Here is a 100,142-nt window from a genome sequence, read left to right as displayed (position 1 = left end):
CTTGCCGACCACACCGCGAATGTCATATGCCTTGAAGATGGATTGGGAGATCATCGATTCTCTCTGGGTTGCGTGCATGGAAAATAATCTGGCCGCCTTTCGCGCATGCCGGCCATCGTACATGCGGGCCTTGCGGAACAAGGAACGGGACGGCTGGAGCGGCCCCGATCCCACTTATAATCGCGGGTTTTGATGACGCGTATTTTGTCCATTTTAATGCCTAGCCGCTCCGCCGCCGCCAACCCGCCGCCTTCGGGCGCCCTGCCGGCCGCCTTCCGCTCGCGCGGCTGCCCCGCATGCTGAAGCGATTCGGCAACCCGGACGTCGCGAAGGCCGTCGCGAATCTCGTCTGGCTGGGGCTCGAACGGCTCACGCAGATCGGCGTCGCGATCGCGATCAGCGGTCTTCTGGCCCGTTATTTCGGGCCGGACGTGTTCGGCAAATGGCAGTATGCGAATACGCTTCTCCTCGTACTGGCGCCGCTCACCTGGGTGTGCGGCGCCGAAATCCTGGTTCCGACCATCGTCCAGCGCCCGCCCGCGCAACTCGGCGCCGTGCTCGGCAGCGCCTTCGTGCTGCGCATCGGCGTGTCCGCCGTCGCGCTCGTCGCGACCTGGATCGCGATCGGCGCCGGCGCGTTCGACCCGCTCGTCGGCGCGATGCTCGCGGGCCTCGCGGTCACGATGGTGTTCCGCGAGCCGTTCGTCGGCGTGATCAACGCGTGGCTGCAGAGCCTGACCTACAGCAAGCCGCAGCTCGTCACCAGCATGCTCACCGCGCTGGCGAAGGCGCTGCTCGTCTGGCTGCTGGTCCGCGCGGCCGCCGGCCCCGCCCGCTTCGCGTGGCTGTGGGCGCTGGAGGCCGCCGTGATCGGCTTCGCGCTGCTGCTCTACTTCCGCCATCGTAACGGCGGCGCGCTCGGCTGGACGTTCGACAAACCGCTGTTCAGGCACTTTGCCACCGCCGGCACCGTGTTCTGGCTCGGCCTGATCTGCATGTACCTGTTCCTGAAGCTCGATCGCCTGATGCTCGAGCGTCACGTGTCGTTCGCCGACCTCGGCCGCTACTCGGCGGCCCAGCAGCTCAACGAGAACTGGATCACGCTCGCGCTGATGCTCGCGCAGACCATCGCGCCCGCGTTCGTGTACCGCGTGCAGGACGTCGCGCGGCTGCGCCGCAACATCGTCCGGCTGATCGCGATGACCGCCAGCCTGATGACGGCCGGTGCGCTGGTGCTGGACGCGGCCGCGCCGCTCATCGTCGGCAAGGTGTTCGGCCGCGGTTACGAGGCGTCGGTCGACATCTTCCGCTGGGCGGTCTGGCTGTCCGTGCCGGCCGGCATCGAGGCGATAGGCAATCTTATCGTTCTCAAATATCAAGCAAAATTCGTGTTGCTGGCGAAATGGGTGCTCGCGCTCGCGATCGCCGCGCTCGTCAACGTGTTCGCCATCCCCCGGCTCGGCCTGTACGGCGCGCTCGTCGGGCTGGCGGCCGGCTATCTCGCCGCCGCCGCCGTTAATTTTTATTACATTCGTTTCAAGCTGCGCCCATGACGTCTCCCGATTGCCCGCCCCCGCTCGACGACGTGGCCGTGTTGATGCCGGCCTACAACGGCCACGACGACGTCGTCCGCACCCTCGCGTCGTTTCGCGAGGACGCGCCGGTGCACGTGCTGATCGTCGATGACGGCAGCACGCCGCCGATCGTGGCGCCCGACCTGCCCGGCCTTGCGGTCGAGGTGCTGCGCATGCCGCGCAACGGCGGCATCGAGCGCGCGCTCGAGGCCGGCATCGACGCGCTCGCCGCGCGCGGCTTCCGCTTTGCGGCCCGCATCGACGCCGGCGACCTCGCCGCACCGCGGCGCCTCGCGAAGCAGCGCGCGTATCTCGATGCGCACCCGCGCGTGGCCTGCGTCGGCATGTGGACCCAGGTCGTGTCGCGTGCCGGCGAGCCGCGCTTCATGCTGACCCCGCCCGCCGACCCGCGCACGCTGCGCCGCACGCGCTTCCTGCGCTCGCCGCTCGTGCATCCGTCGGTCATGCTGCGCATCGACGCCGTGCGCGAAGTCGGCAATTACCGCGCGAAGTATCGCGCGGCCGAGGATCTCGATCTTTTTTTACGGTTAATGCAACGCTACGATTGTGCGAACCTGCCCGAGCTCGGCCTCTACTACGAGCTCAACGAGGGCGGGATCAGCGCGACCAAGCGCCGCCGCCAGCTGATATCGACGCTATCGCTGCTGCTGCGGCACTTCAACGTGCTGAACCCGTACGACTGGGCCGGCCTCGCCAAGAACCTGCTGCATTTCGTGACGCCGTACCGTACGCTGCAGCGGATCAAGCAGACGCTGTTCGCGGCGCGGCCGTCCGCGTAGCCCGCCTCCGGCATTTTCGACGCTTTATTTTTTGCTTTTTTTCATGTCCGCTACCTTCTCGCTGCGCATCGCGCTCGTCTGCAACACGGCCTGGGCGATCTACACGTACCGCCACGGGCTGATCCGTGCGCTCGTCGCGCGCGGCGCCGAGGTCATCGTGATCGCGCCGCACGACCGCACGGTGCCGCTGCTCGAGCAGATGGGCTGCCGCTACGTCGCGCTCGCCGTCGCGTCGAAAGGCACGAGCCCGCGCGAGGATCTCGGCACGCTTGCCGCGCTGGTGCGCCATTACCGCGCGCTCGAGCCCGATCTCGTGTTCCATTACACGATCAAGCCGAACATCTACGGGTCGATCGCCGCGTGGCTCGCGCGCGTGCCGTCGATCGCGGTCACCACCGGCCTCGGCTACGTGTTCATCCAGAAAAGCCGTGCGGCGAGCGTCGCGAAGCGCCTGTACCGGTTCGCGTTCCGCTTTCCGCGTGAAGTCTGGTTCCTGAACCGCGACGATCTCGCGACCTTCACCGACGAGCAGCTGCTCGCGCACCCCGAGCGCGCGCGGCTGCTGCACGGCGAAGGCGTCGATCTCGACCAGTTCGCGCCGGTGCCGCTGCCCGCCGGCCGTGGCCCCGTGTTCATCCTGATCGGCCGGCTGCTGTGGGACAAGGGCGTGCGCGAATACGTCGAGGCCGCGCGCGTCGTGCGGGATCGCTACCCGGACGCGCGCTTCCAGCTGCTCGGGCCGCTCGGCGTCGACAATCCGAGCGCGATCGGCCGCGCGGACGTCGACGCGTGGGTCGGCGAAGGTGTCGTCGAGTATCTCGGCGAGGCGCACGACGTGCGCCCGCACATCGCGGCGGCCGACTGCGTCGTGCTGCCGTCGTACCGCGAGGGCGTGCCACGCACGCTGATGGAAGCGTCCGCGATGGGCCGCCCGATCGTCGCGACCGACGTGCCGGGTTGCCGCGACGTCGTCGCCGACGGCGAAACCGGCTTCCTGTGCCGCGTGCGCGACAGTGCGAGCCTCGCTGAGCAGCTGATCCGCATGATCGAACTCGGGACCGCCGGACGCGACGCGATGGGCGCGCGCGGCCGCCGCAAGGTGAGCGCGGAATTCGACGAGCAGCAGGTCGTCGAACGCTACCGGCAGACCATTCATACATTGACCGGCATCACACTCTGAAGGAGCGCATCAGCATGACCGCTAAAGGCACCATCCTCGTTACCGGCGGTGCGGGCTATATCGGCTCGCATACGGCCGTCGAGCTGCTCGACAACGGCTACGATGTCGTGATCGTCGACAACCTCGTCAACAGCAAGGCCGAGTCCGTCCGGCGCATCGAGCGGATCACCGGCAGGACGCCCGCGTTCCACCAGGTCGACGTGTGCGACGAAGCCGCGCTCGCGAAGGTGTTCGACGCGCATCCGATCACGGGCACGATCCATTTCGCGGCGCTCAAGGCGGTCGGCGAATCGGTCGCGAAGCCGCTCGAGTACTACCAGAACAACCTCGGCGGGCTGCTCTCGGTGCTCAAGATCATGCGCGAGCGCAACGTGCGGCAGTTCGTGTTCAGCTCGTCGGCGACCGTGTACGGCGTGCCGGAGCGCTCGCCGATCGACGAATCGTTCCCGTTGTCGGCCACCAACCCGTACGGCCAGTCGAAGCTGATCGCCGAGCAGGTCCTGCGCGATCTCGAGGTATCGGACCCGTCGTGGCGCATCGCGACGCTGCGCTACTTCAACCCGGTCGGCGCGCATGCGAGCGGGCTGATCGGCGAGGATCCGGCCGGCATCCCGAACAACCTGATGCCGTACGTCGCGCAGGTCGCGGTCGGCAAGCTCGAGAAGCTGCGCGTGTTCGGCTCCGACTACCCGACGCCGGACGGCACCGGCGTGCGCGACTACATCCACGTCGTCGATCTCGCGAAGGGGCACATCGCCGCGCTCGACGCGCTCGCGAAGCGCGATGCGAGCTTCGTCGTGAACCTCGGCACGGGCCAGGGCTACAGCGTGCTGGAAGTCGTGCGCGCGTTCGAGAAGGCGTCGGGCCGCCCGGTGCCGTACGAACTCGTCGCGCGCCGCCCGGGCGACATCGCCGAGTGCTATGCGAATCCGCAGGCCGCGGCCGACCTCATCGGCTGGCGCGCGACGCTCGGGATCGACGAGATGTGCGCCGACCACTGGAAATGGCAGGAGGGGAACCCCCGCGGTTTTGTATAATCCGCTGTCCATTTTTCGAGCGATCCCATGCTCAGCTTCGCGTCCGGCTTCATCGTCTCCCTGCTCGTCACGTTGTTCATCGTGCGCTATGCGCATCTGCACGAGAAATTCTCGGTCGACAGCGACCTGGCCGGCGTGCAGAAATTCCACGTGCGGCCGGTGCCGCGCGTCGGGGGCATCGGGATCCTCGCCGGGGTCGTCATTGCCGCGCTGCTCGTGTCGCGGCGCTATCCGACGATCGCCGGCAGCATTCTCGGAATCGTCGCGTGCGGGATGCCGGCGTTCCTGTCAGGCCTCGTCGAGGACCTGACCAAGCGCGTGTCGCCACGCGCGCGGCTGCTCTGCACGATGGGCGCGGCCGCGCTGGCGTTCTGGCTGCTGGGCATCGCGGTCAAGCGCATCAGCGTGCCGCCTCTCGACTTCCTGCTCGGCTACGTGGCCATTTCCGCATTCATCACGGTGCTCGCGGTCGCGGCGCTGGCCAACGCGATCAACATCATCGACGGCTTCAACGGCCTCGCGTCGATGGTCAGCTTCATGATGTTCGCCTCGCTTGCGTATGTCGCATTCCATGTCAATGACCCGGTCGTCATGTCCGCGTCGATCATCATGATGGGCGCCGTGCTCGGCTTCTTCCTGTGGAATTTCCCCGCCGGGCTGATCTTCCTCGGCGACGGCGGCGCGTATTTCATCGGCTTCATGCTCGCCGAACTCGCGATCATGCTGGTGATGCGCAATCGCGAAGTGTCGGCGTGGTATCCGGTGCTGCTGTTCATGTATCCGATCTTCGAGACGTGTTTCTCGATCTACCGGAAGAAGTTCATCCGCGGGATGTCGCCGGGGATTCCGGACGGCGTGCATCTTCATATGCTCGTGTACAAGCGGCTGATGCGCTGGGCCGTCGGGACGAAGCATGCGCACGACCTCACACGGCGCAATTCGCTGACGTCGCCTTATCTTTGGCTGCTGTGCCTCGTTGCGGTGATTCCGGCGACGCTGTTCTGGCGGCACACGGTGCATCTGTTCGTTTTTGTCGTGCTGTTCGCGCTGACGTATGTGTGGCTGTATGTCAGTATCGTGCGCTTCCGGATACCGCGCTGGATGGTAGTGCGTAAGGAAAAGCGCAGGAATTGAACAATCCTGAAGCAACGGATTTCGAACAAGAAGTGTATCAACAGTGCCCCCCCTTTCTTGACTGATCACATGGAAGTGGCCTAACAACTGCCCCTTCCCTTTAGCCAATATAATTAAGAGCCGCGCCGTCCGCATTGTGTAATGTGGACGTGCTACCGCCTCTAATGCTCGGATGATGCTTTAGAGGTTTGCATAAAAGCTGTGCGTACCGTTCGATTGGACCGGCGCTCCAAGAACCATTTTATATTTCACGTTTTCGGACGAAGACGTACAACTGAGCTTTCCCAACCAATAGATTTCAAAGAATCGTCCATTGGGAATAGATCGGGAACAGTGACGAGCTTGTAGCCAGCGGGCGCCACATTAAGAGCGATTGCCCTTCGTTCCGCCGTAACAATTCGGCCATTAACAGCAGCCTGCACATCCTCAAACGACGTGAACCCCCCGAGCATGTTAATGATCAAAGCTATGTCACTTCTAGCTAAAAATATACTGCCCCGCATATCACGCCCTTTGAGGTAGTCACGAACCGTATCCACATGCGCCGAGTTCCAATTAGTCAACCTGTTTTCATCTCGCGCAACCACGAGACTCCTAGCATTCTTAAAAGCTGTTTGTGTAGTCGAATGACTTGAAATTGACAATACGATCAACACAAAACCAAAAAAAACTACGGATGTTGTAAATTCAACAATAATCGGCTTAAAAATTCGCGACGCTAACAATGATGCAGCGAGGGGAACGATCAGAAACCACATCGAGCCAAAATAAAAACGAAAGACATCATATGCCGGAACAAAACCAACCATGCGAGAAAATATTGGAAGCGGAATAGCGATCATTAACAGACTATAAGCAAAAATTATCACCGCAGGGGTCATCGAACATGATGACATACCATTCTGCGACGTTCCTCGCCGCTTCCACATCAAAGCAATCCAGATTGCCCCGAGGCACAGCGATGAAAGAACAAATCCTGAGCAGCATGCGTTGAACGTCGCCTTATCGAAGGCGTACCCGTTGTCAAATCCAAGCCGCAACTTCTGCCATATATCCGGGACACGTAACAAAATCGGAACCAGCACGCATATTCCAATCGCCGCAAAGCCAATTGCGCGAGGGCTGACGCTCTTCCGATAGAAAATCACTGTAACCGCCCCGAAGATTACAACGTACAGGAATTCCATCGCATGGAACGCCACAATAATCGTCGACGCAAGAAGAATGATTGCGATCTTCGCTACATGTAACTTTCTTCTCACAACCGCTTCAAGGATAAGCACATCGACCACGAAGGAAATCGGCAAGGTAATTTGATAGGTCGCCCCGTATCGAACAAACCACGACTCCATGAGAACCCCAGCACCAAGGAAAAACAATAGCGCTGAACAAAGACCGACTATCATCGATTGCGTCGCACTCTGCTGACTTACCGAAAGTGAATGGACCTTTGCGCCGACGTAACTCAATGCTGCCAACGTTATGAGGCCTTGCGCTCGGAAGATAATAATGGGGTACGATCGCACATTGTTTACCTCAAACAATTCGAAGATGTGCGCCCATACGAAGTGCCACCTCGGCCGGATGAAAAATTCATCTGGCCCAAATAGATATGGCTTTCCGTGAACGACGTATTGTTGTATCACCGACATATGGATGTACAAGTCGTCGGGCATAAACCGCGGCGGGTAGCATTGAAGGATGTAAATTGCCACCAACCCAAACGCGCACAAGCACACTACAAAAAGCAATATGCTCGAACCTCGCCCCGGTAAGTATCCGGGTAATTCAGTCTTAATTTGATTCACGGGTTTCCATATTTAGTTTTGAGTTTTACCGTGACTCCATCCGAAAGGTGTATCTTCTTTTCTACCGTATCATCGCGACGATATTGCACGTACTACCAGCGGCACGCTGTGCAGCACCGGCGCCACAGTCGTCTGATATTCGGGAACCCACCGCCGTAGGTCGCGCCGCACTTCATCGTCGCTCAGGACGCGGTGCTGCATCAGCCACGGCAACAGTTCGTCGAGCAGATGATCCGGCACTTCCCGCGCACGTGCGATCCGCAGCTTCGGATGCGGCGTGCGCGTGGTCGTCTCGTCGTCCGCGAGCAATTCCTCGTAGAGTTTCTCGCCCGGACGCAGCCCCGTGAATTCGATCCGGATCTGCCCTTCCGCGAAGCCGTAGAGACGGATCAGATCGCGTGCGAGATCCACGATCTTGACCGGCTCGCCCATGTCGAGAATGAAGATCTCGCCGCCGTGCCCCATGCTCGACGCCTGCAGCACGAGTTGCGACGCTTCCGGAATCGTCATGAAGAAGCGCGTGATTTCGGGATGCGTAACCGTCACCGGGCCGCCCTTCGCGATCTGCTGCTGGAACTTCGGGATCACGCTGCCGGCGCTGCCGAGCACGTTGCCGAAACGCACCGTCTCGAACTGCGTGCCTTCGCTCGTCTGCTGCAACGCCTGGCACGCCATCTCGGCGAGCCGCTTGCTCGCGCCCATCACGTTGGTCGGATTGACGGCCTTGTCAGTCGAAATCAGCACGAAATGGCGCACGTTGTGGCGGATCGCCGAGCGGGCGACGCGATAGGTGCCCAGCACGTTGTTGCGCAGCGCCTGCCACGCGTTGTGCTCCTCCATCAGCGGCACGTGCTTGTACGCGGCCGCGTGGAAAACGATATGCGGCGCATAGCGCGACATCACCTGGTCGAGCAGCAGCGAATCCTTCGCGTCGCCGATGATCGGCACGACGGGCTGGTCGGGGAAGCGCTCGCGCAGTTCCTCGGCGAGCCGGTACATCGCATATTCGGAGAGATCGAACGCAACCAGTTGCGCCGGCTTGAAGCGGAGGATTTGCCGGCACAGCTCGGAACCGATCGAACCGCCCGCGCCGGTTACCATCACGACGCGGCCGCGCAGCAGCGCCTCGACGTGCGGCGTGTCGATCGTCACGGCATCGCGGCCAAGCAAGTCTTCGAGGTCGATGTTCCGTACCTGGGACAGGAACCCCTGCCCCGGCATCAGCGCGGTCAGCGATGGCAGCACCATCGCCTTCACGCCGGCTCGCACGCACAATGTCGCAACGCGGCGCTGTGTTTCAACGGATGCCGACGGAATCGCGATGATCGCGTATTCGACCTTCAACGCATCGGTCCAGTGCTTCAGGTCGTTGAACGAGCCGAGCACCTTGTAGCCGTAGATCTCGCGCCCCTGCTTGGTCGGCTCGTCGTCGAGGAGGCCCACCAGACGCCACTCCCCCGACCGCGACAGTTCACGCGCGAGGCTCGCGCCGGCCGTGCCGGCGCCGAGCACGAGCACCGGCTTGCCCTGCCCGACGAGCCCGCCGTACAGGTAGAACTCCTTCGTTGCGCGGTACAGCGCGCGGGCGCCGCCCATCGCGAGGAACAGCATCAGCGGCGACACGAGCAACACCGAGCGCGGGATGATCGGCGACGGCTGGAACATCACGGCGCCGATCATCACGATCACGCCTCCGCCGATCACAGCCTTCGAAATCCGAACCAGATCGGGAAGGCTCGCAAATACCCACAGACCGCGGTAGAGGCCGAACACGTGGAACATCAGCGCGTAGACGGGCAGCACCCAGACGAGCGCCGCCAGCGCGCCGCCCATGAAATCGGACGGAACGCTGCCGTTGAATCGGACGAGATAGGCGAACAACCACGCGGCGGTGACCGCCGTCAGGTCAAACAGGAAAGCGCTCAGCGAAAGCCATGATGCTTTGGATCGCAACATCGGCGGGAAACCTCAAGAGTTATTTTCGGCGGCCGACTGAAACCGGCGCCAGCGCATGTCGATTACCAGTCCGATACATGCCAGGACGCCGTACCACACGAAGAACGACAGCCACTGCTGCAGTTCCGGGCGGCCCTTTGCCCACACGGCGACGATTATGCCTGCGAGCATGATGAGGTACCAATAAAGAGCGGTCCGGCGGTGACCTATGCCCGCTCGGACCATCCTTTGATAATAATGCTCCCGGTGCGCTTGCCAGAACTTTTCGCCACGTAACAGTCGTCTCAAAAGTGTTACAGATGCGTCGGCAATAAAGGGAGCGAACACCTGCGCCGGAAACCAGATCGGCCAGACGCCGGCCCGCCAGCCCCAATAGCCGAGCGCACCGGCCAGGAATCCGAGCGGAATCGAACCCGCATCGCCGAGAAACAGCCGGGCCGGATGGAAATTCAGCAGCAGAAAGCCGAGCGCGGCGCCGGCGACAGCCGAGCCGGCCACGGCCAGATCCGGTGACGGCATCGGGCCAGTCAGCGCCGCGACCGCATACGCGCCGAAGCCGAACAGCGCCATGCCGCCCGCGAGTCCGTCGGCGCCGTCCATGAAGTTGTACAGGTTCGTCAACCAGACCATCGCGAAGCCGATGCCGACCAGCAGCCACCACGGTGCGTCGGCCGGGAACACGGCGATCAGCGCGACGACCGCCGCGAGGTGCGCCGAGAACCGCACGCGGGCCGGCAGCCCGCGCCGGTCGTCGATCTGCGACATCGCGGCAAGCCCGGCGGTGGCGATGGCGATCAGCCACAAGTGCGGCGCCAGCGCGAACAGCGCGACGACGCAGACCGGTACGATGCCCCATCCGCCGACGCGCGGCGTCGGCAGCGTATGGAGCGAACGGTCGTTCGGAATGTCGGTGGCAAGGCGCCATGCGAGGCCGGTTGCTAGTAGTAGGCGCAGGATGGCCGTCGATGCGATGGCGGCGGCCAGTGCCACTACGAGTGCACCGGACCACGCGGATGTAGGGAAATGCATGTCGGCTATTGTTGTGTATCGCGCGAACGATACCATGCGGCGGTCGCTTCGAGGCCCTGTCGCGTCGTATAAGGCGGATGCCAGTCGAGTACGCGTCGGATGCGTCCCGTATCGAGTTCCAGGCTGCCCGTCAGCCGGCCGATCGCCGCGCGGCGGCCCGTCAGCGCACCAAGCGCCCGCAGCATGACCGGCGGAACCGGCACCAGGCGCGCCGGCCGGCCCAGCGCATCACCGACCAGGCGCATCAGCGCGGTGACAGACGGCGCGTCGTCGTCCGCGACATGGAAGCACTCGCCGGCCGCGCGGGGGTCGATTGCGCACCGCAGCAACGCGTCCGCGAGATTGTCGACATAGACGAGGCTGCGGCGCGCGGCAACGGCGCCGAACGGCAGCGGCATTCCGCGCGCCACCGCCTCCATCATCTTCAGGAAGTTGGCCCGAACCCCCGGACCGTAGACGAGCGGCGGTCGCACGACGACGACGTCGAGCCCCGCCGACTCGCCGAACTGCGCAAGCTGTTGCTCCGCACGCAGCTTTGAACGCCCGTAAGAATCCTGCGGATCGGGTTTCACGGCTTCCGACAGCGGTACCCCACCGTCCCCCTCGCCGACCGCCTTGATGCTGCTCGCGAACACGATGCGGCGCACGCCGTGCCGGCGCGCGGCCTCAGCGAGACGCAACGTGCCGGCGACGTTGGTCGCATCGAAGGCCGCATCGGGATCAGGCGACTCGTCGCGCATCACATGCACTCGCGCGGCGAGATGGATGACGCAGTCGACGGTCAGATCGGTCGGCCACTTTGCCTCGAGGCCGTCGAAATCGGCGGTGTCGTGCACCCATTCGTGCACGCCGTCGATACATCCGCCCGGTCGCCGGACCAGCGCGGTGACGGCGTGTCCGGCCTCCAATGCGCGGCGGCAGACGACGCGGCCGACGAAGCCGTTCGCACCGGTAACGACGAGATGGCTCACCACAGCCTCCAGCCGAAACGGTTGTAGAACTTGAAGGCCGACGCGGCGAACATGCGGATGTGCGCGAAGCCCTTGCGGGACGCGCCGCCGCCGTGATGGATCACGCGGACCGACGGGACGTAGGCGACGCGGGCGACGTCATGCGTGCGCAAGCTCAGATCGTAGTCTTCGAAGTAGAGGAAGTAGCGCGGGTCGAAGCCGCCCAGTTTCTTCAGCACTTCGGTGCGGAACAGCATGAAGCAGCCGCTAATGATGGGGGGATCCCAAACGATGTCGCGGTTGTTGATCAGGTCGCGCATTTCGTAGCGGGCGAGGCGTCCGGCAAACCAGCGGCGCATGCGCAAGGGCAAGAATCCACGGACCAGCAGATCAAGCAGCGCCGGGAAGCGTCGGCAAAGATACTGAACGTCACCGCGATCGTCGCCAATCCATGGTGTCAGCAACCCGACTTCCGGATGTGTGTCCATAAAATCGAGCGCCCGGTTGAGCGCTTCGGGCGCCGTGTCGATATCGGGATTGAGTATCAGGTGATAGTCGCTCCGCGCTGCGTCGATCGACAAATTGTGACCACGTGCGTAGCCGATATTGCCGTGGCCGGTCAGCACGGTGCACTCGACGTCTGCTCCGGAAAACATATTCCGGGCCGCCGCCAATTTCACCGCTTCGCCGCCGTTGTCGATCAGGGATACATGCACGACCAGCCCGGGACGGGATTCACGCAGCCTCCAGTAGGCGGCGAGCAGGCTCGAAAAAGTCTGCGCAAGCATCGACTCATCGGAACGATAGGTCACGACGGATACGGACAGTACTGTGTCTCTCGACGTCGGCAAATGGCCAGGGCGAGGCTTGGGATAAGGAAACACAACGTTTTATAGAATCAAGGAGAGCACCGGCAAGTGTGCCATATTCATCCGCCACCGCAACCTGCGGTCGCGGCCAGAAATTTTTCGACCGCCATCACTCCCTTACCTGGATAGCAATGAAAGGCGTACGGTGAAGTATGCTATGCACCAATGTGCGCCGTACTGCAGACGATCCTTTCCCTCCACGGACGCACTGTCCGGCCGTTGAAATTGGCGGGGCGTAAGAGAGGTTTGAGAGTCGTGCGTTATGGATGACGTGTGCATGACCTTGAGCAATCAGTGCGTGGCTGGGAACGGATGAGGCGCAGAAACTGCTGTCTACGACAGTCGCACTTGAAGACTTCGTGCCAGCCGATCACCTGCTGCAGCCGGTTCGGAGTTGCTGCTCAATAGAGCGCCGAAGCGACTCACCGGACCGTTCAGCATGATCTGCGGACCAGCAGTCGGGCGCCGATTGCACCTGAGAGACTGCTGCTATTACAGGGGTTTTTACTCGGTGTGTAGCCTGCGTCTGCTGATGGAGCAGATGCCCTACAATTTGCTGTTCCGCTGGTTCGTCAGGCTGGCCATCGGAGACGCCATGTGGACCTACTTGGTATGCTCGACGAACCGGGACCCTCTACTGGAACACGACGTGGTCGAAACGTTCTTTACTGAAATCATGGGCCTTGCAAACAAACAAAGGCTACTGTCCAAAGAGCGTTTCTCGGTGGACGGCATACTGATCCCGACGAGGGCCAGTCGCACGAACTTCCGATCCAAGGACTACTCGGATAATCCGCATGCAAACGGAACGCTCGACCCCGACACTGACGGGAAGGGCAAGACGCTCGGCGCCCACAAAGGTCACGACTTGCGCGATCTCGCGCTGGACTGCCGTGCATGCAAGGTGAGGCCCCACGTCGCCTGCAGCGACACGCCTGAAGGCAATAGTGCGATGGATGGCCACACCTCGCGGCACACCGGCGATGGCCTCAGCCTAGTCATTCGCAAGCGCATCGGAGACCACTGCTATTGGAGCAAGACAGTCGGATGGATTCGACACACCGTGTATCGCGGCGTCAAACGGATCAACCAGCACTTCAAGCTGACAACGCTGGCGAGCAACCGAATTCGAATAGTTCGAACTCTGACAGAGATACCGCAGGGAGCGATGCAATGAGCGCCCAACGTGCGCGCGCCGCACGATGTTGGGAGGGAATCACATCCGCAAACTGAGCGGCACACCTTTAGTCATTGTTCAGAGAATCATAATCGCGCAAATTTCAAGAGCCCGTTAGAGGCTAAGAAAGCGGCGCCCACCGTCAACCACCGCCCTCCTCACTCCCGCTTTCCGTTCCTGCACCCCGGATTAGAGACTATTTCAATGGAAAAGCTCAACCGTCGTACGTTTCTACGCAACGCTGCAATTACCGCCGGATCAGCAGTCGCGATTTCAGCCCTACCGTACGCGATTCGCCGCGCCCTCACCGTGCCGGCCGCTGTTGAAAATGGGAATATTGCGGACGTAAAACACGTCGTTATTCTTGCCCAAGAAAACCGGTCTTTCGACCATTACTTCGGCACATTGAGAGGCGTCCGAGGGTTTAGAGATCCGCGTACTATTCCGAACAACAGTGGCAACGTGTTCAAACAAAACTACAGCGGGACATGGCTTGGGCCGTGGCATGCCAACACGAAGACAATGGAGACCATCACGACACTCAGCGCTCACGACCCAGATCACCAGTTTCCCAGCTGTCAATGGGCGTGGGGGCAAGGAAAAATGACGCACTGGCCGACAATCAAAAATCCATTCTCAATGGCGTATTTCGGACGTGACGATTTACCCTTCCAATATGCGTTGGCCGAAGCGTTTACGATTTGCGATGCTTATCATTGCGCTCTAACAGGCTCAACCGGGCCAAATCGCGTCGCACTCATGTCAGGTTCGAATTATGATCCAACGATACGCAAGGCAGGTCATAACAGCACCGTCTATGACTCGGAGGTATACAACGAACGCATGCTGGTCAGCGGCTTGATGCCCTCACCCGGCTATAAATTCTTAACAAAGGATCGCCCATTCACGTGGCTGACCATCCCCGAAGTACTCGAATCCGCGGGCATAACTTGGAAATTCTATCAAGATCCTAATGACATCTGGGACGGATTGTTCAATCCTTGCCTTGCGTTCAAGACATGGCAGGACGCGTCAAAGAACCGAATGTCGCCACTTTACAGGAATGGCATGACCTTGCGCACAATCGCTGACTTGGCAAGCGACGTCAAAAATGGAAGTCTGCCTCAAGTGTCTTGGATTCTGCCGGGAAAGGCCCAATCGGAACATCCTGGGGGCGGGGGTAGTACAAATCAAGCAGCAGATTTCGTCGCAACCATACTCGATGCGCTTACGGCCAATCCAGACGTTTGGTCGAAAACAGTATTCTTCATCACATTCGATGAAAGTGATGGATTTTTTGATCACGTCCCCCCTCCCGCCATTCCTTCCATCGATGCGTCGGGCAACATCATGGGCAAATCAACTGTGTCGACCATCGGCGAATACTTTCAGGACACAACGTCGCGCTCATACCTCAATCCAGACGACACAATTTCCGGTCCTGTCCGTCCGTGGGGGTTGGGATTTCGTGTACCGATGTATGTCGTGTCGCCGTGGAGCAAAGGAGGTTACGTTAATTCACAAGTATTCAGTCATCAATCGGTGGGCATGTTTCTCGAAAAGCGCTTTGGAGTGGCAATCCCAGCCATCAGCCCATGGCATCGAACAGTATGTGGCGACCTTACATCCACCCTCGATTTCACCACTCCAAATATGGAGACGCCTACAATGCCGGACATGAGCCATTATGTCACACTGGATGCACAGCAAGCGCCATTACCCGCTGCGGCGCCGCCGATTTCTCCAGAGCCACTCTATCAGGAGCCGGGGATACGCCTCTCTCGCGCGCTGCCCTATGAATTACACACAAGTTCGCTCATTGCGCAGAGTGCTACCGTCACGCTTGAGTTCTCCAATACCGGTAGTGCCGGTGCAGTCTTTCACGTATACGATAAGCTTCATCTCGATCGCATTCCCAAGCGCTATACAGTTGAAGCTCAAAAAATCGTGAACGATACCTGGGACACAAATGAGGATAGCGGAGACTATGATCTATGGGTGAGCGCACCGAACGGCTTCGTTAGAGCATTTTGTGGAAACACGATTCGAGACGTTGATGCAGACATCCGTATTCACTACTCCGTCAACACTGAAGAAATTTATATCGAGATATTCAATCGTTCAAATGTAGCCATCAACGCCAAGATTGAAGACATGTCCTATCGCACCGGCGGCCCTTGGGCGCTTCCGGTTGAGGCAGGACACAGGGCACAACTTGCATTTCGGCTTTCGAGTTCCAAGAATTGGTACGATTTCAATGTGCATCTCGGATCTAATTCGACCTGGGCGCGCCGCTTTGCCGGACGTATGGAAACCGGAAAGGATGGTATCAGCGATCCAACAATAGGTACCCTGCCACAACATTGAACTGGTGACGATATGATCGATGGATTCACCACCGTCACCGACACGAGGGCGAAGCGGAACGGCAGGATCGCCGTCGCGGAACGACAATCGAGCAAACTCAGCCACACTGCGACCGCTCCAAACGTGTCGCCGCTCCGAATCTCTTCAAAATGACGGACTGCCCCGATCATCTCGGCTGAACGTCGTCAGTTGACGACGTCCAACCGACGAGTCGATGAGGCGACGTGACGACGGCCTCGAAATACGATCATCCGAGAATTCGCTTGAGTCTGTCGACAACTGTGATCAATGAGCGCGTCGTCCGCCACATGCGAGACCGAACCACCTCGTCCAACTCTGCACGCATCCGCAACTCCGCGAGTTGCGCCTCCTTGCTCGACTCTAGCGCCTTTACCTCTCGGCTCTGAAGGTCGTCATAGTCGGCACGCAATTGTAGAACGGTGTTAGACAGTTCCACATTGCGCGCCTTCAACTCGCTCGTTTTGCCCACGTGCAAATCGAGTTGGCTTGGCAGATGAGCATCGAGCCAATAGGTCAGATCCTCGGGATCTATCGTACGCCCGACTGCAAAGCTCATGAATCGTGCTTCGCGCTCCAGATAGTCTTTGATCATTGGCTGCGTCAGATCCATCCCCAGATGAGCGAACGTCTCGGCGTAGAAAGTGCAGCGGTTCAACCAACGCAGGTCCGCAGGAAGCGCGCAGGTCGATGTCGACCGTAACATGAGCGTTAGTGCCCGGAAAACGAGATAACCGACTGGCAATGCTTCCCTCGACGACCATTCCTGGTCGATGGCACGCGGCGTGCCATCGCTCGCGATGATAATATTCTGCGGAACGACGTCAAGCATATCGCCCGGAAATTCGAAATCGGGGGTTAGCCTTGGTGGCCGTGCAACCCGAGCACCGCTCATTGCGAACAGCGCTTCGACATAACGGTGTGCGATATTGGCGACTTGTCGAATGCTCCAACCGGGTGTCGTCAACAAACTCCCGAAATCCTCATCAAGCGCGACACCTTCGATCCACATCTCATCTGTCATCCGGTGCGCGAACACGGAATCAGACGCGGGCGTGGCGCCGGACAGCAACCGGCGTTGCACCTGAACGACCTCGTCGTGCCGCACGAACGCTGCCGCCTTGCAAAAAGCAGGCTGCCGCTCGGACGAGTAATGGAACGCCAGAACATCCGGCTCAAACGGCGAAGTACCGGCTTCTGATGGCGACGCCACGAACAGGAAAGAATTCGCTAAATCGGCGAGTAAACCATTGCAACCGACTGTGCGCCATGCGCGTTCGAGCGCAAACGTGAGCACCTTCGAATTGACTTGAGGATCGCGGGTCGCGGTTTGAGCGGCAAGTGTATCGGCATGAAACCGCGTTCGCGACTCAAGGGCGGCGGGCAACAGCACCGACGACGGTAGCTTGTAGTCAGGAAATGGCAGCGCCAATTGCCGCGTGCGAAAGCCGGCCGCAGCCAACCGCCGTTCGAGTTCAAGCTTGCCGAACGTCTCAACGCCGGGTTTTTGATAAAGCCCTTGGACACCGAACATCGGAATGCCGAGATGATCCTCCGGTGCACCAGCGAGATACTTCAAACCAAGCTGGTTTTCAATTGCGAGAATCAAGATGCCGCCGGGCTTGAGCATCCGACAAACTGTTTCGAGCATGGAATGCGCAGGGTCTTCGCCGTCGCCGAATAGCGCCGCGTATTCTAGTACCCCGATCAAAGTGACGACGTCGAACTTACGATCGACTGCAAAGTCTCCAAATCGCTCGTTCAGCACCACTACATTTGGAAGATCCCGAGTGCGCAATGCGGCGATCGAAGCACGCCGGCGACTACCCTCGAGTGCGAGAACGCTACCCCCGCACTCGCCGAGATAGCGTGTAATCGCACCGCAACCTGCGCCGATCTCGAGGATGTCGCCCGTCAAGCGATGAGAAAGCGGACGCAACAAGTTTGCACGCGAAGCGCTGAGGTGATACCGGCGCGGCCAGTCGGTGCAGTGTGCCGCCAATTCCGGTGAGAGTACCGAAAGATCCGTTGCCTCCAGCAGAATGCGGGCTAGCGACTGTTCGACCTCGTCACCATCGCTATAGCCAAATGCACTGCTCACATCGCGACGCCAGATGCGAATCGCGTCGTCGAACACGTAACCGGCCGACTCTAGTTCCAATCGTTGAGTCAGCATAATTCGGATTCCATTTTCATACCAAGATTTGACAGCCCAAAGAATCGTGAATCGGTCGCCACCACAAGATGAATAGCATCGTAGCGGCGATCGTGTGGCACGATCTCTTCGCCATGCCGCGTCGCAACGCCAAGCGAAACGAAATAGTCTCCGGGACCGAGATGGCAATCGAATTTCACGTGTGCCACCCATCGCGAACCGGCTTCGCACATGGTTTCAAACCCATCGCATTGCAACAATTCGGAGTTGCTACCATAGACGGTCACGCCCTCTTTGGTCTTAATCGTGACCCCGAGGATTGGACGCATTATTGGCGCATTGATCGTGAAAGCGATCTGCAATTCAACCGACGCTGTAGTCGCAATCGCGTTCGGGTAAGCGACGCCATCGCTCATCACGAGGAAATCGGTAATCGACGCAGCGCCGTCCCCCCAGCGATATTCGTACGAGTTGTACGATGGACGCGTCACGAATGCGTCTCGATCGAATACCAGTTGTACAGCTTCGGCCATTTGCTCGTATGCCGGCTTAGTGAACGACTTCGGTTCCGACTCGCCGCGAGTTTCTGTCGCCTGCTCTGAGGCCGGCTCATGATGCTCGTCATTATCGACTTGCGTCACAGCGACGGCCTTTCGCTCGCGGCCGAACAGCAAGTCGAGATACCGGTTCACCGTTTCGCGCGGTTGCCCTTCGAACACTTTCTGTCCTGCATCCAACAGAATGGCGCGCGAGCAGTGCATCACGACTTGCTCGCTGCTGTGCGTGACGAGAAGAATGCTGGTGCCATTATCCTTGAGTTGTCGGAGGCGATCAAAGCACTTCGCCTGAAATTTTGCATCGCCGACCGCCAGTGCCTCGTCGACGATCAGGATGGCTGGATCAATCTGCGCCTGAACCGCGAATGCGAGACGCACGATCATGCCGCTGGAATACGTTTTGACTGGCTGATCAATAAAACGCCCGATGTCGGCGAAAGCTGCGATGCTGTCGAACCGTGAATCGATCTCTTCCTTTGTCAGCCCCAGCAACGAACCATTGAGGTAGACGTTCTCGCGCCCGGAAAATTCGGTGTTGAAGCCGGACCCGAGTTCGAGCAGCGCAGCGACGCGCCCGTTGGTAGTAACGTCGCCCTTTGTCGGAGTCAATGTGCCGGCGATGATCTGCAGCAGCGTCGATTTGCCCGACCCGTTACGCCCGACGATACCGACGGTCTCTCCAGGTGCAACGGTGAAGCTAACGTCGTTCAATGCCCAGAATTCACGGTACAGCGTCTTGCGTCCGCGATGCAACATTTGCAGCAATCGATCGCGGGGCTTCTCATAAATGTTGTAGCACTTGCTAACGTGCGACACACTGATTGCAGATTCAATTTCAATTTTGCTCGTCATGGTCATTTTGCTCGACGGTCCGGCCAGCGCCGTGCCAATGGCAACAGCGACTTGTTCATCACCCTCAATAAATCCGCGGATCGCGCGACGCGCCGCCGCTGTACTTCGGTACGCTTCCTCAACATTCGCAGCAGCCCGCGCAGTGCGTCCCGCTTGGCTCGGAAGATTGTGCGAGCCTGCCCTCTCATCGCAAATAGGAGGCAGGCCGCGAAATTCATAGCCAGATGCGGAATCAGGAAAAGCCAGAACCAAACGCCTGGCATGTTCTTCACGTACGTCCAAACCACATTGCGATGCCCGTGGTATACGGCGAAATCGCTATGTTGCCCACCAGTCGTACCAGAACCAACGTGCAGCGCGACGGCATCCGGAACGAATAGGCAGCGAAAACCTGCCAGACGCAGGCGGAACGCCAGATCGACGTCTTCGAAATAACAAAAAAAATCCTCGTCAAATCCGCCTACAGCGTCGAACGCATCTTTGGCGTACATTGCCGTGGCTGCACATGGTCCGAAAACTTCAATACGTGACGACGCGTGCGAGTCGGCGTGACGATAGCCCCGCCGCCACGCGATACCGCTCACGTGATAGTTGTCGCCTGCGCCGTCGAGGAGCGAAGGCTCGTCAGCGATTAATGTCTTACCAGCAAAAAACGCATACTCGACTTCGGCCGCGGCCGCGGCGAGCATTCTCTCGATCCAGTCATCCGCGAGAAATGCATCGGGGTTGATGAGCGCGATCCAATCGCAATCATCGAGCAGCGCGACAGCTAAGTTATTGCCACGTGCAAAGCCGCTGTTGTAATCGAGCCGCTCATAGTGTGTGTTGCTTGGCTCGCTGGGCGAAGCATCGAACGTGCTGCTTGCGTTATCGACGACGACGACTCGATGAGGCGCGACTGTCTGACGAGCCAATGCTTCCATTGCGCGGTCAAGCATCGATTGCGCATTCCAATTGACGATCGCCACGCCAACTTTCGCTCCTCGAGACATGCCGGGAGCGAGGGCATCGAGGGTCGTCATACTGCGCCGGAAGCAAGGCGTCGAGCAATCCTGTACGCGATTCCCTTCACGCCAGCTGGAACGCGTGCGGGCAGCGGTGCAACTGACACGGCATCCGGTTTATCGCCGAGATCGATATATTCGATGAACACATCCCGCAACGCTTTGTCGTCAAGCAGTCGCAGCTCCGGATCAGCCTCGCCAGCACGACGACGCGCGTCGATGAACTGGCGAATCATCCAGATAATTCGATCGTTGCCCTGTGCGTTGATCGACTCGGCAATCGCACGCACGTCAGCAGTCAGTCTGTCATGATCGGCGTCACCGTACAAAACGTCACCCTCATAGAGCATCATGCCGACCGCCAGAACCCAGCAAATCTCGAACAACATCCATGCGCGATTCGATGAAATCGTATTCGACGAATGAATTCGGTACTGCAATAGGGGCTGCGGAATCAAAGCGCACTCGAAAGTACGCGCAGCACGAAGCAGGAAATCCCAGTCGTGCGCGAAACGCAAATTGCGCATGCCGCCAATACGCTCGTATAAGCGCCTAGAAAACACGACGTTACTCGTGGTCGACACAAAATTCGTCATCAACAGATTCTTAGCAAAATCATTGCTGATGGCGAATGTACGCTCGGGCTTCGCGATCGGCCACGGTAGCATGTTGTGCCAGCCCTCCTTCACTCCGCGTGCATTGCCATCAGCGTCGATGACTTCGATCCACGTCGCCACGAGGTCGACCGCCCCGCCGGCGAGTACATCGAGAGATGCTTGCAATCGAGTCGGATGGAAAACGTCGTCAGAATTTAGAATGGCGAGATAGTCGCCCTTTGCAGCCTCAAGACCGCGATTGATCGCATTGTGAGCGCCAGCGTTCGGCTGCTCAACCAACCGAAAGCGAGAGTCCGTCACAGTCCTGAGATAGTCCAGTGATTCGTCCTTCGACCCGTCATCGATCACGATGAGTTCCAGCTCGCGATGCGACTGCTCAAGCACGCTATTGACGGCTTTACGAATGTAGCGCGCATGGTTATAGCTAGGAATTACGACGGAAACTAGGCACATCTCAATTCGCCTCTCTACGAGTGCTCAGCCAAGCGAGCGTCTGCTCTACGCCTTGCCGCAATCCAATGGAAGAAACCCAGCCAGTTTGCTCTGTAAGCTTCGCGCAATTGAGCACGTTGTATTCGACATCGGCGCGGCGTGCATCGTGATATTTCACGGCAAGCCGAACCCCGGTGTTCTCGAGGGCGGGTGCGAGATAGTCATTCAGAAGTTCCCGCACAGAAACCCCGACACCCGTTCCGACGTTATAAATTTCGCCAGGCGTTCCACTTTCCGCAATTTTCGTGATCGCGTCCGCTATGTCCAGCACATGGGTATAGTCGCGGACCGCATTGCCGTCACCAAAGATCGTTACCTCGCGGCCTTGCTGCGCCGATGCTAGAGCGGTCGCAATAAGCCCCTGACCGCGAAATGGCACTTGCCCCGAACCATATGCGTTGCCCGGACGAACGATAACGGCAGGCAACTGGCGCTGGACGTGATACAGCAATGCGATATGCTCAATGCACAGCTTCGAAGTGCCGTAGAGCGAAACCGGTCGCGTGACCGTCGACTCGGCAATCGATACGCCGGCGGGTTGGTTTCCATAAACAGTCCCCCCTGAAGAAACGAACACGAATTTCTTCACGCCCGCATCAATACATGCTTCCATCAGCCGAGTTGCGGGCAGGATATTACGCTCGTATTCTTGCGGCATATCACATTCGATATTCATACGCATCGCGTCGTGTGCCAGATGGACAACCACGTCGACGTTTCGAATAACCTCGCGCAAGAAAACCGCATCGCCATAATCGCCGACGCATACCTCTGTTTGCGGCGACAAGCCGTTCGCCGGATTAGCGTCCATCGCAGGTTGAGAAACGTCGACTACTCGCACCTCGAAGCCGGCCTTCGAGCATGCATCCGCTACGTGTCGACCAATGAAGCCACCACCACCAATCAATAGAGCTCGCTTCATCGCCCCTCCTCATTTGCCGATTTCCGCACCCCATCGCGATAGCTTGCCATCGCCTTGTCGAAGCAGTCGACATATTGTCCAGCGATGCGCCTGCTGGAAAATCGCTCAAGCAACGCGGACTCGTTTGCGATAAGCGCAGAGCGGAACTGGTCGTGCCGGGCCAGCCAGCGATCGAATGCTTCCAGCATCTGAGCCTTCGATGCGTCGACCGGATAGACGAGCCCGCCTTCGAACTCCTCCAGCACCACACCAATATCGCCGACATCGGTCGCAAATGTCGGCACCGCGAGCAGCAATGCCTCCAGCATCGCAATCGGCAACCCCTCATAGGCGGACGTAAACACCAGTCCGTCGAGCACCGAATCGAGCTCCAATGTATTGGCAACGTACGGAATGCGAACCACGTTTGTGAGACGCTGCTCGCGAATAAACATATCGACATTGGGCGCAAGCTCACCGTCGCCGACGAGCACGAACAGCTCATCATTGTTGAGCGCACGGGCTGCAGCAAGACGCAGAAATTCAATCGGGCGCTTTTGTGCAGTCAAGCGACCAATAAACGCAAACAGACGCTTGTCACCCGGCAAATCGTACTTTTGCAATACTTTGGTACGCGACTGCACTCCACTCTTGTAGTCAACAATGCGGTCGGTATTGACGGCCGAGTAGATGAGGTCGACCTGGGAGGGACTGCGGCCAAGCTCGCCGATAAACCGCCTATGGATCTTTTGGTTGACGGCAATGAAGCGATCGAACGAACGAATACCCGGCTCATGATAGCGGTTAATCCAACCTTGTTCGACGTCATACACCTGCTGATCGACCATCGGAACATCAGCGAACAGTAAGCGCAGCCGTTGCGCATTGTCGCCAAGCCAGGGCGAACCATTGCAGATCCAGACCAGAGACGGTTTCAGCCACGCCTTCAAATGTCCGAGTACGCGCAGATAATTGGCGTGGTCTGTAAATTCGGACATTTGCACAAGACGCGCACCTGCATCCTGAAACTGTCGGCCAAGACTACCTTGTTCGGCACGCAATCGCTCCATCGTCACCACAACGAAATCGTATTGCGTGTTCAGTTCACGGATGATCTCGACAGTATTGCGCTCGACCCCGCCGACTGCGACAAAAATCGGAAAAACAAATATGACCGGCCGAGCAGCCCGACACTTGGGAAACTGCGGGGCAAGAAAGCGAATAGCGGCATCAGGCGAACGCTCAGTGACGAAAAAGCCGATCGGATCAGTCGTGACACACGTACCAATCCATTCACTCAGTGGCTGCGCCTTAGGCAACGGCAAGTTCGCCCCCGCTTCGACGCGGATTACCTTGCCAGTGAACGCGCCGCGTGCGAGCGCGCCGTCGAATACCGACTGTGCGATGCGACGCGAGAACAGCAGGTGATTGCGGCAACTACCGGCGCAGACCGTCGCCGGTTCATCGTAGCCATACGAAATCACAGCAACGTCGACTCCATTCTCGACCACCGCAAGCCACGCGTCCATCAGCGCGTCTGTATCGCCGATCGAACCGTCCTCATCCGGCCAATACAGCACGCCGCATGGCACCTTGTCGACGGCAAATACATTGCTGGTACCACGCTCGCGCAACGTATCCACATCGATGCGTTCGAATACGCGGACTGCTTCGCCGAACGCGGTCGCAAATTGCGCGACGAGTGGTTCGACTTCCATACCGCTAGGCTCAACGACCAACGCAATCGACGAACTAAGGTTGACTTGCGGAACATCCCCGGAAGGTCGCATGTGTGCACTCGCCTGCATGCGCCGACGACGCAGCATGTCGTGCATGAGAGCAACAAGCTGTCTCGGGTTATGCCGAAGGTAGCGAACGCCAATCGAAATCCGACGCCGCCACCTTGCTCCCGTTGATGTGGCTGCACCGGCCGCCCCCTGTGTGGCAGCGAGTATCGACACTTCCCGGCATATTCCAGACGCTAGCGTATCGCTGACTTCGGCGCCGAGCAGGCTCGTTTCCACCATCTCGTCGAGAGTTGCCCGAGTCACGCTCTTGAAATCCGGGCCATCGGCGTCAAGCAATTGCCAGTATGGCTCCCATGCCGCTCCGAAATGGCGTGACATGGCAAGCGAAAGCACCGCTTCCGTCCCGGCGAGACGCTGGAGCACACCATGCTCGTACATCGCGCGGAACAGCGGCACGTATATCGCGCTCAGACAATTGCCGATAATTAGCCGGCCTGCGCGGTTTGCAATGTCAAACAAGTGCTCATAGTTCTCGGCGCGCGCAACGAGTCTTTCAAGACGTGATTTCCACGTAGCCTCGACATCTGGCGCAGGCAAACCGCTCTTCAGTGCCTGCTGGAGCGCGTCCACCCCGACAATCGCTCCAACTTCGAGGTGCATCGAACGGAATACGACGGCCATGCGGCCCGCTGCGATTTGGCGTCGGCAGAAGCCAGCAATGTTATACGGGTGAAAATGATCGCCTTTCGCATCACGCGTGTAAAAGATGCGCATCCCTTGACGAGCCAGGCGATAGCCCAATTCGATGTCTTCGAAACCATACTGGTCGAAGCGATGATCAAACAGCGTCTCCTGGTTCACCAGGATATCCCGATCCACACAGATATTGCATGTGTAGAAATGCCGGAAGTCAACGTACTCACCATCCCTCAACCGGTTATAGCTGAACTGCTCGTTACCGATCTCCGTGATGTGCGTCATCAAATGATTGACCTTCAACTCTGGATGCCAGTCCACGACACCGAGCGTTGCCACGAGCGGACCCTTTGCGGCTCCGAGTGCCAAATGCACGTTGATGAGATCTGGGTGCGGGAAAATATCATCGCCGATAATCAGAAGCCGCTGGCCTTTTGCCGCACGGATTGCGGCATTGCGCGCTGACGACGCACCACCATGTTGGTTACGCAACACGCGAATCGGCAAATCCCTGACCGCCTCCAATAGCGCCACCGTGCCGTCTTCCGACCCATCATCCGAAAAGATGATTTCGTATGGCACCTCCGTCATCCGATCGACCTCACGCCATGCGTCAAGCACCCCGGGTAACATACGCTCCCGGTTGTAGGTCGGGATAATGACGCTCATCGAGAGACGATCGTCATCCGCGCGTCCGATTGGCGATCCCGTGGTCATTGGCACGGCGCATTGTTGGTCGCCATCTCGCTTGGCGGCAGCCGTAATCCACTCCAGGTCCAAGCTCGGGTTCGGACGGCGCAATTCACGGCGACCGACGACCCAGTAATGCAGCAACGGTGGCAGGCCGGAAGCGGCTACGTCCGGGTATCGTGCGAGGTAATATGCGCCATCGAATCCGGGACCGGGATTGCGCCCTTCTCGCCAACCTCGCGTAAGGTAGTGCGTCAACTCATCCAATCCGGCTTGCGCTACATCCGGATATTGTTCACGGTACCATTTCGGCGCCACCAGCGGGCAGTCGCGTAGCAGGAATGCCCAGCGGCGGATTCGCACCCACGTGATGGCTCGATTCGGAACATTTTTGACGGCTAATGCATTCATAGTTCAGCGCAGATAAGGTAGAGCAATTTCCGAGCGGCACATGCCACTCTGTGATCACAAAACGTCTGAAAATCCCTTCCTCGTCTTCTGAAACCACCAGAACCCAATCCAGGCGACGACCCCACTACCCAACGTATACAATGCCCATGAAATCCAGTGCGGCTGCCTTCCCCAAATCAGCACATCCCTAGCCGATTCGATGACGTAAGTCAGCGGATTGATATAAAGCAATTTCTGATACATCGCTGGAAGCGCCGATACCGGATAAAACATCGGCGACAGAAACATAAGTACGGTCGTGACGATCCCCGTGATTTGCGTAACGTCGCGCAAATAAACGCCCGTCGCGGCAAGAAACCAGGTACACCCCATAGTCGCGAGCACAAGCGGAAACATCACAATCGGAAAGAACACGATAGTCCACGGCATCGCATGGCGCAGGATGACTTGCGCCACGACCAACACTCCCCAACTCACGATCGTATGAAAAACGGCTGAGCCCATAGAAATCCACGGTAGAATTTCCAGCGGAAAGACAACCTTCTTGACATAATTGGGATTGCCGGCAATCAGGCCGGGGGCACGTGTAAAGCATTCGGAAAACATGCCGTGCACCAGCATTCCGGCAAAAATGATGATCGCGAAATCGCCCTTGTTGGTGATGTCAGAACCACCCCACCGAGATTTGAAAATCACGCCGAAAATCACCGTATAAACGATGAGCAGAAGAAGCGGATTGAAAAACGACCAAGCTAGCCCCATCAGTGAGCCCTGATAGCGCCCTAGCACCTCTCGAATTGTCATCTGGAAAATCAATGAACGATTCCGCCAGGTCGATCGGACCAGTTCGTTCACACTGGCAGCGTGTGCGTTATGAGGATTCATAGGTGGTACTGTTCAGTAACAGGTTGAATGGGTTGCCTGATACACGTTTGTTCGCAGCAACCCGGCTGAGCACGGTCGTTGATGGCCAAGTGAGGTTGCAGAACAAGACGGACACACCGGACAACGCGGACAAGACATCGGATCGATGGTAGCCTTATGTACACCACTGCGCGACGAAAGACGCCAGCAAGTGGGGCAAATGGACGGATGTCATGCGAAAATACCAGGTTGATCGTCGGGTCGCGTGAAGTGCTCCACTTCCGCTCCTGTAACCGCACGCCCTGCAGCTCCTCCGCATCTGACGTTCCGTCGCTAGTATGAAGAAACCTCGGCCTCGGTCGGCAGACCGCTATTTCCCCAGCATTTCTCTCAAACAAAGGCAAAGAGACTCGCGCCAATCCGGTGCGATCAGCCCGAACACCCTTGCAAGATTGTCGTTCGACAGCCGAGAGTTCGATGGACGTTTCGCGGGGGTCGGATAATCCGACGCCGAAATCGGCAGTACGGCCGGACGCGCTGGCAAATCCGCCAACTCAAAAATCGTGGACGCAAATCCGTGCCACGAGGTTTCGCCTGCAGCCGTCAGGTGGTACACGCCCGAACGCTCCCTCCACCATTCGTCGGGGTCGAGAGCTGACCTAGCCTGAGCAACCACATGCGCCGTCATTGCGGCAATCGTATTACTCCAAGTCGGCGCACCAACCTGATCTGCAACCACCCTCAATTCTGAACGCTCGGATCCGAGGCGCAACATTGTTAACAGGAAGTTTCGGCCCCGTGCGCCATAAACCCAACTCGTCCGGAAAACGAGCGCACTGCTTTCTGCCACCGAGAAGACAGCCTGCTCGCCCGCAAGCTTGGTACGTCCGTAGACGTTCTGCGGATTCGTTGGATCGGCTTCGGTGTAGCTCGATGTCTTGGTGCCGTCGAACACGTAGTCCGTGGAGTAGTGAATCAACGCTGCACCAAGGCGCTTCGCCTCTTCCGCCAACACCCCCGGAGCGACGCCGTTTACACGCATCGCAGTATCTGCGTCATGCTCAGCTGCATCCACTGCCGTATAAGCTGCAGGATTGATGATCAGTGACGGCTGCACTTCGCGCACAACGGTACGAATCTGATCGAAGTTGGCGATGTCCAAAGCGGAACGGTCAGGCGCAACGACCTCTCCAAGCCCCTGCAGGGCACGGACGAGCTCGAAGCCTACTTGGCCCTGGGCGCCGGTCACCAATATCCGGCGCCCGTTCTGTTGGGAATCCTCAAGACGCATACGTTTCCCGCCTATCATGCATAAACCTCGGCATCGGCCAATCGCGCCGCGTTCGCATCCTTGGGTGCGAGCAGCGGTTCGCCATCGATTTCCCAGTCGATACTCAGATCTCGATCATTCCAGACGATGCAGCGCTCATGCTCCGGAAACCAGTAATCGGTCGTCTTGTACAGAAACTCGGCCGCCTCCGACAGCACGACGAAGCCATGCGCGAAACCCGGCGGCACCCAAAGCTGCCGATGGTTCCAGGCCGAAAGCCGCACGCCGACCCACTTGCCGAAATTGGGTGAGCTCTTGCGGATATCGACCGCAACGTCGAGCACCTCGCCCTCCACGACGCGCACGAGCTTACCTTGCGCATGTTGGATCTGATAATGCAGCCCGCGCAACACACCCTTCGCCGAACGCGAATGGTTGTCCTGCACGAACTCGACGCCCGGATCGACCTGCTCCGCGAATTCACGCGCATTGAAGCTCTCATAGAAGAACCCACGCGCGTCGCCGAACACCTTCGGCTCGATGATCTTGACTTCAGGCAGCGCCGTTGCCGTTACTTGGATGGCCATGCGACTCGATCCATGAGAATGTTCTTCAGGTACTGCCCGTACGCATTCTTCGCGAGCGGTTGCGCAAGCTTCAGCACTTGCTCCGAGTCAATCCAGTTGCGGCGGTAGGCAATCTCTTCCGGGCACGCGACCACGAGACCCTGACGCTTCTGCAGCGTCGCGATGAAGCTGGCGGCCTCGATCAACGAATCGTGCGTGCCGGTATCAAGCCACGCATAACCGCGCCCCATGATCTCGACATTGAGCGCGCCCTCCTTCAGGTACCGCGAATTGACGTCGGTGATCTCCAGCTCGCCGCGGGGCGACGGCTTGATATCGGCCGCGATGTCGCATACGCGGTTGTCGTAGAAGTACAAGCCGGTCACCGCATAGTTCGAGCGCGGCTGCGCGGGCTTCTCCTCGATGGAAAGCGCGCGGAAGGACTTGTCGAATTCAACGACACCGTAACGTTCGGGATCGTGCACGTGATAAGCAAACACCGTCGCACCGGCTTCCTGCGCGTGCGCACGCTCGAGCTGCTTCGCGAGATCGTGGCCGTAGAAGATGTTGTCGCCGAGAATCAGCGCCGACGGATCGTTGCCGACGAACTCCTTGCCGATGATGAACGCTTGCGCGAGGCCGTCGGGCGACGGCTGCACCGCATACTGGATGTTCATCCCCCACTGGCTGCCGTCGCCGAGCATCGACTCGAAGCGCGGCGTGTCCTGCGGCGTCGAGATGATCAGCACATCGCGAATGCCGGCGACCATCAGCGTCGACAGCGGGTAGTAGATCATCGGCTTGTCGTACACCGGCAGCAGCTGCTTCGATACGACGTGCGTGATCGGATACAGCCGCGTGCCCGAACCGCCCGCCAGGATGATGCCTTTACGTGCCATCGTGTTTCTCCTCAGCTGCGCTTCGCATAGTTGGTTTCGACCCACTTGCGGTACTCGCCCGACGCGACTTCGTCGGCCCACACCTGGTTGTCGAGATACCAGTCGACAGTCTTTGCCAAGCCCGTTTCGAACGTTTCCGCGGGCTTCCAGCCAAGTTCGCGCTCGAGCTTGCGCGCATCGATCGCGTAGCGGCGATCGTGGCCCGGGCGATCCGTCACGTAGGTGATCTGATCGCGATACGAACCGGCCGCCTTCGGGCGCGCCTTGTCGAGCAGGTCGCACAGCGTATGCACGACCTCGAGGTTCTTCTTTTCGTTCCAGCCGCCGACGTTGTAGGTCTCGCCCGGCACGCCGCGCGCGAGCACTTCACGAATCGCGCTGCAGTGGTCGCCGACATACAGCCAGTCGCGCACGTTCTGGCCGTCGCCGTACACGGGCAGCGGCTTGCCGGCGAGCGCATTCGCGATCATCAGCGGAATCAGCTTCTCCGGGAACTGATACGGACCATAGTTGTTCGAACAGTTGGTCGTCAGCGTCGGGAGTCCGTACGTATGGTGGTAGGCACGCACGAGATGGTCCGAGCCCGCCTTCGTTGCCGAATAGGGGCTGTTCGGCGCATACGGCGTCATCTCGGAAAACTGCGGATCGGTCGCCGACAGCGAGCCGAACACCTCGTCGGTCGACACGTGCAGGAAACGGAACGCCGCCTTGTCAGCGTCGTTCAGGCCGTTCCAGTATTGGCGGGCGGCTTCCAGCAGCGTGAACGTGCCGACGACGTTGGTCTGCACGAAATCGGCCGGGCCGTGGATCGATCGATCGACGTGGCTTTCTGCGGCGAAGTGCAGCACGGCGCGCGGCTTGTGCTCGGCGAACAGTGCGTCGAGCGCGGTACGATCGCAGATGTCGACGCGTGCGAACACATGTTTCGGATTGCCGTCCAGTGACTGCAGCGTACGGAGGTTGCCGGCATAGGTCAGCTTGTCGACATTGAGCACCGCTTCGTCGGAATCGCGCAGCCAGTCGAGTACAAAGTTGGCACCGATAAAGCCCGCGCCGCCCGTAACCAGAATCATGAGACTCCCTCAGTAGTAATGCGCGGCGGACGCCTCCAGGCGGTCGCCGCGTCAAAATTCGAAGCACTTGGCGATGGTCGCCACATCAGACCGGGAATTTTAACCGTTCAACATGTCCGCCAAAGTCATGAAATGCTAATTTTGTTCGGGAAAACGACAATTATAGGGAGCCGCGCGGCGCAAAAGCCATGTTGCTAACAACTTGATACAGCGCTCCGCACCCTTGCCGTCAACAGAATTTCCCACCAATTCAAGCGCATTTCAGAGAACATCGACCCAAAAATTACGCTGAATTCCGATTACTTTTCTTTTTCCCGGGAAACCCGCAGGATCCGCCTCTTATGACCCGCACCCCCATCGCCATCGGCGACATCCAAGGCTGTCATTCAGCTTTCCAGTCGCTGTCCGAAAAGCTTTCAGCCCCCGCCGACACCCCGCTATGGATCGCCGGCGACATCGTCAACCGCGGGCCCGACTCCCTCGCCGCGCTGCGCGCGCTGGTCGACCTCGGCCCGCGCGCGACCGTCGTGCTCGGCAACCACGACCTCCATCTGCTCGCGGTGTCAGCCGGCATCCGCACCGAACGCCCGGGCGACACGATCGGCGAAATCCTCGACGCCCCCGACGCCGACGCGCTGCTGGACTGGGTCCGCCACCGCCCGTTCGCGCACTTCGAAAACGACATGCTGCTCGTGCACGCGGGCGTACTGCCGCAATGGGACACATCGCTCGCGCTCGAACTCGCAGACGAACTCCAGCGCGCACTGCGCGCCCCCGACTGGCGCGACACGCTTCAAGGCCTGTACGGCAACGAACCGAATCAATGGAGTCCGAACCTGAAAAAACGCGACCGGATGCGCGTCGCGTTCAACGCGTTCACGCGCTTGCGGTTCTGCACGCCCGATGGCGCGATGGAGTTCAAGGCGAACGGCGGCCCCGACAGCGCGCCACCTGGCTACCTGCCGTGGTTCGACGTACCGGCACGCCGCACCGAAAACGTAACGGTCGTGTTCGGTCACTGGGCCGCGCTCGGCCTGATGCTGCGCGACAACGTCGTCGCGCTCGATTCGGGGTGCGTATGGGGAAATCAGCTGTCGGCCGTGCGACTGACGGCCGACCCGGCGCAGCGTACGGTCACGCAGGTGCAGTGCGAGGCGTGCCGCACGCCGGGCGGCGAATGACCCGCACGCGCGGCGCGCGGGCGGAATGAAACCTCACCCCTCCCGCCCCGGCACCGGCTCCTCGGCCGCCGCATCACCCGCCGCACCGCCGCCGAGCTCGGTCGCCGGATACGCATGCTTCTGCAGCGCCGCGAGCGACTCGGCCGACGGCTTGCCGACCTTCTCCTGCAACGTCGCCAGCGCGGCCGCGATCGCATCGCGGGCCGCCGCCGACGTCGTGCGCCGATCCCCGCCCGGCGCGATCGGCTCGCACACGTAGAGATGCGCGACGAGCGGCCCGCCGCGCAACACCATGTCGAGCGACATCCCGAGCGACAGCTCGCCCGTATAGGCCGGCGCGACCGACTGCCGCCGCTGCGCGTCCTCGTACATCAGGCAGACCGGCTGCACCGCGCAGCCGGCCGACACCGCGGCCTGGAACAGGTTCGCATGGAACGGCAGCAGCGCCTGCCCGTCCGACGTGGTGCCTTCCGGAAACACGCACATCAGCCCGCCGCCACGCAGGCGCTCGGCCATCTCGTGCATGATCCGCATCGCCTCGGTACGCTTCTCGCGCTGCAGGAACACGGTATCGAGCTTCTCGGCGAGCCAGCCGACGACCGGCCACTGCCGCACCTCGGCCTTCGACACGAACGGCGTCGGCCGCCATGCGTTGATCGCGTAGATGTCGAGCCACGAAACGTGATTGCCGACCACGAGCGCGCTCGCGTCGAGCCGCGCGCCGTCGTTGTGGACGACGAGGCGCATCCCGCAGATCCGCAGCATCTTGAGCGACCAGCGGCGCGTCATTTCGGCGCGGCGCGCGGGCGTGACATGCGAAAAGCGCAGCGCGACGATCGCCATGCCGCGCAGCAGGTGAAAGACGAGACGCAGCTTGCGAAGAGCGGTCATGGCGAAGATCCGGCTGGGTTCAGTGACGCTCGAACGCGACCTGCCCCGCCACGAGCGTCGCACGCACGCAGGCCGGCAGTTCGTAGCCGAGGAACGGCGAGTTGTGGCCCTGGCTCTTCAGCACGCGCGGCTCGACGCGCCAGTGCGCGCGCGGGTCGAACACGCACAGGTCGGCCGCGCCGCCTTCGGCCAGGCGGCCTGCCGGCAACTGCAGCACGTCGGCCGGCGCGGCCGTGATGCGGCGCAGCGCCTGCGCGAGCGGCGTGTTCGTTTCATCGGCCCACTTCACCGTGAGCGACAGCAGCAGTTCGAGCCCCGTCGCGCCCGGCGTCGCTTCGGCGAACGGCAGCAGCTTCTCGTCGTCGTCGACCGGCGTGTGATCGGAACAGATCGCATCGATCGTGCCGTCGGCGAGCGCCGCGCGGATCGCTTCGCGATCGCGCTCGCCGCGCAGCGGCGGATCGAGCCGGAACTGCGAATCGAAGTAGCCGATGTCGACGTCGATCAGGTGCAGGTGGTTCACGCCGACGTCGCACGTCACGGGCAGCCCCTCGGCCTTCGCCGCGCGCACGAGCGCAAGGCCGGCCGCCGACGACAGGCGGGCGAGGTGCACGCGCGCGCCTGTCACGCGCATCAGTTCGAAGATCGTGTGCAGCGCGATCGTCTCGGCCGCGACCGGCACGCCGGACAGCCCGAGCCGCGACGCGAGCGCGCCGCTCGCGGCGACGCCGCCGCGGCCGATGAACGCGTCGAGCGGACGCAGCCACGTCGTGTAACCGTAGGTGCTCGCGTATTGCAGCGCGCGCAGCAGCACCTGCGTGTCGCGCACCGGCACGTTCGCATGCGTGAAGCCGACGCAGCCCGATTCGGTCAGCGCGACCATCTCGGTGATCACTTCGCCCTTGAGGCCGACGGTGAGCGCGCCGAGCGGATGGACGTTCGCCTGGTGCAGGTTGCGGGCACGGAACTTGAGCATCTCGACGAGGCCCGGCTCGTCGAGCACGGGGTCGGTGTCCGGCGGGCACACGAGGGTCGTCACGCCGCCCGCGACGGCCGCGGCCATCTCGGACGCGAGCGTCGCCTTGTGCTCGTAGCCGGGCTCGCGCAGCCGCGCGCACAGGTCGACGAGACCGGGCGCGACGATCAGGCCCGACGCGTCGATCGTCTTGTCCGCGTCGAAACCGGCCGGCGCCGTACCTGCTGCCGCGAGCGCGGCGATCTTGCCGTCCGCGACGAATACGTCGGCCTGCCGCTCGGTGCCGGCGACCGGGTCGATCAGCGTGCCGCCTTTGATATGAATCTTCATGCGCTGTCTGTAAATGCGTTGATTGCGTGAATAAGGATGCGCGAAAGCGGGCTCAGTCGCTGTTGCCGGCGACGATGCCCATCACCGCCATCCGCACGGCGATGCCGAACGTGACCTGGTTGAGGATCACCGACTGCGGGCCGTCGGCGACCTGCGAGTCGATCTCGACGCCGCGGTTCATCGGGCCCGGGTGCATCACGATCGCGTCGGGTGCGGCGAGCGCGAGGCGCTCGGGCGTCAGGCCCCACGTCTTGAAATATTCCTGCGCGGACGGCAGCAGCGCGCCGCTCATCCGCTCGTTCTGCAGGCGCAGCATGATGATCACGTCGACGCCCTTCAGGCCTTCGTCGAGGTTGTGGAACACCTTCACGCCCATCTGCTCGAGGCCGCCCGGCAGCAGCGTGCGCGGGCCGATCGCGCGCACTTCCGGCACGCCGAGCGTGGTGAGCGCGTGGATGTCCGAGCGCGCGACGCGCGAATGCAGGATGTCGCCGACGATCGCCACACGCAGCTTCGTGAAGTCGCGCTTGTAGTGACGGATCGTGTACATGTCGAGCAGGCCCTGCGTCGGGTGCGCGTGCCGGCCGTCGCCCGCGTTGATCACGTGCACGTGCGGCGCGCAGTGCTCGGCGATCAGGTACGGCGCGCCGCTCGACGCATGGCGCACGACGAACAGGTCGGCATGCATCGCCGACAGGTTGTTGATCGTGTCGAGCAGCGACTCGCCCTTGCTCGTCGACGACGCGTTGATGTTCAGGTTCAGCACGTCGGCCGACAGGCGCGTCGCGGCGATCTCGAAGGTCGTGCGCGTGCGCGTCGAGTTCTCGAAGAACAGGTTGAACACCGACTTGCCGCGCAGGAGCGGCACCTTCTTCACCTCGCGGTCCGTCACGCTGACGAACTGCTCGGCCGTGTCGAGGATGTGGTTGACGATCGAGCGCGGCAGGCCCTCGATCGACAGCAGGTGTTTCAACTCGCCGTTTTTCGTGAGCTGCGGGTTGCCCTTCAGGAAACCGTAGCGGAACCGCTCGGGGCTCGCGGCCGCGGCGGGATTGCCGGTGCGGCCAGTGGTGTCGGTGGTCATGGTGTGCGTGATTCCAACTATGCAAACGGGCCGCGGTACGAACCGGCGGCCCGGGATACGGTTGCGCGGTTCGCTCAGGCGCCGTGCGCCTCGATGCGCAGCGTGAGCTGCGCGGCTTCGTCGCGCGCGAGCACGAGCGTCGCATCGGCCGGCACGTCGAGGGTGCCGCCCGCGAAACGCGCGGCGACCGGCAGTTCGCGGCCGCCGCGATCGGCGAGCACCGCAAGCTCGACCGCGGCCGGACGGCCGTAGTCGAACAGTTCGTTGAGCGCGGCGCGCACGGTGCGGCCGGTGTACAGCACGTCGTCGACGAGCACGATGCGCGCGCCGTCGACCTCGAACGGCAGCGACGTGGGGCTCGCCTGGCTGTGCAGCCCCTTCTTCGCGTAGTCGTCGCGATGCAGCGCGACGTTCACGACGCCGAATCCCGGCGCGCCGAGATCGCGCGCGAGGCGCTCGGCGAGCCAGGCGCCGCCGCTGTGAATGCCGGCGAGCCGCGGGCCGCCCGGCTCGGCGAAGGCCGTGCCGTATGCGTCGCGGATCTGGTCGAGCAGGACGCGGTAGAGCGCGTCGGCATCAATGGTGCTCATGGTCGGACAATTGATCGAGATACTGTTGAAGGATCACGCGCGCGGCCTCGGCATCGAGTATCTCGGCGCGTGCGCGGCCGCGCACGTTGCGCTCGCGCAGCCCGGCCTCGGCCTCGACCGACGAATAGCGTTCGTCGACCCACGTGACGGGCAGCCCGAAGCGGCCGTTCAGCTGGTTGCCGAAACGCTTCGCCTGCTGCGTCATGTCGTGCGGCGTGCCGTCCGGATGCATCGGCAGGCCGACGACGAGCGCGTCCGGCCGCCATTCGGCCAGCAGTTCGCCGACCGCCTTGAAGCGGTGCTCGCGGTTCAGGTTGGGAATCACGACGAGGGCGCGGGCCGAGCGCGTCAGCGCATTGCCGATCGCGACGCCGATCCGCTTCTCGCCGTAATCGAACGCCAGGAGCGTCGCATCGCGCGCGCTCGCGCCGCTCATGCGTGCCCTGCTTCGCCGGACAGCATCGACGAGCTGACGCCGAGCAGGCCAAGTGCGGCTTCGAAACGCTCCTCGGCCGGCGTGTCGAACACGATGCGCGGATCGGCGGCGACCGTCAGCCAGCCGTTGCGGGAAATTTCTTCCTCGAGCTGCCCGGCGCCCCAGCCGGCATGGCCGAGCGTCAGCAGGAAGCGCTTCGGGCCGGTGCCCGTCGCGACCGCCTCGAGCACGTCCTTCGACGTCGTCATCTCGAGCCCGCCCTCGACCGACATGGACGAGTTGTAGTTCGCGCCCTCGACCGGCTCGTGCAGCACGAAGCCGCGCTCGGTCTGGACCGGGCCGCCGAAGTACACGGGAATGTGCAGCAGCGGCTCGATGTCGAGCTTCAGGTCGATGCGGCTGAACAGCGATTCGAGGTCGATGTCGGTGGGCCGATTGATGACGAGGCCGAGCGCACCGCGCTCGCTGTGATCGCAAAGATAGACCACCGTTCCCGAAAACGTCGGATCCGCCATGTTCGGCATGGCGATCAGGAACTGGTTGGTGAGATTGATGCGATCGGAAGGCTTTGACATGGTTTGAATTTTAGCAAAGACGCCGCGGCCTGACCGGGCCGCGATCAACAAGCAACGCCGCACGACGCTGGCAACGACGCGCGCGGATCACACGGCACTCTAACACGCGCGCGGGCGCTGTCGGCAGCGTGTTGCCGGCCCGCGTGGCAAGGGCTGCCGCCGCGGTCGCGCCCCGTTGCGCGTCAGCTCGGGGCAAGCGCCGCGCCGAGCGCCTCGGACGCCGCGGTCAGGTCCGGCGGCGCCACCCCCGCGGCGATCTTCAGCAGCGCGCCGCGCAGCAGGTCGGATGCCCGGCCGTGCGCGTCGAGCCCGCCGTCGGCGAGCGGCAGGCCGTGTGCGGCACGGCGCCACGCGAGCCCGAGCGTGTCGGCCAGCAGCGCCGCGTGACCGAGCCCGAGCGCGCAGGCGGCCGTACCGACCCGGTAGGCGGCCGCGGACGCCCGCCATGCGGCCCCCGCATCGGCCGTGGCCGCATCGACGGCCAGATCGGCCATCGATGCGTCGGCCGTCTGCAGGAAATCCTCATACGCGTGCGCGTTGACGGTCACGACGCCGAGCATGCGGGTGGGCGCCGCCGCGACCGCCTCATGCTCGGCCTGCGCCGCGCCGGCTTCCCACAGCGCCTCGGACGCGGGCGTGCCGGCGACGTGCCAGTCCACGGTCAGCCCATAGTCGTGCAGCACGTCGACGAGCGCGACGTCTTCCGCGGCCGCGCCGAACAGCGCGAAATCGCGCCACAGCAACGCAACCGTCTCGCGCACGAGCGCCGGCGGCGCGCTGCGCCTGCCCTGCGCGTGCTCGCCGAGCAGCAGGTTGGTCCGTGCGAGGAAACGCTTCAGTTCGGGCGCGGCGCACGCGCGCAGCGCGCGCAGGCACGCGGCGGCGAGCCGCCAGAAGTCGTACGGCGCGTCGTCGGCCAGCGCGGTCAGGGTCGTGTCGAGCTCGTCGAGCGCCGCGTCCGGCGTGCCGTGCGGCGCGCGCAGCACGCCGAGCAGCGCCTGCTCGTAACGGGCCCGCGCGCGGCTCGCGAATGCGTCGGGCAACGCGCGCAGCGTCGCCGGCGGCGTCGCGCGCCCGACGAGTGCCAGCGTGTCGAGCGGCACGCTCGCGTGCAGGTCGGCCGAGCCTTGCGCACGCAGCGCACGGAAATGGTCGAACAGGACGGGCGAGCAGGCCAGCTCGCGCAGATTGTGGCGCCCGACCGCCGCGCTGAAGTCGCGCAACGCGAGGCGCCAGGCGGCGCAAGCCGGTTCGGCGGCGACGAGCGGCACCGCGGCGGCGAGTTGCCCCGCGAATCGGGCGGCCGGCAGCCAGCCGGCCTCCGCCAGCACGGCGGCAGCGGCCGACAGCGGCGCGGCCGCGTCGTCGCGACGCTCGAATGCGTCGGCGGCCGCCGCGAGCCACGCGTCGGCCGCGCGCACGGCCCCGCCGCGCGGGTTGGGTAATGCGTCAGGGTGGGGAACGTTCGCCGGATCGGCCGTCATGGACACGCGCGCCTGTCATCGTCAAGTCGCTCGCGCCGGCCTCGGCGCGCAAGCACCAGGCAACCGCGAGGCCGCAGCTGGGTGTCCGTTGGCCAAGGGTCCGGTCAGATCTGGACCATCTCGAAGTCTTCCTTGCGAGCGCCGCATTCGGGGCACGTCCAGTTGATCGGGACGTCTTCCCAGCGCGTGCCCGGGGCGATGCCCTCTTCGGGCAGCCCGGCTTCTTCGTCATAAATCCAGCCACAAATCAGGCACATCCAGCTCTTGTATTCCATCTTAAGCCGCGTCGGGAAAAGTCGGTAAATTCGGGAGCCATGATGGTACCGTGTCGGGGCCGGACTGCCTAGCAATCGCGCTGGAGTACGGCGACTACGTTGCGCTGCGCTAAAAAATCCGTCGTGCGGGCCGGATTCCGCCGCATAATGGCTGGAAAGTGCGGCCTGCCGGGCAACACAGGGCCTAAACGCCCACTTCGCCTCGCCGTCCGCAGTTCCGTCGCTTCCCCGTTTTTTTCTTGCCCCATTTTTACATGTCCAGCAACGCCCCTCCGATCGTCCTCACCTTCGGCCTGTCCGATCCCACCGGCGGCTCCGGCCTCCAAGCCGATCTGATGACACTGGCGAGCATGGGCTGCCACGGCGTGTCCGTCCTGACGGGCTATACCGTGCGCGACTCGGCCGCCTGCGACGAAGTGACCGGTCTCGATCCCGATGTCGTCGCCGCCCAGGCGCGTATGCTGCTCGAGGACATGCCGGTCGCCGCGTTCAAGATCGGCGCGGCGACGCGCGCGGAAGTCGTGAGCGCGATCGCCGAAGTGGTCGCCGACTACGACGGCGTGCCGCTCGTGCTCGCGCCGGACTTCACGCTCGACGACGAGCACGTGCTCGCCGCCGACGACCTGCGCGAATCGATCGCCGACCTGCTCGCGCCGCAGACGACGCTGCTGGTCGCCGACCACGCGACGCTGATCGCGCTCGCGCAGCCGGACGGCGATGCCGAGGCGCCGAATCTCGACGCGGCCGTGTCGCACCTGCTGTCGCAGGGCTGCGAGTACATCCTGTCGTCGGAGACGGGCTCGCACCGGCTCGTCAACACGCTGTACGGCGAGGAAGGCCAGCTTCGCGAAGACATGTGGGATCGCTCGCCGCACCGGTTGATGGGCATCACCGATACGCTCGGCGCGGCGATCGCGGCCCTACTCGCGAATGGCCAGGAGCCGCCCGAAGCGGTGCGCGAGGCGCAGGAATACCTGTACCAGGCCGTGCGCGACGCGTTCCGGCCCGGCATGGGCGCGTACCTGCCCGACCGGTTCTTCTGGGCCCGCAGCAACGATGAGGAAGGCGGACGCCCGGTGACGGAAAGCAGCAAAACCTCCCCGCGGATCGCCCGGCATTGAACCCGCACGGCGGCCCTGCGCCGCCGTTGCACGCGGCTCACCCTCGCGCGGGGGCGGCAGGTCCGCCCGCGAATGTCCGCCCCTTTTTGCGCGCACATAAAAAAGACCCGCATCGCTGCGGGTCTTTTTCTTTGGCTGGAGCGCGCATCGCTGCGCGCCCCGGACACCATCGACCGAAGTCGATTACATGTCCATGCCCATGCCGCCCATGCCGCCCGGCATGCCGCCCGGCATCGGTGCATCTTCCTTCGGCAGTTCTGCGACAGCTGCGTCCGTCGTCAGCAGCAGGCCAGCAACCGAAGCTGCGTTCTGCAGTGCGGTGCGCGTGACCTTGGTCGGGTCGACGACGCCGGCTTCAACCATGTCGACGTACTCGCCCGTTGCTGCGTTGTAGCCGTAGTTGCCCGTGCCTGCAGCCACTGCCGCCACCACGACGCTCGCTTCTTCGCCGCCGTTCGTGACGATCTGGCGCAGCGGCTCTTCCATTGCGCGCAGCACGATCTTGATGCCGGCGTTCTGGTCGGCGTTCGCGCCGGTCAGGCCTGCGATCGCGGTGCGAGCGCGGATCAGCGCAACGCCGCCGCCTGCCACGATGCCTTCTTCCACAGCTGCGCGCGTTGCGTGCAGTGCGTCTTCGACACGTGCCTTCTTTTCCTTCATTTCGACTTCGGTCGCAGCACCGACCTTGATCACTGCCACGCCGCCGGCCAGCTTGGCCACGCGCTCTTGCAGCTTTTCACGGTCGTAGTCCGACGTCGCTTCTTCGATTTGCGTGCGAACTTGCTTGACGCGCGCTTCGATGTTCACGGCTTCGCCTGCGCCGTCGATGATCGTCGTGTTTTCCTTGCCCACTTCGATGCGCTTCGCCTGGCCCAGTTCTGCCAGCGTTGCCTTCTCGAGCGTCAGGCCGGTTTCTTCCGCGACGACTTGACCGCCGGTCAGGATCGCGATGTCTTCCAGCATCGCCTTGCGACGATCGCCGAAGCCCGGCGCCTTGACCGCAACGGTCTTCAGGATGCCGCGGATGTTGTTGACGACCAGCGTTGCGAGCGCTTCGCCTTCGACGTCTTCAGCGATGATCAGCAGCGGACGGCCAGCCTTCGCGACTTGCTCGAGCACCGGCAGCAGATCACGGATGTTCGACACCTTCTTGTCGTGCAGCAGCACGAACGGGTTGTCGAGGACGGCGACTTGCTTGTCCGGGTTGTTGATGAAGTACGGCGACAGGTAGCCGCGGTCGAACTGCATGCCTTCGACGACGTCGAGTTCGTCAGCCAGCGACTTGCCGTCTTCGACGGTGATCACGCCTTCCTTGCCGACCTTGTCCATCGCTTCAGCGATGCGATCGCCGATCGACGTGTCGCTGTTCGCCGAGATCGAGCCGACCTGTGCGATTTCCTTGTTCGTCGTGCACGGCTTGCTGATCTTCTTCAGCTCTTCGACAGCCGCTGCGACTGCCTTGTCGATGCCGCGCTTCAGGTCCATCGGGTTCATGCCCGATGCGACGTACTTCATGCCTTCGCGAACGATCGATTGCGCGAGGACGGTTGCCGTCGTCGTGCCGTCGCCTGCGTTGTCGCTGGTCTTGGAAGCGACTTCCTTGACCATTTGCGCGCCCATGTTCTGGAGCTTGTCCTTCAGCTCGATTTCCTTCGCGACCGACACACCGTCCTTGGTGACCGTCGGGCCGCCGAAGCTGCGCTCGAGCACGACGTTGCGGCCCTTCGGACCCAGCGTGACCTTGACTGCGTTGGCGAGAATGTTCACGCCTTCGACCATCTTCGAACGGGCGGAATCGCCGAATACGACGTCTTTAGCTGCCATCTTCTAACTCCTTGAATTCTTGGGAATATGTACCGTCGGTGGACGCTTACTGCGCGTTGACCACGGCCATGATGTCTTCTTCACGCATGACCAGCAGTTCCTGGCCGTCGACCTTGACGGTCTGACCAGCGTACTTGCCGAACAGCACGCGATCGCCGACCTTCACGTCGAGCGCGATCGCCGCGCCCTTGTCGTCGCGCTTGCCCGGGCCGACCGCGAGGATCTCGCCTTGATCCGGCTTCTCAGCAGCAGCTTCGGGGATCACGATGCCCGAGGCGGTCTTGGTTTCCTGATCCAGGCGCTTGACGATCACGCGATCGTGCAAAGGACGAAGGTTCATATTCACTCCTCTCTTGACTGAGATTGAAGAACGCTTAGGGAATCTGCCCGGCGGGTCGCCCGGCAGAGAATTGTTAGCACTCTCGTGCAGCGAGTGCTAATTATATGGACGGGTTTTGACAAATTCAAGAAGGGGAGCGGGAGGTTTTTTCGTGCGGGGCGGAACGGCGGAAAAACGGGGATAAATCAAAAAAGGCCATTCAAAACAATCACATACACATCAACTCCGCACACCGGGAGCGGACGGGGATACGGGATATCCCGACCATCGCCCCAATTTGACACGGGGCAGGCACCGAGTTCCCGCGGTCGTCCGGTATCGCATGAAAAGGGCCGCTCGGACGCCAACGAGGCCGGGACAGACCGCGAGATCGTCACGTGTCCGGACAGCCGGCGACCGGCTGGAACGTCCGGCCGTCAGTCTCGACCGTCGCGCCCAGCCGGCGCGCGAGCCCTTTCGCGCCTTCGCGCATCACGACGTCGTGATTCCAGGCGAACAGCGGGCGCGCGACCGGCTCCAGCCAGTTCATCCAGCGCTCGCGCGTGCGGATGTGCCAGTCGTAGCGCACGACGGTGCGCGTGCCGTCGCCGGCGAACGACCAGCAACCGTCGCCTTCGATCGCGCCACTCGCGCGGCCTTCGAGCGCATGCAGCCGCTCGACGCGCAGCACGCGCATGTCGAAGGTCAGCCGGTACGGCAACGCGCCTTTCCACGTGTAGCGCTGCAGCGCGCCGACGCCGCGCGCATCGCCGGGTTCGATCTCGACGGTCCGCACGGCGCTCTTCCACCAGTCGGGCCAGCGATCGACCTGGTAGATCGCGTCCCAGACCGCCGCGAGCGACGCGTCCACGCGCCATGTCGTCGAAAACCGGTATTCCGCCATGCAGCCTCCGGCACAAGTCGTCGGGATCAGGGATCAGGGTGCGAAAAAGCGGGCGGGAAACGCGACGTCGATCTCGACGTCGTCGAGCGTGACCGTCTCGAGCGGCGCGCCGTCGTCGTCCGCGAAGCTGACCACCTTCAGCGGAAAGCCGTCCTCGGTGTCCAGCCACAGACGATAGCGATGCACGCCGTCGACCACGTGCGCGGGTGCGCCCGTCACCGACACGCGCAGCGTGGTGCGACCGCCGACGGTTTCCTGGCCCTCCGTCACCGTCGCACCGCCCTGCTGCAGCGCATGCACGTTGCGCAGCAGCACGCCGACGTCCGACCGGTCGACGCGATGGCCGCTGCGATTGCGCAGGAGCGGATTGGACGGCGACAGCGTCAGCGCGGGCAGCGCATGCTCGCCGAACGGGCGCAGCCGGACCTTGCCGTCGCCGGGATCGTACGCGAGCACCGCGCCGTGATGCGGCGACACGAAGTCCATCCGGACGAAACCGGGTTTCAGGTACGCATAGTGGAATTCGGCGTGCTCGCCGCTTCGCGCCGACGAGCGGATCGTCGCACGGTACGAGTGGACCTGGTCGAAATGCGTCTGCGCGACGGTCACGGGATCGGCTGTCATGCTCGCTCCTATCAGGCTCGCGGCCAGCAACGCGGCGATCATGGCGCCGCCTCGACGTCGAGCACGCCTTCCATTCCGCGCTCGCGATGACTGCGCAAGAACAGCAGCCGATGCGTGCAATAGTAGGCGAAGCGGCCGGGCGCCGTCGGCGTGAAGCGCAACGTGCGCGGCGTCGTGCCGAGTTCGGTGCGCACCGCGATGCCGGCCTGCGGCGCGTCGATCGCGAAACTGTGCGGCACGACGCCCGGTTCGGCCGATACGGTCAGTTCCACCGGCACATGCGCGCGGACGATCACGTGGTTCGGGCGAAAGAAATAGCTGCCGCCGACGATCGCCACCCGCTGCACGCCGTCGGCGTCGACCGGCACGCGCACCGGGGCATCGCCGTCCGCCCGCGCGAGCCCGGCGCATGCCGCGAGCGCCACCGTCACCATCGCCACCTTCGCGTTCATCATTGGCTCCCTGCGGATGCCGCGTGCATCACCCCTTCCACGCGTCGGTCGGCCCGCCGAGCGCGCCGCATGCCTCGATCGCGAGCTCGCGCAGGCGTCGTTCGTCGGCGCGCCCGGAGAGCGCAAAACCCATGCCGCGATCCGACCAGAAATACGTATGGCGGCCGTCGGCCGACATCGCCCGGGGCGCGAAACGCCGCGCGTCGTAGGCCGTCATGTAGAGCGTCACGCGCTTGCCGTCCGCGCGCTGGTACATGAGTTGCGCCGCCGGCCCCTCGTCGCCCGGCAGCAGCCGGCCGCCCAGCAATGCATAGCCGTATTCGTCGAGCGACGGCGCGCGCACGGGCCGCCCGAGACGCGCGGACAACCACGCGGCAAGACGCGCCGGATCGCGTGCGTCGACCTCGACCGGATGCTCCCGCTCGGTCGCGTACACGGCGTAAGCGACGTCCGCGCGTGCGGCGAATGCCGGCTCGGCGCCGAACGTCGTCCAGCCCGCGTGCAGCGCGATGCCGATCACCAGCCCGGCCGCCAGCCCCGCGAACGCATAGGCAAGGCCACGCCAGCGCGGCGCGCGCCGCTGCACGAACAGCGCGGGTGCGGCAGCCGGCAGCGGGAACAGCGCGTGCAACGCATCGCGCTGCGCGCCGTAATGCGCGAACCGGTCGGCCTCCCGCGGATCGGACCGCAGCCGCTCGAGCACCTCGCGGCGCTCCTGCCCGGACAGCTCGCCGTCGAGCAGCGCCGACAGCAGCTGGGCCGACACGACATCGTCCCGATCGTTCGAAGGTTTGCGCGGATCGTCGTCGTCCATCATGTCTTCCCGATCACCCGTAACGCGGCCGCGCCGTGCGCCGGCGGCTCGCCGGACAACAGCGCACGCATCTGTTCACGCGCCCGTGACAGCCGCGACATCACCGTCCCCACCGGCACGCCGAGCACCTGTGCGGCGTCGCGGTAACTCAGCTCCTCGAGCGCGACCAGCAGCAGCACCTCGCGCTGCTCGACCGGCAGCCGGTACAGCGCGCGCTGCACGTCGCGCAGCAGCAGGCCGCCGATCTCGTCGTTCGGCGCGGCCATCGTCTGCCATGGCGCGGTCGCATCGTCGACCGCGATCTCGCGCCGCGCGCGCAACTGGTCGATGAAGCGGTGGCGCAGCAGCGTCAGCAGCCACGCGCGCAGGTTGCCGCCGTCACGCGGCGGCCGGTTCAGCGCGCGTTCCAGCGTGTCCTGCACGAGATCGTCCGCCCAGGCCCGATCGCCCGTCAGCGCGCGCGCATACCGGGTGAGATGCGGCAGCCACACCAGCAGGTCCGATTCGTAGCTCATCCGGATGCCTTGCGCGTCGCCGCGCCGTCAGCCCGTCAGTCCGTTCTCAGGGGCGCGCAACGTGCCACATGCCGCCGACGCCGTCACCGCCCGCGTCACCGGCCTTGTGGTCCATCTTCCAGCGGTACAGCGGACGGCCGCGGTACGCCCATTGCTTCTTGCCGTCGTCGCGCGTGACGAGGCTCAGTGCGCCCGACGCCTTGTCGTATCCGTCGGCGAGCGCAGGCGGCCAGTTGGCCGCGCAGGTGCCGGTGCACGTGCTCTTGCCCGGCGCGTCGTGATCGAACACGTACAGCGTCATGTGATCTTCGTCGACCAGTTTCCCGTCACCGGCCTGCGGCGGCTCGGCGGCCGCGGGCCGCACGATCGCGGCCATCAGCGCGATGGCGAACAGCATCGTCTTCATTCCCGTTCTCCTTGGCATGGCATCGCGGCACGGCGGCGCCGGACGGGACGTCGACTACGTCATGACCATTATCCCGCTGTCCGGCTGCGCCGCGACTCGGTAAGTAAACGGACGAATCCGGCCGGTTATTCCATTCCGCCCCGCAATTCAGTGCCATTCCTCCCATGAGACAGACCGGGAGCCCCAAAAAAAACGCGGCATGACATTGCTGTCATGCCGCGTTGTGCGACCCGTTGCGCGCGGCAGGCGATGAACCGTCGCCGCGCGCGCCGGCCGGTTACCTCGGCAATGCGCCCGTCACCGCCTGCAGCAGCGTCGACACCGGTGCGAGCGGATTGTTCGCCGAGTTGTTGCCCGAGTGCGGCGTGACCGACAGGCTCGGCGTGGAACCCAGCGCCGTGCCCAGCGTCGTGCCGGCCGCATTGACGACCGTCGCCGTCGCGTTGCCGCCCGTCGACAGCAGCGAACCGGCTGCCCCCGCCGTGCTGCCCGCCGCGCTCGCGCCCGAGCCGAGCAGGCTGCCGCCCGCTGCAGCCGTCGAACCGGCCGCGCCCGACAACGCGCCGGCCGCCTGCCCGAGGGCCGCCGGACCGTTCGCCAGGGCACCCGTCACCGAACCGAGCGCACCGGTCAGCGCGGCGGCCGGGTTGCTGCCGCCGGTCAGGCCGCTGACGAGGTTCGTGATCGGCGCGATCGGGCTGCTGCCGCCTGCGCCCGACAGCGTGCCGACGACCTGGTTCACGACGCCCTGCACCGGCGCCAGCGGGTTCGTGCCGCCGAGGCTGCCGAGTGCGCCCGTCACCGAACTGACCGCGTTGCTCAGTGCGCCGGCCGGGTTGCTGCCGCCGAGCGTACCGACCACCTGGTTCACGACGCCCTGTACCGGGGCCAGCGGGTTCGTGCCGCCGAGGTTGCCGAGTGCGCCCGTCACCGAGCTGACCGCGTTGCCCAGTGCGCCGGCCGGGTTGCTGCCGCCGAGCGTGCCGACGACCTGGTTCACGACGCCCTGTAGCGGCGCCAGCGGGTTCGTGCCGCCGAGGTTGCCGAGTGCGCCCGTGACCGAGTTGACCGCGTTGCCCAGTGCGCCGGCCGGGTTGCCGCCCGTCGGCAGCGCGTTTTGCAGGCCGCTGACGAGGTTCGTGATCGGCGCGATCGGGCTGCCGCCGCCGGCGCCCGATAGCGTGCCGACGACCTGGTTCACGACGCCTTGTACCGGCGCCAGCGGGTTCGTGCCGCCGAGGCTGCCGAGCGCGCCCGTCACCGAGTTCACAGCGTCCGTCAGTGCGCTGGCCGGGTTGCCATTGCCGAGCGTGCCGGCGAGTTGCGTGACGGCGCCTTGCACCGGGGCCAGCGGGCTCGACGCGCCACCGATGTTGCCGAGCGTACCCGTGATCGTATTGACCGCGTTGCTCAGCGCACCAGCCGGATTGCCGCTGCCCAGCGTGCCCGTGACCTGGTCGACGACGTTCTGGATCGGCGCCAGCGGGTTCGTGCCGCCAACGTTGCCGAGTGCACCCGTCACCGTGCCGAGGGCGCCGGTCAGCGCGCCGGCCGGGTTGCCGCCGCCGACATTGCCGAGTGCACCCGTCACCGTGCCGAGAGCGCCGGTCAGTGCGCCGGCCGGGTTGCCGCCGCCGACGCTGCCGAGCGCACCCGTCACCGTGCCGAGAGCGCCGGTCAGTGCGCCGGCCGGGTTGCCGCCGCCGACGTTGCCGAGTGCACCCGTCACCGTGCCGAGGGCGCCGGTCAGTGCGCCGGCCGGGTTGCCGCCGCCAACGCTGCCGAGCGCACCCGTCACCGTGCCGAGAGCGCCGGTCAGCGCGCCGGCCGGGTTGCCGCCGCCAACGTTGCCGAGTGCACCCGTCACCGTGCCGAGAGCGCCGGTCAGTGCGCCGGCCGGGTTGCCGCCGCCAAGCGCACCCGTTACTTGATTCACCACGCCCTGAACCGGCGCGAGCGGATTCGTACCGCCACCGACGTTGCCCAGTGCGCCCGTCACCGTACCGATTCCGTTACTCAGCGTACCCGTCGCCGTATTGAGCGCGCCGGTCAGCGCGCCGGCCGGGTTGCCACCACCGAGCGCCCCCGTCACTTGATTGACGACACCTTGAACCGGCGCCAGCGGATTCGCACCGCCGCCGACGTTACCCAGCCCGCCCGTCACCGTGCCGACCGCATTGCTCAACGTCCCCGTCGCCGTATTCAGCGCGCCGCTCAACGCACCGGCCGGGTTGCCGCCACCGAGCGCTCCCGTCACCTGGTTCACCACGCCTTGTACCGGCGCGAGGGGCGTCACCGCGCCGCCACCGCCGCCGAGCGCGCCCTGCAGCGCGTTCACCGCGCCCGACAACGCCTGCGCCGGATTGCCCAGCGACGTCTGAATCGCGCCGGCCCCACCCGTCGCAACGGTGACCGAACCCAGCGGCGACGTGCCGGTCGCGGCCAACCCGATCGATACGCTGTTGGTCGGCGGATTCACGACGACTTGCGGAATCGGCAGCGCATCGAGCGGCCCGGCGACAGCCGAACCGGAAACCAGTACCCCGAACACCGTCGTGACCGACAGCGCCACACCCGTCAATTTAAAGTTTTGTCTCATCCTTACCCCATCTCGTTGGCACTACGTTGATAAAGCATGGGGATCGATTGCACGAAGTGTGCCATCCGGATAAAACGGATTGATTCGTTGGCCTATTGCAAGCCAATAACGGTTTTATATGGATTTCCGGGTAAATAAACGGGTCGCGCAGCCGCAATCATCTGACGATAAATGTGTCGGGAGCGCGGATGTAACGTAACGTTTGCGAGGCCGGAAGTAACGTGTTCCGGTACATCCCGGGTCACATCGGAACGTCCGTTGCGAAACGTCGCCGGATGGCCCGGACGGACCGCCTGCTTCGCATTTCATCTTCATGAAAATGCATTAATAAATCGCGCGTTTTCTGTTTTGCTTATTTCGCGATTTCTTTCCGGTCAATTGCGCAGATCATTTCCGGCTGCAAGACTTCACTCAATACGGACAGCCGAATGAAAAACTGTGACGGCCGCACACGCGGCGGCCGTCGTATCGCAACGGGTTCAGCCGAAGCGCGCGGGCCGGTACGGATGGGGATCGATGAAGGTCGGCGCGCCCGTCATCATCTCGGCGAGCAGACGCCCGGTCGCGGGGCCGAGCGTGAGCCCGTGGTGACAGTGGCCGAACGCGAACCACAGATGACGATGGCGCGGCGCAGGCCCGATCACGGGCCGCATGTCGGGCGTGCACGGCCGCATCCCGAGCCACGGCGTCGGATCGAGCCGCTCGCCGATGCCGAACGCGTCGCGCGCCAGCGGCTCGGCACGCGCGAGCTGCACGCCGGTCGGCGGCGCGCCGCGCAACGCGATCTCGACGCCGGTCGTAAGCCGCAGGCGGCCGCCTTCCATCGGCGCGACGACGAAACCCTCCTCGGTATCGCACACGGGCACGTTCAGCGGCGCGCGGGTCGGCCGGTAATGCATGTGATAGCCGCGCTTCGCGCGCAGCGGAATCCGGTAGCCGAGCGGCGCGAACACGTGATCGGACCACGGCCCGAGCGCAACCACGGCCGAACGGGCCGCAATCGGCCCATGCTCGGTATCGACCTGCCAGCCGTCGCGCACCTGCGCGAGCGTCGTCGCGTCGCCGCGCACGAACGTGCCGCCGTCGCGCTCGAACAGCCGCGCGTACGCCTTCGTGAGGCCGCCGGGGCTCGACACCGTCTTCGGGTCCTGCCAGTGGAATGCGCCGCAGAACGCGTCGCCGATGCCGGGCTCGCGTTCGCGCAACGCGCGCGCGTCGAGCACAGTCATCCGCAACCCATGCGCGTCGGCCACTCGCTGCTGCGCGCGCGTTTCCGCGTCGAACAGCGCGGGCGAACGGAACGCCTCGATCCACCCGCCGTCATGCACGAGCGGCTGCGCGTCGGTGCGCGCGATCAGCGCGTCGTGCTCGACGACGCTCGCCGCGACGAGCGGCAGCATGTCGCGTGCGGCGGCCGCGAGCCGCTGCGGCGACGATTCGCGCCAGAAACGCGCAAGCCAGCCCGCATACGCGGGCAATGCTTTGTAGTCCCAATAGAGATCGACCGAGCGGTTGCGTGCGTAGCGCAGCAGCGTGCCGAGCCGGCGCGGGAACGCGTACGGCACGACCGACGAGCGCTCGATCAGCCCCGCATTGCCGTGGCTCGTTTCCTCGCCGGGCGCGCGCCGGTCGACGAGCGCGACACGCAGCCCGCGATCCTGCAGATGCAGCGCCGACGACACGCCGACGATGCCGGCCCCCAGAACGATGACGTCGAAATCCATGCTTCCCCGTACTGCGTCGAGATTCGGTGCGACGCGCGCCGGCACCGCGGCCGGCGCGCGGCCTGGCTTACTTCGCGACGATGTCGCGCTTGAAATACTTCTGCGACAGCGCGCTCAGCGTGCCGTCCTTCTTCAGCGCGTCGAGCGCGCCGACGATCTTCGCCTGCAGCGCCTTGTCGCCCTTGCGCAACCCGAAGCCGGTGCCTTCGCCGAGCGTCGCGGGATCCTTCAGCGGCTCGCCGACGATCTGGTAGTCGCGGCCGGCCGGCTTGTCGAGGAAACCGTCCTGCGCGGTCTGCGCTTCCTGCACGGCCGCGTCGAGACGGCCGGCGACGAGATCGGCATAGATCTGGTCCTGGTCCTGATACGACACGACGTCCACGCCCGCATTGGCCCAGTGCGCCTTCAGGAAATCCTCCTGCGACGAGCCCTGCAGCACGCCGACGTGCTTGCCGCGCAGGCTCGCGGCATCGGGCCGCAGCGGCGAGCCGCGGTGCGCGACCATCACGATCGGCACCACGTAGATCGCCGGCGTGAAATCGATGCTCTGCTTGCGCTTCGCGGTGATGTTCATCGCCGAATTGATCGCGTCGAACTTGCGCGCCTGCAGCGCCGGGATCAGCCCGTCGAACGCATTCTCGACCCACACGCACTTCATGTTCAGCTTCGCGCAGACGGCATTGCCGACGTCGACGTCGAAACCCTGCAGCTGGCCGGCCGGCGTCTTGCTCTCGAACGGCGGATAGGCGGCTTCGATCCCGAAGCGCAGCGTGGTCTGTTCCGCGTGGGCGGTGACGGCCGCACACGCAAGCGCCGCGACGGCGCAGAGGGAAAGCTTCCAGTTCATGACGATGTCCTTCGATTCCGGATTGAGGCGATGAAGACCGTTCGCGCGACGCCGTCGCCGGGCGCCGGATCGGCATGCGATGCATGCCGGCCGCCGGGCGGCAACATGCCGGTCCGCATGTGAAATATAGACTATTAGTCTACTATAGACTATAGGGGATACGATAATCGCGGCCTCGCTGCTGCCCATCGAGATTCCGTCGATTACGCAAAATGCCTTTGATTCATCGACGTTTTTTCGACTGACAGCGGCTCGGGCCAGCTCCGAAAAGAAAAATTCACCCGACTTCTTTTGTCTATATTAGACTTTTAATCCATCACAAACACCGCCGGACGCCCGTTTTCGAGACTGTCCTGTCCGGCCCCGACCGGAGAAGTTCCATGACGCAACCCGCCCCGACCCTGCCACTGACCGTCGACGAAGCCGCGGTGCGCGCGGCGCTGCCGTCGCTCGACGTGCTCGGCACGCTGCGCCGCATGTTCGCGTCGCTCGCGTCGGCCCGCGCGGTGCAGCCGCCGCAAACCCTCACGCTGTTCCCCGAGCAGGCCGGCGATTTCATCACGTATCTCGGCGCACTCGCCGACGAGCAAGTGTTCGGCGCGAAGCTGTCGCCATACGTCGTGACGGGCGGCAAACCGATCGTCACGGCGTGGACCGCGCTGATGTCGATGCGCACCGGCCAGCCGCTGATGTGGTGCGACGCGGGGCTGCTGACGGTCGAGCGCACGGCCGGCACGACGGCGCTCGCGGTCGACTGCCTCGCGCCGCGCGATGCGCGCCGGCTCGCCGTGATCGGCGCGGGCGCGGTGGGCCTCGCGCATCTGCGCCATACGGCGGCATTGCGCGACTGGGCATCGATCAGCGTCCATTCGCCCGCGCTCGCCGGCGACCCGGCGCTGCAGGCGACGCTCGCGCGGATCGATTCGCGCGCCCGTGCGGCCGCCAGCGTCGAGGCGTGCGTGCGCGACGCGGACGTCGTGATGCTGTGCACGTCGTCGGGCACGCCGGTGCTCGCCGACGGCATGCTCACGCGCCCCGCGCTCGTCACCTCGATCAGCACCAACGTCGCGCGCGCGCACGAGATCCCGCCCGCATGGTTGCCCGACATGGACGTGTACTGCGACTACCGGCACACGACGCCCGCGAGCGCGGGCGAGATGCAGATCGCGGCGGCCGGGCACGGCTGGACGCCCGAGCGGATCGTCGGCGACCTGCCCGCGCTCGTCGCAGGCACCTGCGCGGCGCCGTCGCGCACGCGTCACGCGTTCTTCCGCTCGATCGGCCTCGGGCTCGAGGACATCGCGATCGCACACGCGCTGTACATGCATCTGACGCGCGCATGAGCAGCACGCGCGCGCGGGGCCGATACAATGGCGCAACCGCCGCGGCGGCAGCGCGGGGGCGCACGGGCGAGCCGGTCGACGGCACGCCGGCGCGCCGTGCCGACGCACCGCCCGGCCCCCGCTCACCCGAGATGGCGATTCCGATGCGCAAGAAGCAATCCCCCGTCAAAGACCTGCTGCTCACCCGCTACGCACCGATCGCCGACGGCATCGCGGCGCTGTTCTTCCCGTACGCGGAAGTCGTGATCCACGACCTGCACGACCAGACCGTGCTGTACCTCGCGAACAACCTGTCGAAGCGCGAGGTCGGCGACGATTCGGCGCTCGAGGAAATCGATCATTCGGCGCGCGAGCGCGTGATCGGCCCGTACGAGAAACTGAACTGGGACGGCCGGCGCATGCGTTGCGTGAGCAACGTGCTGTTCGACGACGAAGGCCGGCCGGCCGGGATGATGTGCATCAACTTCAACATCGCGGTGTTCGACGACGTCCGCGCGACGCTCGACGTGTTCATCAAGGGCGCGGGCATCGTCGCGCAACCGGACGAGCTGTTCCGCGACGACTGGCAGGAGCGCATCAACACGTTCCTGCACGGCTGGCTGCGCGAGCGGCAGGTCGGCCTGAACGGCCTCACGCGCGAGCACCGGCGCGAGCTCGTCGAGGCGCTTTATGCGGAAGGCGCGTTCCGCGGCAAGAGCGCCGCGAACTACGTCGCGAACGTGCTCGGGATGGGGCGCGCGACCGTCTACAAGCACCTGAAGCATCTGAAGGAAACGCAGGGCGACGTGTGAGCGACCTGTGCTGCGGGCGTGGTTGCTTGGTCGCTTGGTTGCTTGGTTGCTTGGTTGCTTGGTCGCTTGGTCGCTTGGTCGCTTGGTCGCTTGGTCGCTTGGTCGCCAAGCTTGCCGCCTTCACCGTTCACCATCACTGACATCAGCCCCGCTACCGGTTCGCGCGGTCCGTGACTATGCTTCGTGATACGTCAGGGGCCGGCCCGTTCCACGCGGGCCAGCCCACGGCGAAGCATCGAAGCATCAAAGCGTCGAAGCACAAAATGCTATAGTCCCGGTTACATTTATTTGCCGCCCCGGACCGCCCATGACGACCACCCCCGCCCCGACTGCCCGCCCGATCCTGACCGTCGAAATCTGGTCCGACCTGATCTGCCCGTGGTGCTGGATCGGCAAGCGCCGCTTCGACGAGGCGCTCGCAGCATTCGCGCACGCGGAGCACGTCGACGTCGCGTTGCGTGCGTACCGGCTGATGCCGGGCCAGCCGGTCGAACCGGTGGAGGCGATGCTCGCGGGCAAGTACCGGATGTCGCCCGCGCAGGTCGACCAGATGTTGCGCCAGGTGACCGACGCGGCAGCGAGCGTCGGGCTGAGCTACGACCTGCCCGGCACGTTCGTCGGCGACACGCTCGACGGCCATCGGCTCGTGAAGCTCGCGGAAGCCACCGGCCGCGCCCATGCGCTGACCGAGCGCCTGTACCGCGCCTATTTCTGCGAGCACGGCTCGCTGTTCGACCATGCGGCGCTGATCGACTTCGCGGTCGAAGCGGGGCTCGAGCGCTCGGCCGTCGAAGCCGTGCTGCGCAGCGATGCATACCGTGACGAAGTCGAGGCCGACATCGCGCGCGCCGCGCAGATCGGCGGACGCGGCGTGCCGCTGTTCGTGTTCGGCGGCCGCTACGCGGTATCGGGTGCGCAGCCGGCCGACGTGTTCGCGCAGGCGCTCGAGCAGGCATGGCGCGACGGCGCCATCGTCGAATTCGCCGGCGACGACGCCGCCGCTTGCGGCCCCGACGGCTGCGAACTCCCGCCGCGCGGATAACGTCCGGCGCCGCGCGACACGCGCTGCCGCTACGCGTCGCTCCTGCCACAAACCGGCAGGAAGCGCACGCGAACGACGTCTACAATTCAGCCTTTCAAATAACTATCAGAGAGAAGGCTGCCAGCCATGACCCACGGGATCCACGGCGAGAAGCGCTGGTACGCGCTGATCGTCCTCTGCCTCGGCGTGCTGATGATCGTGCTCGACAGCACGATCGTAAACGTTGCACTGCCGTCGATCAGCACCGACCTCCATTTCACCGAGACGGCCCTCGTGTGGGTCGTCAACGCCTACCTGCTGACGTTCGGCGGCTGCCTGCTGCTCGGCGGCCGGCTCGGCGACCTGTACGGCCAGCGGCGCATGTTCCTCGCGGGCCTCGTCGTGTTCACGCTCGCGTCGCTCGCCTGCGGCCTCGCGCAATCGCAGACGATGCTGATCGCCGCGCGCGCGGTGCAGGGCTTCGGCGGCGCGATCGTGTCGGCCGTGTCGCTGTCGCTGATCATGAACCTGTTCACCGAGCCGGGCGAACGGGCGCGCGCGATGGGCGTCTACGGTTTCGTCTGCGCGGGCGGCGGCAGCATCGGCGTGCTGCTCGGCGGGCTCTTGACGAGCACGCTGTCGTGGCACTGGATCTTCCTCGTCAACCTGCCGATCGGCATCGCCGTCTATGCGATGTGCGTCGCGCTGCTGCCGCGCCTGCGCGCGCCGGCCGGCGCCGCGCGGCTCGACGTCGCGGGCGCGATCACCGTGACCGCGTCGCTGATGCTCGCGGTCTACGGGATCGTCGGCGGCAACGAGGCCGGCTGGCTGTCTACGCAAACCGTCGTGCTGATCGGTGCGGCCGTCGTGCTGCTCGCGCTGTTCGTCGCGATCGAGGCGCGCGTCGCGCATCCGCTGATGCCGCTCACGCTGTTCGCCGCGCGCAACGTCGCGCTCGCGAACGTGATCGGCGTGCTGTGGGCGGCCGCGATGTTCGCGTGGTTCTTCCTGTCCGCGCTCTACATGCAGCGCGTGCTCGGCTACGGACCGCTGCAGGTCGGGCTCGCGTTCCTGCCGGCGAACCTGATCATGGCCGCGTTCTCGCTCGGGCTGTCGGCGCGGATCGTGATGCGTTTCGGCATCCGCGGCCCGATCGCCGCCGGCCTGCTGATCGCGGCGTGCGGCCTCGCGCTGTTCGCGCGCGCGCCGGCCGACGGCAACTTCGTCTGGCACGTTCTGCCGGGCATGACGCTGCTCGGCATCGGCGCGGGCGTCGCGTTCAATCCGGTGCTGCTCGCCGCGATGAGCGACGTCGATCCGGCCGATTCGGGGCTCGCGTCGGGCATCGTCAACACCGCGTTCATGATGGGCGGGGCGCTCGGCCTCGCCGTGCTCGCGAGCCTCGCGGCCGCGCGCACCGATGCGCTCGCGGCGGCACACGCCTCGCCGCTCGACGCGCTGAACGGCGGTTACCACGCCGCGTTCGCCGTCGGCGCCGCATTTGCGGCCGCGGCCGGGCTGCTCGGCCTCGCGCTGCGCATCCGCCGCCAGGAGGCCGTTGCGGGCGCCGGCCCCGCGATGCATTGACGGCCGTCCGGCCTGAATCGGGGAGAGTTCCGCCCCGCCGCACCCGATGGCCCGCCATCGGCGTCGCAACCCGGCAACGCCGGCACGCCACCCCGCCCGGCCCGGCCCGGCGCCCGTTCAAACGTTCGTTTGACCCGCCGGAAACAGCCCGTCCGGCGGGCCTTCCCGGCCGATTTTTAACGTAGTCGTACACCGAAGCGCCACTTTTGCGACAATGGCGGACTTTGATGCGCGCGCCGCGGCCGCGCGCCGCCGCCGAACGCCGCATAACCGCCTGCTTCCGATGTCGCTTCCCCATATCGATCTGCTGTACTCCCTGTCCGGCCTGTTCGTCGGCGTTCTCGTCGGCCTGACGGGCGTCGGCGGCGGTTCGCTGATGACGCCGATCCTCGTGCTGCTGTTCGGCGTCCACCCCGCGACGGCGGTCGGCACCGACCTGCTGTACGCGGCCGCGACCAAGGCCACCGGCACCCTCGTCCACGGACTGAAGGGGTCGATCGACTGGCGCATCACCGGCCGGCTCGCGGCCGGCAGCGTCCCCGCCGCGGCCGTCACGCTGTGGGTGCTGCACACGCACGGGATGAACTCGCCCGGCACCGCGCGAATGATCCAGCTGGTGCTCGGCATCGCGCTGCTGCTCACGTCGCTCGCACTGATCTTCCGCCCGCAGTTGACCGCGCTCGCCGCGCGCAACCCGCTCCCGCCGAATCCCGCGCGCACGTTCTGGTCGACCGTGCTGACGGGCGCCGTGCTCGGCGCGCTCGTGTCGATGACGTCGGTCGGCGCCGGCGCGATCGGCGTCACCGTGCTGTTGCTGCTGTACCCGCTGCTCGCGACCACGCGCATCGTCGGCTCCGACATCGCGCACGCGGTGCCGCTCACGCTCGTCGCCGGCATGGGCCACTGGCTGCTCGGCTCCGTCGACTGGTCGATGCTGCTGTCGCTGCTGCTCGGCTCGCTGCCCGGCATCGTGCTCGGCAGCCTGCTGTCGGCGCGCGCGCCCGAGCGGCTGCTGCGCAACCTGCTCGCCTCGACGCTCGTCGCGGTCGGCGTGCGGCTCGTGCTCGCGTAAGCGGCGCGGCTGCCGCCCGCCACGGCAGACATCGCCGACTTCCCGCCCCTGACGAAACAGATCGGCACGATTTGTCGGTGGAGAATTTCCCTCGATACAGGGACGTGCATCCCCTTTCGAGGATCAAGCCGCTGCGAATCTCACGCGGATCCGACAATGCCCCGTCGGTCGACGACTCACGGGCACCGTGGAAGATCACAGCATCGCGAGCCACATGCGCGATGTGATGCATGACCGGCCAGCACGCGACGCCGGCACCCCGCCGCAAAAAACAGCCCGACCGGCCTGCGCCGATCGGGCTGTCGTCCATCCGGGGCCTCGCGAACTCGGGCCGCCCGGCCCACGGCCGGGCAGCGCAAGTCGCTCGCGATCCTTACTGCCCCTGCTGCTTCAACTGTTGCTGCTTCATCTGTTGCGTACGCGCCTGCAGTTTCAGCACGCGCTGCAGCGCGGTACGGTTCGCGAGGATCCCGTCGTAGAAGTTGCCGAGGTCGCCCTTCAGCGCGGTCCGCGACGCGTCGTTCAGGTAGATCATGTGGCCCGACGGATAGTTCTTGACCGTCAGGTTCTGCGCCTTGAGCGTCGGATCGAGCGGCATCTGCGCGAGCGTCAGCTCGGTCTGGTGGAACGGCGTGACCGCATCGAAATAGCCGTTCGCCGACAGCACCTTCAGGTCCGGGTTCACGCTCATCGTCGCCGCCAGGTCGCCGGCCGTGTACAGCGTATTGCCGCCGCCCCGGTTCGCGCCGGTCGGGTCGGTGTGGCTGAAGTCCCAGTTGTTGAAGACCTGGTCGTTCAGGTCCACGAACGACGACGTCGACGTGTACTTGAGGTCGGTGTTGATGTAGCTGTTCCACAGCACCGTGTACGCGCCGCCGACGTTCGTGATCGACGGATCGTTGCTGCCCGAGTTCGGCAGGATGTACGGCGCGATGCCCTTGCCCGTGAAGTTCGCGCGACCGTCGTACTCGCCGATCTGCGTGCCCGGCACGAGCGTCAGGAAGAACGTGTACGGCGGGTTGTCGTCCGACGACGGCACGTTGCCGAGCGCGGCCGGGTTGCCGAACGTCTGGATCAGCGACGTCGGATCCGTGCCGATGTACGAACCCATCTGCTGCGCGGTCTGCAGGTTCAGGTTCAGCCGCACGTTCACGAAGCCGCCGTCCTGCGGGTTCGGCTTCTGCGCGAGCGGCGCGAGCGTGTTGTCCGCGTAGTTGCGGGCCTGCACCATGTATGCGTCGAGATCGGTCGGCGTCGGGTTGAGCGTCGTCTTCTTCCAGTAGAACGCGTCGGCCGCGAGCGTCGGGAAGGTACCCGGCGCGGACAGCGCATTCGCATAGTCGAGGATCGACGACTGCAGCGTGATCCCGTTCAGGTCGATGCCGTCCTCATGCAGCACCCATGACACGACCGCGCTGCGCGCGGTGCCGTACGACTCGCCGTACAGGAACTTCGGCGAGTTCCAGCGCGAGTACTTGGTCAGGTAGCGCTGGATGAAGCGGTCGATCGAGCGCGCGTCCTGGTCGGTGCCCCAGAAATCCTTGTTCTTCGCCGGGGCGATCGCCGCCGAGTAGCCGGTGCCGACCGGGTTGATGAACACGAGGTCGGTACGGTCGAGCAGGCTGTCCGGGTTGTCGAGCAGCTTGTACGGGGCCGGCGGCGTGAAGTTCGGGAACGACGACTGCAGGCGCTTCGGCCCGTACGAGCCGAGCAGCAGGTAGACCGACGACGAGCCGGGGCCGCCGTTGTAGAAGAACGTGACCGGGCGCGGCTTCGACGAGTCCGGGTTGTCCTGCGTGTACGCGACGTAGAACATCTTCGCGTTCGGCGCCGACGTGATCGGGTCGATCGTGGTCAGGTGGCCGGTGGTGGCCGTGTACTGGACGGTCTTGCCGCCGATCGTGACCTGGCGGTGCACGACCGCGGCCCCTTCGGTCGAATCCGTGACCGCGTCGTTCGGCCCGGTGCCGTACACGTCGTTGTCGACGTACGGCTGGTCGGCCGGGACGGCGGCCGTTGCATTGGTGCTGGCCGACGTGCTGCCGTTCGACGTCGTCGCGGCTGCCGCGGTGGCGGCGGTCGGGCCCGACCCGTCGTCGCCGCCGCATCCCGTGACGAGCAGCGCCGCGGCCGCGGCTGCGGCGAGCGGCACGCTCAGCGTCGTTCCAAATAGCGCGAAACCGTCTTTCAAGGACTTCAGTGTCGTCATTATTGCCTCTCGAACAGAACGATAAATACCGCCGGTCGCAAAGGATCATTTGCGCCGGCGCTCCGCACCGGGAGCGCATTCGTTTTGCGATGCACCCCGAGTTTTTTACCGCATCGGCAAATACCGACCGGCATGATTTACCCCACCCATATTCCGCGATCGCACAATGGAATCAATTCCATTGCAAACGACGATTCAATAATGTGCGGCACTGCGAATTCGCCCTCGCCATCCGCACGCGCGAGAACCCACAAGCAAAAGCACCCACCACAAAGGCCGCCAGACAAGGCGCCTTCGCTTCGAACAGACGAACGATTCCCTCGGCGAAATGCCGGTCAATCGCGAAAGGGCGACCAACCGCAACTCGAGCCGATTTAATAAAATCGAAAGGATCGATTAACTATACGGAAAGGAATATTGTCTTTACGTGAATTTATTAAATTAAGTTAAAATATCGGCGCATAATAGATTCCGGATTTTCCGCCGTAAAGCGATAATTTGTTACAGCGCATGCCATTCGGACCAAGGGCAATGCGGGACCGATTCCAGACGCTGAAAATAAAAAAGCCGGACGAGCGTCCGGCTTCCGTATCGCGGTGGGGCGGGTGCCGTCAGAGCGGCACATCGATCGCGCCCGCGCCGGCCGTGATCGCGTTCGCGCCGGGGGACGCCGAGATCGGCGGCAGGTTCGCGCTCGTCAGCGCCGGCGCGGCGCCCGGCGTGCCGCCGCGCGGCAGCGTGCGGACCACCTGTGACGGCGGCAGCGCGGCGCCGTTCTTCAGATGCCGCCACATCAGGTTCAGCGCCTGCAGGTTGTAGTAGTGGACCGGCACGAAGCGCGTGTCGAAGCCCGCGACGGGCAGGAACGCATCGAAGTGCTGCCCGTTCGTCACCTCGTAGAACACGAGCTGGCTGCGGCCGCCTTCACTGATGCCGTTCTGCGCGACGTACGCGCGCGACGCGTGATTCACGGGCACGAGCGCGTCGCTGCGGCCCTGCACGATGATCGCCGGCTTGCCCTGCAGGTTCGCGTTCACGCGCACCGCATCGACGTTCGCCGGCATGTCGAGCATCCCGTTGGTCCACAGCTGGCGCAGGCACAGCGCGCCCGCGAAACTCGCGTCGGGCGTCGCGAGCCGGTGGTCGACACCCGCGCCGGTGTGGAACACGAGATTGACGCCTGCCGTCGGCGGCACGCCGTTGCCGAGGCCGAACACGGCCGGCATCGGCGAGGCGGCGGGCGGCGCCACCGCGCCCGTCGCCGCATTGGTGGTCGCGAAGCTGAAATTGCACAGGTTGTCGGTCACGCGCGAGCGCGTGTACGCGTTCGCATAGGTGACCGCGATCGCCGGAATCGCCTGCGAATCCCACATCGGCGCCTGCAGCAGGTCGGAATCCGCGAGATAGCCGGCCGCGTGCAGTTGCGCGAGCGCGTCGGCGGCCTGGCTCTGCGTATCGGCCCCCGACACGAACCCGGCCGCGGCGAGCGTCGCGCAGCGCTGCGTGCGGATCGACTGCGTGGTGGCGGCCGGCAGCGCGCTCAGGTACGGCGCGCCCGCGAGCGACGACGACGCGGCCGCACACGGCTCCAGCAGGTTCGCGAGCGTCGCGTAGTCGGCCAGCGGCCGGCCGAACGACGGCACCGGCTGGCCGCCCTCGCGCACGACCGCGTTCGGCGCCATCCGCACGTTGACTTGCGGCTCGCCGACCACGACCGCGGTAATCCAGCGGCGCGTGTCCTGCTCGGCCGCCGCGAGCGCCGCGCCGCCGCCGTTGCTGACGGACGCGGCGATCGTCGTGATGTCGCCCGGGCGGTAGCGCACGCCGTGATGCGAGCCGTCGACGAGCGGCCCGAACTGTTCGTTGAGCGCCCAGTACGCGAATTCGACCGCCTGCAGCGTCGCGTGCCCCCAGTCCTGCTCGGGATTCTGTTGCGAATGCGCGTGCTTGAACGCGTAGCGGTTCGGGAATCGGCTGTTGAACGCGGCCAGGTCGCTGCTCGTCACATTGGCGGTAAAGAGACTCGCATTGCCGGCGAGCACCGCGTCGGCGAGCGTGCCGTCGATCAGCGTGATCGTGTCGGTGCCGAGCTCGTGCGCGCCGTTGCCGCCGCCCTTGTCGTTGTACGCGACTGCACAGCCGCGCTTGAGGCCCCACTCGCCGGCCGCCGAGATCGCGCCGTACACGCCGCGCGAACCGGACGACGTCGCGGTGACGATGCACGGCTGTGCGGGATCGAAGCTCGCGGGCACCTGCACGAGCAGCGTCACGTTCTTGCGGCCGCTGCCGTCGTCGGAATACGCGAGATATTCGGTGCCGGGAATCTTGCCTTCGCCGAGCGTGTCGTTGCCGTCGAGGTCGACGTTCGGTCCCCAGAAGCGGCCGTAGCCGCCATTGGCGCTCATGTCGACGAGTGCGCGGTAGTTCGACCAGATCGCAAGCCGGCGCAGCTCGGCGCTCGTCGGCCGCGACGGATTCGCGAACGCCGGCGCGGTGGCGGTGGCGAGGCCCGTCTTGCCGAGACCGGCCGTCAGCAGGTCGTCGCTCGTACCGTCGTAGGCGGTGGTGCGCACGCTGCCGGACACGAAGCCGGGCAGCCGGTTGCGTTCGGACGACTCGTCGCCGTTGCAGGCGCCGAGCATCGTGATCGCGACCAGCGCCGCGCCCCAAAGAATCCGACTGCCCCACCCGTGCGTTGTCATTGCCGCCCTCTCGATATCGTTATCGGTGCGCCGCTGCGTCGTGCCCGGCTCGCGGCCTGTCGGGAAAACGCCGGGCCGCCCCAGGTTTTCCGCCCCGAAGGAAGTTTCCTTGGGGACGCCCGCTCGGGGGCCTGGCGCGAAGCGGCGGGCCCGGGGGGCATTCAAAAGTGCAAACGGGCCCCGGCACGCCGGGGCCCGCATGAAAGCGGGCGCGCGGCGCTGGCGCGCCGCCGCCCGGCATCATTGCTGCTGAACCGTCAGCTTGTTCGTGACCGACGTCACGCCCTTCACGCCCTTCGCCGCCTCTTCCGCCTTGTCGATCTGTGCCTGGTCGGGCACCGTGCCCTCCAGCGAGATCGCGCCGCCCTTCGAGCGCACGACGATGTTCGCCACGTCGATGCCGCCTGCCTTCGTAATGGCCTTGCGCACCGCATAGCCGAGCTGGCGGTTGGCCTTCTTCGCGGTCTTGGCCGCCGCCTTCGGCGAGCTCGCTGCCGCGGCCGGCGCTTCGGTCGCCGCCGCATCGCTCGACTGCGCGTACACGCTGCCCGTCAGACAGGCCGCCACGGCCGCAACACCCAACGCTCTCAACACGATCGACTTCATGCTATCTCCTTGTAACTCCGGAACGGCCGTGCACAGTACGGCCGGATACCCCCAAAGGCAGCCGGCCCGCGCGCGAACGGGCGGGACGGCCGATGATTTCCACGGCGATGCGAGAGAGGCGACACGGGCCGGCGGCCGGCGCGCGCGAATGCGGGCCGGCCGGGCCGGACAGCCGCCGGCCGGGCGCGCCCGGTCTCATAACGTGCCGGGTCGTGCGCGAATCGGGCGCGGCTGCGTCGCACAATGTAATCCAGCGCCAGCCGAAGCGCAAAGCTTTTGACGCGTGACCGCCCGCCATCCGCCCGCGCGCGCCCGTGTCCGCCGCCGCGCGACGGCGCCGGACTCGCGCACGCCGGGCGAAACCGGGTACCATCGCCGCCAGAACGCGCATCGCATGTCTTGTCCGCGACGGCCGTCATCGATGCGTCACGCCCGTGTCATCCGCCGACTCCATGAAGCCAGCCCGCCCCCGCCCGCCCCGCCGCATCCTCGCCCGCTTCGTCGCGGTGTCGTGGCGCGACCTCGCGCTGTCGATCGGCCCCACCGTGCTGCTCGCGGTCGCGGCGGTCTGGTTCGCGGTCAAGCTGATCCAGCCGGCGCCGCCGTCCACGCTCGTGATTTCGTCCGGCCCGCCCGGTAGCACCTACTGGAACGCCGCGCAGAAATACAAGGCGATCCTCGCGAAGAACGGCGTCACGCTCGACGTCCAGTCGTCCGAAGGATCCGCGCAGAACCTCGCGCGGCTGTCGAATCCGGACGCGCCGGTCGACGTCGGATTCGTGCAGAGCGGCATCGGCCCGAAGGAGCGCGACGAACACCTGGTCTCGCTCGGCAGCATCGGCTACGTGCCGCTCGCGATCATGTACCGCGGGCCGGTGGTCGCGCGCCTGTCCGACTTCAAGGGCAAGCGGCTCGCGCTCGGCGCGGAAGGCAGCGGCGCGCGCGAATTGAGCCTCGCGCTGCTGAAGATGAACGGCATCGTGCCGGGCGGCTCGACCGAGCTGCTGCCGACCGCCGGCGAGGACGCCGCGGCCGCGCTGCTCGACGGCAAGATCGACGCCGCGTTCCTGTCCGGCGACTCGACGCAGATCCCGGTGATGGCGAAGCTGTTCCGCGCGCCCGGCGTGCACGTGTACTCGTTCACGCAAGCCGAGGCCTACGCGCGGCGCTTTCCGTACCTGACCGCGATCACGCTGCCGATGGGCGTCTACGATCTCGGCCTCAACCTGCCGCCCGCCGACATCCACACGGTCGCGCCGACGATCGAGCTGGTCGCGCGCGATACGCTGCACCCCGCGCTGTCCGACCTGCTGATCGAGGCCGCGCGCGAAGTGCACGGCCACGCGACGATCCTGCAGCACGCGGGCGAATTCCCGTCGGCCGTCACGCGCGGCTTCCCGCTGTCCGACGACGCGGGGCGCTATTACAAGTCGGGCAAGTCGTTCCTGTACCGGCGGCTGCCGTTCTGGGTCGCGAGTCTCGTCGACCGGCTGCTCGTCGTCGTGGTGCCGCTGATCGTCGTGCTGATCCCCGGGTTGCGGCTGGTGCCGTCGCTGTACGGCTGGCGCGTGCGTTCGCGCATCTACCGCTGGTACGGCGCGCTGATCGCGCTCGAGCGCCGCGCGCTCGGCGAGCATACGGCCGAAGAGCGCGTCCAGCTGCTCGACGAACTCGACGATATCGAGGAAGCCGTGAACCGGATGAAGATGCCGCTTGCGTACGCGGGGCAGTTCTACGTGCTGCGCGAGCACATCGGCTTCGTGCGCGAGCGGCTCACCGCGCACGATCACGACGTCGCATCGGGCACGCCGGGCACACCCGGCGCCGGCGGCCGTGCAGCGGCGCGCGGCGGCGCGGCGGCGCCGGCCGGCGAGCCCCCCCGGGCGACTCCCGGTTCCGCATGAGCGGCCGATCCGCGATCATTGCTGCATCCGCGCGGTTGCATCCGCGCGCCGCAACGTAACATGAAGGCCGCCGCCAGGCGCGCACGCCCCACCCTCTGGAGATCGCCATGACAACCGGCCTCGACACTGCCCAGCCTGCCTGGTTCTTCGACTTCGTGTCGCCGTTCTCCTACCTGCTGCTCGAACAGCACGACAAGTGGCCCGACGTGCCGTTCGACCCCGTCGCCGTGTCGCTGCCCGACCTGCAGCGCCACTGGGGGCAGCGCCCGAGCGCCGACGTGCCGGCCAAGCGCGTGTTCACGTACCGCCACGCGCTGTTTCGCGCCGAACAGCTCGGCATCCGCTTCAAGATGCCGCCCGCGCATCCGTTCGACTCCGACAAGGTGCTGCGCCTCGCGATCGCGCTGCGCGCCGACATCGCGACCGTACTCGAAATGTTCCGCTTCATCTGGCACGACGGCAACGATCCGTCGACGCCGGACGGGTTCGCGGCGCTGTGCGAGCGCGTCGGCGTCGGGCATGGCGACGAGCTGATCGAATTCGAGGAGACGAGCGCGCAGTTGCGCCGCAACACCGACGACGCGATCGCGCTCGGCGTGTTCGGCGTACCGACCTTCTGGATGAACCAGCAGCTGTTCTGGGGCGAGGACGCGCTGCCGATGGTGCTGTACTGCGCGCGCACGCCGAACTGGCTCGAGTCGCGCGAGGTCAAGCGGATCAGCGTGCTGCCGAAGGGGCGCACGTGATGGCCGGTATCACGCACGGCAACGTGCGGCTGCGGTAAGGTTACGCTTCTCCCGAACACCGCTCGCCGATGGAAGACGACGATCGTACCGCCTCGCTCGATATCTGGCTCGTGCGCGTATTGCGCACGCTGCTGCTCGAGCGCAGCGTCACGCAGGCCGCGCTGCGCCTGAACCAGACCCAGCCCGCGATCAGCACCGCGCTGCGCAAGCTGCGCGAGACGCTGAACGACCCGATTCTCGTGCGCGGCAAATCCGGGATGGTGCCGACCGAGTACGGCGCATCGCTGCTCGGTGCCGCGTCGCGCGCGCTGCGCGAGGTCGACTTCATCGCGACGCCGCACGGCGACTTCGATCCATCGTCCGCGCGGCGCACGTTCCGCGTGGCCGCACCCGACTACCTGAACGATTTCTTCATGCCGACGCTGATCGAGCGCTTTCGCGACGCGGCGCCGCATGCGCATCTGGAAATCGACTCATTGAATCCCGCGCTCGATCACGCGGAGGCGCTCGAATCGGGCGCGCTCGATCTCGTGATCGGCAACTGGCCGAAGCCCGACCCGCGGTTCGCGCGCCAGGACCTGTTCTCCGACACGATCGTGTGCCTGATGCGCGACGCGCATCCGCTCGCCCGCGAACCGCTCACGCGCGAAGCGTACGCGTCGGCCGCGCACGTCGCGCCGACGCCGTACACCGGCGACAAGCGCAACGCGATCGAGATCGGCCTCGCCCGCGCCCGCCTCACGCGACGGATCGTGACGACGCTGCCGTACTTCGGCATCGTGCCGCAGGTGCTGCTGCAGTCGGACCTGATCTTCACGACGACGCGCCGCTTCGCGACGCACTACGCGCAGCTGCTGCCGCTCGTCGTCGTCGCGCCGCCCGTGCCGTTCCCGCGCATCAAGAGCTACCTGCTCACGCACCCGCACCCCGATCGCCCGACCGACATCGCGTGGCTGTGTGCGCTGATGCAGAGCGTATCCGACGAGCTGACGGCCGCACGCGGCCGCAAGCGCTGAAGCGGCGCTGAACCCGCGCGGAATCGCCCGCGCACGATCACGCGGCGCGGCCGCTCAGGCCGTGCAGAAGGTTTCCTGCAGATGGGTCCAGCGCACGACGCCTGCCGCGTCGCGCGCGAACACGGCGGTCGCGCGACGCGCGGGCAGTTCGCCCGACGCCGCCTGCTGCGCTTCAAGATAGGTGAGCACCGCATGCGACGCGTCTGCCGCGAGCACGCGGATGTCCGACAGTGTGATGCGCAGCCCCGGCTTCGCGCCGCCGAGCTTCGCGAACAGCGCGCGCGTGTCATCGCGGTCGAACGCGCGACCGTCGGTCATGATCATCGTGAATTCGGCGGAGAAAGGCGCGAGCAGCGCATCGAGCGCCGCGGGGGAAGTATCGGCGCCGGACAGCCAGCGCTCGATGACGACGAGGCTCGCATCGAGCGCATCGAGATAGACCTGATGATCGGACATGGTGCCTGCACGAAAGAACGCGCGGCCCGCTGCCGCGCAATCCGTGCAGTGTAGGCAAAAACGCGCGGACGTGGGTCGGGCGTGCCGCCCCTGATCGTTACCGTGCGCAGCGCGCGTCGTCGCGCAAGCGCCCCGCCGCGGCCGCCTTCGCATCGGCCACCGGCATGCCCGAGCGGGCCTGCAGCAGTTCCGCGCAGACGGCCACCGCGATCGCACCGGGCGCCTTGTCGACGATGCCCGCGACGCCGATCGGACACACCATCTCGGCGAGCCGCGCCGGATCGACGCCGCGCGCGGCGAGCCGGCGCTCGAACTTCACGCGCTTGGTACGCGAACCGATCATCCCGAAGTACGCGAAGTCGCGCCGCCGCATGATCTGCACGGCGAGCGAGAAGTCGAGCGCGTGGTTGTGCGTCATCACGAGGAAGTACGTGCCGGGCGGCGCCGCGTCGACGACGGCCTCGGGTATGTCGGTCGGCTCCGGCTGCACGTTCGGCGGACATTCGTCCGGGAACAGCTCGTCGCGCGTATCGACCCACTGCACGACACACGGCAATGCGCCGAGCAGCGTGACGAGCGCATGGCCGACGTGCCCCGCGCCGAACAGCACGATGTGCATCGGCGCGGACGTACCGGTCGCGCGGTTGCGCTGGCCGGTACCCTGCGCGAATGCCGGGGTCGTCGCGGTGCGAAGCGAACGTGCAGGCCCGTTCATCTCAACCTGCCTGACCGGCGCGCGCAGCACGCACCGCAGTGATCGCGCGCAGGATCGACTCGCCGGTGGCCGGCGCGTCGAGCGGCGGGTTCACCCGGTAGTCGCCGACCGCGGCAATCGCGTCGCGCACCGCGAAGAACACCGAGAACGGTAGCAGCAGCGGCGGTTCGCCGACGGCCTTCGAACGATGGATGCTGTCCTCCACGTTGCGGTTCTGGAACAGCCGCACGTTGAATTCGGGCGGCGTGTCGTTGACCGTCGGGATCTTGTACGTGGACGGCGCATGCGTCATCAGCTTGCCGCCCTTGTTCCACCACAGCTCCTCGGTCGTGAGCCAGCCCATTCCCTGGATGAACGCGCCTTCGACCTGGCCGATGTCGAGCGCGGGGTTCAGCGATGCGCCCACGTCGTGCAGCGCGTCGACGCGCAGCGTGCGCATCTCGCCCGTCAGCGTGTCGATCACGACCTCCGACACGGCCGCGCCGTACGAGTAGTAATAGAACGGCCGGCCCTGCAGCTTCGACTGATCCCAGTACAGCTTCGGCGTCGCGTAGAAGCCGTCGGACCACAGCTGCACGCGCGCGAGATACGCCTTCGCGATCACCTCGCCGAACGGCACGCTCGCGCCGCCGATCCACACGAAGTCGTTGCCGAACTTCACGTCGGCCGCATCGACCTTGCCGTCGCCGAACTGCTTCGCCGCGAACGCCGCGAGGCGCTCGCGCAGCTGGCGCGCCGCATCCTGCGCGGCCTTGCCGTTCAGGTCGGAGCCCGTCGACGCGGCCGTCGCGGACGTGTTCGCGACCTTGCTCGTGTCGGTCGCCGTCACGCGGATCCGGCCGAAGCGGATGCCGAGCTCGTGCGCGACGACCTGCGCGACCTTCGTGTTGAGCCCCTGCCCCATCTCCGTGCCGCCGTGGTTCACGAGCACCGAGCCGTCGGTGTAGATGTGCACCAGCGCGCCGGCCTGGTTGAAGTGCGTGACGTTGAACGCGATGCCGAACTTCACCGGCGTGAGCGCGATGCCCTTCTTCAGCACCGTGTTGCGTGCGTTGAATTCGCGCACGCCCGCGCGCCGCGCGCGGTAGTCGCTCGTCGCCTCGAGTTCGCCGAGCAGTTCGTGCAGCACGTTGTCCTCGACCGTCTGCCCGTAAGGCGTCACGTTGCGCTCGGTCTTGCCGTACAGGTTCGCGTAGCGCACGTCGAGCGGATCGCGGCCGAGCGCACGCGCGACGTCGTCGAGGATGTATTCGATCGCGAACGCGCCCTGCGGGCCGCCGAAGCCGCGGAACGCGGTGTTCGACTGCGTGTTGGTCTTGCCGCAGTAGCCGGCGATGTCGACGTCGCCGAGCCAGTACGCGTTGTCGAAGTGGCACACCGCGCGCGTCATCACCGGGCCCGACAGGTCCGCCGAGAAGCCGCAGCGCGACGTCATGTCGAGCGCGACGCCGTCGAGGCGGCCGTCGTCGTCGTAGCCGACGTCGAAGCGGTAATGGAAGTCGTGCCGCTTGCCGGTGATCATCATGTCGTCGTCGCGGTCCGGACGCAGCTTCACCGGGCACAGCAGCTTCCACGCGGCGAGCGCCGCGCAGCATGCGAACAGGCCCGACTGCGATTCCTTGCCGCCGAACCCGCCGCCCATCCGGCGGCATTCGACCAGCACGTTGTGCGACGCGACGCCGAGCACGTGCGCGACGAGGTGCTGCATCTCGCTCGGGTGCTGCGTCGAGCAGTACACGTGCATCCCGTCGTCGTCCTTCGGCACCGCGTACGCGATCTGCCCTTCCAGGTAGAACTGCTCCTGGCCGCCGAGCAGCATCTCGCCCGACTCGCGATGCGGCGCGGCCGCGAGCCGCGCGGCCGCGTCGCCGCGCGCGAGTTTCAGCGGCGGGATCACATAGGTTTCGGCCTGCCGCGCTTCCTGCGCGGTCAGGATCGCGGGCAGCTCCTCGTAGTCGACCTGCGCGCGGCGCGCGGCGAGCCGCGCGGTTTCGTGCGACGTCGCGACGACGATGAACATCGGCTGGCCGACGAACTGCACGATGCCTTTGGCGAGTACCGGATCGTCGTGGATGATCGGGCCGCAATCGTTGACGCCGGGGATGTCGTCGGCCGTGAACACGGCGACCACGCCGGGCGTCGCGCGCACCGCGTCGAAGTTCATCGACACGATCTTCGCGTGCGGCTTCGCGGACAACCCGAGCGCCGCATGCAGCGTGCCCGCGACGAGCGGGATGTCGTCGGTGTAGGTCGCGCGCCCGCTCACGTGCAGGTGCGCGGATTCGTGCGCGCGCGAGACATGCACCTGCGCGGCGTCGGCCTGCGGGTCGAGGGTGTTCAGGAACGGTTCTGCTTGCTGGTTCATGTTCGGTGTTCTCCCTCGTCAGACGCGCGCCGCGTCGTCGGCAACTTCGGCGGCCACTTCACGCACGTTCAGCGCCTGCGGCGGCAGCGGGTCGTGCGGGCGCGTCTCCAGCCAGAATCGGTACATCAGGTTCTTCGCGGTATCCAGGCGATACGCGCTCGTCGCACGCATGTCGGTGAGCGGCTGGTAGTCGCGCTCGAGCGCCTGCATCGCGGCCTGCGCGGTGGCTTCGTGCCACTGCGCGCCGTCGAGCAGGCTCTCCGTATGCGTCGCGCGCTTCGGTGTCGCGGCCATCCCGCCGAACGCGATGCGCGGCTCGCGGATCAGCTCGCCGTCCGCGATGAACGCGAACGCCGCGCACACCGCCGAAATGTCGGAGTCGAACCGCTTCGACAGCTTGTAGGTGCGGAACTGCAGCTTCGCGCGCGCGCCGGTGCGGGTCGGCACCTTCAGGCCGACGACGAATTCGTGCGGCGCCATGTCCTTTTGCTGATAGCCCGTGTAGAGCGCCTCGAGCGGCAGCTCGCGCACCGTGTCGCCGCCGCGCAGCACGACCCGCGCGCCGAGCGCGATCAGGCCCGGCATGGAATCGCCGATCGGCGAGCCGTTCGCGACGTTGCCGCCGATCGTCCCCGCGTGGCGGATCGGCAGCGACGCGAAGCGCTTCCACATTTCGGTCAGTTCCGGATACGTGCCGGCGAGTGCCGCATAGCCGTCCTCGACCGTCACGCCCGCGCCGATCTCGATCCAGTCGTCGCCGTGCGCGACGGTCCGCAGTTCGGCGATCTGGCCGACGTAGATCAGGTCGTCGAGGCGACGCATCTGCTTGGTGACCCACAGGCCGATGTCGGTGCTGCCGGCGAGCAGCCGTGCATCCGGGCGCTCGACCTTCAGCGCGGCCAGCGCGTCGAGCGTGCGCGGCGCGGCGAAGCGCGCGCCGTCGAGCGTCGTGTAGTCGAACGTGTCGTCACGCTTGAGCGACGCGAGCGTGCGGGCCAGCGCGGCCGTATCGACCGGTGCCGTCGGCGCCGGCGCACCGAACATCTGCACGGCCGCATCGACGATCGGGCGATAGCCGGTGCAGCGGCACAGGTTGCCGGTGAGCGCATCGGCGATCTCGGTGCGCGTCGGCACGTCCTTCGCCTTCGCGCACGTGCCGGCGCAGCCTTCGTGGCCGTGCTTCTCGTACAGCGCCCACATCGACATCACGAAACCGGGCGTGCAGAACCCGCATTGCGAGCCGTGGCAATCGACCATCGCCTGCTGCACCGGATGCAGCGAACCGTCCGGCTGGCGCAGGTCTTCCACCGTCAACAGCGCCTTGCCGTCGAGCGTGGGCAGGAACTGGATGCAGGCATTGACGGCCTTGAACGCGACCGTACCCGTGTCGGTCAGTTCGCCGACGACGACCGTGCACGCGCCGCAGTCGCCTTCCGCGCAGCCTTCCTTGGTGCCGGTGCAATGCGCATCCTCGCGCAGGTACTGCAGCACGGTGCGGGTGACGTCCGCGCCGCTGACTTCGCGGACCGCGTGACGATGGTAGAAGCGGATCGGCTCACTCATGTCTCTATCGTTCTTCCAGTGGGGGCAAGGCGGCCTGCGCGGGGCGCTCGACCGACGTTTCTCTGACAGTTTGCACGCTATCACCGTCAAATTCCGCAACCCATAGCCCATCACGCATGGGGCCCATATAACTGCCGCGATATGCGCGCCGCGGCCGCCCGGCAGGCGTCGGGCGCCTTGCCCGGCCTGGGTTCCGGCCTGCCCGCAGCGCCCCGTCAGCCATTCTTCGATGATGAAAATGGGTCGCGATTAACTAAATGGTACCTGCGTGAAAACCGGTTCCATGGGAAAATCCCGATTCCGTTTTTCGCCGCTTTCCGCTCCGTTTCGTCCATTCGATCCGACCCCATGTCAACCGATTCCGCCACACCGCCGCGCAGCGGGTTTGCCGTCACGCTGCAAATCGTGTCCGTCGTCTGTTTCACGTTCATCTGCTATCTGACCATCGGCCTGCCGCTCGCGGTGCTGCCGGGCTTCGTCCATGACGACCTCGGTTTTTCCGCGATCGTCGCGGGCGGCGCGATCAGCGTCCAGTATTTCGCGACGCTCGCGTCGCGCCCGCTCGCCGGGCGCTTCGCCGATACGCTCGGGCCGAAGCAGACGGTGCTGCGCGGGCTGATCGGCTGCGGCGTGTCGGGCGTGCTGCTGCTCGTCGCGCTGCTGCTGGCCCACTGGCCGGTCGCGAGCCTCGTGCTGCTGGTCGCGAGCCGGCTCGTGCTCGGCGTCGGCGAGAGCCTGTGCGGCACCGGTGCGATCCTGTGGGGCATCGGGCGGGTCGGCGTCGCGCACAACGCGAAGGTGATCTCGTGGAACGGCATCGCGACCTACGGGGCGCTCGCGCTCGGCGCGCCGGTCGGCGTCGCGATCGCGCACACGCTGAATCCGGCGCTGATCGGCGTGATCGTGATCGCGCTCGCCGCGATCGGCTTCTATCTCGCGCGCCTGATCGCTTCCGTGCCGCTCGTGCACGGCGAACGGATGTCGTATGCGAGCGTGTTCACGCGCGTACTGCCGCACGGCCTCGGCCTCGCGCTCGGCTCGGCCGGCTTCGGCTCGATCGCGACCTTCGTCACGCTGTACTACGCAGCGCGCCATTGGCCGAACGCCGCGCTGTCGCTGACCGTGTTCGGCACGCTGTTCATCGGCGCGCGGCTGCTGTTCGCGAACACGATCAAGACCCACGGCGGCTTCCGCGTCGCGATCGTGTCGTTCGCGTTCGAATGCTCGGGCCTCGTGCTGCTGTGGCTCGCGCCCGTGCCGCACGTCGCGCTCGTCGGCGCCGCGCTGACCGGCTTCGGCTTCGCGCTGATCTTCCCGGCGCTCGGCGTCGAGGCCGTGGCGCTCGTCCCGCCGGCGAGCCGCGGCGCGGCGCTGTCCGCGTATTCGGTGTTTCTCGACCTGTCGCTCGGCATCACGGGCCCGCTCGCCGGCTATGTGGCGGGCGCGTTCGGCTATCCGCAGGTGTTCCTGTTCGCGGCGGTGGCCGCGGCGGCCGGCGTCGCGCTGTCGATGGTGCTGTACCAGCGGCAGGCGCGGCTCGCCGGGAGCGGCGCGGCGGCTTGAGTCGTGCTGCCGCGCGCGCAACGCCGTTCAACGCAGCAACACGTTGAAGTCGCGCAGCACGCGGACGGCTTGAGGATGACGCCGGAACGGAACGGCGTCCCGGAGCGAGAGCTTGGGTTCGGCACGATCGAAGAGCACGAGGGCTTCCGACGTGTTCAGATGGCGGGACATGTACAGGAACCCGTCGACCCGCCGCTGATGCCGGTGGACGGCCAGCGACCACTGCTGCGGAACGTCGTACGGCACGATCGTCGACAACGCACCGTCGCCGCCAAGGTTCTTCAGCGGCAAGCCATGCAGGACGGCCACGGCCAACGGCGCACCGTCGAATGAAAGCACGTAGCGATCGAGCTCGGTCGTGACGAGCGGGAAACCGCCCAGCACCAGATCGGCGACTTCGTCGTGCAGCACCGTCTCCGCGAATGCGCAATGCAGATCGAAACCGAAATAGCTGGTGCCGAACCGCCGCCGCGGCCGCGGATCGACGAAGCGGTTGCCGCCGGACTTGCCGAAGTACGGCTCGCCGGTTGCGAATCGCGAGATCCGGACCAGCGCCGCAGGCGCCACCTCGCGGATCGTGAGCGTCGCGCTCGCGAAATGCTTCCCCGGCACCGTCAACACCAGCGCCTCCTAGCGTCCCGCAAACGCTGCGGCCGCACGCTCGACCTCGTCAAGCTTCCCGCGCGACAGCGCGACCAGCGGCGTGACGTTGCCGAGTGACGCCTTGGGTGTCGTGAAGAACTGCCATTTGCTCCATCCCGGCAAGGCTCCGAGACGCTGAGTCACCTTCCCGAGCGTCTTGCGATCGATGTCGCCCGCCAGATAGAACGCCGGGTAGTACTGCGCGGCGCCGACGTCGACCGTAAAGATTCGCCCCGACGCCACCGCCTTGCTGAGCGCCTGCCGCGTCATGCCGAGCCCTGTCCAGATCTGCGCGGCCGGCAACAGCGTGCCGTCGGCAACCAGCGCGTGTCGTTCGGCCTGCGCATGCCGCTCCAGATCGGCGACGGCGACACCGGCGCGCGTAGCCGCTTCCCCCTTCTTTCGTCGGGACGGCTTCCTGTCGCGCGTCGCTGCGGCCGCGATACCGAACGTGATCGTGCCGGCCAGATCGATGACCTGCGCGATGCCTACCTTGAACAGGTGCCCAAGTTGCTCGTCCGACAGCCTGAGCAGCGCACGGGCGCGATCCGGCCCGAGCATGGTTGCCGCGCCGACGGCGCTGCGCAGCGCCTCCTCGGTCTCGATATCGAGAATCGCGGCGGAACCTTCGAGCGCGTGAGCGTGCGTGACCATCATCACCTCCTGATGCAACCGGAGGATCAAGCCTAGTCCCGATTTGAAATCAAGTCAACCAAGTCAACTTTTCCGCGCAATGTCCGGAGAGTGCCTAATGCCCCGGTCAAGCCGTGCGCAGGAACAACCGGCGCGTCAGGTCGAACGCAACGAGATTGCCGGCCAGCACGAGCAGCAGCCCGATCACCGCGAGCGGCGACCACTGGTAGCCCTCGAAGACCGTCGACACGGCCAGCGCGACGATCGGGAACAGCACCGTGCAGTACGCCGCGCGCTCCGGCCCGATCCGCCCGACGAGCGTCAGGTACGCGGTGAACCCGATCACCGAGCCCGGCACGGCCAGATAGACGAGCGCGCCGAGATAACGCGGGCTCGGGTCGATCATGAACGGCAGCCCGGCCACCGCACTGCCGACCGTCAGGATCGCCGCGCCGATCAGCATCGCCCAGCCGTTGGTCGCGAGCGGATGCAGCCCCATCGATTGCATCCGGCTCGACAGCAGGTTGCCGGCCGAGAAGCACATCGTGCCCGCGAACGCGATCGCGAGGCCCGTCCAGGTCGCGTGATCGTCGAGGTGGCCGGCCATCTGCTGCCAGAACAGGCAGGCGATGCCGGTCAGCCCGAGCAGCGCGCCGGCAATCGCGGACGGCCGCAGCGGGCGGCCCATGAACAGCCGGCCGTTGATCGAATTCAAGAGCGGCGCGGTCGAGAAGATCACCGCGACGAGGCCGCTCGGCACGACCTGCTCCGAGTAGTAGAAGCACAGGAAATTCAGGCAGAACAACGCGAAGCCCTGCGCGACGAGGTAGCGCCACGCCTCGCGCGGCGGACGCACCGGCCGGCGCATCACGCGCAGCAGCGCGAACAGCACGGCGGCCGCGAGCCAGAAGCGCCACGCGATCGACACGGGCGGCGGCACGGCGCCGAGCTGCCATTTGATCGCGATCCAGGTGGTGCCCCAGATCAGCACGGTGACGAAATAAAGCGACAGGTTCATGGCGGCAACGAAGCGAAACGAGTGAAACGGACTCAGACTGTGCCGCCGCCCCGCCCGCGCGGATTGTCCGGAATTGCGGTCTTTTTCGGGCGGCCGCACGGCGCGCCGCGCGCGCGCTTATACTCGTCGCACCATGAGTCCGCCCCTGTACGCCCCGCCCGCCGATCACGCCGCCGCCCTTGCCGGCGGTGCGATGCCGTTCGGCCTGCAGTCGGTGTGCCGCACGCTCGCCGAGGCGAACGCGACGCTCGAGCGCTTCACGTGGCTCGGCGATCATCTCGCGATCGCCGAATGGACGCGCATCACCGACGAAAGCGAGACGATCTACGAACAGCCGGGCCACCACACGCTGTCGTGCTATCTCGACGGCGGCTACCGGACGGAGCGCGAACGCGTGCCGCGCTACGGCGCGCCGAGCCTGCTGTGCACGCTGCCGGGGGACCATGAATCGCGCTGGTGGGTGCGCGGCGAGATGCACTTCATCCACCTGTACTTCCTGCCCGAGCACTTCACGCAGCGCGCGATCCGCGAACTCGATCGCGAGCCGCGCGAGCTGAAGCTCGCCGACCGCACCTATTTCGAGGATGCGCGCGTCGCGGCGCAGTTCCGTTCGCTCGCGCTGGAGCGCTGGGACGATGCCGACGGGCGGCTGCGCGTGAACGAAGCCGCGCACGACGTATTGAGCCTGCTGCTGCGCGGCCAGAGCACGACGCGCACCGACGTGCCGTTCCGCGGCGGACTCGCGCCGGCCGTGCGCCGCCGCGTGCGCGACTACATCGACAGCTACCTGTCGCAGCCGCTGACGCTCGGCGAACTGGCGGAGGTCGCCGCGCTGTCCGAATATCACTTCTCGCGGATGTTCCGGCTGTCGTTCGGCCGCGCGCCGCACGCGTGGGTGGCCGAGCAGCGGCTCGCGCGGGCGCGCCTGCTGCTGCGCACGACGGCGCTGCCGCTCGCGCAGGTCGCGGCCGAATGCGGCTACGCGAACGCCGGCCACTTCAGCCATCGCTTTCGCGACGCGCACGGCACGACGCCGAACGCGTACCGGCGCGCGATGCAGGGCGGCTGAGCCCCGCGCGCACCTTCAACGGCCGGCTGCGCCCCGCGCACCCAGCACCGCCATCGCCCCCGCTTACCCGCCCCGCTGTGACAGTTCCTGCTCGAGCGCGGCCACGCCGGCCGGCAGGTCCACCGGCACCTTCAGGTCCATCATCGTGCGGCCGAACGCGTGCAGCGTGCGGAACAGGTTGTGTTCGCGGCACTGTTCGCCCATCTGCCCGATCCGCACGATCGGCAGCCCGAACGAGCCCGAGATCTCGACCTGGTACTGCTTCGAGATATGGCCGCACACCATCCCGGGCGTCAGCCCTTCGGGCGTCTCGATCCCGACCACCGAGTTGAGCCGGCAGTCCTTCGGCGCATAGAGCGCGAGCCCCATCGCCTCGACGCCCGCCTGCAACGCGAGCGAGCAGCGCAGGTGGCGCGCGAAGCGGCTTTCGAGCGTCTCCGCGCAGACGAGCCGCAGCGCCTCGTGCAGCGCGAGCACGCCCGACACCGGCGCCGTGTAGTGGTAGCCCGCGTTGTGCCAGAAGTTCTCCGCGAGCGCCATGTCGAGGCACCAGTGCGCATTCGGTTCCGGACGCTGCTTCATCCGGTCCCACGCGGCGTCCGAGAACGCGATCAGCGATACGCCGGGAATCGACGACAGCCCCTTCTGGCCGCCCGTGATCACCGCATCGATGCCCCACGCGTCCATCTCGAGCGGCATCGTCGACAGCGTGCACACCGCGTCGACGACGACCAGCGCGCCGGCCGCCTTCGCGAGCGCCGCGATGTCGCGCAGCTCGCGGTTCCACACGGTGTTCGACGTCTCGCCCTGCACGATCGTGACGATCTCGGGCCGCTCGCGCGCGATCGCGTCCGCGATCTCGTCGAGGCTCGCGACCGAGCGGTCGGCCACTTCAAGCGTGGCGACGTCGGCGCCGACGCGCGTGGCCATCTCGGCCATCCGCGCGCTGAAGAAGCCGTTGCGGATCGACAGCACGCGCGTGCCGCGCCACGCGAGGTTCGAGATCGCCATTTCCATCGCGGCGGAACCGGGGCCGGCGACGCCGAGCACCCACTTCGTGCGGGTCTGGAACACGTAGCGCGCCATCTCCTTCACCTGCTCGATGATCTTCGCCATCGTCGCGCCGAGGTGGTTGATCACGATCGTGTTCGCCTTCGCGACGGCAGCCGGGATCGGGACCGGGCCGGCCCCCATCATCAGCAGCGGTTCTTCGGGCAGGATCGCGTCGAGCGGCACGACGACGGGACAGGGAATCGGCGAGTAATCGATGGACATGGCTGGTAAAAGAGGAACGGAGAAAACGCCCGGACGTCGTTCGCCGCACGGCACGGCGAACTGATCGATCATTCCGCGTTCCGCGCCCGTGCGCAAGAGGCACGCGCGCCCGGACAGCGTGACGCTGGCCCGGTCGACGGACCGGGCCAGCCGGCCGCACCCGCGTCGCACGACCGGGTTTCGTATTGCCGCGGCATTGCCGGCCGCATGCGAAACGGTTCCAACGGACGGTCGATGCCCGCGATTTTCTCCGGCAATATTGAGACGCGCATCCTGACGCCCTAGTTCAGCATGCCGCATGCATCTACCGGAATACCGGTCACCACGATAAAAATCGCGCGACTGGCATCGGCACACGAAAACCAGACCGGCACAAAAACATCCACTATCGCAGCATCTATTGGTGAGCGATTTCACCCATTACCGCACGACGTCGCATCCAGACCGCATCAACATATTGATTTATATGAGTAATATTAAAATACAAGGCGGACCTTCCGAATACACGCCGGACTAACCCAGGCGCATGCCAGCGCCGCCGATCCGTTAAATCGATACCCGCGATTTCGATTTTACGCAAGCCGCCCCTTTTCTCAGGTTGACGATATCGCTTCCGTAATGAACAATCGTCTGCAGAATCGAAAACCGATTTTTCGAGACGAACGAGACCCGGGGGTTGCGCGACGGTTTTCCAGGTCGTTTGACGAAAAATCCCAACCAAAATCAATCAACCGGGCCAGAAATTCGCGAGCCATGAACCAGATTCAGACCATGCGTGTGTTCGTCTGCGTCGCCGAGCAGCAGAGCTTCCGGCGCGCGGCGCACCATCTAGGCGTGTCCAACGCGCTCGTCACGCGCTCGATCGCGATGCTCGAGTCTCACCTGAACACGCGGTTGATCCACCGCACCACGCGCAACCTGTCGCTGACCGAGGCCGGCCTGCGCTACCTCGACGGCTGCCGTGCGCTGCTCGAGGAATTCGACCACCTCGAGGCATCCGTCGCGCACGCCGTGCGCGAGCCGGCCGGCACGCTGCGCGTCGTCGCATCGGGCCTGCTGTCGCCGCTCGCGCTGACGCCGCTCGTCAGCAGTTTCCGGCACCGCTACCCCGAATTGCGCATGCAGCTCACCGTCGCCGAGGGGCCGCTCGACGTGCTCGATTCGGGCTACGACGTCGGCATCGTGACCGGCAACCGGCTCGACGGCAACCCGACGCTGATCGGCCACGCGCTCACGCCGAACCCGTTCGTCGCCTGCGCGGCGCCCGCCTATCTCGAACGGCGCGGCGAGCCGCGCGCACCCGACGACCTGCCGGGCCACGACTGGGTCGCGCTCGCGCCGCACCAGCATGCGCCCGCGTGGCGGCTGGTCGGCCACGACGGCGTCACGCATTCGGTCACGGTGCGCCCGACCTGCACGGTCAACCAGCTGGCGCTCGTGCACGCTGCAACCGTCGCCGGGTCCGGCATCGCGGTACTGCCCGAGCCGAGCGTCGCCGACGCACTCGCCACCGGCACGCTGGTGCGGCTGTTGCCCGCTTACCGGATCGACGACCCGGACGCGCAGCTGTCGCTCGTCTACCCGAACCGCCAGTACGTGCCGGCCCGCACGCGCAGCTTCGTCGAGCATGCGCTCGAGCATTTCGGCGCGCAGACGGCCCGCGAGCGGACCGGCTACGGCTTCCTGCACACGCCCGATCGCGCCGAGATCGTCGCGGGCCGGCAGACGGGCCTGCAGTAAACTGCACGGGACAGCCATCGGAGGTGCAGCGTGCGCGTGATCCTGTTCAGCAGCCGGCAGTACGACGACGAATCGTTCACCGCCGCCAATCGGTCATTCGGTTATCGGCTGCACTTCCAGCCGTCGCACCTCGACGCGGAAACCGCGATCCTCGCGCACGGCTATGAGGTCGTCTGCCCGTTCGTCAACGACACCGTCGACGCGGCCGTGCTCGAACGGCTCGCCGACGGTGGCACGCGCCTGATCGCGCTGCGCTCGGCCGGCTTCAACCATGTCGACCTGGCGGCCGCCGAGCGGCTCGGCATCGCGGTCGTGCGGGTGCCCGCATATTCGCCGCATGCGGTCGCCGAACACGCGGTCGCGCTGATCCTCGCGCTCAACCGCCGGCTGCCGCGCGCGGTCGCACGCACGCGCGAAGGCGACTTCTCGCTGAACGGCCTGCTCGGCTTCGACCTGCACGGCAAGACCGTCGGCGTGATCGGCACGGGCCTGATCGGCCGCGTGTTCGCGAAGATCATGATGGGCTTCGGGATGCACGTGCTCGCACATTCGATGCCGCCGTACGACGACGAACTGATCGCGTACGGCGCGCGCTACGTCGAGATCGACGAACTGCTGCACCATGCCGACATCATCAGCCTGCACTGCCCGCTGCTGCCGTCGACGCACCATCTGATCAACGCGCAGACGCTCGCGCAAATGAAGCACGGCGCGATGCTGATCAATACCGGCCGCGGCGGCCTGGTCGACGCGCCGGCGCTGATCGACGCGCTCAAGAGCGGCCAGCTCGGCCATCTCGGGCTCGACGTGTACGAGGAGGAAAGCGGCCTCTTCTTCGAGGATCACTCCGACCTGCCGCTGCAGGACGACGTGCTCGCGCGCCTGCTGACGTTCCCGAACGTGATCGTCACGTCGCACCAGGCGTTCTTCACGCGCGAGGCGCTCGCCGAGATCGCGCACACGACGCTGCTGAACATCGAGGCGTGGCACGCCGGCACGCCGACCAACGTCGTCACGACGGGGCGCTGAGCCACGTCGTTCCGCTCGGCGTTGGCGGAGCGCCTGAGCTGCACGCGATCCATCAACGATTCGTCAATTTATTTCGACTGATGTAACGCTGCGCGCGCGGCGTCTGCTATCGTTGCGCCGACCTCCCCCTGCTTCTGCCGCTCATGCGTTTCGACGACTCCGCCATTGCCGCGGTCTACCGCGCCATCTTCGAACGGCGCGACATGCGCCACTTCACGCCGGCGCCCGTCGATCCGGCCACGCTCGCGCGGCTGCTGCGCGCCGCGCACCACGCGCCGAGCGTCGGCTTCATGCAGCCGTGGCGCTTCATCCGCATCACCGATCCCGCGCTGCGCACCGCGATCCATGCGCTGGTCGAGGCCGAGCGCCGCGCAACCGCCGACGCGCTCGGCGAGCGGCAGGACGAATTCATGCGGCTGAAGGTCGAAGGCGTGCGCGAATGCGGCGAACTGCTGGTCGTCGCGCTGACCGACGACCGCGAGCGCCACGTGTTCGGCCGCCGCACGCTGCCGGAGATGGACCTCGCGTCGGCCGCCTGCGCGATCCAGAACATGTGGCTCGCCGCGCGCGCCGAAGGGCTCGGGATGGGCTGGGTGTCGCTGTTCGATGTCGACGCGCTGCGCACGTTGCTCGGCATGCCGGCCGGCGCGAAGCCGATCGCCGTGCTGTGCGTCGGGCATGTCGACGCGTTTTATGCGAAGCCGATGCTCGAGGAAGAGCGGTGGGCCGCGCGGATGCCGATCGAGGCGTGCCTGTTCGAAAACGGCTGGGATGCGTCGGCGGCCGGGGTCGCCGAGGGCAACGCAGCATCCGGCGCGACCGGCGGATCATCGCCGTCGCCCGAGGTTGCCGTACCTGACGACCGCGCCGGCTCGACACCCGCCGGCGCCCTGTCCGACCGCTGACGGGATGCACGAGGCGCGGAACGGCCGCTTCGCCGGTCTTGCTCCGACCCGATATTACGCTTCGCTCTCGCTCTCACTCTCGCTGTCGCCTTGCCCTTGCCTTGCCACCGAGCACCGAGCGCCGAGCACTGAGCACTGAGCACCGAGCACCAAGCACCGCCAAATCCCACACTTTGGGCGCACCTTGGCCGTCACCCCGTCGCACGCCGGCAACAACCATTTTGGCCCCGAGCATAGGGGTTTTCACTGAAGTAGAATCGCGGCTGATATCTCCTCGCCTCGCCCCTTCCGCGCATGCCGCGCCGATCTCGGGCCGCGGCCTTTTCCGTAGCCCACCGCGATGCCATTACCTCTTTTCGCCCTTGCCGTAGCCGCATTTGGAATCGGTACCACCGAGTTCGTGATCATGGGGCTGCTGCCCAACGTCGCCCGCGACCTCGGCGTGTCGATCCCGGCCGCCGGGATGCTCGTGTCGGGCTACGCGCTCGGCGTGACGATCGGCGCGCCGATCCTCGCGATCGTCACCGCGAAGATGCCGCGCAAGCGCGCGCTGATGGGCCTGATCGGGCTGTTCATCGCGGGCAACCTGTTCTGCGCGATCGCGCCCGGCTATGCGGTGCTGATGGCCGCGCGGGTCGTCACGGCGTTCTGCCACGGCGCGTTCTTCGGGATCGGCTCGGTGGTCGCGAGCAACCTCGTCGCGCCGAACCGCCGCGCGCAGGCGATCGCGCTGATGTTCACCGGCCTCACGCTCGCGAACGTGCTCGGCGTGCCGCTCGGCACCGCGCTCGGCCAGGCGTACGGCTGGCGCGCGACGTTCTGGGCCGTCACCGGCATCGGCATCGCCGCGGCCGCCGCGCTCGCGGTGTGCCTGCCGAAGCACCTCGCGATGCCCGACACCAGTATCACGCGCGAATTCAGCGTGCTGAAGCACCCGCAGGTGCTGATGGTGCTCGGCATCAGCGTGCTCGCGTCCGCGAGCCTGTTCAGCGTGTTCACGTACATCACGCCGATCCTCGAGGACGTGACGGGCTTCTCGCCGCGCCAGGTCACCTACGTGCTGCTGCTGTTCGGTCTCGGCCTGACCGTCGGCGGCACGCTCGGCGGCAAGCTCGCCGACTGGCGCCGGATGCCGTCGCTGATCGCGACGCTCGCGCTGATCGGCATCGTCCTCGCGCTGTTCGCGGGCACGATGCACCTGCCGTTCGCGGCACTCGCGACGATCTTCGTCTGGGGCATCCTCGCGTTCGCGATCGTGCCGCCGCTGCAGATCCTGATCGTCGATCGCGCGAGCGACGCGCCGAACCTCGCGTCGACGCTGAACCAGGGCGCGTTCAACCTCGGCAACGCGACGGGCGCGTGGCTCGGCGGGATGGCGATCGGCTCCGGCGTGTCGCTCGTGAACCTGCCGTGGGTCGGTGCAGCAATGGCGGTCGCCGCGCTCGCGCTCACGCTGTGGTCGGCGTCGCTCGAACGCCGCCCGGTGAGCGGGCCGACCGGATACGTATGACGCGCGCGCGGCGGCGACGCGCGGCGGCACGGCGCGCGTCCGCGCCCGCGCGCCGCCGCGATCGTTGCGCACGCAACCCCATTCGATCCTGACGGCCTTCATGGACCTTTCAGGGGCCACGGTGTAGCATCGCGGCCGATGAAAGCCATTCTCAATCGTGATTTCCTCGCGCTGATCCTCAGCGTCGCGGTGGTCGGTCTCGGCACCGGCGCCACGATGCCGCTCACCGCGCTCGCCTTGACCGAAGCCGGACACGGCACCAACGTCGTCGGCATGCTGACGGCCGCGCAGGCCCTGGGCGGCCTCGCGATCGTCCCGTTCGTCACCGCGCTCGCACGGCGCATCGGCGCTCGCCGCGCGATCGTCGTGTCGGTCGTGCTGCTCGCCGCGGCCACCGCGCTGATGCAGTTCACGTCGAACCTGATCGTGTGGGGCGCGCTGCGCGTGCTGTGCGGCGCGGCGCTGATGCTGCTGTTCACGATCGGCGAGGCATGGGTCAACCAGCTCGCCGACGACTCGACACGCGGCCGCGTGGTCGCGATCTACGCGACCAATTTCACGCTGTTCCAGATGGCGGGCCCGGTGCTCGTCAGCCAGATCGCCGGCGCGACGCGCATCCGCTTCGCGCTGTGCGGCGCGCTGTTCCTGCTCGCGCTGCCGGCGCTCGCGACGATCCGGCGCGCGCCGCTCGCCGGCGACGACGCACATCACGCAGCGCACGACAGCTGGTTCGCCGTGCTGCCGCGCATGCCCGCGCTGATCATCGGCACGGGCTTCTTCGCGCTGTTCGATACGCTCGCGCTGTCGCTGCTGCCGCTCTATGCGATGGATCACGGCGTCGCGAGCGCGACCGCCGTGCTGCTCGCGTCGATCATGCTGTTCGGCGACACCGCGATGCAGTTCCCGATCGGCTGGCTCGCGGACAAGCTCGGCCGCGAACGCGTGCACCTCGGCGCCGGCTGGATCGTGCTCGCAGGCCTGCCGCTGCTGCCGTTCGTGATCGCGAACCCGTGGCTATGCTGGCCGCTGCTGTTCGTGCTGGGCGCGGCGGCCGGCAGCATCTACACGCTGTCGCTCGTCGCGTGCGGCGAACGCTTTCGCGGCGCGGCGCTCGTCACCGCGAGCTCGCTCGTGTCGGCGTCGTGGAGTGCCGCGAGCTTCGGCGGTCCGCTGGTCGCCGGCGCATTGATGGAGCAACTCGGCAGCAACGCGCTGATCGGCGTGCTGGTCGTCTGCGTCGCCGCGTTCGTCGCGGCAGCGCTGTGGGAACGACGCGCCGCGTTGCAGCGCGCGGTGTGACGTTGGCGTTGGCGTTGGCGTTGGCGTTGGCGTTGGCGTTGGCGTTGGCGTTGGCGTTGGCGTTGGCGTTGGCGTTGGCGCCGATGCCGATGCCGATGCCGATGCCGACGCCGATGCCGATGCCGACGCTAACGCTGGCGCCGACTCAGACACCCTGACACTGAAACGCGTGCGCAGCATCACCCACCAGCACGCATCGACGCACACGCGCGCCCCGCCGACAAAACGAAAACGGCCCACTTAATGCGGGCCGCCCTGTCCTTCCGGACTACGCGCTACGTGTCGCGCCGCGATCCGTCACGCGCTCCGCGCGGGAAGGATCTTGCCGGCACAGGTGCCGAAGCCGACGCGATAACCATCGCCCTGGCACCACCCGGCGAGCGTGAGCTCGTCGCCGTCCTCGATGAACGCGCGGCTGCCGCCGCCGTTCAGCGCGAGCGGCTCCTTGCCGTTCCACGTCAGTTCGAGCAGGCTGCCGAACGAATCCTTCGTCGGCCCGCTGATCGTGCCCGAACCCATCAGGTCGCCCACGCGCGTGTTGCAGCCCGCGACCGTGTGATGCGCGAGCTGCTGCGCCATCGTCCAGTACATGTGCCTGAAGTTGGTGCGGCAGATCGACGTCGCTTCGGCCGCACCTTCGGCGCGCAGCGTCACTTCGAGCGCGATGTCGAATGCATGCTTGCCCGCGTGCCGCAGATACGCGAGCGGCTGCGGCGACTGTTCGGGCTGCGCGACGCGAAACGGTTCGAGCGCGTCGAGCGTGACGATCCACGGCGAGATCGTCGTCGCGAAGCCCTTCGAGTTGAACGGGCCGAGCGGCACGTATTCCCACTGCTGGATGTCGCGCGCGCTCCAGTCGTTCAGCAGCACCATCCCGAAGATGTGCGCTTCGGCATCCTCGCACGCGATCGGCTCGCCGAGCGCATTGCCGCGGCCGACGATGAAGCCCGTCTCCAGTTCGATGTCGAGCTTGCGGCACGCGCCGAACACCGGACGCTCCTGGTCGGGCAGCTTCAGCTGCCCATTCGGGCGCCGCACCGGCGTGCCGCTCACGACCACCGACGACGCACGGCCGTTGTAGCCGATCGGCATCTCCGACCAGTTCGGCAGCAGCGCATTCTTCGGATCGCGAAACATCGAGCCGACGTTGGTCGCATGCTCCTTCGACGAATAGAAATCGGTGTATCCGGGAATGTCGACCGGCAGGTGCAGCGTCGCGTCGCGCTGCGCGACGAGCGCTTGCGCGCGCAGCGCGGCGTCATCGCGCAGTCGCGCGTCGTCGCGCGACAACAGCGTCGACAGCTGCACACGCACGCCGCGCCACGCATCGCGGCCGAGCGCGATGAACGCATTGAGCGTCGGCGCGGCGAACACGTCGGCGCCGGCCGGCAGCGTCACGAGGCCCGCACGCGCGAGCGCGGCGAGGTCGACGATCTGGTCGCCGAGCGCGACGCCCGCGCGGCGCGCCGGTTGCTTCGCATCGCTGAAGATCCCGAACGGCAGGTTCTGGATCGGGAAATCGCAGGCGGGATCGTTCGCCGTCTCGACCCAGCTCTTGCGAGCCGGGTCGAGCGTCGCGCGCCAGTCTTGGGTATCGCTCATCGTTGCTCCGGATTGAAGTGTTTCCTGATGCCTTGCCAGCATTCGAAGTAGTCGGCCTGCAGCTGCGCGGTGTCGAGCGCATAGCGCGTCGGCCGGATCAGCGTGCGGGTTTCGAACATGAACGCCATCGTCGCGTCGACCTTGTGCGGCTTCGTCGTGTCGCTCGCCGACGCCTTCTCGAACGTGTCCGCATCCGGCCCGTGGCCCGACATGCAGTTGTGCAGGCTCGCGCCGCCCGGCACGAAGCCTTCGGCCTTCGCGTCGTATGCGCCGTGCACGAGCCCCATGAACTCGCTCGCGACGTTGCGGTGGAACCAGGGCGGGCGGAACGTATCCTCGGCCGCGAGCCAGCGCGGCGGGAAGATCACGAAGTCGATCGTGTCGACGCCCGGCGTGTCGCTGGGCGACTGCAGCACGAGGAAGATCGACGGATCGGGATGGTCGAAGCTGATCGAGCCGATCGTGTTGAACAGGCGCAGGTCGTATTTGTACGGCGCGTAGTTGCCGTGCCACGCGACGACGTCGAACGGCGAATGGCCGATGTCCGCGCGCCACAGGCGCCCGTTCAGCTTCGCGACCAGCTCGAATGCGCCCTCGCGATCCTCGTACGCGGCCTGCGGCGTGAGGAAATCGCGCGGGTTCGCAAGCCCGTTCGAACCGATGGGGCCGAGGTCAGGCAGGCGCAGCAGCGCGCCGAAGTTCTCGCAGATGTAGCCGCGCGCATCGCCGTCCGGCAGCGCGACGGAAAAACGCACGCCGCGCGGAATCACCGCGATCTCGAACGGCTCGACGTCGAGCCGGCCGAATTCGGTCGCGATGAAGAGCCGCCCCTGCTGCGGCACGATCAGCAGCTCGCCGTCGGCGCTGTAGAAAAAGCGGTCCTGCATCGAGCGGTTCGCCGCGTACAGGTGGATCGCACAGCCGTTCATCGCGGCCGCCGAACCGTTGCCGGCCATCGTCACGAGCCCTTCGACGAAATCGGTCGGCTCCGCCGGCATCGGCAGCGGATCCCAGCGCAGCTGGTTCGGCGGCGTCGGCGGCACGTCGGCCGAGTCGCCGAATTCCGACACGAGCCGCTGCGGGCCCGTGAACGGCTCGAACGGCCGGTGCACGGCCGCCGGCCGGATCCGGTACAGCCACGAGCGGCGGTTGTGGCTGCGCGGTGCGGTAAACGCGGTGCCCGACAGCTGCTCCGCATACAGCCCGTACGGCGCGCGCTGCGGCGAGTTGCGGCCGTGCGGCAGCGCGCCGGGCAGCGCCTCGGTCGCGAATTCGTTCGCGAATCCGCTCAGGTAGCCGGCGGTCGCCGGTTTCGACAGGTCAAGCGTCATCGTTTCCTTTCTCCATCAATTCAAGGCGGCGTTCGGCGCCTGCGCACCATTGCGCCGCGTGACGCCGGCCAGGCCCAGCACGAACAGCGCCGAGCACAGCACGGGCACCGCGGCCGCATGGAACAGCGCGCCGTTGGTCCAGTTGAGCGCAATCAGTTGTCCGCCGACGAGCGGCCCGAGCACCGAGCCGATCCGGCCGATGCCGAGGCTCCAGCCAATGCCGGTCGAGCGCAGCGACGTCGGGTAATACTGGCCCGCGAGCGCGTTCACGGCCGGCTGCCCGCCGACCACGCAGAACCCGCCGGCGAACACGACGAGCAGCAGCCACGGCAGCGCATGCGCGACCGAGCCGATCAGCCCCACCGACACGGCCGCGCATGCGAAGCACGCGAACAGCACGCGCACGAAGCCGTAGCGTTCGATGAACCAGCCGAGCGACAGCGTGCCGATCACGCCGCCCGTCTGCAGCACCGTGCCGACGATCACCGCCGTGCCCGGCGAATAGCCCGCGTCGCGCATCACCGTCGGCAGCCAGTTCGACAGGAAGTACAGGTCGATCAGGTTCATGAAGCTGATTGCCCACAGCAGCAGCGTGACCGGCAGGCGGCCATGACGGAACAGCTCGGCGACCGGCGCGCCGCTCGCCGCGCGCTCGCGCACGACGAGGCGCGTGGTCGCGTCGATGCCGGCCTGCGGCGCGAAGCGCGCGAGCCAGTCGCGTGCCTGCGCGTCGCGCCCTTTCAGCACCAGGAACTGCAGCGATTCGGGCAACCGCGCGAACATCGCGAGCGTCAGCACCAGCGGCACCGCGCCGCCGACGAAGAACACCGAGCGCCAGCCGAGCGCAGGAATCAGCGCGGCGCTGATGAAGCCGCCGATCGCGGCGCCGAGCGTGAAGCCGCACGACACGATCATCATCCGCTTCACGCGATGGGCGGCCGGGCTGAACTCGCCGACCAGCGCCATCGCGTTCGGCATGATGCAGCCGAGGCCAAGGCCCGTGACGAAGCGCAGCGCCATCAGCACCGGGATCGAACCCGCGAACGGCGTCGCGAGCATCGTCACCGCGAAGAACAGCGTCGAGCCGATCAGCACCGGGCGCCGCCCGATCCGGTCGGCCAGCACCGACAGCCCGAGCGCGCCGAGCAGCATCCCGAACAGGCTCGCGCTGAACACGGGCCCGAGCGCCTGCTTCGGCACGCCCCATTCGGCGATCACGCTCGGCGCGACATACCCCATCGCCTGCGCATCGAAGCCGTCGATCACGAGACACAGCCCGCACAACACGAGCAGCATCCAGTGAAAGCCCGGGCGATGCGTCTCGTCGATCACGCGCTCGACTTCGAGCACGCGCGCGTCGACCGGCGCCGCGCTCATTGCGCCGCCTCGGCGGCCGGATGCACGGGCGGCGTCACGCCCTGGCGCGCGAGCGCCATCGCTTCGCGCAGCACGTCGGCGTCGCCGATCTGGTTCGCGAGCAGCAGGATCAGCTTCGCGTTGACGAGCTGGCTGTCGGCGTCCGACAGGTCGCGATGCATATCGATCAGCGCTTCGTAGAACGCGTCCGGATCGGCCAGGCGCGGGCGGGTATCGAGTCGGGGCATGACGGGTGTCTCCGGTATCGTTGTCGTAGTCAATGCGCGGTTGCGCGTGCGCAGGTCGCGCGCGCCAGTGCGTCGGCGATCGCCTGGCGCTCGAGCGTGCGCATCCGTGCACAGACGTGCTGGTCGGGACGCAGCAGGTAGAACGTGCCGGGCTTCGCGTCGTAGCGTTGCGCGACGAAACCGTCGACGTCCTCCACGACGTCGACGCCGGCCACCGGTTGCGCATGCCCGGCCGGCACGACCAGCACCGGCCGCACCGGCAGCGCGAGGCCGTCGAGCGCCTGCGCGAGCGCGGCGGCGTCGCCGGGCAGCCCGAACAGCACGCCCGCGAAGCCGTCGCCCAGATGCCGCAGCAGCCAGCCGGACGCGCCCTGCGCGCGCACCGGCGCATCGGCCGCCGCCGCGCCCGGCCGCATCGCGCACGCGAACGCGTCGCCGTTGCGGTCCGGCGTGTTCAGCGGCGAATCGGTCAGCACGGCAGGCACCGACAGGCGGCCGCTGTTCACGAGCTTGCGCGCGAATTCGCAGTCGCGCGCTAGCTTCAGCGTCGCGTCGCGGAACACGCGCGACACCGCGCTCTTCGGCGTGATGAAATCGGTCGAGCGCGTCGAATTGCGGATGTTCTCGTCGGCCGCGAACTCGCGCTCGCTCGCGTAGGTGTCGAGCAGACGGTCGTCAGCGCGGCCGTCGAGCACGAGCTTCAGCTTCCACGCGAGGTTGTCCGCGTCCTGCACGCCGCTGTTCGCGCCGCGCGCACCGAACGGCGACACGCCGTGCGCGGAATCGCCCGCGAACAGCACGCGGCCATGACGGAACGTGTCCATCCGCTGGCAGCGGAACGTATAGACGCTCACCCATTCGAGCTCGAACTCGACGTCCGGCCCGAGCAGCGCGCGCACGCGCGGGATCACGCGTTCCGGCTGCTTCTCGGCGATCGGATCGGCGTCCCAGCCGAGCTGGAAGTCGATGCGCCACACGTTGTCGGGCTGACGGTGCAGCAGCACCGACTGGTTGCGATGGAACGGCGGATCGAACCAGAACCAGCGTTCGGTCGGGAATTCCGCCTTCATCTTCACGTCGGCGATCAGGAAGCGGTCCTTGAACGTGCGGCCGCGGCTCTCGAGGCCCATCGCCGCGCGCATCGGGCTGCGCGAGCCGTCGGCCGCGATCACGTATTGCGCGCGCAGCGTCTCGATCCCTTCCGGCGTCTCGACGGTGAGCGTCGCGTGTTCCGCCGATTGCGCGACACCCGTCACCTTGTGCTTCCAGCGAATGTCGAGGTTGGGCAGCGCGAACGCGCGCTCGGCCAGATAGCCTTCGACGTAGTACTGCTGCAGGTTGATGAACGCGGGACGCGCGTGGCCTTCCTCCGGCAGCAGGTCGAACGCATACAGCTGTTCGTCCTGCAGGAACACCTTGCCTACATGCCAGCTCACGCCCTTGTCGACGAAGCGCTCGCCGCAGCCGAGCCGGTCGAAGATCTCGAGCGTGCGCTTCGCGAAGCAGATCGCGCGCGAGCCCGTCGACAGGGTGTCGTCGTCGTCGAGCAGCACGACCGGCACGCCCTGCTGCGCCAGGTCGATCGCGGCCGACAGGCCCACCGGGCCCGCGCCGACGACGATCACCGGGTGGAGGGTCGCGTCATCGCCGGCGGCGCGCGTCGCGCGCGGCCGGTAGTCGAACTTCAGCGTCTGGTAATCGATGCTCATGGTCGCCATCCGCTCCTCAACCCTGCCGTGCGCATGCCGGCGCGCGCAGCGTCGTTCCGCTCATGCCCGTTGCCCGCCGCCGCCGCGGCCCGCCCTGTTCCGTCCACTTCCTGTCAACCGCCACGTCTCGCTCCTTGCTTCCTGTTGATCCGATTCGGGAAACGGCACCGCTGCGGGCGCCCGAACGCCGCTTTTCTTGATCGGCGACACATTCTTGGATTTACGAATAGTAAAACCAATTACGAATAGTGAAATCAACGTAAACCCTAGCCGCCAGTTCCGGAACGGGATAACCATATGAGCGAAACGCCAAGCCGAGCCGGGCTCGCGCTGCTAATATCGAGAGATGAGGCGGCCCTTTCGGCCGCCATTTTTTCCTTCCCACGCCGATGATTCCGCCCAACATTCCCGAGCTGGTCGTCCGTGCCGGGCAACTGCCGTATCTGCGGGAACACCTTGCGCTCGCCGAGGGCGGCACCGCGTGCGCCAATCTGCCGGAGCGCACGCTCGCGAGCGCCTATGAACCGATCTACGACGTGACGATGCCCGGCGCGCCGCAGTCGACGTCGTTCGCGGACGCGATCGAGCGCTACGGCGACGAACTCGGCTTCCAGGCCGTCACGCTGGTCACGGGCACGCCGCACGACCCGGTCGATTCGGCCGTCGACGACCAGACGCTCGTCGCGATCGACCGGCTGTCGCGCGCGCTGCACGCGATCAACTTCTTCGGCGCGCAACGTCACGGGCTGCTGTTCCTGCGCGTGCATGAACGGCTGCTCAAGAGCGTGAAGTACGACCACGGCAAGCATTTCTCGTCGGTGCTGCAGCGCTTCGGGCTGCCGACCGAGCGGATCGTGATCGAGCTGCCGGCCGTCGCGGTCGCGCACAAGACCTTCCTCGGCTACCTGACGCGCAGCTACCAGCATCACGGCTTCAAGGTCGCCGACAAGCTGCCCGACCCGGGCCGGATCCTCGCGGTCGAATCGGAGATGGCGCGGCCCGACTACATCAAGATGGATGCAGGCATCGCGCTGCGCGACGGGATGGTGAAGGCGCTGGTCGCGTATGCGCAGCGCGTGCGGATTCCGCTGATCTTCGACGGCGTCGTCGACGAGACGCAGTGCGAGCTGCTGCGCCAGCACGACGTGCGGTTCATGCAGGGGCCGGTGTTCGCGAAGGTCGTCACGGCCTGATCGACGGTGTGGCTGCCGGCGCGCGGGGAGCGCCGCGCAGGATCGTGGATTCGATTCAGCGAGCGGGTTGCGGTGGGCTGCGGCGGGGATCGGCATGTCGGCACGCCGGCTCGTTCGTGACGCGATGCCGGACGGTAGCCGGTGCGTGATTCGTCACGCGCAAAGATCGGACCTGCGTTGAGCACGCGCGCGTGGTCGTGCCGCCGCGTCGGCCTCGATGCCGCCGCCTACGCTCTTCCGCCGTCGGCGTACTTCGGCAGATCGTCGTCGACCTCGATACCCGGAAAACGATCCCCGTACCAGACGTGCCATGCGGGGCGAAGCCGCGCCGGCTCGTCGAGCGTTGCGGAGTTGATTTCCACGGTCGTCGGCGCATCTGCCAGCCGGTACTCGAGCTGCGCGCCGCAGCGGCCGCAAAAGCGCCGCTCGCCCCACGCGCTCGACGCATAGACCGTCGGCTCACCCTGCACATACTCGAATGCGTCGATCGGCACCGAGGCCGACGCAACGACCGCCGCGCCCGTCGTGCGCTGGCAGAGCCGGCAATGGCAAAAGCCTGCGTCGGTCGGAATGCCGGCGATCCGGTAGCGGATCGCTCCGCATGCGCAACCGCCTTCCAGGGTTTCCGGGTGTGACATCGCGAACCTCGTCAGCGTCGGGAAGCAGGTGGACGATGATGAGCGCGGTTCGCGCGTGGTGCAACCGGCGGCAGCGCCCGCTCGCGCGCCAGGGCACCCCGGCGACGCGCCGCGCGCAGTGCCCGTTTCAGACCGTCTGCCCGAGCCGCTGCGCGAGCGCCTTCAGCTTCGGCCCGACCTGCTTGCGGAACACATCCTCGTCCATCGACGACGCAGGCCCGCTGCAGCTCAGGATCAGCCAGCGCCCCTCGCGCGGCTCGCGAAACGGCACGGCCGCCGCGTTCACGTCCATGTGCCACGCGCGGAACGAATAACAGCATCCGCCCGCGGAGAATTCGGCCACCGCGTCCTGTGCGGCCGCGACGAGCGCATCCGCGTCGGCCGCGCCGCCCGCCGCCCGGTGCAGATCCGCATAGAGCGCGCGGCGCACGTCCTCCGGCTGCACGGCCAGGTACGCGCGCCCCATCGAGCTCGTCAGCATCGACAGCCGCGAGCCGGGCGCCAGCCCGAGCGTCAGCGCCGTTTCGCTGCGGATCGTCTCCAGATAGATCATGTCGAGCCCGTCCCGGCAGCCGAGCGACACGGCCGCGCCGATCTCGCGCGCGAGCGCCTGCATGTGCGGCCGCGCGAGATCGAGGGTGCCCGAGCCGGACAGCAGCGCGTAGCCGAGCGACAGCACGCCGGCGTCGAGCGCATACTTTCCGAGCGTCTCGTCGTAGCGCAGGTAGCCGAGCACGGTCAGCGTGTAGGCGAGCCGGTTCACCGTCGCCTTCGGCAGCCCGGTGCGCTCCGCGAAGTCGCGATTGCCGAGCATCGTCTCGCCGGGCCGGAATGCGCGCAGCAGGTCGAGCCCGCGCGCGAGCGCAACGACGAACTTGCGTTCGTCGATCGTGGTTTCGTCGATGGTTGAAAGCGTCATCTGATGCTACACTGGGTTCGTTTTGCAAAACATTGTTCCGCACAGCGGAACATCAGTCAAGCGAACTTTGGACATCGGGCCAGGCAGCGAAGCGCCAACCCGGGACCGATCGCAAAGCATGGGGCCCGAGCAAGCACTGAAGCACCGACTCGGGCCGACCGCGAAGCCGACAGGAGATGAAACGATGGCTGCTGCAACCTTTCATTGGGACGATCCGCTGCTGCTCGACCAGCAACTGACCGAAGAAGAGCGGATGGTGCGCGATGCCGCGCACGCGTACGCGCGGGACAAGCTCGCGCCGCGCGTGACCGAAGCGTTCCGCCACGAGCGCACCGACGCCAAGATCTTCCGCGAGATGGGCGAGATCGGCCTGCTCGGCCCGACGATTCCGGAAGAATACGGCGGCCCCGGTCTCAATTACGTGAGCTACGGGCTGATCGCGCGCGAAGTCGAGCGCGTCGACTCCGGCTACCGCTCGATGATGTCCGTGCAGTCGTCGCTCGTGATGGTGCCGATCCACGAATTCGGCTCGGACGCGCAGAAGCAGAAATACCTGCCGAAGCTCGCGAGCGGCGAATGGATCGGCTGCTTCGGGCTGACCGAGCCGAACCACGGCTCCGACCCGGGCAGCATGGTCACGCGCGCGAAGAAGGTGCCCGGCGGCTATTCGCTGTCCGGCGCGAAGATGTGGATCACCAACTCGCCGATCGCCGACGTGTTCGTCGTGTGGGCGAAACTGGAAGAAAACGGCAAGGACGCGATCCGCGGCTTCATTCTCGAGAAGGGCTGGAAGGGACTGTCGGCGCCGGCGATCCACGGCAAGGTCGGGCTGCGTGCGTCGATCACCGGCGAGATCGTCCTCGACGAGGTGTTCGTGCCCGAAGAGAACCTGATGCCCGACGTGAGCGGCCTGCGCGGCCCGTTCACGTGCCTGAACTCGGCGCGCTACGGGATCGCCTGGGGCGCGCTCGGCGCAGCCGAGTCCTGCTGGCATACCGCGCGCCAGTACGTGCTCGACCGCAAGCAGTTCGGCCGCCCGCTCGCCGCGAACCAGCTGATCCAGAAAAAGCTCGCCGACATGCAGACCGAAATCACGCTCGGCCTGCAAGGCGTGCTGCGTCTCGGCCGGATGAAGGACGAAGGCACGGCGGCCGTCGAGATCACGTCGATCATGAAGCGCAACTCGTGCGGCAAGGCACTCGACATCGCGCGGCTCGCGCGCGACATGCTCGGCGGCAACGGCATCTCGGACGAATTCGGCGTCGCGCGCCACCTCGTGAACCTCGAAGTGGTGAATACGTACGAAGGCACGCACGATATCCATGCGCTGATCCTCGGCCGCGCCCAGACGGGCATCCAGGCATTCTTCTGATCATTCGCCTGCCCGGCGCGGCGCCCTTCGCGCCGCATCGTCGCCGCTGAAACGACACGGCCCGCCCGGCATCGCTGCCGGGCGGGCCGTTTTCATCGACGCGCGTTCGTCACGCGCCGCCGAGGCGGCAGCCGCTCCTTACTTGTTCGGCTGCGGCGTGAGGCGCAGGTACGGGCGCACGGCGTTGAAGCCCTTCGGGAAGCGTTTCTTCAGCTCTTCCGGATCCTGCAGCGACGGCACGATCACGACGTCGTCGCCGTCCTTCCAGTTGCCGGGCGTCGCGACCTTGTAATTGTCGGTCAGCTGCAGCGAGTCGATCACGCGCAACACTTCGTCGAAGTTACGGCCGGTGCTGGCCGGATAGGTGATGGTGAGCCGCACCTTCTTGTTCGGGTCGATCACGAACAGCGAGCGCACCGTCAGCGTTTCGTTCGCGTTCGGGTGGATCATGTCGTACAGCTGCGAAACCTTGCGGTCCGCGTCGGCGATGATCGGGAAACCGACCACGGTCGACTGCGTTTCGTTGATGTCGTTGATCCAGCCCTTGTGCGATTCGACGCCGTCGACCGACAGCGCGATCACCTTCACGTTGCGTTTCTCGAATTCGCCCTTCAGCTTCGAGGTCAGCCCGAGTTCAGTCGTGCACACCGGCGTGTAATCGGCCGGGTGCGAGAACAGGACACCCCAGCTGTCGCCCAGCCACTCGTGAAACTTGATGGGGCCCAGGCTCGATTCCTGCTCGAAATCCGGTGCGATGTCGCCAAGACGCAGACTCATGATGTTCCCTCCTCGAACGATGCTGGTTGAAACCGCGCGCTGGATGGCGCGGGACAGTCCATCAGCTTACGGGAAGCAATGAGACATGCGAACGATTATTACGTTTGATATTCATACTTTTTTGTCATTTTTGCCGGGTGGCGGCGCGGCACGAATGGCGCCCAGGGAAACTTTTCGTATCGTCTGAAGCTCTGTTGACGATTACGAGTCGTTTACCATGCAGTCTTGCACTGCCGCCGTTTATTTGTCCCGGCTCGCCAGCGGGCAGGCGTTTCGCTAGGATGTGAACCTGCAGCATGACAGCATGAAGGGAGTTGCAATGTCGGAAATCAACAAGGAGAAACTGATGTCGGATATCAAAACCGTTCTCGCGGACGCCGAGGATCTGCTCAAGCAAGCGGCGAGCAGCACGGGCGACCGTGCGGCCGAACTGCGCGAAAAAGCCCTGTCGCGCCTGAAGCAGGCCAAGGAAAAGGCAGCCGACGTCCAGGTCGTGGTGGTCGAGAAAGGCAAGAAGGCCGCGCGCGCGACCGACGACTACGTGCACGAGCATCCGTGGACGTCGATCGGCGTCGCCGCCGGCGTCGGTGTGCTGATCGGCCTGCTGATCAACCGCAAGTAACGCGCTCGGCGCCGTTCCGCCCCATGCGCCGCCCGGTGCGGCACATGGGCGCCGAAGCCGGCCGGCGGTTCGCCGCCGGCCAGCTTTGACCTAGACGCTCACTGCGCGCGCAAGCGCCTTATTCATGACGACAGACACCCACTCGCAGCCGTCCGGGCAGGGACCGTTGCGCCGCTTCGTCGGCTCCGCGATCGGCCTGCTGCAGACGCGCCTCGAACTGGTCGGCATCGAACTCGCCGAGGAGAAGGAACGCCTGATGGGCGTGCTGTTCCTCGGGCTCGCGGCCATGATGCTCGCGACGATGGCGCTCATCAGCCTGACCGTGCTCGTCACGATCGCGTTCTGGGACACCTACCGGTGGCAATCGCTCGCGGTCATCACCGCGCTGTACGCGATCGCCGGTATCGCATGTGCGCTGAAGGCGCGCACGGGCCTGCGCGAGGCGCCGACCGTGTTCGAAGCAACGCTCGCCGAGCTCGAGAAAGACCGCGAGGCTTTCCGCGGCAAGCCGTGAACGCAGTCGCGTTCACCCCTCTCACCTACTTCGCCGACGCGCCATGAGCCAGAACGTCACGGGCCACTCGCCCCGCCCCCATTCGTCGCGATCGAAGTGGAGCGCGTCGCAGCATCGCGCGCTCCGCAAGGAATTGCTGATCCTGCGATCCGAGGTCGAGCGGCTCGAGCTTGCCGAAGCCGCCGCCGAAATGCGCCACGCCGTCACGCGCTTCAGCTGGCTCAAGGTGTTCATCCCCGGCCTGTCGAGCGGCAAGTTGAGCCAGTCCGCCAAGAACCTGAACGCGAACCTCGGCCAGCTCGTCAACCAGTATCCGATGCTGAGTTCGCTCGCGTCGCTCGTGCTGGCGAAACCCATTCGATCGCTGCTGCGCGCGAGCGCGGGCCCCGCGCTGAAGTGGGGCACCGTCGGCTTCGCCGCGTGGGAGTTCTACCGGATCTGGAAACAGTCGCGCGATGAACGCGCAATGGGCGCGAACGACGACTGATACGCAACGACGGGCGTGCACGGCCATCCGGCGGTGCGCGTTTTCCGTGCGTGATCGGACGATCGGGTAATCGGGCGATCAGCGCACGCCCCAGCATGTCCGCTCCAGTGTCGCGGACGCTGCGTCGCTCGATCCCGTATTGCCTTTCGTGCCGTCCGAACGCAGCGTGAATGCGCCGCATGCATCGGCACGCATCGGGCCTGCCTCGAGCGGGTTCGCAACGAGTTCGTAGACGACCTGCGCATCGTCGCCGACCGATCGTTTCAGCCCCACGCGGTAAATCGCCTGCCCGTCCGGCGGTGCCTGTGCGTATGCGTCCGGCAACGTCTGCGGCGCCGGGCCGTCGAGCGTTTCGAGATATTGAGCGGCGCGATACAGCGCGGCGACCGCGGACGCGCGATGCATGCGCGCGACATGTTCGCGATATGACGGGACGCCCCACGCGGCCAGCACGGCGACGATCGCAAGCACGATCATCAGTTCGAGCAACGTGAACGCCGCCGACCGGCGCAGCAATCCAGGCGCTTTCATCGATGCACCGCCGCGACGCGACGCCAGCGCTGCGCCACGATGCGTCCGTCGCGCAGCGCGACCTGGCTCTGCAGCCAGACCACGCTCGACGCATGGCCGCCGACACCACGCGCGGTGACGAGGTAAGCGCGACTCCCTTGCGGACCGACGCCTCGCCAGGCTTCGATCAGGCAACGCGGCGGCTGGGCCGCCATCGGCCAGGAGGCGAACGGCGCGAATGCATCGTCGACGCCCAGCGCGGGCGTACGCCGCCATGCATCCGGCTCGCCGGGTGACAGGGGTTCGTCCATGTACGGCGCCCCGCCGCGGAGCAATCGCGCAGTACAGGCTGCCAGTGCTGCGTCGGCCGCGTGAAATGCAATCAACCGGTCCGACAATGCACGCGTGCGACGCGATTCCGTCAGCGCGGATTCGAACCATGTAGCGGTCAGCGCGGCGACCGCCGCGCCGACCGCGATCACGGCAGGCAGTGCAAGGCCCGCGTCGCGACGCCAGCCGCGGCTGGCGGATGGAAAGCGTGCGCGCGTCGTTCTTCCGCTCAGCATGAGGCCCTCACCGCTTGCTGTGAGTCGAAGAAAGCAACGATGCGCCCCCTTGCGCGGACGGCCGCGATTCGCATCGCAAGCTCGCCGACGAATCCGGTTGCATGGATCATCGCGCTACCTCGTGGTCCTGCGCCGCGTCACGGACGGGATCCGCGAAGGCGACCGCGGCATTGCGCAACGCGACGATTCGATGCAGCACCAGATGCGCGCGATCATCCCGCGAAACGGCCGTGCGGCCGTCGCAATCGACATGACGCGCGGGCCCGTCAATCGGTTCGCCACGCGCCCGCACGCATACATGCACGGCGATGACATCGTGCCAGTCGCCGGCACCCATCGCCTCCGCGTCGACGAACCGCTCGCCTGCGCGACGCAGGTAACGGACCCGCAGCTGATCGATGCCGGACACGACGGGTTGCGGCGTACCCGGGCGCCCGCTTCCCTCGCAGTACAACTCGGGCTCGCCCGTCGACGGGCTGACATGCGCGTCGAAACGGTTTTCCACGAGCGGCCGCTCACCGGGAGCGCCGACACCCTGCCCGAGACAATCCGACACCTGTGCACCGACCGTCGGCCACGTCGACACGGCATCGCCGACATACCGAACCAGCACCGCATCCGACGCTGCGCGCACGGCTTCGCAGCGCACCTGCGCGCCATCGCCTCGCACGCGCCCCGCGGAACAACCGAACACCGGCGGCAGCGATGACGCCCCTTCGACATCGAGCGGACGAAACCCGGCCATCTGGATCTGCTGGCCGATCAGCATCAGCGCGGTCGCGGCCGCATCGCGCATCCGGAACCCGTCTTCCGCGCGCCGCTGCGCGGTGCGCTGGGCGTGGTACAGCGCACCGGCCGCGGCAAGCACGAGCAGGCCGACGGTCATCGCGATCAGCACTTCGAGCAGCGTATGCGCGCGGCTGCGGCGATCAGCGTTCGTCCGCATCGGCATGGGCCTCCCGAAACGGTATCCGCACGCACGACGCCGGCTTGACCGTAGCGCCCGCACCTTCACATCGCGTGGAAGTCGCCGCGTAGGCGTTGGTGTCGCGCCAGCCGACCACCACGTAGCGGACACCGGCCGGCCCATCGTCGAGCGTCATCGTGCCGCCGGGCAGCGATGCAGCCGCGAGCGCCGCGATGCCGTCGTCGGCGCCCGTCGCCGCGCGCCGGCGCTCGATGCGAGCGTCGGCCAGCCACAGCGCGCGTTCACGCCAGATCGTCGCCCGCTGCGTGCGCGTCATCGCGAGCTGACTGCCGGCCACGGCCAGCATCACGGTTGCGAGCAACGCGATGGCCAGCACCGCTTCGAGCAGCGACGTGCCGCGCATCGACTTGCGTGCGCACGTCATGCCGCGTCGCAACGACCGGCGACGACGCGTGCCCGACCGCCCGCCGCGATCCGGATGCAGCGCGATACGCGTGCGTCATCGCCGGGCAGCGCACGCTGCGGACGCAATTCGAAACGCCGGATCCCGCCGATCACCTGGCCTGCCGACGGCGCAAATGCCAGATCGTGCGCCGCGCCCGCGATAGCGACGTCGGCATCGCGCGGATAGCGCCGCAGCACGCGCGACTGCCCGTCGAACTGCCCGCTGACGATCCAGCCGCACGACCATTCCGCCGGATCGCACCGCTCGCCGGGCCGCACGCAGTCGCCATCGCGCCCGGCCCTGCACAGCGTGACACGCACGCCGAGACGCGTCGCCTCGGTGCGCGCGAACGACAGCGCACCAAGCAGCGCGAGCGCGCGGGCCTCCACGCGTTCGCGCATGCGCCACTGATCGAATGCGGGTGCGGCGTAAAGTCCGATCGCGGCTGCCAGCGCGATCGCGACCATCAACTCGACGAGCGTGAAGCCGCCGCATCGCATGCGTTTTTCAACACCCTGCCGGTGCAGTCCCATCGCGATCGCCCTCCGTCAACGTGATGCGTCGACTGTAGCGACGCGAGCGAACGCGCGCCATTGGCCGAACGGCCGACTGGCGACATGCGATCGCAGCCGACACAATCGGCGCGAACTGAACCCACGGAGAAGACGATGAACGGACGCAGCGCGTCAGCGCTTACGCGGAGGCTTGGAGGGGGACGCGCGACGGAACTCTTCGATCACGTCGGCAAATTCGGAAACGTCCTCGAACCGGCGGTAAACCGACGCGAAACGGACATAGGCGATCGTATCGAGGCCGCGCAGCTCGTTCATCACGAGCTCGCCGAGCTTCTCGCTACGCACTTCACGCTCGCCGGTTGCGAGCAGCTGATATTCGATGCGGGCGACCGCCGCGTCGATCGCGTCAGCCGCAACCGGCCGCTTGCGCAGCGCGAGTTGCATGCTGGCGACGATCTTGCGACGGTCGAATTCCGTGCGGCTGCCGTCCTTCTTCACGACGGCCGGCAGGTTCAGCTCGACCCGCTCGTACGTCGTGAAGCGCTTGTCGCAAGCCGAGCAACGACGGCGCCGACGAATCGCGGCGCCATCTTCGGACACGCGCGAGTCGACGACCTGCGTGTCCTCATGCCGGCAGAACGGGCAGCGCATGCCGGATCAGCGATAGACCGGGAAACGCTTGGTCAGCTCGGCCACTTGCGCGCGCACGCGCTCGATCGTCGCTGCATCTTCCGGGTTCTCGAGCACGTCGGCGATCAGGTTGCCGACCTGCTCGGCTTCCGCCGTGCCGAAGCCGCGCGTCGTCATCGCCGGCGAACCCAGGCGGATGCCGCTCGTCACGAACGGCTTTTCCGGATCGTTCGGGATCGCGTTCTTGTTCACCGTGATGTGCGCCGCGCCGAGCGCCGCTTCCGCTGCCTTGCCCGTGATGTTCTTCGCGCGCAGGTCCACCAGCATCACGTGGCT

Annotated in this window: 89 protein-coding genes and 2 pseudogenes; 30 read left to right on the top strand and 61 right to left on the bottom strand. The window is 65.7% G+C overall.

The features are described from left to right. The 6 genes from DIE12_RS38420 to DIE12_RS28525 form a co-directional block, all read left to right on the top strand. The coding region (locus DIE12_RS38420) for a hypothetical protein (protein WP_221622538.1) at window positions 1-193 on the top strand (193 nt) is incomplete at its 5' end. A gap of 103 nt (window positions 194-296) precedes the next feature. Beyond that, window positions 297-1,553, top strand: a complete 1,257-nt coding sequence (locus DIE12_RS28545; protein WP_124551434.1) for an oligosaccharide flippase family protein — start codon at window positions 297-299, stop codon at window positions 1,551-1,553. Further along, on the top strand, window positions 1,550-2,374 hold the full coding sequence (locus DIE12_RS28540; protein WP_044846274.1) for a glycosyltransferase: 825 nt from the start codon (window positions 1,550-1,552) through the stop codon (window positions 2,372-2,374). Before DIE12_RS28545 ends, DIE12_RS28540 begins: the two co-directional genes overlap by 4 nt. A 43-nt stretch (window positions 2,375-2,417) precedes the next feature. Continuing rightward, window positions 2,418-3,554, top strand: a complete 1,137-nt coding sequence (locus DIE12_RS28535; protein ID WP_124551433.1) for a glycosyltransferase family 4 protein — start codon at window positions 2,418-2,420, stop codon at window positions 3,552-3,554. Window positions 3,555-3,568: 14 nt separating this feature from the next. After that, complete coding sequence (galE, locus tag DIE12_RS28530; RefSeq protein ID WP_044846276.1) at window positions 3,569-4,591, top strand: UDP-glucose 4-epimerase GalE; 1,023 nt, start codon at window positions 3,569-3,571, stop codon at window positions 4,589-4,591. Between the two features lie 27 nt (window positions 4,592-4,618). Further along, window positions 4,619-5,725, top strand: coding sequence for a glycosyltransferase (locus tag DIE12_RS28525; RefSeq protein WP_124551432.1), 1,107 nt, complete (start codon window positions 4,619-4,621; stop codon window positions 5,723-5,725). Between the two features lie 248 nt (window positions 5,726-5,973). Here the strand turns inward: DIE12_RS28525 and DIE12_RS28520 are convergent, their stop codons facing one another. The 5 genes from DIE12_RS28520 to DIE12_RS28500 all read right to left on the bottom strand — a co-directional run bounded on the left by DIE12_RS28520 (window position 5,974) and on the right by DIE12_RS28500 (window position 12,352). After that, window positions 5,974-7,203 (bottom strand): hypothetical protein, encoded by a 1,230-nt coding sequence (locus DIE12_RS28520; protein WP_124551431.1) that lies wholly within the window; start codon window positions 7,201-7,203, stop codon window positions 5,974-5,976. A gap of 399 nt (window positions 7,204-7,602) precedes the next feature. Next, window positions 7,603-9,489 (bottom strand): nucleoside-diphosphate sugar epimerase/dehydratase, encoded by a 1,887-nt coding sequence (locus DIE12_RS28515; RefSeq protein ID WP_124551430.1) that lies wholly within the window; start codon window positions 9,487-9,489, stop codon window positions 7,603-7,605. Window positions 9,490-9,501: 12 nt separating this feature from the next. Further along, window positions 9,502-10,518: a glycosyltransferase family 4 protein gene (locus DIE12_RS28510; RefSeq protein ID WP_124551429.1), complete on the bottom strand. Its 1,017-nt coding sequence runs from the start codon at window positions 10,516-10,518 to the stop codon at window positions 9,502-9,504. A gap of 5 nt (window positions 10,519-10,523) precedes the next feature. Beyond that, window positions 10,524-11,489 (bottom strand): SDR family oxidoreductase, encoded by a 966-nt coding sequence (locus DIE12_RS28505; RefSeq protein WP_124551428.1) that lies wholly within the window; start codon window positions 11,487-11,489, stop codon window positions 10,524-10,526. Beyond that, on the bottom strand, window positions 11,486-12,352 hold the full coding sequence (locus DIE12_RS28500) for a glycosyltransferase family 2 protein (RefSeq protein ID WP_409364555.1): 867 nt from the start codon (window positions 12,350-12,352) through the stop codon (window positions 11,486-11,488). The genes DIE12_RS28505 and DIE12_RS28500 overlap by 4 nt, the downstream gene beginning before the upstream one ends. Before the next feature lie 275 nt (window positions 12,353-12,627). On the opposite strand from DIE12_RS28500, the pseudogene DIE12_RS28495 reads away from it, so the two are divergent. Both DIE12_RS28495 and DIE12_RS28490 read left to right on the top strand, forming a co-directional pair. Continuing rightward, window positions 12,628-13,514 (top strand): annotated as a pseudogene (locus tag DIE12_RS28495) (transposase). Window positions 13,515-13,718: 204 nt separating this feature from the next. Further along, window positions 13,719-15,881: a phosphocholine-specific phospholipase C gene (locus DIE12_RS28490; protein ID WP_124551427.1), complete on the top strand. Its 2,163-nt coding sequence runs from the start codon at window positions 13,719-13,721 to the stop codon at window positions 15,879-15,881. Between the two features lie 247 nt (window positions 15,882-16,128). On the opposite strand, the gene DIE12_RS28485 is transcribed toward DIE12_RS28490, so the two are convergent. The 11 genes from DIE12_RS28485 to rfbB form a co-directional block, all read right to left on the bottom strand. Next, a complete protein-coding gene (locus DIE12_RS28485) occupies window positions 16,129-18,075 on the bottom strand; it encodes a bifunctional 2-polyprenyl-6-hydroxyphenol methylase/3-demethylubiquinol 3-O-methyltransferase UbiG (protein ID WP_124551426.1) in 1,947 nt (648 codons plus the stop codon). Then, window positions 18,069-19,463 carry an ABC transporter ATP-binding protein gene (locus tag DIE12_RS28480; protein WP_124551425.1) on the bottom strand — a complete coding sequence of 465 codons (1,395 nt, stop codon included), beginning with the start codon at window positions 19,461-19,463 and terminating at the stop codon, window positions 18,069-18,071. The genes DIE12_RS28485 and DIE12_RS28480 overlap by 7 nt, the downstream gene beginning before the upstream one ends. A gap of 2 nt (window positions 19,464-19,465) precedes the next feature. Next, complete coding sequence (locus DIE12_RS28475) at window positions 19,466-20,485, bottom strand: glycosyltransferase family 2 protein (protein WP_221624283.1); 1,020 nt, start codon at window positions 20,483-20,485, stop codon at window positions 19,466-19,468. After that, window positions 20,482-21,537: a glycosyltransferase gene (locus DIE12_RS28470; RefSeq protein WP_124551424.1), complete on the bottom strand. Its 1,056-nt coding sequence runs from the start codon at window positions 21,535-21,537 to the stop codon at window positions 20,482-20,484. The genes DIE12_RS28475 and DIE12_RS28470 overlap by 4 nt, the downstream gene beginning before the upstream one ends. Window position 21,538: 1 nt before the next feature. Beyond that, window positions 21,539-22,498, bottom strand: a complete 960-nt coding sequence (locus DIE12_RS28465; protein ID WP_124551423.1) for an NAD-dependent epimerase/dehydratase family protein — start codon at window positions 22,496-22,498, stop codon at window positions 21,539-21,541. Then, entirely contained in the window at window positions 22,495-26,022 is a 3,528-nt protein-coding gene (locus tag DIE12_RS28460) for a glycosyltransferase (RefSeq protein WP_124551422.1), read from the bottom strand. The genes DIE12_RS28465 and DIE12_RS28460 overlap by 4 nt, the downstream gene beginning before the upstream one ends. 54 nt (window positions 26,023-26,076) lie before the next feature. After that, window positions 26,077-26,907 carry an ABC transporter permease gene (locus DIE12_RS28455; protein ID WP_124551421.1) on the bottom strand — a complete coding sequence of 277 codons (831 nt, stop codon included), beginning with the start codon at window positions 26,905-26,907 and terminating at the stop codon, window positions 26,077-26,079. Window positions 26,908-27,256: 349 nt separating this feature from the next. Then, window positions 27,257-28,177: a dTDP-4-dehydrorhamnose reductase gene (rfbD, locus tag DIE12_RS28450; RefSeq protein WP_124551420.1), complete on the bottom strand. Its 921-nt coding sequence runs from the start codon at window positions 28,175-28,177 to the stop codon at window positions 27,257-27,259. A 14-nt stretch (window positions 28,178-28,191) separates the two neighbouring features. After that, on the bottom strand, window positions 28,192-28,743 hold the full coding sequence (gene rfbC, locus DIE12_RS28445; RefSeq protein WP_124551419.1) for a dTDP-4-dehydrorhamnose 3,5-epimerase: 552 nt from the start codon (window positions 28,741-28,743) through the stop codon (window positions 28,192-28,194). After that, window positions 28,728-29,621: a glucose-1-phosphate thymidylyltransferase RfbA gene (gene rfbA / locus DIE12_RS28440; RefSeq protein WP_124551418.1), complete on the bottom strand. Its 894-nt coding sequence runs from the start codon at window positions 29,619-29,621 to the stop codon at window positions 28,728-28,730. The genes rfbC and rfbA overlap by 16 nt, the downstream gene beginning before the upstream one ends. A gap of 11 nt (window positions 29,622-29,632) precedes the next feature. Further along, entirely contained in the window at window positions 29,633-30,694 is a 1,062-nt protein-coding gene (gene rfbB, locus DIE12_RS28435) for a dTDP-glucose 4,6-dehydratase (protein ID WP_124551417.1), read from the bottom strand. Window positions 30,695-31,035: 341 nt separating this feature from the next. Between rfbB and DIE12_RS28430 the strand changes: the two genes are divergently transcribed. After that, complete coding sequence (locus tag DIE12_RS28430; RefSeq protein WP_124551416.1) at window positions 31,036-31,875, top strand: symmetrical bis(5'-nucleosyl)-tetraphosphatase; 840 nt, start codon at window positions 31,036-31,038, stop codon at window positions 31,873-31,875. Between the two features lie 33 nt (window positions 31,876-31,908). Here the strand turns inward: DIE12_RS28430 and DIE12_RS28425 are convergent, their stop codons facing one another. The 8 genes from DIE12_RS28425 to DIE12_RS28390 all read right to left on the bottom strand — a co-directional run bounded on the left by DIE12_RS28425 (window position 31,909) and on the right by DIE12_RS28390 (window position 38,516). After that, complete coding sequence (locus DIE12_RS28425; protein ID WP_124551415.1) at window positions 31,909-32,766, bottom strand: 1-acyl-sn-glycerol-3-phosphate acyltransferase; 858 nt, start codon at window positions 32,764-32,766, stop codon at window positions 31,909-31,911. A 19-nt stretch (window positions 32,767-32,785) separates the two neighbouring features. Beyond that, window positions 32,786-34,072, bottom strand: a complete 1,287-nt coding sequence (locus tag DIE12_RS28420; protein WP_124523356.1) for a dihydroorotase — start codon at window positions 34,070-34,072, stop codon at window positions 32,786-32,788. A 52-nt stretch (window positions 34,073-34,124) separates the two neighbouring features. Further along, the gene (locus DIE12_RS28415) at window positions 34,125-35,156 is read right to left on the bottom strand and encodes an aspartate carbamoyltransferase catalytic subunit (RefSeq protein WP_044846292.1); all 1,032 of its coding nucleotides are present in this window, start codon (window positions 35,154-35,156) and stop codon (window positions 34,125-34,127) included. Between the two features lie 74 nt (window positions 35,157-35,230). Continuing rightward, on the bottom strand, window positions 35,231-35,746 hold the full coding sequence (pyrR, locus tag DIE12_RS28410) for a bifunctional pyr operon transcriptional regulator/uracil phosphoribosyltransferase PyrR (RefSeq protein WP_059538920.1): 516 nt from the start codon (window positions 35,744-35,746) through the stop codon (window positions 35,231-35,233). Continuing rightward, complete coding sequence (ruvX, locus tag DIE12_RS28405; protein WP_124488742.1) at window positions 35,733-36,182, bottom strand: Holliday junction resolvase RuvX; 450 nt, start codon at window positions 36,180-36,182, stop codon at window positions 35,733-35,735. Before ruvX ends, pyrR begins: the two co-directional genes overlap by 14 nt. Continuing rightward, window positions 36,179-36,757, bottom strand: a complete 579-nt coding sequence (locus DIE12_RS28400) for a YqgE/AlgH family protein (RefSeq protein WP_044846295.1) — start codon at window positions 36,755-36,757, stop codon at window positions 36,179-36,181. The genes ruvX and DIE12_RS28400 overlap by 4 nt, the downstream gene beginning before the upstream one ends. A gap of 182 nt (window positions 36,758-36,939) precedes the next feature. After that, complete coding sequence (locus DIE12_RS28395) at window positions 36,940-38,241, bottom strand: hypothetical protein (protein ID WP_124551414.1); 1,302 nt, start codon at window positions 38,239-38,241, stop codon at window positions 36,940-36,942. 104 nt (window positions 38,242-38,345) lie between these two features. Further along, window positions 38,346-38,516, bottom strand: coding sequence for a rubredoxin (locus tag DIE12_RS28390; protein WP_004186709.1), 171 nt, complete (start codon window positions 38,514-38,516; stop codon window positions 38,346-38,348). A 254-nt stretch (window positions 38,517-38,770) separates the two neighbouring features. On the opposite strand from DIE12_RS28390, the gene DIE12_RS28385 reads away from it, so the two are divergent. Continuing rightward, on the top strand, window positions 38,771-39,637 hold the full coding sequence (locus DIE12_RS28385; RefSeq protein ID WP_044846297.1) for a hydroxymethylpyrimidine/phosphomethylpyrimidine kinase: 867 nt from the start codon (window positions 38,771-38,773) through the stop codon (window positions 39,635-39,637). A gap of 183 nt (window positions 39,638-39,820) precedes the next feature. On the opposite strand, the gene groL is transcribed toward DIE12_RS28385, so the two are convergent. From groL to DIE12_RS28325, 11 genes are all read right to left on the bottom strand, one after another. Then, window positions 39,821-41,461 carry a chaperonin GroEL gene (groL, locus tag DIE12_RS28380; protein WP_044846298.1) on the bottom strand — a complete coding sequence of 547 codons (1,641 nt, stop codon included), beginning with the start codon at window positions 41,459-41,461 and terminating at the stop codon, window positions 39,821-39,823. Between the two features lie 46 nt (window positions 41,462-41,507). After that, the gene (gene groES / locus DIE12_RS28375) at window positions 41,508-41,801 is read right to left on the bottom strand and encodes a co-chaperone GroES (protein WP_014897904.1); all 294 of its coding nucleotides are present in this window, start codon (window positions 41,799-41,801) and stop codon (window positions 41,508-41,510) included. 373 nt (window positions 41,802-42,174) lie between these two features. After that, window positions 42,175-42,684: an SRPBCC family protein gene (locus tag DIE12_RS28370; RefSeq protein ID WP_124551413.1), complete on the bottom strand. Its 510-nt coding sequence runs from the start codon at window positions 42,682-42,684 to the stop codon at window positions 42,175-42,177. Window positions 42,685-42,717: 33 nt separating this feature from the next. Continuing rightward, the gene (locus DIE12_RS28365) at window positions 42,718-43,350 is read right to left on the bottom strand and encodes a membrane protein (RefSeq protein WP_044846300.1); all 633 of its coding nucleotides are present in this window, start codon (window positions 43,348-43,350) and stop codon (window positions 42,718-42,720) included. After that, window positions 43,347-43,760: a quinol oxidase gene (locus DIE12_RS28360; protein ID WP_124523360.1), complete on the bottom strand. Its 414-nt coding sequence runs from the start codon at window positions 43,758-43,760 to the stop codon at window positions 43,347-43,349. The genes DIE12_RS28365 and DIE12_RS28360 overlap by 4 nt, the downstream gene beginning before the upstream one ends. Before the next feature lie 28 nt (window positions 43,761-43,788). Continuing rightward, window positions 43,789-44,574 carry an anti-sigma factor family protein gene (locus DIE12_RS28355; RefSeq protein ID WP_409364554.1) on the bottom strand — a complete coding sequence of 262 codons (786 nt, stop codon included), beginning with the start codon at window positions 44,572-44,574 and terminating at the stop codon, window positions 43,789-43,791. Continuing rightward, complete coding sequence (locus DIE12_RS28350; protein WP_044846302.1) at window positions 44,574-45,089, bottom strand: sigma-70 family RNA polymerase sigma factor; 516 nt, start codon at window positions 45,087-45,089, stop codon at window positions 44,574-44,576. The genes DIE12_RS28355 and DIE12_RS28350 overlap by 1 nt, the downstream gene beginning before the upstream one ends. Before the next feature lie 46 nt (window positions 45,090-45,135). After that, window positions 45,136-45,495, bottom strand: a complete 360-nt coding sequence (locus DIE12_RS28345) for a hypothetical protein (protein WP_124488735.1) — start codon at window positions 45,493-45,495, stop codon at window positions 45,136-45,138. A 277-nt stretch (window positions 45,496-45,772) separates the two neighbouring features. Next, window positions 45,773-48,094 (bottom strand): hypothetical protein, encoded by a 2,322-nt coding sequence (locus DIE12_RS28340; protein WP_124551411.1) that lies wholly within the window; start codon window positions 48,092-48,094, stop codon window positions 45,773-45,775. Between the two features lie 479 nt (window positions 48,095-48,573). Further along, entirely contained in the window at window positions 48,574-49,818 is a 1,245-nt protein-coding gene (locus tag DIE12_RS28330; RefSeq protein ID WP_124551410.1) for an FAD-binding oxidoreductase, read from the bottom strand. 67 nt (window positions 49,819-49,885) lie between these two features. Then, window positions 49,886-50,665: an ABC transporter substrate-binding protein gene (locus DIE12_RS28325; RefSeq protein ID WP_124522832.1), complete on the bottom strand. Its 780-nt coding sequence runs from the start codon at window positions 50,663-50,665 to the stop codon at window positions 49,886-49,888. A 380-nt stretch (window positions 50,666-51,045) separates the two neighbouring features. On the opposite strand from DIE12_RS28325, the gene DIE12_RS28320 reads away from it, so the two are divergent. From DIE12_RS28320 to DIE12_RS28300, 5 genes are all read left to right on the top strand, one after another. After that, window positions 51,046-52,008 carry an ornithine cyclodeaminase family protein gene (locus DIE12_RS28320; RefSeq protein WP_124551409.1) on the top strand — a complete coding sequence of 321 codons (963 nt, stop codon included), beginning with the start codon at window positions 51,046-51,048 and terminating at the stop codon, window positions 52,006-52,008. After that, complete coding sequence (locus DIE12_RS28315; protein WP_124551408.1) at window positions 52,005-52,799, top strand: transcriptional regulator; 795 nt, start codon at window positions 52,005-52,007, stop codon at window positions 52,797-52,799. Before DIE12_RS28320 ends, DIE12_RS28315 begins: the two co-directional genes overlap by 4 nt. 307 nt (window positions 52,800-53,106) lie before the next feature. Beyond that, complete coding sequence (locus DIE12_RS28310; RefSeq protein WP_124488730.1) at window positions 53,107-53,841, top strand: DsbA family oxidoreductase; 735 nt, start codon at window positions 53,107-53,109, stop codon at window positions 53,839-53,841. A 126-nt stretch (window positions 53,842-53,967) separates the two neighbouring features. Then, window positions 53,968-55,407, top strand: a complete 1,440-nt coding sequence (locus DIE12_RS28305; RefSeq protein WP_124551407.1) for a DHA2 family efflux MFS transporter permease subunit — start codon at window positions 53,968-53,970, stop codon at window positions 55,405-55,407. A 283-nt stretch (window positions 55,408-55,690) separates the two neighbouring features. Further along, window positions 55,691-56,479: a sulfite exporter TauE/SafE family protein gene (locus tag DIE12_RS28300; protein WP_124551406.1), complete on the top strand. Its 789-nt coding sequence runs from the start codon at window positions 55,691-55,693 to the stop codon at window positions 56,477-56,479. A 373-nt stretch (window positions 56,480-56,852) separates the two neighbouring features. On the opposite strand, the gene DIE12_RS28295 is transcribed toward DIE12_RS28300, so the two are convergent. From DIE12_RS28295 to DIE12_RS28280, 3 genes are all read right to left on the bottom strand, one after another. Next, the gene (locus DIE12_RS28295; RefSeq protein WP_124551405.1) at window positions 56,853-58,688 is read right to left on the bottom strand and encodes a S10 family peptidase; all 1,836 of its coding nucleotides are present in this window, start codon (window positions 58,686-58,688) and stop codon (window positions 56,853-56,855) included. 611 nt (window positions 58,689-59,299) lie between these two features. Beyond that, complete coding sequence (locus tag DIE12_RS28285) at window positions 59,300-61,390, bottom strand: D-(-)-3-hydroxybutyrate oligomer hydrolase (RefSeq protein ID WP_124551404.1); 2,091 nt, start codon at window positions 61,388-61,390, stop codon at window positions 59,300-59,302. A gap of 240 nt (window positions 61,391-61,630) precedes the next feature. Next, the gene (locus DIE12_RS28280) at window positions 61,631-61,996 is read right to left on the bottom strand and encodes a BON domain-containing protein (protein ID WP_044844127.1); all 366 of its coding nucleotides are present in this window, start codon (window positions 61,994-61,996) and stop codon (window positions 61,631-61,633) included. A gap of 452 nt (window positions 61,997-62,448) precedes the next feature. On the opposite strand from DIE12_RS28280, the gene DIE12_RS28275 reads away from it, so the two are divergent. From DIE12_RS28275 to DIE12_RS28265, 3 genes are all read left to right on the top strand, one after another. Continuing rightward, window positions 62,449-63,900, top strand: a complete 1,452-nt coding sequence (locus tag DIE12_RS28275) for a TAXI family TRAP transporter solute-binding subunit (RefSeq protein ID WP_124488726.1) — start codon at window positions 62,449-62,451, stop codon at window positions 63,898-63,900. 107 nt (window positions 63,901-64,007) lie between these two features. After that, window positions 64,008-64,646, top strand: coding sequence for a 2-hydroxychromene-2-carboxylate isomerase (locus tag DIE12_RS28270; RefSeq protein WP_044844125.1), 639 nt, complete (start codon window positions 64,008-64,010; stop codon window positions 64,644-64,646). A 68-nt stretch (window positions 64,647-64,714) separates the two neighbouring features. Next, window positions 64,715-65,662 carry a LysR family transcriptional regulator gene (locus DIE12_RS28265; protein WP_044844124.1) on the top strand — a complete coding sequence of 316 codons (948 nt, stop codon included), beginning with the start codon at window positions 64,715-64,717 and terminating at the stop codon, window positions 65,660-65,662. Between the two features lie 54 nt (window positions 65,663-65,716). Here the strand turns inward: DIE12_RS28265 and DIE12_RS28260 are convergent, their stop codons facing one another. The 4 genes from DIE12_RS28260 to xdhA form a co-directional block, all read right to left on the bottom strand. Then, window positions 65,717-66,118: a polyketide cyclase gene (locus DIE12_RS28260; RefSeq protein ID WP_044844123.1), complete on the bottom strand. Its 402-nt coding sequence runs from the start codon at window positions 66,116-66,118 to the stop codon at window positions 65,717-65,719. Window positions 66,119-66,215: 97 nt separating this feature from the next. Then, window positions 66,216-66,833, bottom strand: a complete 618-nt coding sequence (xdhC, locus tag DIE12_RS28255; RefSeq protein WP_124551403.1) for a xanthine dehydrogenase accessory protein XdhC — start codon at window positions 66,831-66,833, stop codon at window positions 66,216-66,218. A 1-nt stretch (window position 66,834) separates the two neighbouring features. Continuing rightward, complete coding sequence (xdhB, locus tag DIE12_RS28250; protein WP_124551402.1) at window positions 66,835-69,198, bottom strand: xanthine dehydrogenase molybdopterin binding subunit; 2,364 nt, start codon at window positions 69,196-69,198, stop codon at window positions 66,835-66,837. Between the two features lie 18 nt (window positions 69,199-69,216). Then, entirely contained in the window at window positions 69,217-70,761 is a 1,545-nt protein-coding gene (gene xdhA, locus DIE12_RS28245; protein ID WP_124551401.1) for a xanthine dehydrogenase small subunit, read from the bottom strand. Window positions 70,762-71,109: 348 nt separating this feature from the next. Between xdhA and DIE12_RS28240 the strand changes: the two genes are divergently transcribed. Continuing rightward, a complete protein-coding gene (locus tag DIE12_RS28240) occupies window positions 71,110-72,324 on the top strand; it encodes an MFS transporter (protein ID WP_124551400.1) in 1,215 nt (404 codons plus the stop codon). A 27-nt stretch (window positions 72,325-72,351) separates the two neighbouring features. Here DIE12_RS28240 and DIE12_RS28235 read toward each other — a convergent pair whose 3' ends face one another. The 3 genes from DIE12_RS28235 to DIE12_RS28225 all read right to left on the bottom strand — a co-directional run bounded on the left by DIE12_RS28235 (window position 72,352) and on the right by DIE12_RS28225 (window position 74,617). Then, on the bottom strand, window positions 72,352-72,945 hold the full coding sequence (locus DIE12_RS28235) for an RES family NAD+ phosphorylase (RefSeq protein ID WP_124551399.1): 594 nt from the start codon (window positions 72,943-72,945) through the stop codon (window positions 72,352-72,354). Window positions 72,946-72,954: 9 nt separating this feature from the next. Next, on the bottom strand, window positions 72,955-73,620 hold the full coding sequence (locus DIE12_RS28230; RefSeq protein WP_044844145.1) for a hypothetical protein: 666 nt from the start codon (window positions 73,618-73,620) through the stop codon (window positions 72,955-72,957). A 106-nt stretch (window positions 73,621-73,726) separates the two neighbouring features. Continuing rightward, window positions 73,727-74,617, bottom strand: a complete 891-nt coding sequence (locus tag DIE12_RS28225) for a DMT family transporter (protein ID WP_044844117.1) — start codon at window positions 74,615-74,617, stop codon at window positions 73,727-73,729. 133 nt (window positions 74,618-74,750) lie between these two features. Here DIE12_RS28225 and DIE12_RS28220 point away from each other — a divergent pair, with 133 nt between their 5' ends. Beyond that, window positions 74,751-75,686 (top strand): AraC family transcriptional regulator, encoded by a 936-nt coding sequence (locus tag DIE12_RS28220; protein WP_044844116.1) that lies wholly within the window; start codon window positions 74,751-74,753, stop codon window positions 75,684-75,686. 63 nt (window positions 75,687-75,749) lie between these two features. On the opposite strand, the gene DIE12_RS28215 is transcribed toward DIE12_RS28220, so the two are convergent. Then, window positions 75,750-76,961 (bottom strand): alanine--glyoxylate aminotransferase family protein, encoded by a 1,212-nt coding sequence (locus tag DIE12_RS28215; protein ID WP_124551398.1) that lies wholly within the window; start codon window positions 76,959-76,961, stop codon window positions 75,750-75,752. Window positions 76,962-77,714: 753 nt separating this feature from the next. Here DIE12_RS28215 and DIE12_RS28210 point away from each other — a divergent pair. From DIE12_RS28210 to DIE12_RS28190, 5 genes are all read left to right on the top strand, one after another. Beyond that, on the top strand, window positions 77,715-78,701 hold the full coding sequence (locus tag DIE12_RS28210) for a LysR family transcriptional regulator (protein WP_124551397.1): 987 nt from the start codon (window positions 77,715-77,717) through the stop codon (window positions 78,699-78,701). Window positions 78,702-78,731: 30 nt separating this feature from the next. Beyond that, window positions 78,732-79,730 carry a 2-hydroxyacid dehydrogenase gene (locus tag DIE12_RS28205; protein WP_124551396.1) on the top strand — a complete coding sequence of 333 codons (999 nt, stop codon included), beginning with the start codon at window positions 78,732-78,734 and terminating at the stop codon, window positions 79,728-79,730. Window positions 79,731-79,873: 143 nt separating this feature from the next. Further along, on the top strand, window positions 79,874-80,635 hold the full coding sequence (bluB, locus tag DIE12_RS28200) for a 5,6-dimethylbenzimidazole synthase (RefSeq protein ID WP_124551395.1): 762 nt from the start codon (window positions 79,874-79,876) through the stop codon (window positions 80,633-80,635). Between the two features lie 340 nt (window positions 80,636-80,975). Beyond that, window positions 80,976-82,145, top strand: a complete 1,170-nt coding sequence (locus tag DIE12_RS28195) for an MFS transporter (protein WP_124551394.1) — start codon at window positions 80,976-80,978, stop codon at window positions 82,143-82,145. Between the two features lie 138 nt (window positions 82,146-82,283). Continuing rightward, window positions 82,284-83,444, top strand: a complete 1,161-nt coding sequence (locus DIE12_RS28190) for an MFS transporter (protein ID WP_124488715.1) — start codon at window positions 82,284-82,286, stop codon at window positions 83,442-83,444. Between the two features lie 297 nt (window positions 83,445-83,741). On the opposite strand, the gene fahA is transcribed toward DIE12_RS28190, so the two are convergent. From fahA to DIE12_RS28165, 5 genes are read right to left on the bottom strand one after another with little or no spacing between them, the layout of a single operon-like run. After that, complete coding sequence (gene fahA / locus DIE12_RS28185; RefSeq protein WP_124551393.1) at window positions 83,742-85,046, bottom strand: fumarylacetoacetase; 1,305 nt, start codon at window positions 85,044-85,046, stop codon at window positions 83,742-83,744. Further along, the gene (gene hmgA / locus DIE12_RS28180; protein ID WP_124551392.1) at window positions 85,043-86,377 is read right to left on the bottom strand and encodes a homogentisate 1,2-dioxygenase; all 1,335 of its coding nucleotides are present in this window, start codon (window positions 86,375-86,377) and stop codon (window positions 85,043-85,045) included. The genes fahA and hmgA overlap by 4 nt, the downstream gene beginning before the upstream one ends. Window positions 86,378-86,392: 15 nt before the next feature. Then, on the bottom strand, window positions 86,393-87,754 hold the full coding sequence (locus DIE12_RS28175; protein ID WP_124551391.1) for an MFS transporter: 1,362 nt from the start codon (window positions 87,752-87,754) through the stop codon (window positions 86,393-86,395). After that, window positions 87,751-87,981: a DUF2783 domain-containing protein gene (locus DIE12_RS28170; protein ID WP_044844106.1), complete on the bottom strand. Its 231-nt coding sequence runs from the start codon at window positions 87,979-87,981 to the stop codon at window positions 87,751-87,753. Before DIE12_RS28170 ends, DIE12_RS28175 begins: the two co-directional genes overlap by 4 nt. A gap of 29 nt (window positions 87,982-88,010) precedes the next feature. Continuing rightward, window positions 88,011-89,699, bottom strand: a complete 1,689-nt coding sequence (locus tag DIE12_RS28165) for an FAD-dependent oxidoreductase (RefSeq protein WP_124551390.1) — start codon at window positions 89,697-89,699, stop codon at window positions 88,011-88,013. 380 nt (window positions 89,700-90,079) lie between these two features. Here DIE12_RS28165 and DIE12_RS28155 point away from each other — a divergent pair, with 380 nt between their 5' ends. Further along, entirely contained in the window at window positions 90,080-90,883 is an 804-nt protein-coding gene (locus tag DIE12_RS28155; protein WP_044844104.1) for an EAL domain-containing protein, read from the top strand. Between the two features lie 227 nt (window positions 90,884-91,110). On the opposite strand, the gene DIE12_RS28150 is transcribed toward DIE12_RS28155, so the two are convergent. Together DIE12_RS28150 and DIE12_RS28145 are read right to left on the bottom strand one after the other, a co-directional pair. After that, complete coding sequence (locus DIE12_RS28150) at window positions 91,111-91,521, bottom strand: GFA family protein (RefSeq protein WP_124551389.1); 411 nt, start codon at window positions 91,519-91,521, stop codon at window positions 91,111-91,113. Between the two features lie 127 nt (window positions 91,522-91,648). Next, window positions 91,649-92,440: an IclR family transcriptional regulator gene (locus tag DIE12_RS28145; RefSeq protein WP_124551388.1), complete on the bottom strand. Its 792-nt coding sequence runs from the start codon at window positions 92,438-92,440 to the stop codon at window positions 91,649-91,651. Window positions 92,441-92,624: 184 nt separating this feature from the next. On the opposite strand from DIE12_RS28145, the gene DIE12_RS28140 reads away from it, so the two are divergent. Further along, window positions 92,625-93,812 carry an acyl-CoA dehydrogenase gene (locus DIE12_RS28140; RefSeq protein ID WP_124551387.1) on the top strand — a complete coding sequence of 396 codons (1,188 nt, stop codon included), beginning with the start codon at window positions 92,625-92,627 and terminating at the stop codon, window positions 93,810-93,812. A gap of 138 nt (window positions 93,813-93,950) precedes the next feature. Here DIE12_RS28140 and DIE12_RS28135 read toward each other — a convergent pair whose 3' ends face one another. Continuing rightward, entirely contained in the window at window positions 93,951-94,589 is a 639-nt protein-coding gene (locus DIE12_RS28135) for a peroxiredoxin (RefSeq protein ID WP_034182833.1), read from the bottom strand. A 319-nt stretch (window positions 94,590-94,908) separates the two neighbouring features. Here DIE12_RS28135 and DIE12_RS28130 point away from each other — a divergent pair, with 319 nt between their 5' ends. The 3 genes from DIE12_RS28130 to DIE12_RS28120 all read left to right on the top strand — a co-directional run bounded on the left by DIE12_RS28130 (window position 94,909) and on the right by DIE12_RS28120 (window position 96,212). Beyond that, window positions 94,909-95,211 (top strand): YqjD family protein, encoded by a 303-nt coding sequence (locus DIE12_RS28130; protein WP_124551435.1) that lies wholly within the window; start codon window positions 94,909-94,911, stop codon window positions 95,209-95,211. A gap of 124 nt (window positions 95,212-95,335) precedes the next feature. Continuing rightward, a complete protein-coding gene (locus DIE12_RS28125; protein WP_044844100.1) occupies window positions 95,336-95,725 on the top strand; it encodes a phage holin family protein in 390 nt (129 codons plus the stop codon). A 43-nt stretch (window positions 95,726-95,768) separates the two neighbouring features. Then, window positions 95,769-96,212 carry a DUF3318 domain-containing protein gene (locus DIE12_RS28120; RefSeq protein WP_124551386.1) on the top strand — a complete coding sequence of 148 codons (444 nt, stop codon included), beginning with the start codon at window positions 95,769-95,771 and terminating at the stop codon, window positions 96,210-96,212. Between the two features lie 78 nt (window positions 96,213-96,290). Here DIE12_RS28120 and DIE12_RS28115 read toward each other — a convergent pair whose 3' ends face one another. The 7 genes and pseudogenes from DIE12_RS28115 to glyA all read right to left on the bottom strand — a co-directional run. After that, entirely contained in the window at window positions 96,291-96,743 is a 453-nt protein-coding gene (locus DIE12_RS28115) for a type IV pilin protein (protein WP_124551385.1), read from the bottom strand. Next, the gene (locus tag DIE12_RS28110; protein ID WP_124551384.1) at window positions 96,740-97,288 is read right to left on the bottom strand and encodes a pilus assembly protein; all 549 of its coding nucleotides are present in this window, start codon (window positions 97,286-97,288) and stop codon (window positions 96,740-96,742) included. Before DIE12_RS28110 ends, DIE12_RS28115 begins: the two co-directional genes overlap by 4 nt. Window positions 97,289-97,394: 106 nt before the next feature. Next, on the bottom strand, window positions 97,395-98,234 hold the full coding sequence (locus DIE12_RS28105; RefSeq protein WP_124551383.1) for a PilW family protein: 840 nt from the start codon (window positions 98,232-98,234) through the stop codon (window positions 97,395-97,397). Beyond that, window positions 98,218-98,640 (bottom strand): hypothetical protein, encoded by a 423-nt coding sequence (locus tag DIE12_RS28100; protein ID WP_044844097.1) that lies wholly within the window; start codon window positions 98,638-98,640, stop codon window positions 98,218-98,220. Before DIE12_RS28100 ends, DIE12_RS28105 begins: the two co-directional genes overlap by 17 nt. Beyond that, window positions 98,637-99,194: a GspH/FimT family pseudopilin gene (locus DIE12_RS28095; protein ID WP_124528988.1), complete on the bottom strand. Its 558-nt coding sequence runs from the start codon at window positions 99,192-99,194 to the stop codon at window positions 98,637-98,639. Before DIE12_RS28095 ends, DIE12_RS28100 begins: the two co-directional genes overlap by 4 nt. A 153-nt stretch (window positions 99,195-99,347) precedes the next feature. After that, complete coding sequence (gene nrdR, locus DIE12_RS28090; protein WP_006760615.1) at window positions 99,348-99,827, bottom strand: transcriptional regulator NrdR; 480 nt, start codon at window positions 99,825-99,827, stop codon at window positions 99,348-99,350. A 6-nt stretch (window positions 99,828-99,833) separates the two neighbouring features. After that, window positions 99,834-100,142: pseudogene (glyA, locus tag DIE12_RS28085) on the bottom strand (serine hydroxymethyltransferase); the annotation flags it as partial.

This window comes from Burkholderia sp. Bp9015, assembly GCF_003853505.1.
Taxonomy (GTDB): Bacteria; Pseudomonadota; Gammaproteobacteria; order Burkholderiales; family Burkholderiaceae; genus Burkholderia.
Note: the sequence above shows the minus strand (reverse complement) of the source record. Positions and strands in the feature narration are given on the sequence as shown.

Excerpts from the sequence above, each read along its gene's own strand:
- DIE12_RS28545 (WP_124551434.1), top strand. The coding sequence starts at position 297 with ATGCTGAAGCGATTCGGCAACCCGGACGTCGCGAAGGCCGTCGCGAAT.
- DIE12_RS28540 (WP_044846274.1), top strand. The coding sequence starts at position 1,550 with ATGACGTCTCCCGATTGCCCGCCCCCGCTCGACGACGTGGCCGTGTTG.
- DIE12_RS28535 (WP_124551433.1), top strand. The coding sequence starts at position 2,418 with ATGTCCGCTACCTTCTCGCTGCGCATCGCGCTCGTCTGCAACACGGCC.
- galE (WP_044846276.1), top strand. The coding sequence starts at position 3,569 with ATGACCGCTAAAGGCACCATCCTCGTTACCGGCGGTGCGGGCTATATC.
- DIE12_RS28525 (WP_124551432.1), top strand. The coding sequence starts at position 4,619 with ATGCTCAGCTTCGCGTCCGGCTTCATCGTCTCCCTGCTCGTCACGTTG.
- DIE12_RS28515 (WP_124551430.1), bottom strand. The coding sequence starts at position 9,489 with ATGTTGCGATCCAAAGCATCATGGCTTTCGCTGAGCGCTTTCCTGTTT.
- DIE12_RS28510 (WP_124551429.1), bottom strand. The coding sequence starts at position 10,518 with ATGCATTTCCCTACATCCGCGTGGTCCGGTGCACTCGTAGTGGCACTG.
- DIE12_RS28490 (WP_124551427.1), top strand. The coding sequence starts at position 13,719 with ATGGAAAAGCTCAACCGTCGTACGTTTCTACGCAACGCTGCAATTACC.
- DIE12_RS28485 (WP_124551426.1), bottom strand. The coding sequence starts at position 18,075 with ATGCTGACTCAACGATTGGAACTAGAGTCGGCCGGTTACGTGTTCGAC.
- DIE12_RS28480 (WP_124551425.1), bottom strand. The coding sequence starts at position 19,463 with ATGACGAGCAAAATTGAAATTGAATCTGCAATCAGTGTGTCGCACGTT.
- DIE12_RS28475 (WP_221624283.1), bottom strand. The coding sequence starts at position 20,485 with ATGACGACCCTCGATGCCCTCGCTCCCGGCATGTCTCGAGGAGCGAAA.
- DIE12_RS28470 (WP_124551424.1), bottom strand. The coding sequence starts at position 21,537 with ATGTGCCTAGTTTCCGTCGTAATTCCTAGCTATAACCATGCGCGCTAC.
- DIE12_RS28465 (WP_124551423.1), bottom strand. The coding sequence starts at position 22,498 with ATGAAGCGAGCTCTATTGATTGGTGGTGGTGGCTTCATTGGTCGACAC.
- DIE12_RS28460 (WP_124551422.1), bottom strand. The coding sequence starts at position 26,022 with ATGAATGCATTAGCCGTCAAAAATGTTCCGAATCGAGCCATCACGTGG.
- DIE12_RS28455 (WP_124551421.1), bottom strand. The coding sequence starts at position 26,907 with ATGAATCCTCATAACGCACACGCTGCCAGTGTGAACGAACTGGTCCGA.
- rfbD (WP_124551420.1), bottom strand. The coding sequence starts at position 28,177 with ATGCGTCTTGAGGATTCCCAACAGAACGGGCGCCGGATATTGGTGACC.
- rfbC (WP_124551419.1), bottom strand. The coding sequence starts at position 28,743 with ATGGCCATCCAAGTAACGGCAACGGCGCTGCCTGAAGTCAAGATCATC.
- rfbA (WP_124551418.1), bottom strand. The coding sequence starts at position 29,621 with ATGGCACGTAAAGGCATCATCCTGGCGGGCGGTTCGGGCACGCGGCTG.
- rfbB (WP_124551417.1), bottom strand. The coding sequence starts at position 30,694 with ATGATTCTGGTTACGGGCGGCGCGGGCTTTATCGGTGCCAACTTTGTA.
- DIE12_RS28430 (WP_124551416.1), top strand. The coding sequence starts at position 31,036 with ATGACCCGCACCCCCATCGCCATCGGCGACATCCAAGGCTGTCATTCA.
- DIE12_RS28425 (WP_124551415.1), bottom strand. The coding sequence starts at position 32,766 with ATGACCGCTCTTCGCAAGCTGCGTCTCGTCTTTCACCTGCTGCGCGGC.
- DIE12_RS28420 (WP_124523356.1), bottom strand. The coding sequence starts at position 34,072 with ATGAAGATTCATATCAAAGGCGGCACGCTGATCGACCCGGTCGCCGGC.
- DIE12_RS28415 (WP_044846292.1), bottom strand. The coding sequence starts at position 35,156 with ATGACCACCGACACCACTGGCCGCACCGGCAATCCCGCCGCGGCCGCG.
- pyrR (WP_059538920.1), bottom strand. The coding sequence starts at position 35,746 with ATGAGCACCATTGATGCCGACGCGCTCTACCGCGTCCTGCTCGACCAG.
- ruvX (WP_124488742.1), bottom strand. The coding sequence starts at position 36,182 with ATGAGCGGCGCGAGCGCGCGCGATGCGACGCTCCTGGCGTTCGATTAC.
- DIE12_RS28400 (WP_044846295.1), bottom strand. The coding sequence starts at position 36,757 with ATGTCAAAGCCTTCCGATCGCATCAATCTCACCAACCAGTTCCTGATC.
- DIE12_RS28395 (WP_124551414.1), bottom strand. The coding sequence starts at position 38,241 with ATGACGGCCGATCCGGCGAACGTTCCCCACCCTGACGCATTACCCAAC.
- DIE12_RS28390 (WP_004186709.1), bottom strand. The coding sequence starts at position 38,516 with ATGGAATACAAGAGCTGGATGTGCCTGATTTGTGGCTGGATTTATGAC.
- DIE12_RS28385 (WP_044846297.1), top strand. The coding sequence starts at position 38,771 with ATGTCCAGCAACGCCCCTCCGATCGTCCTCACCTTCGGCCTGTCCGAT.
- groL (WP_044846298.1), bottom strand. The coding sequence starts at position 41,461 with ATGGCAGCTAAAGACGTCGTATTCGGCGATTCCGCCCGTTCGAAGATG.
- groES (WP_014897904.1), bottom strand. The coding sequence starts at position 41,801 with ATGAACCTTCGTCCTTTGCACGATCGCGTGATCGTCAAGCGCCTGGAT.
- DIE12_RS28370 (WP_124551413.1), bottom strand. The coding sequence starts at position 42,684 with ATGGCGGAATACCGGTTTTCGACGACATGGCGCGTGGACGCGTCGCTC.
- DIE12_RS28365 (WP_044846300.1), bottom strand. The coding sequence starts at position 43,350 with ATGATCGCCGCGTTGCTGGCCGCGAGCCTGATAGGAGCGAGCATGACA.
- DIE12_RS28360 (WP_124523360.1), bottom strand. The coding sequence starts at position 43,760 with ATGAACGCGAAGGTGGCGATGGTGACGGTGGCGCTCGCGGCATGCGCC.
- DIE12_RS28355 (WP_409364554.1), bottom strand. The coding sequence starts at position 44,574 with ATGGACGACGACGATCCGCGCAAACCTTCGAACGATCGGGACGATGTC.
- DIE12_RS28350 (WP_044846302.1), bottom strand. The coding sequence starts at position 45,089 with ATGAGCTACGAATCGGACCTGCTGGTGTGGCTGCCGCATCTCACCCGG.
- DIE12_RS28345 (WP_124488735.1), bottom strand. The coding sequence starts at position 45,495 with ATGAAGACGATGCTGTTCGCCATCGCGCTGATGGCCGCGATCGTGCGG.
- DIE12_RS28340 (WP_124551411.1), bottom strand. The coding sequence starts at position 48,094 with ATGAGACAAAACTTTAAATTGACGGGTGTGGCGCTGTCGGTCACGACG.
- DIE12_RS28330 (WP_124551410.1), bottom strand. The coding sequence starts at position 49,818 with ATGGATTTCGACGTCATCGTTCTGGGGGCCGGCATCGTCGGCGTGTCG.
- DIE12_RS28325 (WP_124522832.1), bottom strand. The coding sequence starts at position 50,665 with ATGAACTGGAAGCTTTCCCTCTGCGCCGTCGCGGCGCTTGCGTGTGCG.
- DIE12_RS28320 (WP_124551409.1), top strand. The coding sequence starts at position 51,046 with ATGACGCAACCCGCCCCGACCCTGCCACTGACCGTCGACGAAGCCGCG.
- DIE12_RS28315 (WP_124551408.1), top strand. The coding sequence starts at position 52,005 with ATGAGCAGCACGCGCGCGCGGGGCCGATACAATGGCGCAACCGCCGCG.
- DIE12_RS28310 (WP_124488730.1), top strand. The coding sequence starts at position 53,107 with ATGACGACCACCCCCGCCCCGACTGCCCGCCCGATCCTGACCGTCGAA.
- DIE12_RS28305 (WP_124551407.1), top strand. The coding sequence starts at position 53,968 with ATGACCCACGGGATCCACGGCGAGAAGCGCTGGTACGCGCTGATCGTC.
- DIE12_RS28300 (WP_124551406.1), top strand. The coding sequence starts at position 55,691 with ATGTCGCTTCCCCATATCGATCTGCTGTACTCCCTGTCCGGCCTGTTC.
- DIE12_RS28295 (WP_124551405.1), bottom strand. The coding sequence starts at position 58,688 with ATGACGACACTGAAGTCCTTGAAAGACGGTTTCGCGCTATTTGGAACG.
- DIE12_RS28285 (WP_124551404.1), bottom strand. The coding sequence starts at position 61,390 with ATGACAACGCACGGGTGGGGCAGTCGGATTCTTTGGGGCGCGGCGCTG.
- DIE12_RS28280 (WP_044844127.1), bottom strand. The coding sequence starts at position 61,996 with ATGAAGTCGATCGTGTTGAGAGCGTTGGGTGTTGCGGCCGTGGCGGCC.
- DIE12_RS28275 (WP_124488726.1), top strand. The coding sequence starts at position 62,449 with ATGAAGCCAGCCCGCCCCCGCCCGCCCCGCCGCATCCTCGCCCGCTTC.
- DIE12_RS28270 (WP_044844125.1), top strand. The coding sequence starts at position 64,008 with ATGACAACCGGCCTCGACACTGCCCAGCCTGCCTGGTTCTTCGACTTC.
- DIE12_RS28265 (WP_044844124.1), top strand. The coding sequence starts at position 64,715 with ATGGAAGACGACGATCGTACCGCCTCGCTCGATATCTGGCTCGTGCGC.
- DIE12_RS28260 (WP_044844123.1), bottom strand. The coding sequence starts at position 66,118 with ATGTCCGATCATCAGGTCTATCTCGATGCGCTCGATGCGAGCCTCGTC.
- xdhC (WP_124551403.1), bottom strand. The coding sequence starts at position 66,833 with ATGAACGGGCCTGCACGTTCGCTTCGCACCGCGACGACCCCGGCATTC.
- xdhB (WP_124551402.1), bottom strand. The coding sequence starts at position 69,198 with ATGAACCAGCAAGCAGAACCGTTCCTGAACACCCTCGACCCGCAGGCC.
- xdhA (WP_124551401.1), bottom strand. The coding sequence starts at position 70,761 with ATGAGTGAGCCGATCCGCTTCTACCATCGTCACGCGGTCCGCGAAGTC.
- DIE12_RS28240 (WP_124551400.1), top strand. The coding sequence starts at position 71,110 with ATGTCAACCGATTCCGCCACACCGCCGCGCAGCGGGTTTGCCGTCACG.
- DIE12_RS28230 (WP_044844145.1), bottom strand. The coding sequence starts at position 73,620 with ATGGTCACGCACGCTCACGCGCTCGAAGGTTCCGCCGCGATTCTCGAT.
- DIE12_RS28225 (WP_044844117.1), bottom strand. The coding sequence starts at position 74,617 with ATGAACCTGTCGCTTTATTTCGTCACCGTGCTGATCTGGGGCACCACC.
- DIE12_RS28220 (WP_044844116.1), top strand. The coding sequence starts at position 74,751 with ATGAGTCCGCCCCTGTACGCCCCGCCCGCCGATCACGCCGCCGCCCTT.
- DIE12_RS28215 (WP_124551398.1), bottom strand. The coding sequence starts at position 76,961 with ATGTCCATCGATTACTCGCCGATTCCCTGTCCCGTCGTCGTGCCGCTC.
- DIE12_RS28210 (WP_124551397.1), top strand. The coding sequence starts at position 77,715 with ATGAACCAGATTCAGACCATGCGTGTGTTCGTCTGCGTCGCCGAGCAG.
- bluB (WP_124551395.1), top strand. The coding sequence starts at position 79,874 with ATGCGTTTCGACGACTCCGCCATTGCCGCGGTCTACCGCGCCATCTTC.
- DIE12_RS28195 (WP_124551394.1), top strand. The coding sequence starts at position 80,976 with ATGCCATTACCTCTTTTCGCCCTTGCCGTAGCCGCATTTGGAATCGGT.
- DIE12_RS28190 (WP_124488715.1), top strand. The coding sequence starts at position 82,284 with ATGAAAGCCATTCTCAATCGTGATTTCCTCGCGCTGATCCTCAGCGTC.
- fahA (WP_124551393.1), bottom strand. The coding sequence starts at position 85,046 with ATGAGCGATACCCAAGACTGGCGCGCGACGCTCGACCCGGCTCGCAAG.
- hmgA (WP_124551392.1), bottom strand. The coding sequence starts at position 86,377 with ATGACGCTTGACCTGTCGAAACCGGCGACCGCCGGCTACCTGAGCGGA.
- DIE12_RS28175 (WP_124551391.1), bottom strand. The coding sequence starts at position 87,754 with ATGAGCGCGGCGCCGGTCGACGCGCGCGTGCTCGAAGTCGAGCGCGTG.
- DIE12_RS28170 (WP_044844106.1), bottom strand. The coding sequence starts at position 87,981 with ATGCCCCGACTCGATACCCGCCCGCGCCTGGCCGATCCGGACGCGTTC.
- DIE12_RS28165 (WP_124551390.1), bottom strand. The coding sequence starts at position 89,699 with ATGGCGACCATGAGCATCGATTACCAGACGCTGAAGTTCGACTACCGG.
- DIE12_RS28155 (WP_044844104.1), top strand. The coding sequence starts at position 90,080 with ATGATTCCGCCCAACATTCCCGAGCTGGTCGTCCGTGCCGGGCAACTG.
- DIE12_RS28150 (WP_124551389.1), bottom strand. The coding sequence starts at position 91,521 with ATGTCACACCCGGAAACCCTGGAAGGCGGTTGCGCATGCGGAGCGATC.
- DIE12_RS28145 (WP_124551388.1), bottom strand. The coding sequence starts at position 92,440 with ATGACGCTTTCAACCATCGACGAAACCACGATCGACGAACGCAAGTTC.
- DIE12_RS28140 (WP_124551387.1), top strand. The coding sequence starts at position 92,625 with ATGGCTGCTGCAACCTTTCATTGGGACGATCCGCTGCTGCTCGACCAG.
- DIE12_RS28135 (WP_034182833.1), bottom strand. The coding sequence starts at position 94,589 with ATGAGTCTGCGTCTTGGCGACATCGCACCGGATTTCGAGCAGGAATCG.
- DIE12_RS28130 (WP_124551435.1), top strand. The coding sequence starts at position 94,909 with ATGTCGGAAATCAACAAGGAGAAACTGATGTCGGATATCAAAACCGTT.
- DIE12_RS28125 (WP_044844100.1), top strand. The coding sequence starts at position 95,336 with ATGACGACAGACACCCACTCGCAGCCGTCCGGGCAGGGACCGTTGCGC.
- DIE12_RS28120 (WP_124551386.1), top strand. The coding sequence starts at position 95,769 with ATGAGCCAGAACGTCACGGGCCACTCGCCCCGCCCCCATTCGTCGCGA.
- DIE12_RS28115 (WP_124551385.1), bottom strand. The coding sequence starts at position 96,743 with ATGAAAGCGCCTGGATTGCTGCGCCGGTCGGCGGCGTTCACGTTGCTC.
- DIE12_RS28110 (WP_124551384.1), bottom strand. The coding sequence starts at position 97,288 with ATGCTGAGCGGAAGAACGACGCGCGCACGCTTTCCATCCGCCAGCCGC.
- DIE12_RS28105 (WP_124551383.1), bottom strand. The coding sequence starts at position 98,234 with ATGCGGACGAACGCTGATCGCCGCAGCCGCGCGCATACGCTGCTCGAA.
- DIE12_RS28100 (WP_044844097.1), bottom strand. The coding sequence starts at position 98,640 with ATGACGTGCGCACGCAAGTCGATGCGCGGCACGTCGCTGCTCGAAGCG.
- DIE12_RS28095 (WP_124528988.1), bottom strand. The coding sequence starts at position 99,194 with ATGGGACTGCACCGGCAGGGTGTTGAAAAACGCATGCGATGCGGCGGC.
- nrdR (WP_006760615.1), bottom strand. The coding sequence starts at position 99,827 with ATGCGCTGCCCGTTCTGCCGGCATGAGGACACGCAGGTCGTCGACTCG.